Source organism: Pedobacter nototheniae (assembly GCF_004335085.1).
In the GTDB taxonomy this organism is placed as follows: Bacteria; Bacteroidota; Bacteroidia; order Sphingobacteriales; family Sphingobacteriaceae; genus Pedobacter; species Pedobacter nototheniae.
Map to the genome: position 1 here is coordinate 1 of NZ_RQRS01000011.1, position 115,343 is coordinate 115,343.

A 115,343-nucleotide genomic window follows, 5' to 3' on the forward strand; every position below is an offset into this window, starting at 1 on the left:
GAGGTCTGTTACAGGTTTTAGATCTTAAATCTGGATATGAACATAGTTCACCTCTGCTTTTAAGGTTTTCTTTATCAAATTTAAATCTTTGATAATCTTTCTCAAACCTAAGGGATGTGAGTGGATGCCACGATATTTCATCGGGCAGAAACGAGAGCGGGACTGAAGCTTACTAATTGCTACAAGTCGTTCATTTCCTAATATTTCTCCGTACTCTATTTTTTGAAAGCAATGCTTGTAACTCTTTTAAAAGATTGTTCCTGCTAACATTGCAAGTCCTCGCTGCGCTGTGGGCTTTCCATTTATATCAGGTTTAATGAAAAAAAACTGCAACAATCGCAATTAATTAGCTTCTGTATATTTCTTAAAATTATTTAGTATGGCCTGCCAACCGCCCTGTTGCATTTCTATACTATTAGTGGTTTCAGCCTCAAAAGATTCTATCACTCTTGTACTTTCACCATTTTGCTCGAAAATTATTTTCACGGTTCTACCATCGCCCATGGTATAGGCAATTAATTTATTAGTTTCAATCTCATCATAAGTGCCCCCAAACTCAAAACCGAAACTACCATCTTTAGCTTCCATACGCGTTTCAAATTTTCCGCCAACCCTTAGGTCGTTTTCTGCTTTAGGAGCATGCCAATCTTCTGATGCGCTGCACCATTTTGTAATATGCTCAGGAGCATTCCAATAGTTCCAAACCTTTTCTACAGGAGCATTAACGGTACTTTCTACAGTAATCATTGTTTTTTCTGAGGTACTCATAGTTATAAGTTTTTAAATTTATTAACGTAAACATACGAAGCCTATTTAAAATTAAGCAGTTTATAAAAGAGAATTTAGGTTGTTTTTGTGTCGATTTTTTAAAATATCCAATAAAATGAAAAATAATGAAAACGGAAAGTATTGATATAGGCGTATTTGCAAAATAAATGATAAAATGTGTTAAAAATATTTTCTCATATTCAACAGAACTTCTATATTTGCATCTCTTTAAAAAAGAGCCTTGGTAGCTCAGTTGGATAGAGCAACGGTTTTCTAAACCGTGGGTCAGGGGTTCGAATCCCTTCCAGGGTACTTCAGGAGTATCTCCGAATCTGAAAAGGGTTCCTCAAATCGAGGAACCCTTTTTTTATTGGCTTTCTGTACACTGATCTTTAAACGTCGGCGGTATCGAAAGTGTTCTAAACCTACCTTCAAATTCGCAATGCGGACAATCGATTACTAATAATGTCTATTTGAGCTTGAGTGAATCAGAGTTTGTTCAATAAGACTTCAAATTATTAGTAGGGCTTAACACCAAAAAGTTTTAGTAAGCTCAAATAATTAAAGTGGTGCAACGTTGTTTATTTTCTTACGTCGTTTTCTGGAAAATTAGAATGGAAATCTAATCCACTCTTTGAATTAACCATCAACTCCATAAATCCTTAAAATGAAAAAAACTCTATTAACGCTTATTCTACTCACTCTTTCTTTTCAGCTTTTTGCGCAGTTAAAAACGATCAACGGAACCGTTACCAACGTATCGCAGTTAGCCATTGTTAACGCCAGTATTCAGGCTTATCGTAATGCTGAAACAAAACCATATGCTAGTACAACTACCGACGGTAACGGAAAATTTAGCATTGCAGTGATGCCAAAAGATCGGATAGTGGTGAGCCACCTAGGATATTTAAATTTTGGTACTAATGCCGAGGCTGGATCATTATTGACTATTGTGCTAAAACAGGATGAAAATAACCTGAATGAAATTATGATAAAAGGAGCGAAGCCGCTTGTAGAACTCCAGTTTGATCGTACGGTTGTAAATGTAGATGGCGATGCAAAGGCGGGGATAAATGCAATGGATGTGATTCGTAGAATTCCAGGGTTAACAATTTTAAATGGGAATGATATTCGTTTTGAAGGAAAGGGAGTTACCATTACAATAGATGATAAGCCAACACGGTTGAGTGGCAATGATTTGGTAAATCTGCTGAATTCCACAAGCACCCGCAATATTTCTAGGGTTGAAGCACTTTATAATCCATCAGCAAAACACGATGCACAGGGGGAGGGTGGAATACTAAATATTAAAACCCTTAAACGTATTAAGCCTGGTTATGATGGTAGTATAAGCCTTACTGGAGGGCACGGTTGGAAATATTTAACGGGTAATAACGCTGCGTTATCACTAAATTACCGTAAGCTGAATGATTATTTTTACCTTTCATATAGCATAAGTGGTGGAAAGCAATATCAGGAAATTGAAACCAATACCCGTATTAGGGATATTGGCCAGCGTTTGCTCGATTCGGCCATTTATAATAGCCCATACACGAGTCAGAATTTAAGACTTGGATACGATCATTACTTCAATAAAAAAAGCATTTTTGGAGTGCTTTTAACAAGCTACTATAACGCCAGCGACCCAACGCGGGAAACCAGTACGCAATTGTTTTCAGCTTTAGCGCAAAGCGATTCTACCCGAAAATCGGCCAACCTGAGCAACCGCCTGAGCAAAGGCATCAATATTAATCTAAACTATAAGCTAACACTTGATTCGGCAAGACAACAGGAAATTACTATGGATGCCGATTTAGGACGTTTTGATTATCAGGATAATAATTTTCTAGCCATGAAACTTTTAAGCGCAGGCGGAGCAATTATTGGGCAGCCTTATAGTTTACTGCAGGATGGAAACACGCTGACCAATATTATTAGCTTTAAAACTGATTATACCCAAAAGTTGAGCAAAACGACTTTAGAAACGGGTATTAAAATTAGTCATGTAGGTATAGAAAACGGGTTTAATTCTATCCGTAAGAATGATATTGGTAATAGTTTCGACAATGGAAGTAACGATTTTAATTATAAGGAAACCGTAGCTGCAGGATACGCTAATATGAAGATTGAGCTTGGAAAATTAATTTTGCAACCCGGGATTAGAGCAGAATATACCTTTACACATAGTTATTCGCCAACCATTGATAGTACCATTAAAAGAGATTATCTGAATCTTTTTCCAAATGTGGCACTAGGTTATAAGATAAAAAGCCATTCGATTTCAGGTTCCTATTCCCGCCGAATTGGGCGACCAAATTACAGCTATCTTAATCCATTTAGTATTGTAAGGAGTGCTTATTCTATCACCCAGGGAAATCCTTACCTTTTGCCATCCTTTACAGATAATTTTCGTTTAGGCTATAGTTTTAAGGGGAAATATACTTTTTCGCTTACCTACCGTAACGCACAGGATGTAATTACCGATTTAAGTAGCGTAAACGACCAAAGCAAGGTAACGGTAAATACCAAGGCAAATCTTTCTGAAAATCAGAATTATGGTGCAAATATGGCTTACTATAATAAGTTGTTTAAACTATGGGATATTGGTCTATCGATAGGGGTTTCCAAAAGCCGTTACCGTTTTAATTATCAAAATGAGTTGGTTTCCATCGCACAAACGTCTTTTACCTACTCACTTGATAACCGTTTTAGTTTAAAAAATAGCTGGTGGATTACTGCTTTTCTTTATGGACAGACGCGGGTAACTTATGGCAACCAGATTAATTTGCCTTTTTCGTATCTCAACCTCGGTGCAGGGAAAAACATAATGAAAGGCAAAGCCAGCGTAAGTTTAAGCCTTAATGATATTTATTATGGTAGTGTTACCCGAAGCGAAACAAGGTACGGGAATGTGGATTACAATGTTTATAGTAAGTATGATAGCCGGAATTTGAGGGTAAATTTTACTTATAACTTTGGTAACAGCCTGGTGAAAATCCGCAGAAGAACTTCAGGATCAATAGACGAACAAAATAGGAGCAATTAAAAACTAATATCTCAAACGATTCATAATCAATTTCATCATGGCTGATTAGTCTAATTTAATCTTGGTTGCTCTAAAACGAGCTTTGTAAGCCAGTGCACATATTAGAAAATAGATTATAACAATGGCAATAAATATACGATATTCGATTATGCTGAGTAAAAAATAACTTCAAACTATAACAGAATTTTATGAAGATAAACTTTAAAAAAACGCTGGTCTTATTTGTATTCACATTAACCGTTTTATCAGTAAAATCTCAGGAACATAAAGATATCCAAATAGAATCTGGTATAGTTTATACAAACTTTCGTGGGGGTGGTTCCACTTCAGCGATAAAGTATAATAGTATTGCAATTGATTCAATGAAATCTGTAGGGAAAATAAAACTTAAACAAGAAGATATCGACACCTTACAAATGATTTTAAGTAATGTAAAAGCAAGAAAACATTCGCAGCAAAAGGTTGGACCTTGTTATTATATTAAAATAATAATTAATCAGGTTTCACACAGGATCGCATTGATACCCGGAATTGTAATGATCGATTTAACGGATAACAAGCAATTCCTACTTAAATCTCAGGACTATATAGATTTTACCAAAAGATTTATACAGAGAAACAAACTTTGATGATAGTGCTTTAAAATTATTTATTGGTTATTAAATGAGCCACAACATGCGTTGTGGCTCATTTAATTTTAAAACCTTTGAATTTGAGATGATTTAACTTTCATCAACTTTATCATAAGGCAGTCCTTATCTTATTCACTTTAAGGTATTCTATTAGTGCTTCCGGGTGATCGGTCTGTAATCCTTGTACCCCATGTTTTATTGCTTTATTCCAATCTTCAGCAGTTTCGTTGGCTTTTTGAACATCCAGAAAAATACTGATTCCCAGTGTTTTTAAAATTGGTGTTAAGTTTTCGTTCGGAATATTGTCGATAGCCTCTAAAGGTGTTTTTGCAAGCGCCACTAATAAATCTTCCTTTGTAGTAATTGATTTATCCAAACGAGACATTAATGGAATTTTGGGAGCTACATTGCGCCAGGAAGTATAGTCGTTACTTCCTCCAACATAAACCAATACCTGATTTTCCATTCCCAATTTTTTAAGCGCTTTATAGGTTTCTTCAACGTTAGCAGCTTTAAAATCCAAATAGATATTAATTTTTCCTTTGCAAACTTTTAGTGCGTCTTCAAAACTGGCAATTTGATGCAAACTACCATCTTTTCCTGCAAGTATTAGCTTCTTAACCTCTTCAAAGTTCATTTCTTTTATTAGCCCTTTGCCATTGCTCACCTGATCTACCCGGTCATTATGTAAAAGCACTAACTTTCCATCTTTTGTGGTACGTAAATCCAGTTCCACGTAATCAGCACCAATAGCAATAGCCTCCTCGATGGAGGCTATTGTGTTTTCGGGTTTTATTAAGTGGCTACCTCGATGTGAAATAACAATAAACGTATTTTTTGATTTTGGTAATGGTCTGATCGTCTGTTGAGAAAAGACCGTTATACATAGCGCATTTAATAGGATGGTCAGTAAAATAAGTTTTATTTTTAATTTCATGATTAGGGCTTTTGAGCAGGATTCATATCTGTAAATTCTGCAGCACGGTCACGGCTTTTCTTATTTAATGAAAAAGCATCAAACAGTTCTCCCGAAGTTTTATAGGCTTCAAATTTAAGATTTGAACCATCTACGTGGATTACCTGAAAAAGTTGGGTATTCTCTAAAGATACATCCATCCATTTAGATCCATCTACTTTGTACATTTTAGGGCCGGCAACCGAAACCAGATAAACCGGTCCACTTACTTCCCTTCCTGATATTCCTCTCGCCAGGTTTTGCCCACGGCTATAAGTGTGGTCATGTCCTTGCAAAACTAAATCGATATGATATTTGTCGAATAAAGGTTTAAAACGCTCTCTAAATTCCTTATTATCTCTACTTTTTGCTGTAGAAAAAATCGGGTGGTGAAAGGTAATCACCGTCCATAGCTTCGTATTTTCCTTTAGCACTTTTTCGAGCCATTCATATTCAGCCTTGGCTGATGCTTCATCTAAAATAATCATTTGAGAATCTAAAGAAATAATGCGTACATCTTGATAATCAACATAGTAAACGGATTCTTCCAATCCCTTTGGACCATTGCCTGCAAAAGTATATTGTACCCCCCAATGCGGATCTAGTACAAGCTTTCTTTTATCATCCCGAACATATTCATGATTTCCTGGTGTTGGTATGCTTGGTATCATGCCATTGATAAAACCACCTCCATAATGCCATTCACCCCATTCCTGATCATTATTTGAACGGTTTATTAAGTCGCCAGTATGGATAATAAACCTTGCATCTGGTTGGTGTGAAAATGCTTTTCTAATAACACGAGACCACTTTGAACGAATATCATTTTGAGCATCGCCAAGGTAAATGAAAGAAAATGGCGTGTTTTTAACTGATGCCGTTGTAAATTGAAACCATTCACTCCAATGCTCTCCAGCTCCCACACGATAAGAATAAACTGTTGCCGGTTTAAGGTTAGTAAAGGTAACGTGGTGGTATTTTGCAATTTCATAATTGTTTCCACTTCCTAGCAGGGTAGAAGTTGCATCGTAGTTTGTAATTGATTGCTCGAGTGCCGGATTGGAATCTTCAGCTTTGATCTGTGCTTTAGAAGCCTTAATCGTAGTATCTGTACGCCAGTTAACGGTTTGACTTGTGGCAGGATCTCCAGCCCAGGTTAAAATTACGCGGTCGGGTAAATGCCCAGGTTTAAAATCTTGGGCGTAGGTTTTATTCCTAATAGCTAAAATAGAGAGTGTAAAAAGAAGAAGAGCTTTGATATATAATTTCATTTTATAATAATTAAGGGATTTAATTTATTTCAGATACCACATTAAGGTATTCTGATTATCTGCACCAAAAACAGAAACTGCTTTTTGATAGTTAACTCGGTTCTTTGCACTTTCTGAATCTGGATAGGTATATCGTTTAGGGATTCCTCTTCCGGCGGCAAGTGGTCCGGTAACAAAAGCAGGATAACCAGTTCGGCGCTGATCAAACCATCCTTCTGAGCCTTTAAATAACATAGCCAGCCATTTTTGAGTGATTAATTGTTCAAGGGTACCATCATATTTAACCAATTGCTGGTCATAATAATTTTGTGGAGCAGTTACAGCATAGCTGTTCATCGATTCTTTGATAGCCTTATAGTACAACGATTCTGCAGTTTCACCACTTACGGTAAGTTTGCCTCTTTGTGCTGCCTCCGCTAAAATAAAGCACTGTTCTGTATAGGTTACCAAACTAGCCTTTAACAATGGATTTGAGGTGCCGCCGTTTTTTCTGAAGAAAGTAGAAGAGAAAACCGAAACATGATCCTCGCCACCGTTATATGCCGAAGGTGCATCAATGGCATTGGGAACACCAACATATCGATTTAGATCAACGGTAGAGCCAACAGTACTTTTTACAGGTTCTACCCAAATCGCAAGCCTTGGGTCGTTCCTTTGAATAAGTCTATCAACAAGCTCTTTACTTACTTTTGTTTTTTGATAATCAAAATCGATCATAGCCAAGGGGCCATCAGGCCAGCTATATGCAGCAATATTCCCTAAATAAGCCATTTCTGCATTATCTGCGCTACTCTCAAAAATTGGAAAAGCAGTTTTATCGTTCACAATTTCCTGCATTTCGGTAAAGGCTGATGCATAATTTTTAGAGATACGCAACAACATCCTCAAGCGTAGCGAATTGGCAAACTTTCGCCAAGCTAATGCTTTACCTTTAAACATCACATCGCCTTTGGCATTTATTTCCTGTGTATTGCCTTTTAACATGTCATTGGCTTCCCTAAGTTCTTTCAAAAGATCTGGATAAATGGCCTGTTGTTGGTCGTATTCAGGGTAAATTAGGTTGGCTTCTTTAGATTTAAGCGCTTGAGAATATGGAATATCGCCGTACAAATCGGTTAGATAAGCAAAGTTGAAAGCTTTCATAATTTTGCTGATGGCAACGTATTGGTTCTCCGAACGTTTTTGTGCCGTTTCCATAAAAGTTTTGTTCACAGCTAATCTGGCATATATATCGTCCCAATCAACTGGTCCCCAATCGAGTAGATCGTAACCTGTATTACGAACTAACGTAAGGTAACGTGCCGCAGAGGCTGGCCTTCTGCCAACTGCATTTTCTTGATAGGCGTATGCTGTAGAAATCAATATATCCGACATTAAAAACTCAGTATTTGTAGTTTCTGGTGCATTTGGGTTCGTATTTATTTCTTCAAAATCTTTGGTACAGCTTACCATCATTGCAATAAGCACGAATAGGAGTGTTGTATATTTAAATTTCATTTTTGTACAGGTTAAAAGTTACAACTTAGTTTAAAACCGAATGAGCGTGTACCCGGTAGTGTCCAATGACCTACGCCAAGCTTAAAGCCTTCAGTTACGCTCATGGTTGTTTCTGGATCATAGCCAAGCCCGTTGGCGGTCCATGTATATAAATTTCTTCCGATAAGTGATAAGGAAAGGTTACTGATTGGTAGTTTACTCGTTAGCTTTTTGTCAAACACATAAGTTAAAGATGCCTCTCTTATTTTCAGGAATGAAGCTGAATAGGTTAATCTCTCGTAATACTTGTTATATGTGTTATTGTAAAAATCAGATGCCGCAATAATCACAGTATTCTGAGTTAAATTACCGTTTCCATCAGCAATATAACCTGGAATAATCATTCCGTCGTTCCTTTTTCTGCCTTGCGAATCTGTCCATGGCAAACCGCCCGTTTCTGCATCTCTGCCCACAAGTGTGTTATCCGTTAAACCCGCATTAATTAAACTTTTAACTACATATGAATAAAAATTACCGCCTTTACGCCAGTCTAAAAGTACATTTAAGGTAAAGTTTTTATAACTGAAGGTATTATTAAACCCCACTGTAAAATCAGGATTATAGTTTCCTACTTTAATGTATTCTGTATTGTTGCGAATGTAATGCCCTGTTTTATCCAATAAAGCTGCCCCGGCATTTGGTCCGCTGGTTACTTTGGTATAGCTTGGTGTATAAAAATCGCCAATTTTTGTTCCTTCCTTAATTAAATAACGGATATTATCACCATCTGCACTGCCCATTGAGTATTCTTTCAAACCTTCTGATAACTCAATTACCTTATTTTCATTTTTGGTAAAGTTTACATTAGTTTCCCATTTAAAGGCTCCATCAAAAGGAACTGCATTTAAACCAATTTCCCATCCACTGTTCTGAATATTCCCAGCATTTATTAATCTGTTGGATGAACCTGAAGCAATTGTGGTTGGAATATTGATGATCTGATTTCTTTTATTTGTTTTGTACCAGGTTACATCAATTCCTATACGACTTTTGAAAAAACGGAGGTCTCCACCAAATTCGTATGAAGTGGCAATTTCGGGTTTCAGGAAATTGTTTTTAAGGTTAAATTCAATAGTCGCCCTTTTTACATCTCCCCAATCTTGGTTAAATGGGATGGTATTATATAACTGATAAGGATCAGTATCACTACCTACCTGAGCCCAATTGGCTCTAAGTTTAGCAAAAGAAAGCACATCTGATTTAATTTTAAAAATATCAGTCACAATAGTACTTAACGATGCAGAGGGGTAGAAATATGAATTGTTTTGTGCCGGCAGTGTGCTCGACCAATCATTTCTGCCTGTTACATCAAGGAAAATCATATCCCTGAATGATACCTGGCCCAAGCCATACAAACTATTTATATGCTTGCGAGAGTTGTATTGAGAATTTACAATAGTTCCGGCCTGTGCGTTTGCAATGTTATATACACCCGGAATACTCAGACTTTCCGTTTTCTGCGCAGTACTTCTATTGGTTTGGCTCATTTGATTACCTCCGGCAGAAAGACTCAGCAACCAATCCTGATTTAATAGTTTTTTATAACTCAGTAAAAAATCTGTGTTCTGCTCTTTAAAAAAGGAATTATCTACACTATAGCCACCAAATTTGAAACGTTTTGAACTAAAAGGACGCTTGGTTTCATGTTCTTCATTATACATATCAAGACCAGTACGTACCATTAAACTTAAATTTTTGGTAATATCATAAACAGCCTGTATGTTTCCTGTTAAGCGGTTCCTATCATAACCATTTGTATGTTGGTAAGCTACAAAATAAGGATTGTCAGAATCGTCTGCAGAAAACTGTTCGATGTTTTCCCTTCCCGGTTTCCAGTAGTTTTTTAGGTCATTGATATTCATATTCGGTGGTAACGAATACAACATTTGTGTAACACTTTCTCGGTAAGCCGATGGCCTGTTATCACTTTTATTATTTACATAGCCAATATTGGTGCTAATCTTTAGTTTAGGATGCAATATGTACGTTGCAGAAAGATTAAGCGTATTCCTTTTAAGATCTGTGTTTGGCACAATTCCTTTATTGGATAGATTGGTGTATGATAAACGGTAATTACCATCAGCATTTTTTCCACTTATAGAAAGGTTGTTGGTATAGGTAGAACCAGTTTCATAAAAATCCTGTGGATTATTAGGATATGAAACCCAATCGGTGGCAATTGGTTTACCATTGGCATCCAAAGGACTATTCCATTGCAGGTGTTTTGTACCCACATCAAGTCTAGGCCCCCATGCGGAGCTAGTAGATGATGCAGGATCGTCAGTATATTCTCCACCTCCAAAAGTATGCTGAAAATGTGGAAACATCCATGCCTGATCGTACATGGCATTTGAATTAAAGTTTATACCTAGTCCTTTTTTATTTGCCAAGCCACTTTTGGTTGTAATCAAAACCACACCGCTTCCAGCTCTGCTACCGTATAATGCAGCTGCACTAGCACCTTTTAATATGGTAATACTTTCTACATCATCAGGACTGATATCTGCTATCGGGCTTCCATAATCCACTGATGAACGGCCAACTTCAGATGTTGCACGAAGAGAATGTGCTACCGGAACACCATCAACTACAAATAAAGGTTGGTTATCTGTAGCTATAGATGATTGCCCTCTTATAGTGATAAAAGATGTTGAACCAGGATCAGAACCTGCACTCACAACATTTACTCCTGCTACTTTTCCGGCAAGAGAGTTTACTACATTTACTTCTTTTACCGTATTCACATCACTTCCTTTTACCGTAGCAATAGAATAACCCAATGCTTTTTCTGCACGTTTAATTCCAAGTGCGGTAACAACTACATCAGAAAGCGCAGTTTCATCAGGTTTGAGAATAACATTTAGCTCCGTTTGGTTTTGAAGTACAATTTCCTTTGTTTGATAGCCAATCATTCTGAAAACCAATGTAGCCGATTTATCGAGAACACTGAGACTAAAATCTCCATTAAGCTTGGTGGTGGTAGAATTGCTGCTGCCTTTTTCCACTACGTTTACTCCAGGAAGTGGTAATCCTTTCTCGTCGGTTACCCTTCCGGTAATACGAACCGACTTTTTAATGATGATCTGATTTTTTTCTATCAGATAGGTTAGTTGCATTGGTGTTAAAACCCTATTTAAAAGGCTGCTCACCGTTTCATTATCTGCTTTTAAATCGATAATATGTTGTTGTTCAATGGTGTTTTTGTTGGAGTAAACGAAATTCAGACCAGTTTTCTTTTCTATGGTTTTAAAAAAATCCGTTAAGCTTCCTCGCTTTAAATTGATACTTACTTTGGTATTTAGCTGTTGTGCTTTTACAGGTGATGCCTGCCCAACAAAGAGCGTTACCGAGAGCATGATGTAAATAAGGGTGAAAAAACGCATTGCGCTAAAAATTAATTGACTAGTCACTGCTGACTTTTTCATAACTTTGTATGTTTTAATCTTGATGGGTTAAAATAAAATTTAAAATTTCTTAGCTGCGGCATGCGCCAACATGCTGCAGCTATCTTTTACTCGTTGTTTAGTTACATTTACCTCCTTCTATATAAATAATTTGTTTGTTTATGGTGTAATGGATATCAAATGTGAGCCCGATGGTCTTCATTACCTCGTTTATCTCCACATTGTCGAATTTTGCTGTAAGCTCACAGTTTTTGAAAGAATGATCTGTAACGATTTTAACAGCATATCTGCGTGATATTATTTGAAATACCTCTTCCATTGGTGTTTTATCAAAATTCATCTTTCCTTTTGTCCAGTTAGTTACCGCCTTGGCATCCTCAATGTTTTCAGAAATCAACCGATTAGATTTTATATCGTAAACGGCTTTTTGATTAGGTAGAAGATGAATCGCAGCAGATTGTATCCCTGCAGAATCTCTTGATACTGCTACTTTTCCAGTAAGAACAGTTACTTCGGGCTTGTAACCTTTCCAGGCTTTGATATTGAAACTGGTTCCAAGAACTCTGGTCTGTATATTCTGACTTTTTACTATAAATGGATGAGCCGGATCTCTTTTTACTTTAAAGAAAGCTTCGCCATTTAGTTTAACGGTTCTGATGTCAGCGTGTTTAAGGTTTTGCGGAAAGCTGATGCTACTTCCAGAATTTAGCCATATCTCAGAACTATCAGGAAGAATTACATTAATAATCTTACCAAAATTTGCTGTTTTAGTTATCCAAACTATGGGGTTTTGAGTAATTTTTAAGGGCTTTTTATCTCCAGTAACAAAAAATATGAGTGCACCAATAATTGCTGCTGCTACTGCAGGCCACCATTTTAATACTTTAAGTTTTTTGCTCGGAGCAAGTTCAATCTGTTTTTTAATATCTTGAAAACTCTCTTTCCAGGATTCATCAACTGGCATTTGCGCAGTATCCTGCCATAGCGATATTGCCTCTTCCAACTGTTCTTTACGGTCGGGATTGTTGCCTGCCCAATCACTAAGCCTTTGTTCAAGCAATTCTATTTCGGCTTTACTGCTTTGAGCATTTTCCTTTACCGCTAAATATTCAATTACCAATTTCCAGATTTCCTGATCCATTCACTTGCTTTTATACTTACAAGACAAGAATAGAGGAAGTACTACGGGTCGAAAGCCGTTAACTTTACGTTAATAAATCATTAAGAGATGGTTTACCTAAATTCGGATTTGTTTTTTAATACTTTTTGTTGAAGAAACTGAAAACCTTTTACCAGATGGTCCTCAACCGTACGTACTGAAATATCCAATAAAACTGCAATTTCTTTATAGCTAAAGCCATCGATTCTGTACATATAGAAAATAAGCCGTCGCCGTTCGGGCATTTGGTCAATAAGCGCATAAAGTATGCGGTTTCTATCTTTATTTTGGAAAGCTTGTGATGGTGTTTCTTTAAGATCGATAATTTCCGGAGCTTCTTCTTCGCTATCAATATGCCAAAAATTTGCTTTTGGCGCTTTATGATAATTCGTCGCAGCATTTTTTATGGCACGGAATAGGTAGGCTTTTTCATTTGTGAGGATAGTGCCGTTTTTCCAGATGGATATAAATACATCATTTAAAATAAGTTGAGCATCTTCATTATCCCTAACAAGGTATAGAGCGTACTTTTTTAACGTAGGATACATACGGCGATAAAGATCTTCGAATGCTTTTTCATCAAACTTATTCTCTTTAATGTCGTTAAATCCAGCAATATTATTTTCGCCCATAAATTATCGCATCAAAATTAAAATTCAGAAACGATACACATATTAACTGAATATTAAATACTCATAGGAATTTGAGCCCCTCTTTGAGCTCAAAAAAGGGATGGAAACGAAATCAATACGATTAAAAAGATGCTAAAAAGCCATGAAAGTACAGGAAGATTTATAAAATAGAATTTAATTCGAAAGAGAAAGTAGAGCCTTCTTCCTCAACACTATCAACTAATATCTGCGATCCGTGGAGATTTAGAATGGTATTTACCAAATAAAGCCCAATACCAAAGCCACTTATTTGTTGCGTTTTATCGTTACTAACTCTATAAAATTTTTCAAAAAGTCGCTGCTGTTCATCCTTGGCAATACCAATGCCTTTATCCTGGATACTTATTTTGCAAAGATTAGCTTCCTCTTTACAAAATATGGTAATGTCGCCACCCTTTGGCGAATATTTTTGAGCATTACTTAATAGGTTATTCAAAACCAAACCTATTTTCTCTTTATCAGCACTTATATAAACTTGTTCATTTCCAGAGTAGTATATGGCATGTTTTACCGAAATTACTTGTGCATCCACAATAATTTCCTTAATCAGTGCAACTACATCAAAAGTTGCAATATTCAATTTAATATTTCCGTTTTCTAACCTTGGTACATTAAGGAAATCCGTAATCATCTTAGCCATTTTTCGAGTCTGAATCTCTGCTCTAGATAATGCTTTGATTGTAAAATCATCGCCTATTTTTTCTGCTTTTTGCAGCGCAACCTGTATATAAGAGGTTAATGAGGTAAGTGGAGTTTTAAGCTCGTGACTAACAAAACCAATAAATTCGTTTTTCCGCTGTTCTTCACGCTTTTTATCGCTAATATCCCGGGCAATTTTAGATAAACCAATCACATTATTATGATGATCCTTAATAGGAGAGATCGTTAATGATACATCAACCAAGGTACCATCTTTGCGTAAACGTCTGGTTTCAAAATGATCAACGCGAATACCTTGTCTAAGTTGAGCTAAAATTTTAGGCTCTTCTTCATAACGATCCGGAGGAATGATGGTAAGGATAGATTTTCCGATAATTTCATGAGCTGAATAACCAAAAATTCGTTCAGCAGAATGATTCCAGCTTGTAATAATACCATCAAGATTTTTACTCACAATTGCATCATCAGAAGAATCAATAATAGCAACGAGCACATTACTAATCCGCTCCTCATTACGTTCTACCGTTAAATCTTTGGCGATTTTTGAAAGACCTGTAATATTTCCAAATTGATCCAGAATAGGGGAAATGGTTAAGGATACATCAATCAACTGGCCATTTTTTGTTAATCGTTGTGTTTCAAATAGATCTATGCGAATGCCCTGCTTCAATTTATTCAGAATATTTACTTCTTCCTTTAATCTATCCTGAGGAATTAGAATGGAAATGGACTGACCTATGATTTCTGAAGCCGAATAACCAAAAATTCTTTCTGCAGAAGGATTCCAACTGGTAACAATCCCATCCAAATTTTTACTAATAATTGCATCGCCTGATGAACTGATAATTGCATTAAGAATAGCACTTTTTTCTTCCGCCATTTGAAGAGCCAAATTCAAGTCGCGGAGTTGATTGTTATTTAATTTAAGTTCAGCTTCACGTAATTGGTACTCAGAAATAACTTTTAAAATGTTTTGTCCTTCTTTCATTCAGGGGAAATTGATCGCTAATTATCTTTCGGAATAAATCTAAGCAATATTTAATGAATCTCGGTATGTACTTAATTTGAACAGAAAATCAGCGCAGATTGATAAAATTATATAACCCATGTTGATTTTAAGTACATGTAGGGATATAAATAGGTTGTAAAAGGTATTTGTAGGGATTATAATTTTATTCAATAGCACTTGTTATTTTGTTGTTTTGCAGCAGATTAAATATGTGCCCAACTTGTAAGTGCTTATTCTTTCTAAAAGTCCTTTGATCGCCTTTGTTAATAATTTATATAGCTTTTATAAATCTTATTAAGATTTAAAATTTTTAATCATGCATGACAGATTCCAAGTCTGAATAGGGATGTTAAGACAACTGTCTGCATGGTTTTTTAATTTATTACTGTTTAATAGATATATAATTTAAACAAAACATGTACACAAATCGTAAATGCTTAAGCATTGTAAGTATCGTAACCATATTGTTTTTGTGTATCTCGGTAGAAGGTAAAGATCATAAGTTTTATAAAAAACGGTTGGAAATTGTAGGACCGAGGATAGAAGTTAAAAGCATTTTCTTAAAATCTTTAATATCTAATAAAAAGGTAGCTATTGGAACGGGTATCAACAATGTACTAGATGTTATTAGAAGCCCAGATCATATCGCTAATGAGTATTGGATGAAAAGTAATCCAAATGCAAATAAATACGTTTATCACAATAACACTTTCTTTTTTGCTAATAAACAATTACTTGCATGGGAAGTAAATGACAAATCGGTTCGATTGGAGAACGAATTTGGAAACGAAACTCAGATAGGTGCCAAGCTTGATAATATTCCAGAAAACAATATTGCAGATAAACCAAATGGATTTCAGTATTTTTTTGGTTTGAAAGTAATAAAGAAAGGAATACCGAAAAACTTTTTTAAAGTAGAAGATGGGTATGTTTTGGTTTTTCTATTAAAAAATGGCTCACAATTACTTGATGGAAAAGGAATTTTTAAGTTCGATATGAAGGGTGAATTAACCTCGATTAAATTTAATCTTTAAATAAAAAAAAACTTTTTTTTATTCCAATTAGTAAAACGATTAACGCAATTTCTTAAATAAATGATCTGATCGAGTGAGAAAAGAAGATTAAAGCTGCATTTGGGGACTTTTAGGTATGTAAAAAGGGTAATGTAGGGATGGCTTCCCTGTTCTATTTAGTACCTGTAAACTGATATTTGTAATAGAATCAACAAAAATAAAAAACAACTAAAAACCGATCTATGATAACCTTCTTAACAAATGCCGTTTTAGGACAATTTACAAGTGTACACCATTCAGATTTGCAGTTGCATTATAAATGCAATTGGTATAATTCTTAGTTAGTTAATGGTAATTGCGATTTTAAAATAACAGTAAGTGATTAAAATACTTTATTTATAAAGTACAATATTAGGTATAAATAATCAAAATAAATGTAACTATTACCACGCTTTACGAGGAACATGCCATTTTTGGTTTTAGGTAAGGGTGTGTTTCCTTGTGAGCGGGGATAATCAGTAAAATAATTGTAGATGTTAAATAACAAGGTTGGGCTCAAATTATAATTTGCCTTCCCCTATACTATGAAAACTCAAACCTTTTAATTATGGAATTTTTAGAGAAGGACTCGCCATTACTCGAGAAAAATAAAAAACCTACAGCATTTAGTATTATTAATGCCCTTGAAGATTACATGATGGGACAAAAGATTGATAAAATTTGTCAGAAATTTAGCATCAGCATTTCAACATTTTACCGGTGGCAATTGCATTATTCTGAAGTGGCAATAAATCAATTAAAAGTTAAAAAAGAAAACGCTGAACTTAAGCATAAGTACAATACTCTAATAAATGAGCATGAAAATTTGCATGAAGTGATTAATAGATTTTTAACAAAAGAATAAAACCGAACTCGTTCTCTGATTAAAATGTACTTCAGTTTCGCTGAAATTGAGGTACTTAATCAATTTCCCCTATTGATAAAAAAAAATAAGCTGTTTAATATAACTGCTTTTGACTTTAAAAATATCCCATCCCTTGATAGCCTTTTACACAGTTTAAAATGTATCGTAAGTGTTTAAACATATCATAAATAACATTAGATGATGGAAGAAAAGTTGAAAATATTGCTTCTGGAAGATGTAACACTATTTCGTTTAGGCTTAAAAACTTTGATAAGTGCTTATTGGACAAATGTTCGTTTTTTGCCAGAGGGGACTTCTAAATGTAGTCTTGATGATACCCCACATGTTGTTATCATGGGCATAATTTCAAGCCATAAATCGGCAGGCATTAGCCAATTGAAAAAAATGTTGCAGAAATTTCCCTTAAGTAAAATCTTAATTTTTAGCTTGCTTGATGAACAACTTTATGCACTTCCTTATCTTAAAAATGGAGCCGCTGGTTATTTATCCAAAAATGCTGATGAATCAAAAATTATTGATGCTATAGAAACTGTTTTAAAAGGCGAACTCTTTTACTGTAGTCAAGAATTAAAAGCAATTATATTTAATGATTTGATTAGCAATAATTTATCAGAAAGAGATAAGAGGATGCTTTTTCGTAGAAAAATGTATTCCAAAGAATTAGCCTAGGTTATATTAAAGAGATTGAAATTAATAAAGAAAGATTAAATAGACCATTTACAGTTTTTGATACTCGTCTATATAAAGCGTATGATTCTATGTAGTACTTCAACCAGCTGTTTGAGATGTTAGCTTTTTCAGCGCATCTCGTACCATTGATGAAGCAGGATTTTCAAATCCTGCATGTCATTTATAGCTTTTACCTATTTACGGGTTCAGAGAACCCTCTTTATTGTTAATTCGAGATGCCTGCGGGAACATCTCGAATAGCTGGACAGCTGGCTTTTTTTAAATAATAAAATGTTATACTATCTAAAATGTCGCTAACATTAATCTATAAGTAGTGGGTGTATATCTAGCCATTCTCTAAAGTAATTAAGTATGGTTTCATCTATGTTACTGCGATCTACGCCATCAATATACCATTGAACTTCATCTTCTATAAGATCAACTTTGGCATAGTATAGAAAATAAAAGTGCTGAATGGAACTTTCATGACTTAGCTCCAAATAAAGATCCATTATCTCTCTTAAAGCCGCGATTGGTTTTATCTTATTCTCAAAACACAAGTTAATTAAATAGCTGATGTAGTCATATCCGGATTTTAGCTTGTTTGAATAATCAAGGCCCAATTCATTTAAAACTTTTGTTGTTAATGCTTGCATTTCGAAATAATCGAATGGCTCACTCATTCCTGCAAGAATAACTAAATGTTCGGTATCGAACCCATTAATTAACATCTCTATAGCCCAATTAATCCAGTTTTTATCAAAGTCTCGATTTAATGCTTTATAAGCTAAAACTTCTGCTGTTAACTTTGGTAGAGATGGTTTCATAATTAGCCGTATATAAGGTTAGAAGATGATCTATTAATTTATGGTTTAATAATACCCAAAACTTAAAAAATAAAAGCCCTGCATTAATACAAAGCTTTTATAATAATATCTTAAATCTTTTTGTCTTTTAAGCTCTTTAATTGGTAGCTGCTAAAAGGATGTACTAATTGTAACTGTGCAAGGTTTGGTTGGATAGCTTTTAATAATTGAAATAACCAATAATAATTGTAGCCTTTATCTTCTGCCATGGTTGCAATTTGTAAAACATCAATAAGTTCTACATTCAACATTTCCACGTCTTCTGAGCTGCAGCTCATGCCCGGCATTTCAATTAAAATGCCTTTTTCTGTGATGGTAATCATAATTCGTATTTAAGGAAAGTATTAAAGCCCTTGCCTTAGGTGTCCTACGTTACGAATAACGTTGGGTGCGTTTCCGCACACCACACCATAGCAAGGGCTTAAATTGAGTTTCTTTAACATTGTTCGTATTTAGGAAACCAAATATAGCACCGTTATAATGGCCCCGCAAGCTATTTATCTTTTTTCTTTTTAGTCGGCTACTTGCTTTAATATACTTTTTAACTCGGTTAGGTTAAATAACCAGCTGTTTGAGATGTTAGCTTTTTCAGCGCATCACGTACCATTGATGAAGCAGGATTTTCAAATCCTGAATGTCATTTATAGCTTTTACCTATTTACGGGTTCAGAGAACCCTCTTTATTGTTAATTCGAGATGCCTGCGGAACATCTCGAACAGCTGCCTCTAACCCTAAACTATCTACTACAAGTTCGAAACTGTCAATTGCTAACCCTAAACTATCTTCTACAAGTTCAAAACTTTCGATTGCTAACCCTAAACTATCTATTACAAGTTCAATACTTTCAACTGCAAACCTTAAACTATCTTCTATAAGTTCTAAACTGTCAACTGCAAACTCTAAACTATTAACTACTAGTTCGAAACTGTCAATTGCTAACCTTAAACTATCAACTACAAGTTCAATACTATCAACTACAAAAAATTAACTTTTTCCTGTAAGTGTCTTGGCATGGTCTCTGATTTTCATATTGTAGTATTATTTAAGTTGTCTTCCTATATCTATTGAAATGAAATCATTAAGCTTATCATTCCTGCTATTTTTTTGTATTGGTTCAACAGCAGTTATTTTTGCTCAAAGTCCACCCAAGGCTGGTAGTGCATGTTATTATCCAGCTTTCGGACAGATTTATCAGACTGTTTACAGCGGAAATGATTTTGTTTATGACAATGGAAATGGTCCGTATTCTTATCTTCAATGTTCTAATAAAACAGCATTACAGGCATCTGGAAGCTGTAGGGTACGTATTCCAGATGGACAACCACAGGGTGGAAACTATTATCCGGGGCAACTTTTTACTATTACACGTGTTATTCCATGCCCAATAGATGATTATATTTTTTTAATGATTATACCTGCGGCGCTTATAGGTGTTATTTCTTTACATAAAAGAATAGCATAGTAAATTTAGCTGTAGAGATTTTCTACAATATGTAGCGAAAAGGGGCAAGGCGTGAGAAGAAAAAAAGGATATAAACTAAGGCATCTAAAATTATTATGCGTTTATGGTGATGTAAATTATCGTGCTTTTGTTTTTAACCTAGATCAACGTTTAATCATGTGCTGTTTTCCAAATTTGCGAGGTGAAATATAGAATCAAAGGGTTTAGGCAATACTAAATTTGCTATCGTAGGCATTTCGATATTAAATGCTTAAATAATTTTAATTTAGAGGATAAAAGTAGAATGTAAAAATAAAAAAGCCCTGAATGATCAGGGCTTTTAAAATTATTAAGGGTTTTGAACCAATTTAGGATTGGTAACAAACTCTTCTAAAGGGATATAGTAAATAACACGAGGATCGGTGTATTTGATCTCTTGTGTAGTTTGGCCCGATGGTAAGTGCGTACCTGGATAATTGCGAACCATTGTCATTTTGTTTCTAAAAACGTCAAATTTACGTTGTGCTTCAAAAGCAAATTCTAATCTTCTTTCATCCAAAACTACATTTAAAACACTGGTATAACCCATCATGTTTGAGGACGAGAATAGTTGGTTTCCGCTAAGGCCTGCACGTTTACGAATTATATTTACTTCATCCAAAGCTTCATCAGGACGCCCCAATTGCGAAGCACATTCTGCTTTTGTTAAGTGCATTTCTGCAAGACGCAATATTACTGGCGAGCTTAGTGTTTCTATTCCATTTTGAAACGAAAATTTATTGATGTAGTATTTTGGATAACCGTTTCTTTTTAACAGAATTGGGTTTCCATTTGCATCTTTTTTAATTGATCCATCAGCATTTTTGTCGTATTGAGGTTCAACAAAAGAATTACGAACATCATTAGGAAATTTGTTCACCAAATCTCTGTAACTCTGCGATGCATACATTTCTCCATAACCAACACCTGCCGAGTAGTACATAGAACCAATGGCATCATCAGAACGGTCATCTTTCAACTCATGTTTAATGGCGAAAATAGTTTCAGTATTGTCTTCAGGAGATTTAGTAAAGTATTTAGGATATTCTGCAGTAGTTAACATGGTGTAACGGTTACTTTTAATAACCATATCAGCATAGTCATATGCATCTTTATAGTTACCCATGTATAAATAAACACGGCTTAATAAAGCTTCTGCCACTTCTTTTGAAGCGAAATTATCGTTTTTACTGCTCCCCATTAATTTAATGGATTTTAGCAAATCGGCAGTAATTAATGCATATACATCTTTAACTTTAGAACGTGGTGGCAAATCGTTTTTATCTGTATTGATTTTAATCATTACCCCTAAAGATTCTCCATTATCATCCGTATAAGGGCGACCAAAGAATTTCACTAAATCCCAATGTACCATTGCTCTAATAAAGTAGTTTTCGCCCAGTAATTGGTCTTTTGTAGCATCCTGTCCTTCGTTAACAAGTCCTATAACTACATTGGCACCATAAATAATTTGGTAAGCCTTACGCCAAAAGTTATACGTATTGTTTTGATTGGCTAGGTGCTGATAATTGTATGCATAAAATAGAGGATCGGTAGTAGTTCCACTTAACGAAACATTATCACTCGCATATTCTGATAACATGTGCAGGTTACGGGTATAATAGGCATCCTTAATATAGTTGTAATTACCTATGGTTGCTGCGGTTAAACCCTCAATGGTATTCACTACCTTATCTGTTGTTAATGAATCATAAGGCTCTTGTGATAATTGTTTCTTACAAGATACTGCGGTTATGGCAAGTAATGCAACGGCAGCTATTTTATATTTTTTAATCATAATGTTCTGTTTTTAAAATAAATGTGCTTAGAAGCTTACGTTAACACCGAATAATATTTTCTTACTTACCGGATATTTCATTCCACTTACACCATTGCTTTCAGTTGATGTTGGAGCAGAAACATTAGAAACTTCAGGGTCCATACCAGAGAATTTGGTTAACGTAACCAGGTTATCGCCACTTACAAATACACGGATGTTTGATACATTAAGCTTTTTTATTACACTTTCTGGTAGGTTGTAACCCAATGTAACGTTACGCAACCTGATGTATGATCCATCTTCCAAAAATCTTGATGATGGTTTATATGAGTTTTTGTTACCATTAACAACCGCTTTTGGGTGCGTAGCTACATCCCCAGGGTTTTGCCATCTATTCCAGTCATCTCTTAAAACCATGCTGTTGTATTGCGGGTAAGCACCATCAGCATCAAATAACTCGCGACTAGAATTATATACCTTATTACCATAAACAAAGTTTATAAAGGCATTTAAAGTAAAGTTTTTGTAAGAGAAATCGTTACCAAAACCACCAGTAAATTTAGGTGTAGCCGTACCAACAAAAGTTTGAGTTGCTTTGCTTTGTGAGTTTACAGGAGTTTTAACATCGTTTCCATTTGCATCTTTTGTAATATTGTACCACAATGGATCTCCGTTATCAGGATTTACACCTGCCCACTCATACATAAACCAAGAGTTTAAATCGCGACCTACAGCTATTCTTTGGTTACCTCTTGGAATTACCTGCCCACTATACAATTCCATTACTCTGTTTTTATTAAAACCAATATTGAATGTAGAGTTCCATTTAAATGCACCAGTTAAGTTTTTAGTGTTAATCTCAATGTCAATTCCTCTATTTCTTACACTGCCTACATTTTGCGAAAATCTATAAAAACCTGTTGCTGCGTTAAGTGGAACATCTATGATTAAGCGCTTATTGGTTCTTTGATACACATCAACACTTAAATCTATCCTGTTCCAAAAGCTAATATTTACACCCGCATTAATGGTAGTAGGTGTTTCCCAAGTTAAATCAGGATTGTCTAATTGGTTTGGGTTAGCGCCAGGGATAAGTGAATATTGATTATTTGCGCCAGTATATAAACCTAATGAACTATAGTTACCACCTGGAGTATTTCCAGTAACACCATAACTTCCTCTTAATTTAAGGTTGGTAATTACTTTAGACTGGAAAAACTTCTCATTTGAGATATTCCATCCACCACCAATAGAGTAAAAGAATCCATTTCTTTTGCTTTTTCCAAATTTAGATGAAGCGTCATTTCTTAAAGAAACTGTAGCAAAGTAACGGTTATCATAATTGTAATCGCCCATAAACAATTCAGATACAAAAACATTTTTTGATTTCCCGCCCTTAATTAATTTGGCAATTGCTGTAGCATCCATTACCGTTAAATCGGCTAAGAAACCATCGGCTGTAGCATTTAATCCATCCTGATAGTTTTGCTGATATTCAAAGCCTCCAATACCCGATAGGTTGTGTTTGCCAAAGCTATGTGCTGCATTAAATAAATTTGAAGTAATAAAACTGTTGCTATAACCATATTCATTATACAATTCGCCAGAAATAGATTTTCCAACCGGTGTTCTAGGATCTGTTAATTTTTCAGATCTCCAGTTGTTTACTGTATAACGGTTTGAGGTTGCAAAGTTTAACCAGTCGGTAACTTTATAATCCAATTTAACATCAGCTGCTAAACTTTGGTCTCTTCTGTTATCTTTATCGTATTGGCTGCTATATAAAAAGTTAGATGCATCACGGCCGTACCAGCCTTTTGTATCAAAATCAACATATTTTATGCTACCATCAGCATTATATGGACTATCCCAAGGCATATTGGTGTAAGCCTGATATAAAGCACCGCTTGGGTCGTTATTGGTTTTGCTAAAGCTGGTATTAAGCCTAGCTGTTACTTTAAAGCGTTTATTAATTTGATGTTCTAAGTTTACACGGAAGGCAAAGTTTTTGTAATCTGTATTAATTAAGGTTCCCTGCTCATCATAGTAGTTGGCACCAACATAGAATTTGGTTTTTTCATCACCACCAGACATGCTTACGTTTTGGTTATTTGTATAAGCTTCTCTAAAAGCTAAATCTACCCAATTGGTATTTCCAGGGTTAGTAGGAATAAAGTTTTCTAAGTAACCAGCAGTAGTAAGTGGAAAATCTTTGCTGGTTAAAAAAGCATCAATTTGTGCCTGCGTTGGGTTAGGGTTAGTTGCCTGTAGTTGTTTAATAAAACTAGCACGTTTACCATTATAATCATTAGTGTATAAATATGATCTATAATCTGCCAGTTGCTGACCGTTCATTAATTTAAAATTACCCTGGCTGGCATTGTTTATACCAAATGCGCCACTATAATCTACCTTTGTTTTACCAGCCTTACCTTGTTTTGTAGTAATAACCAAAACACCATTTGCTGCCCTTGAACCATACAAACCTGTTGCTGCGGCATCTTTTAAAACCGTTATTGATTCTATATCTCTTGGGTTTGCAGTACCACCAATAATACCATCAACAACAGTAAGGGGCTCAGCGCCTGCGGTAATTGTTCCTGTACCACGAATACGAATAGTTGGTGAAGCACCTGGTTGACCAGAGGCTGATGACACATTTACACCAGCTGCCTTACCTTGTAAAAGATTGGCTGTGCTGTTGCTGGTTACATCTAAAAGCTGTTTTGAGGTAACTGTAGATACCGAACTTACAATTTGAGATTTATTTTTGGAAACATAACCTACCACAATAACCTCATCCATCATTTTAGTATCTGGCTTAAGGCTTACATTAATTGTAGGTTGACCCGAAACTGCAATTTCTTGCTTAACATAGCCTATATAGCTAAACTCTAGCGTTGCATTGGTTGCTGCCGTAAGTACAAATTTACCGTTACTATCAGTCATTGTGCCGCCAGTAGCATTTTTAATTTTAACTGAAACCCCTGGTAATGGTTGCCCTGTTTCATCGGTTACTTTACCATTTATTGGGCTTTGCGCTTGGGCAACGCTGGTAAATATGGTAAGTAATAATACGGTGATGATTTTTGAGAGCCTAATCAGCAATAATCTGTTAGATTTTGCCGAATAAAGAAAGGTTCGTTTCAGAACCTGATCGGTTAGTTTGTAAACTTTTGTCATGAAATAAAATTTAGTGTTGGTTAGCATAGTTCTACAGAAAAGCATACTGTTTTTCTAAAAGAACGATCGAAAGATATAAATTAAAAAAGCGCCCAATATGATTCTCAGAGCACTAAATCAACGCAAACGTTTGATGATTTTTTGATTAAATAATGGCGTTTGGAAGGTAATAATGGATGAAAGACAGCAACTGCTCACATCTTTTTATTAAGATTGATGTTTTTGTATGATTTAAAATGCTAAATCAAACCTATTATGTGTTAAAATGGATTCTGAAGGAGAAAACTATCTTTAAGGAGAATAGTTTGATATAAATTAAACCGTTTGTTTTTAAGTAATCAAACGTTTGTGTTGAGCTTTTTTAGGTCGTAGAAAGCACAATTAACAGAAATAAGACAGGTAGATTATTAAATTTTTGCTTTTACAAACATTCAATATTATTCATTTTACTTTATAGATTATAATTATTTTACGTTGTTCACGCTAGTCATTTCTTGCCAGTGATAAATTTTAACCTTTTCCGTTTCATCTTTATTACTATTTATCATAGCTTTTGCAACTTCGCTACCGTTTATGCCTTTATACTTTTTAAGCGGCCCCAAAAGAATTGGATTTATTATAGACCATATTCCCATAAAAACTTTTTCCATAGGCCGGTGTTCTTTTCGGTTTCCCATTAACATAGATGGGCGAAAAATGTGGGTATAATCAAAATTAAGTGCCACAATATCACGCTCAATTTCGCCTTTGGTTTTGATATAGAACATGTTTGATTTAGCATTTGCTCCAACCGCTGTAACTACAGAAACAGATTTAGCTCCATTTTCTTTGGCAAACTTAGCTGCCAAAACTGGGTAATCGTGGTCTATTTGATAGTACTGATCCTCATTGGGCACACTTTTCTTTGTAGTGCCAATGGCTATATAAATTTCATCGGCAATTAGGTTTTCCCTTAAAGTATGCAAAGTGTTAAAATCACCAATAAGCATTTTCAGTTTAGGGTTGCTAATATTTAAAGCTTTCCGTACCACAATGATTACCTGCTCATAATCTGGATTTTTTAATAAATATTCCAATAGGTAAGAACCTATAAAACCACTAGCACCGAAAATAATTGCCTTTTTCATTTAATAACCTTTATGTTCTATTTCCAATCTTAACAAAAAATAGGTGATAACCGTTTTGCTATTTTTAAAGATTACATAAAAGCAGTAATTTATTTCCTAAGTTTTTACTTATTTAAAAAGCTCAAGAAATCCTTTTTATACAATGGTCCAATAGGTACAAAAAACTGATTAGATAAAATGATTTTATCCTCGAAAATACGCTCTACATAGGTTTTATTAATGATGTAAGACCGATGGGCCTGCATGAAAAATTCGGGATTTAAATCTTCCAAAATGCCTTTTAAAGTTCTGTAGATTAGAAAATATTTTTCTGCGGTAAATATTTTGACATAATCTTTACTGCCTTCAATGTAAACAATATCCTGTTGCTTTAAGTTTAATAAACCATCTTTATCCTTAATCAGCAAATTATCGAAGCCTATTGTAGCAGCTTCATTAATTGTAGGTTTTGCTTTTTGTACGGCTTTAGCAAATCTATCGTAAGAGAAGGGTTTAAGAAGATAATCTACCGCATCAAGCTCATAACTTTCATAAGCGTATTGTTTGTAGGCTGTAGTAAAGATAGTTTTGGGTGAAATTTTGAGTGCCTTTAAAAAGTTAATTCCATTAACAAGAGGCATCTCAATATCCAGAAAAAGGAGGTCGATAGGGTTGCTCGCCAAATATTCAAAAGCTTCAACAGCGTTTCTAAAGGAAGCCATATGCTTAAGCCCTGGCGTTTGGCTAATGTAATGTTCCAACACTTGGTGCGCCAAAGGCTCATCATCAACTATTATGCAATTCATTTAAAATCTATAATCAGTGTTGCAATATATTCATTATTGGTTTCATTTAGGTTTAGCTTGTAGGCACCAGAATAGTAAAGTTCCATTCTTTTTTTGAGGTTGCTTAAACCAATTCCCCCAACTTTTTTAACCATTAAATCGTGTTTGAGCTTTAATAAATCATTTTTAACCGTAAAAATAATTTGGTTATCGTTTATGGCTAAGGTTGCATCAACAGCGGCATTATCTTCTAATTTATGCTTTCCATGTTTAAAGCAATTTTCTACTAAGGGTAAAAACAATAATGGTGGTATTTTAATATTAGGGTATACATTTGGAGCACTAAAAGTTATGCTTGCCTTAGGGAATTTTTTCTGCTCCAGTTCGAAATAACCATTTAAAAAATCTATTTCTCCCTGTAAACTCACTTCTTCCTGGTCACAATCATATAAAATGTATTGCATCATTTGCGATAATAGTAAAATAAAACGAGGGGTATCTGGTGATCCTACTAAGCTTAAGCCGTATAAACTATTTAGGGTATTAAATAAAAAATGTGGCTGCAATTGTGCTTTAAGCATATTAAGTTGCAGGTTTAAGTGGTCGGTTTCGGTTTTGTGTCGTTGTATTTCATTCTGATAAGAAAAACGAGCCATACCAATGCAGAAAAAGGCAATAAAATCTGTCAATAACAGGTTAAAATCCCAATAATAGTAAGCTACACGAAGAAAAGAATTTACCACTAAACCTTTTGTGAAGTAGCCAAAAATCCATGAAAATAGGTAGTTATTTAAAGGGCATACCAGTAAAAAACATGTAACTGTGCTGATTACCAGCCAAACATATCTTTTGCGTTGTAAAAAATATGGAATTAGCCAGCGATAATAAGGTATTATAAAAAGGGTAGAGCAAATGCTGTACAAGCAAATTTCCAGATAGGGGAAACTTGAATGTATGTTTTTAGGTAAAGTATCTCTATCCAAATAATACGAATATTTATAAATGGCCACATAAAAGAACCAAATAAGAATTTCGAAAACAATAGGAAACGTAATGTTTGTCTTTTTTATCACAGGGCTAAAATCGTAATATTTATTGATTGCTTACTACACTTTTACGACTAAAGCCCACTTTTGCACGACAAAAAATTACGGTTGTTTTTTGGTAGCCTGAATGCATTTGCTTGTCGAAAATTTTAAAATAGCCATGTCTTTCTGCCTTGATTTGTACATCAATTTAAAACCAATTGTAGATATGAAAATTAAAACTACCATCGCTGTTGCACTTTTATCGGGCTTTTTAAACTTAGCTTCCGCACAAAATAAAGATGCACTAAAACCTGTATCAATGGAAAACTTTGCTTCATTTAAGCAATCTGTTAAACCGCTTATTGACAAAATGGGTGTAAAAAAAATAGTTGGGCTTGGTGAAGGGACTCATGGCACCGCCGAATTTTATAAACTTCGTTACTGGATTACCAAAGTATTGGTAGAGGAAAAAGGTTTTAATTACATCGCTTTTGAAAACGATTATAGCGATTGCTGGATGCTGAATAAAGAACTTAACGCCGGAGGTGATTTAAACATTTTGATGAAAAAATACCTTTTAAGCATTTGGCAAAATGAAGAGACAAAAGAACTGCTAAATTGGGTAAAAACATACAATAGCAAACATAAAAATAAAGTAACAATTGCTGGCGTTGATTATGTTTACCTTTTGCCGGATATTAAAATGTTGCAGACTTTACTGAGCAGTCATCCTGATTTATTAAAAACCATTACCTTATTAAAAACTCCTGCAGCCTACCAGGATGAAGCTTGGGAAGGGATGAACAGTAAAACATATAAATTTAATGGCGACTCTTTAAATAAAAGCGGTTATGCAGGCTATTTGTTGGCAGAAAAATTAGATCAGGAAATTGAAAAATCGCACCTTACCGAAAGCTTAAAAAACGAGTGCCACATTAGTGTAACGAATATTAAACAGGCTTTTGCACCATTTTATCATTATGTAGCCAAAACGGATGAGGTAAGTAGAGATGTAAATATGGCGAACACAGCAAGCATGTTACTGCAAAATAAAAATGATAAATTAATTATTTGGGCACATGAAGCACATTTGGCTAAAAAGCCCGTTTATGATGGTGAAGTAGGGGGTATGGGGGGCGAATTGCTTAAAAAATTTCCTGATAATTATTTTGTTTTAGCAACAGGTACCGCAATAGGCACTTTTGCCGCTACTGAGCAAAGCCGAGATACTTACACTAATCCGATGAAGGCTTATCCTTTAGAAAAACCCATTGCAAACTCCTGGGAAGAGCAGTTTAGCAACACGGGGATGCCTACTTTTTACTTTTATCCACCAGCTTACAATATAAAAAATGATACCAAACCATTCCGCATTATTGGATATACACCTAAAAGTGGGCCAGATACTTATGATAAAACAAACATGATAGATCATTTTGATGCCTACCTATTTTTAAAAGATACGCAGGCAGCTACTCCTTTAAAATAAATTAAGCCAGTTGCTTAAAACAAATATTTGTTTGAAGTGAATTAAATAAAAAACGGATTGGATTATTGAAGATCCAATCCGTTAAAAAAAGTTTAAAGCTTAATAGTTAATTAAGAAATTTACAATTAACGTTAATTAGCATGTTGCTTACAATCTTTACAAATACCAGAAACAATTAAATTCATGCCATACACTTTAAAGCCTGTCGGGATTTTTACTGCAGGAATTTTTACATCATCCATACAGTACACCTTTGAGCAATTGTTGCAATTAAAATGCACATGCTCATCATGGTGGTTATGTGCCGTACAGGAATTAGAGCAAATGGCGTAATTTGCTGTGCCCTGGTTATCCAAAATCCTGTGAATAATGCCTTTTTCTTCAAATGTTTTTAAAATACGGTAAAGGGTAACCCGATCTATTTCTTTGCCGATAACATTTTCGAGATACGGTTGTGAGGTGGCAGAATCTCGGTTGGATAAAACATCCAGTACCTGTAACCGTGCTCCAGTTCTTTTTAAGCCGTTTTTTAATAAAAGATCTTCGTATTTCTGTATTTTAATATTTTCCATAAAGCGCTTTACTAAATTGTTAAATAATTAACGATGCTTTGGTAATTGAAACTGGCGGCGCATAAGTTGCATTGGTATTGGCCAATTTCAAAATTCCCTTAACCCTAATGGGTTTGTCTGTAAAATCTATTGGTTGGTTCATTTCAACCATAATCATAATGGGCACACCATTTTGCCCGCAAAAATAACACTGATTAATTGGTAAAGTAGCAAGCAAAAATTTAGCATGCTTTGCCGTGTTTTTAATCGGAATTAAATAGCCTTTTAAATCAAATTCACTATTATTAAATCTCTTTATCGTTTCGCCATAAACGGGAAGTAATTCATTTTTATCTGTTAACTCAAATTTAACAGTGCCAATTACATCCCAGTTTAAAGATTTAATTTGATCTGCCGCATTATGTTTTTTTTGTTGCGCAACAGCACTCAAACTTACAAAAAGCAATAAAATTGACGCTAACTTTTTCATCTAAATTTGTTTAGCATCCAGTAAAAAAAAGTCCGAACGATTATCTCCAGTAGTATTAATAATAAACTTTCCTTTAATTTTAATTGGCTTATCTGTAAACGGAATTGGGTTTGCCATTTTAACCTCAACCATTGATGGGATATCGCCAGTACCACAAAAAGGGCATGATTCAATTGGTACAATAGAGAGCATGAATTCGCTAAATTTCATACCAGCCTTTGTGGGATAAATATAGCCGGGGAGCTCAATAACTTTATTGTTTAAAGCCATTAACTCATTAGGAAAAACACTAATCCATTTAAGTTTTTCTACCTGTTTATCATACCTCAATCCAATTAAATTCCAATTGGTGGTACGTAAATCCTTATGCACCTTAACCTGCGCCTTGGCACAAAGCTGAAAAAAGAATATGGCTATAAAAATAAAGGTGAGTTTCTTCATCATTCTATTTGGATAAAGTTTTAGCAATATCTACACGGTAGGTTTGCAATGCAGGAATTATGGCTGCAATAATACCAATACATAAACCAGCTACCAATAAATAAATTTCTTCGCCAACAAAGTAAATTCCAGTTAGGCGGGCCTGAGATGATTCTTGATAGATACCTATAATTTGCAATGCAGTATGCCCAATTAATAATCCAATTATAGCGCCTATTAAAGTAATGAGCAGCCCCTCAAGCATAACTAAAAAGAAAATTTTGCCTTTTGAAGCACCAAGACAACGCATAACGGCTAAGTCGTATTTCTTTTCTTTCATGGAATTATACAAACTGATAAAAACACTCAATGCAGAAATTGCCATAATTAAAATAGCAAACCATTTAAGCGTATCAATTCCAACACCAATTAAAGAAAACAATCTGGCACTTTCCATCGCAGGAGACGCTGCCTGCATATTTGTGCTTTGATTTACCATTCTTGGAAACAATACTACCGACATTGGCGAACGGTATTGAATCAGGATAGAAGTAATTTCTTTATTGCTAATTTCTTTCGTTCCAGGCGCTTCGTGATGTTCTTCCCCGCCAGCTGGTTCGTGCATTTTATAAACGCTGCCAATATTAGTTAAAACCAAGTTATCGGTTACATTACCTTGTGGGGCAAGTATGCCTTTTACTGTGTAAGCATGCTGTTTATGTTCATCGCTTGAATCATTTAAGCCATGTGCACCAAAAAAGGTGTCGCCAACTTTTAGTTTAGATTCGCGGGCAACCGAACTACCGATTGTTACCTCAAGATCTTTATTCCAAAAAGTTCCCGAAGCTAATTTTAATCCATACAAACCAACAAAAGAAGAATCCGTTCCAACAATTCGAAACCCATTATAATTATCGCCCAAAGCTAAAGGAACAGCCCTTTTAACCATAGGATTTTGCATAAGTTCATACGCATCTTTAGCAGGAATATTTCCAGTAGGAAAATCAATATGATAAATACTGCTTAAAATGAGTTGTAAAGGACTTCCTTTTGCACCAACAACCAAATCAATATCCTTAGAGTTACTTTCTAACTTGTTTCCAATTTGCGTTGAAGCTAAAAAAAGAATGGATAGTATGCCTACGCCAAAAGCTACTAATACAATATTTAAAAATGTAGTCAGTTTGTTTCTGAGCAGGTTCTTTGTACTTATTTTAAATATGTTCATTATAATAAATATTCCTTTTCTATGCGATTTCTTATTCTTGTATCATGCGTTGCAATAACCAGTGAAGCACCATTTTCCTTTGCCTGCGTAATTAGCATTTCCATTACCGTTTCTGCATTCTGATCGTCTAAACTAGAAGTAGGCTCATCAGCAATTAATAAAGTTGGTTTGTTAATTAACGCTCTTGCAACAGATACGCGTTGTAGCTGCCCCTGACTAAGCTCATTTGGATGCTTTTTAGCCTTTCCGCCAAGTCCTAAGGATTCCAAAAGTGCAAAGATTTTACTTTTTACTACTGGTAAGCCAGCAAAGGAACAAGCAATTTCTATATTTTCTGATACAGTTAAACTCTGAATTAAGTGTGGTTTTTGAAAAACAATACCTATGTGTTGCCCTCGAAACTTATCCATTGCTTTGCTGGAAAGACTATATAAATCTGTTCCATTTAAAATAACATTTCCATGTACAGGTTTTAATAAACCAGATATACAATTTAATAATGTGCTTTTCCCGCTGCCCGACGAACCCAATAATAGCCATTGCTCATGATCTTCAATAGTCCAATCGGGAAAATTTAAGATTGGACCGTTGTTGTAACGATGACTAAGAGATTGTACTTTAATCATAACTTTTTTGATGGTTTAACTTTTGATGCAGGTTGTAAAACAATATTCTTAATCGCATAACGTCTGTAAATCTCTATTCCATCATTTGTACCATGTTTACAAGCAGGGTTCATCATAGAAATAAAGGCCAGTGCCGGAATAAATAGAAGTTTGATTTTTTTCTGCATAATACAAATATATAATCCTTTATTTAACTGCAACAATGTTGTGTTATGAATGATACAATTGTTGCTTTAATTTAATTTCAAATATTATTATTTAGTGCTTGTGTTGGCAAGTTTTAGTATATCTTAAATTTATAAAATGTGCCGCTGCAATAGTAAAACCTCCAATCGGAATTAAAATAGGCTCTAAAAATTCAATTCCAGAAAAATGCCCAAAGGCAATAAATAAAAAACCAGATGTTAAAATAATTATAGGCAAAATTTTATGGTGCCCATTGCGATAAGATTTACTTAACGACCATATACCCAAACATAACGAAATAACAATCATACTAATTTCTACCGCCGAATTGCCTAAAAATTCTAAACCCCAAAGTGGTAATAACGTTAATAAAAAGGGTAGAAGCGCACAATGTATAGCACACGCAGTTGAAGCTGTAATGCCTAGTTTATCCAAATTAAAAGTAATTCTTGTCGATTTCATAAAGCTAAATTTTAATAATACAAATATAAACGCAATTATGTTGCATTTAAAAAATTGAATAATATATTTGCAACTTAATTGCATTTATATGATAAAGAAACTACCGGTAACGGTTTTAAGCGGATTTTTAGGGAGTGGCAAAACCACTTTGCTTAATGCGATCCTTAAAAACAAAGAAGGATTAAGAGTGGCAGTTATTGTAAACGATATGAGCGAAGTAAATATCGACGCCAACTTGGTTAAAAATGAAAACGTGCTTTCTAAAACAGAAGAAAAGTTGGTTGAAATGAGTAATGGATGCATCTGTTGCACTTTAAGGGAGGATTTAATGATTGAAGTGGAAAAGCTGGCTAAAGAAAACCGTTTTGATTATTTACTAATTGAAAGCACTGGTATTTCTGAACCTATTCCTGTTGCGCAAACTTTTTCTTTTGTTGATGAGGCATCAGGCATTGATTTAAGTAGGTTTAGCCAGCTAGATACTATGGTAACTGTGGTAGATGGTTTTAACTTTATGAAAGATTTTGGAACTGCAGAACGATTAATAGATCGTGATTTGGTTGATGATGTAGCCGATAAACGCACTATTGTGAATCTGTTAACAGATCAAATTGAATTTGCCAATGTAATTTTGCTGAATAAAATGGATTTGGTTTCTATAAATGATGCCAATTTAATTGAAGCATTAATTAAGAAGTTAAATCCTACAGCAAAAATTCATAGAACAACTTTTGGAAATGTTAAGCCAGAATTTTTGCTAAATACTGGTTTGTTCAACTTTGATTCAGCATCAGAAGGTGCTGGTTGGAAAAAGGAACTCGAAACCGTTCATCAGCCCGAAACTGAAGAATATGGTATTGTTTCTACTGTGTTTAGATCCAAAAAGCCTTTTCATCCAGAAAGATTCTGGAATTACTTAAACCATGATTTTCATTCCAATATTATTCGTTCTAAAGGTATTTTTTGGTTAGCCGCGATGCCCAATACTGCCATAAATTTCTCTCAGGCGGGCGGTTCTTTACGTGTAGAGCATGCTGGCGTTTGGTGGGCAAGTATACCTTCGCAAGAGCGAAATAACTATTCTGATTACCTTGAAAATACAGAGCAAATATTAGAAAACTGGGATGAATATTTTGGAGATAGACTTAATGAATTAGTATTTATTGGACAGGATTTAGATATTGATGAGTTGAAAAGTAATTTAAATAATTGTTTGTTAACCGATTTAGAATTGATTGATTATAAGTTGAATAAGATTTTTGATAACCCGTTTGAACGGTTCTTTTAAACCAAAAATTATATGCTTTAAAAACTATTATTTGGTAAGTTTAAAATTAAATTTAGATTTGTCTAAAAATATATTTAGATAAATATTTAAACTCATGAAATCTATACTCATCAATTTAACCTTCCTCTTTACTGTTTTTAGCGCAACTGCACAAACTGGTTTAATTAAAGGCTTAGTAAAATCAAACAATACAGTTGTAGATAATATTACCATTAAAATTTCCGGTAGTAATAAATCGGTAAAAACCGACGCTTTTGGTAATTATCAAATGGGTAATATTCCTTACGGGTGTTATGAGATGATATTTTCTGGAGTTGGATATAAATCTCAGCACAAAAAAATAGAAGTAAAAGAAGCCGTTCAAGTTGTTGATGTGCTGTTGGAAGAAGTAGAATCAAGCCTTAATGAAGTTGTTGTAACTGGTGTTAATAGGGCAACAGAATTACGCAAGAGTCCGGTGCCAATAGCGGTACTTTCTAAAAAATCAATGGATCAAAATGTAAATACCAATCTTATAGAAGCTATAGTTAAGGGCGTTCCTGGTGTTACAGCGGTTACCACAGGGCCAAATGTTTCAAAGCCATTTATTCGCGGACTTGGTTACAATCGTGTTTTAACATTATATGATGGTTTAAGGCAAGAAGGGCAACAGTGGGGAGATGAGCACGGTATTGAAGTTGATGAGTATGGAATTAGTAGAGCAGAAGTGGTTAAAGGTCCGGCTAGTTTAACGTATGGATCTGATGCTTTAGCTGGCGTAATTAATATGATTCCGTTTAATCCAAACTTTGCAAACGGGCAGCTAAAGGGCGATGCAACCATGAATTACCAAAGCAACAACGGCATGGTTGGTTCATCTATTGGTTTGGGCTATGTAAAAAATGATTGGAAATATAGCTTTCGTGCAAGTGGTAAAATGGCGCATAGTTACCGCAATAAAATTGATGGATTAGTTTATGGAACTGCTTTTAAGGAGTATAATTTGTTAGCAAGCGCAAGGGTAGATAAGAAATGGGGCTTTTCTAAAACGGCACTAACTTATTATGATAACCTTATGGAAATTCCGGATGGAAGCCGTGATTCGCTTAGCAGAAAATTTACTAGGCAGGTTTTAGATGATGGTGATGACATTAAAAATAGACCAATTGTGCCCAATGATGAGCTAAATAGCTATAAAATCAATCCGTTGCATCAACATATTCAGCACACCAGAGTTTATAATACCAGCCAGTTTAAGTTTGGCAATAGCGATTTAAATTTACTTATTGGCGGTCAGCAAAGTGTTAGGAGAGAATTTAATCATCCTACTTTGCCCAATCAAGCAGGTTTATATGTGGTATTAAATACTTTAAATTACGATTTAAAATATAACCTTCCTGATTTTGGTGGAATAGAAAGTACCGTTGGCATAAATGGAATGTATCAAACCAATAGAAGTAAAAACGCCACTGATTTTCCGATTCCAGATTACAATCTGTTTGATGTTGGGGCATTTTACTTCGCTAAAAAAACATTTGGAAAAATTGATGTTTCTGGCGGAATTAGAATGGATAGAAGAAGCATAAACTGGCAAGATTTTTATGTAGGCAATAACCCAGAAACCAATTTTGATAGAAAAGTAAACGTTGGTAGCCCAGGTGCTCACTTACAATTTCCGGCATTTAATAAAAGATATTATGGCGTTTCGGGTAGTTTAGGATTGACCTACAATATTTCCGAAAAGCTATTGCTTAAAGCCAATATAGCACGAGGCTACAGAGCACCAAATATTACCGAAATTGGCTCAAATGGTTTAGATCCTGGTGCTCATATTGTGTATTTAGGAAACCGAACTTTTAAGCCCGAATTTAACCTGCAAGAAGATATTGGAATTATCGCTTATTTAAAAGATGCCGATATTAGCTTAGAACTTTTTAATAATAACATTCAGAATTATATCTATCAATCTCGTTTAACCGATGCCGATGGAAATCCTGTTGTTATTGTTCCAGGAAATCTTACCTATCAATATCAGCAATCTAAAGCCAGACTTTATGGCGCAGAAATTAGTGTAAATGTACACCCATCTGGCTTAAAATGGTTAACTTTTAACAATAGTTTAGCTTATGTTGTAGGTTTAAATAAAAATGAAGAACTGCTGGCAAAGCATGGTACGGCAGCTAAATACCTGCCCTTTATCCCACCATTACAAATAAGAACAGAACTTAAGGCAACGGCTCAATCAAACATTGGAATGTTTAATAAACCGTATATAAAGGTAGATGCAGCTATTTTTGCAGATCAAAATCATTTCTATGCACTAGATAATACCGAAACTTTTACCAAAGGTTATACTTTGCTAAATGCAGGCATCGGTTCAACTATTCAGCATAAATCTGGCAAAGCACTATTTGATGTTTTTATTCAATGTGATAATGTTTTTAATACTGCCTATCAATCTAATTTAAATAGACTTAAATATTTCGAGTACTATCAATCATCACCAAGCGGTCGATCAGGGATTTATAATATGGGAAGAAATTTTAGTCTTAAGGTAATTGTTCCGTTTTAGCAAAATACATAATGGAAGATGTATGGAGTTATGAAAATAAAGTAAACGATCCGTAAATTGATCTTAGTTTCAAACATCTTCCATTTTATTATATTTACCATATGGAAGAATCATTAAGCGAAAAACGATTAAATATATTAAGGCAATCAATAGGGCAGGTTATTACCGCATCGCCATCAAACTTTATGAATTGGTTGGCACCGGTAATGGTTAAGGCAGAAAATGGAATTTTGGTTTGTCGTTATACCATTAGAAAAGAAATGACTAACCCATACGGCATTTTGCACGGAGGCGTAACAGCAGGTATTATTGATGATTTAATTGGTGCCACAGTTTACACTATGGGTTTAAATGATCGTTTTACAACAGTAAATAATTATATAGATTATTTTGCACCAGCAAGTGAGGGCGATGAAATTGTTGCAGAAACTGCGATAGTAAAAAGAGGCAGAACGATATTAAATTTGCAATGCGAGATATTTTTACCCTCAAAAAAACGTTTAATAGCAAAGGGCTATTCCAATATGTTAAACATAGGTTAAGCCAATATTTAAAATAGTATAATTATTTATTAATTCCTTTAAATTAACAAAACATTCTCATAAACATATTGTTGTAGCTTTAGTTAAAACCCTATGAGCCATGTTAGCCAATTATTCAACCCTTCAATTTATCGTTAGAGGCAAAACTTTTAAAGGTTTTTGCATGAGAATTCAAGATGATTTTCACGAAACATATGCAGTAGTGCTTGATGGCTATCACTCATTCTGCATTTGGCTTGATGATAAGTCTTCCCAGTGGTGTGCATCAAAACATGTAGCCATAGAACGTGATGCAATTGATGAAATTATCAATAGAATTTCCCTCCCTCAACAAACTTCTTAATTAAGCTGTAGCAATATTGTTGCACATTAGCAATCTGCTTGTGTTTGCAGGTTTGTGCAGTTTCATGCCGTTTTTTATCTTGTTTTTAGCGTAATTCCCTTTATAGTAACTGTTTTAATGAATATTGATTTAGTTAAATTTTGTATTTTAACAAATACTTAACAAACCGAAAACTAAATCTAATCACTATGAACAGAAAATCTTTACTAATTTTATTAGGGGTTTTAACTTGCTATGTGGTTTCCTATGCTCAAACTACCATAAAAGGCAAGGTTACCGATGATAACAAGGTTGGAATTCCCGGGGTAAGCGTACTACTTAAAGGTAGTACCACTGGAACTTCTACAAATGGAGATGGTACTTACAGCATCACAATTCCATCAAATGCAGATATTCTGGTTTTTAAATCCATAGGATTTGCCAGTCAGGAAGCCATTATCGGCGATCGTACCCAAATTAATATTCAACTATTGCCTGATGCAGAAAACTTATCAGAAGTTGTAGTTACCGCCTTAGGCATTAAACGTTCGCAAAAATCTATTGGTTATGCCACCCAGCAAGTAAGCGGCGATAACCTGACCTTAACTAAAGAACAAAATGTAATTGGTTCATTAGCGGGTAAAGTTGCTGGTGTGCAAGTAACAGGTTCATCTGGTGCAAGTATGGGTGGAACACAGAAAATTAAAATTAGGGGCGTAAATGCTATTGATGGTAGCGGACAGCCCTTAATGGTAATTGATGGAACACCAACCAGTCAGGATAATTTTAGTGGTACAGCAAATGGCGTAGATTATGGAAATGTTTCTCAAGATATAAATCCTGAAGATATTGAAACCATTAATGTATTAAAAGGACCAGCTGCTTCGGCTTTGTATGGTATAAGAGGGCAGTATGGCGTAATTTTAATCACCACAAAAAAAGGAGTTAAGGGACCTAAAAATGTTAGCGTTAGTTTAAATTCTGCCTTCTCTATTGAAAAAGTTGGCAACTTTCTTCCCCTACAAAACATTTATGGTGTAGGTAATAATCAAACCTTTTTAACATTAGCCAATGGGCAAAAATATGTTAATGGTAATGATGAAAGTTGGGGCCCGGCAATGGATGGTACGCCCGTTAGAATGTATTATAGTTTTTATCCGCAAGATCCTCAATTTGGTCAGTTAACACCATTTGTTCCTCAACCAAATAACATTAAAGATTTTTATGAAACCGGTTATAACCTTAATAACGGCGTTTCATTAACAGGTGGTAGCGAAAATATGAACTACAGAATGGGGTATACCAATGCTTATATTAATGGTACTTATCCAAATACGTGGCTAAAACGAAATAATTTAAGTTTAAGTGCCTCGCTAGATGTTACCAAAAAGTTTACAGTAGGTGCCAATGTAAACTACTCAAATAATAAAGGTCAGCGCCCAACACAAGGTTATCAAGGTTCCTTTACAGGCGCTTCTCAATGGTTTCAAAGAAATATTGATATCAACCGTTTAAGAGATTATAAATATGCTGATGGAACGATTTTAAACTGGAATGTAAACCCCAATACGGCTACAGGAATTATTACTAATAATAGACCAAGCGATTGGAATAACCCTTTTTTCGATGCTTATGAAGTTTTAAATAATGATAGTAGAGATCGTTTATTTGGTGATGTAAACGCATCATACCAGGTTTTGCCCGAATTAAAATTAAGCGGTTTTGTACGTTCTGATATGTATACGCAAAGCATTACCCATAAAGAAGGATTGGGCGGTAGATTGGTAGATGGTTATCAAATTGGAAAATATCAAAACACAGAAAATAACTATGAGTTTTTAGGGCAATACAATAAAACCTTTAACAATCTTTCGGTAAATGTTAATGTGGGTGCCAACTTATATACGTTGGATTATTCAGGCCAATATCAGGCAACTGTTGGTGGTTTATCAAGCCCAGGTTGGTACTCTGCAGCCGCTTCTGTAGATAGACCAATCAGTAATTCTGAAATTAAAAAGAAACAAATTAGAAGTATTTACGCAATGGGCTCATTTGGGTATAAAGACATTTACTTTTTAGATGCCTCCATTCGTAATGATGTTTCTTCGGCTTTGCCTGATAATAATAACTCTTATTGGTATCCTTCCGTTTCTGGTAGTTTCTTATTTAGTGAATTAACCAAATGGAGTGCTTTATCTTTTGGTAAGTTAAGAGCAAGTTTTGCCGTTGCAGGTTCTGATTTAAAGGTTTACCAAACCATTAATACTTTCGGCCCAGGTACAAGTTACAATGCACCTAATGGCGCTATTAATACCATTTTAGTACCCGATAAACTTAAAAACCCCTTTATAAAACCATCATTTGCAAACTCATTTGAGCTTGGTTTGGACTTGAAATTTTTAAAAAATAGAATAGGTGCTGAAATAACTTATTATGCCCAAAGAAATAAAGATCAGATTTTAGATTTATCGGTTTCTGGCGCAAGTGGTTATGATAAATATGTAATTAATGCAGGCTTAATTGAGAATAAAGGAGTAGAACTATCTTTAACAGGTCGCCCAATTCAATCTAAGCTATTTACATGGGACGCAACCTTAAACTTTGCTCGCAATAAAAACAAAATTATAGAACTTTACCCTGGTATACCAGTATTACAGAACGATGTAGCCAATTATTCAAGTCAAAATATTTACCTAAATTCTACTGAAGGACAATCTTTTGGTAATTTAATAGGACCAGGCTATAGAATTGATGCAGCAACAGGTAAAGTTTTGTTAGGTACAGATAATATGCCTTTGTTTGATGCCGCTAAAGATTTCGGAAGTGTATTGCCACAATTTACAGGCGGACTGCAAAACACGTTCAAAATAGGTAATTTTACCCTTGGCGCTATGATTGATTTCCAAAAAGGTGGTCAGTTTTTCAGCTGGTCAAAAATGCTTTCAGCTAAATCTGGTCAGGCAGCAGAAACAGCTGCTATAAACGATAAAGGTTTCAACGTACGCGATCCTTTAGCTAGTGGTGGTGGTGTTAAAATCAATGGCATTTCTCAGGCAACTGGTCAAGAAGTAACCGCTTATGTAGATGCCAGAACCTATTACAGAACTAATTTAGGAACCAGAATTTACGATGAATGGATTTATTCAGCTTCTTATATTAAATTACGTGAGGTTAGTTTGGGTTACAATCTAAGTGCAAAGTTATTAACCAAAACCCCTTTTAAAGCAGCAAAATTTGCTGTAATTGCTCGTAATCCTGTTATGATTTGGCAAAAAGCACCAAAAGGAATTGATCCTTCAGAACTTTCTTCAGGCAGCGCAGATATCAGCTGGATAGAAAAAGGAGAGTTGCAAACCGTAAGATCCTTTGGTGTTAACTTAAGCCTAACCTTTTAATTTTAAGCATATGAAAATCACATATAAAAATATATACATCGCTTTTTTAACACTTGCAGTACTAAGTAGCTGTAAAAAGTTTGATGATTCTGTAACAATAGATCCAAATAACCCAACCAAAGCGGGTACACAGCTTATTGCCAATGCAGAATTATCTTTGCCAGGCCTAAGTTCTTCACCTTATGGCGTGCATTACCCTCAATATTTATCCAATACTTCCTTTACAGATAATAGTAGGTACGTATCGGTTAACTTTAACTTTTATTCGCTCTATAATGGTCCATTAATGAATTTGGAAACCGTAATTAACAGTAAAACGTTAGATGCGAATGAAGGACCTGTAGTAAACCAAATTGCCGTTGCTAAAATTTTAAAAGCCTATTTCTATTGGCACATGACGGATAGATGGGGGGATCTTCCATACAGTGATGCGCTAAGTGGAAGCAGCAATTTTACACCCAAGTATGATAAACAACAAAGTATTTACAACAATTTGTTTACGTTATTGGATCAAGCAAATGCGGCAATTGTATCAGGCAACATTAAAAATGATATTATTTATAGTGGCGATGTAAACAAATGGAAAAGGTTAGGCAATACTATTCATGCACTAATGGCTTTAAGACTATCAAAAATTGATGCCACAAAAGGCAGCTTAGAATTTAATAAAGCTGTAGCTAACGGTATGATGATAGATAATGCCGATAATCTTACTTTTCAGCATTTAGCAAACGCCACCAATGAAAATTATTGGTACAACTCATTTACCGTGTTAGGCAGAAACTGGTTTGCAGTAAGTAAACCAGTTGTAGATTATATGCAACCTTTAAACGATCCACGGTTGCCTGTTTATGCAAATAAAAATACCGCAGGCAATTATGTAGGCTTGGATTATGGCTTGCCAGGATCTGTTACGGTGGTAATAAATAATTACTCTTTATTAGGTTCTGGTTTAAGACAACAAAATTCTCCGGTTGCTTTGGTTACCTATGCTCAATCATTATTTGCAATGGCAGAGGCAGCAAAAATTACCTGGATAAATGGTGGCGATGCAGTGGCAAAAACCAATTATGATAAAGCGATAGAATATTCTATCCGCCAATGGAAAAATAACGATGTAACTGGTTTAGCCGCTTATATGGCAAATGCCGATGTAGCTTATGATGCAACAGATGCACTTAGAAAAATTGGTAATCAACGCTGGATTCATTTGTTTTTACACGGATATGAAGGCTGGGCGGAATGGCGCAGAACGGGTTTCCCTAACTTTATTAGTCCCGCTCCAAATAATAACGGAGCCCCAATACCGAGGAGGGAAGGATATCCAACGCAAGAAAGATCTTTAAATGGAGCAAACTATACTGCCGCAGTTGCAGGTTTCCCTTACGGAGGAGCTGATGACTTAAACGCCAGAATTTGGTGGGATAAGCCCTAACGTAGTCAGTTTATTTTAAATAGAAAAACCCTGCTCATGCATTATGAACAGGGTTTTTTTATAAACTATAAACCTTTTAAAAAGGAAATTTTTAATCAGTGACACAGTTTATTGAACAGAGTCTTAAATGATGCTCCTCGTTGGTTAAATGATGCTCCTCGTTGGTTAAATGATGCTCCTCGTCGGGTAAATGATGCTCCTCGTTGGTTAAATGATGCTCCTCGTTGGTTAAATGATGCTCCTCGTTGGTTAAATGATGCTCCTCGTCGGTTAAATGATGCTCCTCGTTGGTTAAATGATGCTCCTCGTTGGTTAAATGATGCTCCTCGTCGGGTAAATGATGCTCCTCGTTAGTTAAATGATGCTCCTCGTTAAATAAAATAGACCAACAGCGGTATCCCGATTTTTTCTATCGGGATTTAGCAAAGGGCGGGGCTATATTAGCCAAACGCTACTGACAATGATTTCCTAAATCATTCCCTCGCTGCCGCAAGCGTCTCGCTTGTGTCCGTATGCAAAAGCCTGGGTATAATTATGGCTCATTAATTAAATATATTATAGCATGTTTACTACTTGACTACCACAAGCGAGACGCTTGCGGTAGCGGCAAAGGGCAGGGCTGCATTAGCCAAACCGAATTAACAATAAAAAGGGTTCTGTGAACCCTTAAATAAATAAAGCGATAAATGACCTTCAGAATTTGAAAATCCTGTTTTATCAATAGTACGAGATGCGCTGAAAAAGCTAACATCTCGAACAGCTTGTTATTTTAAGGCGGGTCGTCCTTGCGAGGCCGGGCTAGAGCGAGCCGAAGCAATCTTTCCTGTAAATGGTTGAAGAGAATAATTAAAAAGATTGCTTCGTTTTGATGAAAAATCAAAAACTCGCAATGACGACTTTTTCTCTTAACTTAATAGCATTGGCCGCAAGCGTCTCGCTTGTGTCTGTATGCTAAAGCCTGGGTATAATTATGGCTCATTAATTAAATATATTATAGCATGTTTACTACCTGAGTACCATAAGCGAGACGCTTGCGGTAGCGGCGGATTACACCAACCATAAGTATAAATTACTTAGCGTTTCTTTGCGAAAAACTTAGCGTACTTAGCGGTTAAACCTAAATCAAAACTCACAAAGCCTCAACCAACACTAACCAAAAAATAAATAGCAAAGCCCAATTGCAGTACAAACACCAACTAAATCGGCAAGTAACATTGATCCAATTGCATACCTTGTGTTTTTAACACTTACTGAACCAAAGTATACGGCAATCACATAAAAGGTAGTATCAGATGCACCTTGAAATATTCCAGAAAGGCGACTGGCGAAAGAATCAGCACCATAAGTTTCCATAGTGCTTACCATCATGCCGCGGGCGGCACCACCACTTAATGGTCTGATTAATGCAGTTGGTAAACCTTCAACAAACCTTGTATCAGCACCCAAATAAGCGAAAAACGTTTTTATCCCACTTATAACTACATCAAAAGTTCCACTGGTACGCAACATGCTAATGGCAACCAACATCCCCACCAGGTAAGGGATAATTTTTATTGCGGTATCAAAGCCATTTTTTGCACCCTCGATAAAGGCATCAAAAACATCAATTTTTTTGTAAAGAGCTCCAATAATAATTAAAAGAAAAACCAATAAAATTAATCCATTACTCAATACACCCGAAAATGATTTTATGCCATCAGCATTAAGTGAAGTGATGTACAAAACCAAAGCAGCAATAATTATAGATAAGCCCAAAATCCAACCGATTACAACAGGCTGTAATAAGTTTATTTTCTGTTTAAAGGAAACAATAAGCATGGCGGCAATAGTGCCAACGAAGGTTACAATTAAGCAAGGAATAAAAATATCAGTTGGGTTGCTTGCATTTTGCGATGCCCGAATGGCTATTACACTTACAGGTATAAGATTTAAGCCAGCAGCATGTAAACAAAGAAACATAATTTGCGAATTGGAAGCCGTGTCCTTATTCGGATTTAGCTCCTGCAAACTCTCCATAGCTTTTAAACCAAAAGGAGTTGCGGCATTATCCAAACCCAGTAAATTGGCAGAGAAATTCATAATCATGTGCCCCATAGAAGGGTGACCTTTAGGAATTTCGGGAAAAAGCTTAGAGAAAAATGGACCAACAATACGTGATAATAAACGAATACCGCCAGCTTTTTCTGCAATGCTCATCAGGCCCATAAATAAAGCCAAAATACCAACCAACTTAAAACATAACTCTACAGATACCCAGCAGGTTTGTATAATGCCATCTAATTTTAAAGGATTAGCTGCATCATCCGCCTTACCAATTACCATCCAGTTAAAAAGATCAGTTTGCCCAAAGAAAAAACACTTAATACTGGCTACTACAATAGCAACAATAATAAATGCAGACCAAATTCTACTTAATGCCATTAGGATTGTTTAGTTATGTTGAGTTTGAACCCGCAAAATACCATTTTAAAATAAAAAATGAATGTTCGGTATTAAAATAAAAAGAGCATTTATACTTTGCCTTACTTTTTACAAAACAAAGCAATTATTTATTATCATAAATTGATAATTGTGGGCACACCTTTCTTGTAATTCTTTAATCGTTATACCACTTATTTAAAACTGTTTTATTATTTTTTTTATAGAAAATTAGCAGTTTTTACTTTCTTTCTTTAGTTTATGTAATGTTTTTATTTCGTTAAACTACAGGTAGTTATTTTTTTGATATTATTTATTTAAAAATGTAAGTCAAAATTTTCTATATGTTTGTAATCAACTTTAGGGGTGCCATATAGGCTGAGATTATACCCTACGAACCTGATGCAGTTAGTACTGCCGAAGGGAAAAGTAGAACATACTTCTGTGTGCGTTTTTGCGCCCATTCCTAAAGTTATATTTTAATTTTTATACGGAATGGAAATTACATTTAACAAGCAAAAACAGTCGGTTGAGGTTCAAACCTCAGTTCAAAGTTTACTTCAGGAAAAACTTGGCGATAAGCAAAATGGTATTGCTGTAGCCATTAACCAAAACATTGTACCCAAAAAGCAATGGGTTACACATGTGCTCCAACCAAACGATCAGGTTTTAGTGATTAAAGCCACTCAAGGCGGTTAAATTTTTCAATTAGCAAAATCTCAATACAGTTTGCATTGTGAATAAACCAATTATTCAATAACTATTGAACCCATTAACCAAAAATCAGCATGAAAAAGAATGAAAATACGCCAGCGCAAGATGTAATTTCTTGCACACCATTTACTGGCTCAAAGAAAGTTTATGTAAACGGTACTTTATTTCCTCAAATTAAGGTTGCCATGAGGGAGGTATCACTATCGGATACCAAACTTAGCAATGGTGGCAATGAGCAAAATGTTGCGGTAACCATTTACGATACCAGCGGCCCATATACCGACGAAAATATCACCACAGATATTAAAAAAGGTTTGCCACGATTGCGTGAACAATGGATTTTAGATCGAAATGATGTAGATCAGTTAAATGCCGTTTCATCTGCTTATGGGCAGGAGCGAAAGGAGGATAGCGATTTAGATCATCTTCGTTTTGAGCATGTTAAAAATCCCTTACGTGCTAAAACAGATAAAACAGTAACCCAACTGCATTATGCTAAAATGGGCATAATTACGCCAGAGATGGAATATATTGCCATTAGAGAAAATCAGCGAAATGCAGAAATAAATTTAGATTCAGTAATAAACCATCAACACCCAGGGCACAGCTTTGGGGCAAACACACCAAAAAACTACATCACAGCAGAATTTGTACGTAATGAAGTAGCTATGGGAAGGGCAATTATTCCAGCTAATATTAATCACCCAGAGTTGGAGCCTATGATTATTGGACGAAACTTTCTAGTTAAAATAAATGCCAATATTGGTAACTCTGCCATAAGTTCTTCTATTGAGGAAGAAGTAGAAAAGGCCGTTTGGGCTTGCAGATGGGGTGCAGATAACATTATGGATTTATCTACAGGCAAAAATATCCACGAAACCAGAGAATGGGTCATTCGTAATTCTCCAGTTCCTATTGGTACAGTTCCAATTTATCAGGCATTAGAAAAAGTAAATGGCAAAGCAGAAGATTTAACCTGGGAAATTTTTAAGGATACCATTATAGAGCAGGCAGAGCAAGGGGTAGATTATTTTACCATCCATGCAGGCGTATTGCTACGATACATTCCATTAACGGCAAAACGTTTAACAGGTATTGTATCTCGCGGAGGATCTATTATGGCTAAATGGTGCCTTGCGCATCATAAGGAAAATTTTCTTTATACACATTTTGATGAGCTTTGCCAGATTATGAAGCAGTATGATGTTTCATTTTCGCTGGGCGATGGCTTGCGTCCTGGCTGTATTGCTGATGCCAATGATGAAGCACAGTTTGCCGAATTAAAAACCCAGGGAGAACTAAACCGCATTGCCTGGAAACATGATGTGCAGGTAATGAACGAGGGACCAGGGCATATTCCAATGCATTTAATTAAAGAAAATATGGAGAAACAGCTTGAGTATTGTGCCGAAGCTCCGTTTTATACTTTAGGGCCACTTACTACGGATATTGCACCCGGTTACGACCACATTACATCTGCCATTGGCGCCGCGATGATTGGTTGGTATGGCACTGCCATGCTGTGCTACGTTACACCAAAAGAGCATTTGGGTTTGCCAAATAAAAAGGATGTTAAGGATGGCGTTATCACCTATAAAATTGCAGCGCATGCTGCTGATTTAGCAAAAGGACATCCAGGAGCACAATATAGAGATAATGCTTTAAGCAAAGCCCGCTTCGAATTTAGATGGGAAGATCAGTTTAATCTTTCCTTAGATCCTGATACCGCAAGAGAGTTTCATGATGAAACTTTACCTGCCGACGGTGCTAAAATTGCCCATTTCTGCTCTATGTGTGGTCCAAAATTTTGCTCAATGAAAATTACGCAGGAAATAAGAGATATGGCAGAACAAGGAATGCTGGAGCAGGCAACGCTTTTTACTGAAAAGGGAAGTGAAATTTATTTGTAAAAATGGTTGATTAAAGTGTAATTGAGTTTTGAATGATTGGTTGAGAAAATAATAAGCTGATGCAATTAAAACTCAATCATTCTCTAATTCAAAACTCAATCATTTTGTCATTCAATCATTCTCCAATTCATTCATTCAAAAGTATGTTAATTGTGTTATCCAGTCCTGTTTCAATTGCCAATGAAGCCCAGTATATAAACAGCTTGTTTAATACCGGTTTAGAGGTTTTTCATCTGCGGAAACCCGAAAGTAAGGCGGTAGAGGTGGAGTATTTGCTTAAAAATATTGAAGAGAAATATCACCCACAAATTGCCATCCATCAACATCATCATTTGGCTACGCACTTTGCTATTTCACGTTTGCATTATACAGAACTTTTAAGGAATGATACCAATGATAAAACACTAAACCAGTACGTAGAAAACGGTTTTATTCTGTCAACCTCAATTCATGATTTAAAAACGTACAAGGCTATAGGAAATCAGTTTAGTTACAGTTTTATAGGACCGCTGTTTAATTCAATTTCTAAAAAGGGCTACCATGCGAATGCTGATTTAGCATTTCAAAAGAATAAAGAAATTATAGGTAAAGCAAAATTGATAGCAATCGGTGGGATTGATGAAACTAATATAGCCACAATTAAGGGCTTAAATTATACCGGGGCGGCAATTCTTGGTGCCATTTGGAATAAACCTCCTCATGGTGTTTCTACATTTAAAAAAATACAAGCATTATGGATTTAGGTCATTATCATAAACTACAATACATTTCACAAGGTGAAACTATAGATGCGCAAATCAGCAACATTACCGCTGCGCTTGATGCCGGATGTAAGTGGATTCAGGTAAGATTTAAAAACGCATCGGAAGCACAAATTTTAGATCTGGCACTTACAATAAAGCCACTTTGTACAAACAGTGAAGCCATTTTAATTATTAACGATTATCCCGATGTGGCTAAAAAAATTGATGCAGATGGTGTGCATTTAGGTTTAGAAGATCTTGATGTTAAACAGGCAAGAGAAATTCTTGGACCAAATAAAATAATTGGAGGTACCGCAAATACATTTAGTCATGTACAACAACGCATAGCCCAAGGTTGTAATTACATTGGTTTAGGCCCACTCCGCTTTACGCCAACCAAGGTTAAACTTAGTCCTATTTTAGGATTTGAAGGTTATAAAACCATTGTTAATGAACTCGAAAAAATCAATGCCAACATTCCTTTATATGCCATTGGCGGCTTAACGTTGGATGATATTTCCATACTAACCGAGATTGGGATTTATGGCGTTGCGGTTTCAGGAATCATCACTCAGCATACAAACAAGCAACAATTAATTAAAGAATTTAATAAAGCTTTATATGAAAACGTTAACTATAGCAGATAAAACTTTCTCATCGAGATTATTTTTAGGAACAGGAAAGTTTGGCTCAGCTAAACAAATGGAAGAAGCTGTTTTAGCCTCAGGATCGCAATTGGTAACTGTTGCCCTTAAACGTATAGATTTGGAAACGGAAACTGATGATTTACTTCAACATCTGCAAAGTCCTATAATAAATTTATTGCCAAACACATCAGGCGTTCGCAATGCGAAGGAAGCTGTTTTTGCTGCTCAACTGGCTCGGGAGGCTTTAGAAACCAATTGGGTTAAGTTAGAAATTCATCCCGACCCACGGTATTTAATGCCCGATCCGATTGAAACCCTTAAAGCCACCGAAGAATTGGCTAAGCTGGGTTTTGTGGTACTACCATATATCCATGCCGATCCTGTTTTGTGTAAACGATTGGAAGATGCGGGTACAGCCGCAGTAATGCCTTTAGGATCGCCTATTGGGAGCAATAAAGGATTAAAAACCATCGATTTTCTTGAAATTATTATTGAGCAAAGCCGCGTTCCGGTTATTATTGATGCCGGTATAGGAGCACCTTCTGATGCTGCTTTAGCTATGGAACTAGGTGCAGATGCCGTTTTGGTAAATACCGCCATCGCCATTGCCGGAAATCCCATCCATATGGCAACAGCTTTTAAACTTGCAGTTGAAGCAGGCAGACTTGCTTACGAAAGCAAATTAGGAAAGAAAACGCAGTTTGGAATGGCTACAAGTCCTTTAACTCAATTTTTGGAAGATGAATTTTAAACAGTTATTTGATCAATTTAGTTGGGATGACGTAAAGGCATCTATACTAAATATAACCAGTAATGATGTTGAAACTGCTTTAGGCAAATCGAAAAGGAATCTGGAAGATTTTAAAGCTCTAATTTCGCCTGCGGCAAAGCCTTATTTGGAGCAAATGGCACAGCTAAGTCATCAAATTACCCAAAAGCGTTTCGGTAAAACCATACAAATGTTTGCGCCCATGTATTTAAGTAACGAGTGCAATAATATTTGTACTTATTGCGGTTTTAGTATGGAGCACGGTATTAAGCGGAAAACTTTATCAGGAGCCGAAATTCTGCAGGAAATTAATGTGATTAAAAAGCTAGGCTTCGATCATGTTCTACTAGTAACTGGTGAAGCAAACCATACGGTACATGTAGATTATTTTTTGGAAGCCTTAAAGGTTATCAAACCACATTTCTCCAATGTATCAATAGAAGTGCAACCTTTAGATCAGCCAGAGTATGAAGTTTTACAGCAGGCAGGAGTAAATGCTGTAATGGTTTATCAGGAAACTTATCATAAAGAAAAGTATAAGGATTATCATCCCAAGGGGAAAAAATCTAACTTTTATTATCGGTTGGATACGCCAGATCGTATTGGTAAAGCAAATATGCATAAAATTGGTTTGGGCGTATTATTGGGGCTTGAAGATTGGCGTACTGATTCTTTCTTCTGCGCACTACATTTAGATTATTTACAAAAAACCTATTGGAAAACTAAATATTCTGTCGCCTTTCCACGTATCAGGCCCGCCGAAGGTGTTGATATTTCCAACTACTCAATTTACGATAAAGAACTGGTACAGCTTATTTGTGCTTACAGACTGCTGAATGAGGAGGTTGAAATTTCAATTTCTACCCGTGAGACTGAAACTTTCAGAAATAACTTAATTAAACTGGGTACCACAACCATGAGTGCGGGCTCTAAAACAAACCCCGGTGGCTATTGCGCTGATGAACAATCGCTTGCTCAATTTGAAATTAGCGATGAAAGAAATCCTTATGAATTTGGAAAAGTAATTGCCGAAAAAGGTTATACCGCAGTTTGGAAGGATTGGGACAGGGTGTTTAATGAATGATTGAATTTTTGAAGGATAGATTTAGAGAATGATTGAATTTTTGAAGGATTGAAGGAGAGAATGATTGAATTTTTGAAGGATTGAGGGAGAGAATGATTGAATTTTTGAAGGATTGAGGGAGAGAATGATTGAATTTTTGAAGGATTGAGGGAGAGAATGATTGAATTTTTGAAGGATTGAGGGAGAGAATGATTGAATTTTTGAAGGATTAATTGAGAGAATGATTGAATTTTTGAAGGATTGATTGAGAGAATGATTGAATTTTTGAAGGATTGAAGGAGAGAATGATTGAATTTTTGAAGGATTAAAGGAGAGAATGATTGAATTTTTGAAGGATTAAAGGAGAGAATGATTGAGTTTTTGAAGGATTGATTGAGAGAATGATTGAATTTTTGAAGGATTGAAGGAGAGAATGATTGAATTTTTGAAGGATTGAAGGGAGAGAATGATTGAATTTTTGAAGGATTGAAGGGAGAGAATGATTGAATTTTTGAAGGATTAAAGGAGAGAATGATTGAATTTTTGAAGGATTGAAGGAGAAATGATTACAATGATTGATTGAGTTTTGAATTATTAAATGATTGACAATTTACATTCTATTATTCACTCATTCAGTCAATCTATCATTCAGTCATTCTATTATTCACTCATTCAGTCATTCAGTCATTCTATTACTCACTCATTCTATTATTCAATCCTTCTTTCATTCAAAATTATATGTTATGGAAAAGTTTAATAAAGAAGAACTACAAAGGTATAGCCGTCATTTTATGCTGGAAGATTTATGTGTAAATGGTCAGTTTAAGTTTAAAGAAGCAAAAGTGCTGGTGGTAGGAGCAGGAGGATTAGGCTGCCCGATTATTCAATATTTGGCATCTACTGGTATCGGCACTTTGGGTATAATTGACTTTGATACCATTGAAATTCATAATTTACACCGGCAAATATTATATGGAACGGCAGATGTTGGAAGGGCAAAAGTACAGGTTGCCGCAGAAAAAATTAAAGCATTTAATTTGCATGTAAACTGTGTACCGTACCAAACAAAACTAGATGAAAGCAACGCTGAACAAATTATTGAGCAGTTTGATTTGGTGATAGATGGATCTGATAATTTTGCTACACGATATTTGGTAAATGATGTTTGTATGGCCTTAAATAAGCCCCTGGTATATGGCAGCATTCTAAATTATGAAGCACAATTGGCTGTATTTAATTATAAAAATGGAAAAAATTTAAGAGATATTTATCCTGAATCACCGCATATTGATGATTCTCCTTCTTGCAGTTTAAATGGTGTATTAGGTGTTGTACCAGGTTTATTAGGTTTATATATGGTTAATGCAGCTCTTCAGGTTATACTAGGAACGTATAAACAAAACGGGCTATTAGTAATCGATTTTAAAGAATTTGATATTCTAAAATTGAATTTTTGAAGTGATCTTATCCTTTGTATTTAAACCCGATCTTAGTGAATGCCAGCGATTTTTTATCGTGGCAGCAACGGGAGCGGGGCTGGTGGTTGCGAAGTATTCCGTCCGGTCATTTCCAAATAACCTTTAAAACAATAATAAATTTTTGGAAAGCATGGTCTGTGGTTCTTATGGAAATTTGTCCCTGCTTTTCGCTGTATCCCGATAGAAAAAATCGCGGATGCCGCTGCAATCCGGTTTACTTTTGCGGTTGGTGCTATCATCAATCGCATATAATCACATCACAATACATTACGTACATCACATTTAGATGGTACGGTGATAACACCTAATTTTCCTTATCTGTGTGAATCAACATTTATCTGTGGTTAGTTTTTAAAGCATTATAGCGGTACAAAGGGAGAATCCAGTCGTCGGGAGCTCATCCGAGGCTCTGCTGGAGAGAATCTAGTCGTCGGGAGCTCATCCGAGGCTCTGCTGGAGAGAATCCAGTCGTCGGGAGCTCATCCGAGGCTCTGCTGGAGAGAATCCAGTCGTCGGGAGCTTATCTGAGGCTCGGATGGAGAGAATCCGGTCGTCGGGAAGGTTTTGTAGGGGTACAAAGGGCGAATCCGGTCGTCGGGAAGGTGTTGTATGGATACAATTTTGGGAACTATTAATCGCCGACATGTTGAACCTGTCAAAACGCACCATTACACCATATAAGAAATATAAGAACATTGAAGACACTCGTCCTCCGTTAACTGGCACTAAGAGTGGCGAAATATATGGTTAGCAACATTATATTAATGTTCATCTGTGGTTAATTTAGCCAGTAATCCAAAAACATAAAAGCCAGTATTATACTGGCTTCTATGTTGAAATCATTTCTCATCCTTTCCAAATTGAAGGATAAATAAACAAGTTTTATATTAAATTCTATTAAGGTTTTTCATCAGTTAATTCGAAGCCCCATGTCTTTCCTTTTTCAGTTGCAGGCACACCAGTGGTCATCCACGCAGGTGCTTTGGCTCCTTTAAGGTAATAATCAAAAAACTGTTGTTCACGAATTTGAATATCCTTACGGTTTTGACGTTGAACTAAATTATGAGCTTCACCATTGTAATTTAACATCCAAACTGGTTTACCTAAACGGCGTAATCCTGTAAACATTTCAATTCCTTGGTACCAAGGCACAGCTCCATCAGCATCATTAGCCATAATAACTACAGGAGTATTTACTTTAGGAAGCATAAATAAAGGTGAATTTTCGATATACAGTTCTGGTTTTTCCCATAGTGTAGCACCAATTCTGCTTTGTGTTTTTTCATATTGAAACTGACGGTTCATACCGCTTTCCCAACGAATACCACCGTAAGCAGAAGTCATATTTGCTACAGGTGCACCAGCCCAGGCAGCAGCATACATATTATTTTGTGTAATTAAGTAAGCCACTTGGTAGCCGCCCCAGCTTTGACCTTGAATACCGATTTTACTGCCATCAACCCAACTATTTTTCTTTAAGCTTTCTACACCAGAGTTAATGTATTCAATCGCAGATTGTCCTGGATGACCAGTTTGATAGCTAATATCTGGTGCAAAAACCAAATAACCATTACTTACAAAGAAAGAAATATTTAAGCGTGAAGGCGTAGGCGCAGGCGCTTGATAACCATATAAACCATCAGATAATTTCTCGTAGAAATACGCAATCATCGGGTATTTTTTATTAGGATCAAAGTTTTCAGGTTTATATAGAATGCCCTCTGCAGCATAGCCTTTTGGAGTAGTCCATTTAACCAATTCTGCCGTTCCCCAGTTGTAATTTTGCTGTTGAGGATTGGTATTTGTTAATTTTGTTTCAGTTTTAAAATCAGTGGTAACATAAACATTCGGAGATTCTACATAACTACCTTTATCATAAATGTAAATATCAGCATCTTTAGCTTTAACCAAATTAGAATACTTTGCTTTCGCCATAATCACTAAGTCAGGGTTTTTAACAGTACCTGCACTTTTGCGGTAGAAACCATTTTCTTTTGTTACGTTGTTAAAACCATCCAGCCAAAGCAATTCATTAGCTTTTACAAATTTATCAGCACTGCTTCTGTCCAATCTATTTGGCTGTTCTGTTCTTTCGTATCTGAAAGTGATTTTATTCTGTCTGCCAAACCCATTTGTAATATTCTTCGGCTGAGATTTTCCATCTGGTGCAAAAGACCAAATATCATATCTATCATTAATTAAAACGGCTTTATCATCCTCAGTCCAGGTAGCAAGCCCATAAGCACTTGGTAAATCGGGAACGTCATTTTCTTCATCAACAAATTTTACGTTTAAACCGCTCGTTAAAACAACACTCTTGCTAGTAGCAACGCTATATGAAGACCAGTTGCCCGTTTTTCTATCAAAAGATAAAATATAATTGCCCCCCGGAGATGCCATTGCATATCCATTTAAGTTTTCAATAATCTTTTTGCGTTGTCCGTTTTTAGTATCAACAAGATAATAATCTCTTGAAGTAGAGCCACTCCACTGAGATTCAATTCTGCGGCCATAATCAGTTGATGCTAAAACAAAATTTGAATTGCCATCATTTATAATACTCGCCTCAGGTAGCATTAAATCAGTTAATGGAATAACTTTAGGGTCGCTGCTATAAACATCTATAACCGATAAATAACTTCTTTTACTTTCTTTATCAGCATTTTTTAACTGCATAGGCTGCAAATAATCATCCTTATAGTTCCAAATATCAACTTTGGCAACCTCAAAATCAACAATAGTGGTGTCTTTTGCTTTTTTAATTGGCGCAATTCCGAAAAATAATTTCTTGCCATCTTTACTGAAATTTACTTTCCCCTCGCCACTAACCGACCATTTTGCAGGTAAGCCAGGCATATCGTAATCTACAATGGTTTGGGCTGTATCTAAAGTTAACGAGCTATAATAAATATTGTAATCCTTTATCTCTTGCTTTTCAGGGCTTTGCTCACCTACAAAAGCAACATGCTCATTTTCATCGTCAAACGTAAAGTTTTTAAAGCTTCCTTTACCTTTAACCAATGTTTTAAGTGTTCCTTTTTCAGTGTTTAAAAGGAATACGCCTTGAGGCGCAGTTTTGTCTTTTTTAGATCCGCTGCAAGCAAAAACAAGCTGCTTGCCGTCTTTACTAAAAGTATAATCTGTAACGTATTTATAGGTTTTATCAACGCCCGTTAAAAGATTTTTAAGAATTAAATCCGTTCCTTCCTCATTCTTTTTGCCTGCAGAACCAGGTTCGTCATCTGCAAAATCAATATCTAAATCTTTTTTACTAGCAGGAGTTGCTTTTTTAGCAGTATCAAGTTTATCAAGCTGATAGGCTAAAAAGCCCGAACCATCTTCAGGAAACTTGTACGATTTTACCCGCGCAACTTTACTTATTGCGTTAGTAGTAAGGTTTAAAATACCTAATGAATCTTTAGGCATATCATCGGCTTTTTTCTTTTTAATTTTTGCCTGTCGGATGTCTTTATTAAAAGGACGGATACTAAAAGCAGCAAATTTAGAATCGTTGCTAAACTGCGCATTTGTACCACGAGGTACGCTTAACTTTGTATTTGTTTTTAAGTTTGATACAAAAAGGTTAGCATCACCTTCTTGTTGTAAAACACTGTACATGGCCCAAAGTCCATTATTTGATAACTGTTTTGCGCCTACAGATTCCCATGAATCATAAACAGAATGATCTAAAGGTTTTTTTTGTGCGTAAGCAAAGTTTACAACTATAAGAAGTAAAAGGGTAAATCTTTTATGCATTTGTGAGGTTTAAAATAATTTGTGGTTGATTCAAGCTTTAAAAATTGGAAAATTTTACCTTATTTCGAAAGATGTATGTCAAATTTTACAAAAGAAGAGCACTTATTTTTATTCTTTAATAATTTGAGTGATGTAACATTTTTGTAACTTAGGCGTCAACATTGCACACACAATTGTAACTAATCATTTAAATTTAAGACTGATGATTTGGATTTTTCTAAATTATTGGCCTTTTGTCCCTAATTAAAATGTACCGAGCAAAGTATTTTTTATCTAAATTAATTTACAACAAATTTTTTTGGCAGTTTTTTCTGGCAATTTTTATGTTAGGAATGGCTGTTTTCTTTATCAGAGAGCAGCATGTAGAAGTTGTACAAATTAAAGACCAACTGGCTACCTCCATCACAGAGTATATCGTGTTGGGTATTTTATTAACCATTGCCTATGTTTTTGCACAGGGACAAATGTATGTGCATAGCTTTAAGGCACTTAATGTGAAAATCACCTTAAAAAGTGCAGTAATTTTATTTTTAAAACGCAATTTGATTAGTGTCTTTCTCCCGGCAGGAGGCTTTTCTTCGCTGGCATTTTTTACAGGAGATATTGAAGATAAAGGGGTATCCAAATCTAAAATACATTTAGCATCAACACTTTTCGGTTTCTGCGGAATCTTTTCTGTCGTTATTGTCGCCATTCCAGTGTTAGGGATTGCATTACTGACCACCAAATTCGGAAGCGTAGAAATTCTAAGCTTCCTGTTTTTACTGCTCTTAACCGTATTTTTAATCCTGACTATTTATTCTATTTCCAAAAAAGGAAAAGCTTATAAATGGTTGTCTAAAATAAGACCAACCTTAACCACCTTAATGGATGATATGGTGGACGAGAAAGTGAGTAAAAAACAGTTTTGGTTAACATTATTAGTTTCTGTAGGAATAGAGGTGATCGGCATCGTTCACCTGTATATCTGTATGCTTGCCTTAGGTTTTGAAGCCAGTATTCCAGCTGCAATTATTGGTTATATCGTAATGGTAATTTTATTAATTGCCTCCCCATTCTTACGTGGTTTGGGTACAATAGAAGTTTCGCTGACTTTTATATTACAGCAATTTGGTTTCCCTATTATTGCAGCGGCAACAATTACCTTATTATTTAGATTCTTCGAATTTTGGTTGCCGTTAATTGGAGGTATTATAAGTTTTGTAACCAAAAAGGATAGTATTTTGCTTAGAATTTTGCCAGCATTTATTATCCTAATTTTAGGAGTTGTAAATATTATATCCTCAATAAGTCCTTCTATACCAGCCAGATTAAGGCTCGTTAAAAACATTGTACCCGATGATGTTATCGTTACCAGTAATGCATTAGTGCTTATTTTTGGACTAATTTTGGTGATGATTAGCATCTTTTTATTACAAGGATCAAAAAGAGCCTGGTACATTGCCTTAGCACTTACTGTTTTTTCGGTGGTTGGTCATTTATTAAAAGCTGCAGATTATGAAGAGGCACTTTTGGCTTTGGTAGCAGGTTCATCCCTTTATTATACACGCCAAAATTATAAATTAAGACCACATCCAAGGTTTGTTCATTTAGGTATTAAGGTTTATTTTTATGCTATTGCCGCTGTTTTCGCCTACGGAGTTATTGGTTTTTACTTTATAGATAAAAGACATTTCGGAACTGATTTTACCTTTTTAAATTCTATTAAAGCAGTTTTAAAAGTAATTTTCTTTATTGATGATAAAGCCCTTGATCCTCGAACCAAGTTTGGTTTACACTTCGAGCAATCCATCTATTTTGCCAGTGGGGCAGTAATTCTGTTCATCATCTTTAGTTTATTAAAGCCTTATTTTTCTAAATCCTACAACACAGAAACTGATTTTACAGATGCAGAAAATCTAGTCAAGAAATTTGGACATTCGGCACTTGATTATTTTAAAACCTATCCTGATAAGTTCATCTTTTTTAATGAAAGTCGTACCGCTTTTATTAGTTTTAAAATTACACGTCATTTTGTTTTAGTGCTCGAAGATCCTGTTGCAGAGCATGAAAGTGAAAAGGTTGAAATGGTAAAAAAGTTTGAAGAACGTTGTAAGGATAATGGTTTCATTACCGCTTATTACCGCGTACCCGAAGAATCATTGGGCTTTTATAAATCATTAGGGAAAAAGTTTATTCCGATAGGAGAGGAAGCCGTACTTGATTTAACAACTTTTACCATTGATGGCGGTAAAATGAAAACTACCAGAAGTGCAATTAACCGTTTAACATCAGAAGGTTATGTGTTTAAAGTTTATGAAGGACAACAAAAAGAGGGTTTACTTCAAAAATTGAAACAGGTATCAGATAATTGGTTAAGAGATCTGGATCAAAAAGAAGTGGCTTTCACGCAAGGTATTTTCGATAAGAATATTCTAAAAAATCAAACCATTTTAACTATTGAAGATCAGGAGGAAAAAGTATATGCTTTTTTAAACTTGGTTGAGGATTATGCCCCCGGAGAAGCTACTTACGATCTTATTAGAAAAGAAACTGATGCGCCAAATGGTGTTTTGGATATGTTGCTTGCTAAAACTTTCCTACATTTAAAAGAGCAGGGTTTTACAGCCGTAAATATGGGCTTGGCGCCACTATCAGGAATAGATGGAGTAAACATCACTCAGAAAACAATTAAATACGCGTATGATAATTTAAAAGCATTTGCACAATTTAAAGGTTTAAGGAAATATAAAGACAAATTTTTCCCTCAATGGAAGAAAAAGTATTTAATATATAACCACAATTATCACCTGTTACAAGTGCCAAATGCGCTAAAAAGAATTTCGGAAGGAAGTTAATTTACAAGCCTTTTTCTATAGTAGAAATTAGCTTCTTAATATCATTATCGTATTTATGCGAACCAGGGATTTGGACTTTTTCCAAATCCCTTTTTTCTTTTAAGTTTTTATAGAAGTCGCTGTCCTCATCAGTTCCAAAAATACAAAGCACTGGTGCTTGCACCTTATTCAATTCCGGCATAGTTTTATACTTTCCTTCTTTACTTCCAAAGCCTAACAAATCTGCTACTTTAACAGTGAAATCTGTAGAAGTGGAAGGAGAAAGTAATACCGCAGATTTAAACTTTTGTTGTAAATTTTTAGGTAAGCGGGTAGAAAAGAAAATAGCAGCATCAGCTCCGAAGGAATAACCCAGTAAAGAAAACTCAGCTTTGTTATACTGCTTTAAATAATGCTCTACAACTTCTGTAGCATCCTGGCTTAACTTATCAGGTGTTTTTGTATCCCAAAAGTATTTTCTGGTATCCAAACTTACTACAGTATAATTTTTTTGAGCAAGCTCTTCGCAAACCTTTTGCGAAAAACTATTTAAACCACCATCGCCAGTAAAATAAAAAACAAGATGTTTATTTCCACTTTTATTAAACGTAGTTAATGGCAGTTTGGAAATATCTGTTTTAGGTTGCGCCATAGTAAAAATGGATAGGCATAGTGTTCCAAAAAACACTGAAAAAATCTTTATCATAAAATCTCTTACTTTTTTGCGTTGCTTAAAGCTGCAACAATTTTATCAAGTTCGGATGGATCGTAATGATGATCCCCCTTTAAAATAGTAACGTGAAAATTACTAATTTTTAAATCTTTTAATGATTGCTCGTCTTCATCAACACCATAAAAACAATAGGTTGTAGCTGTTACCTTTTCTAACTCTTTATCCACCTTATAATGTTTGTGATCTCCAGCTAGGTTTGTCAGATCAGAAAGTTTTACCTTAAAATCAGTTGTAGAATAAGGCGAAAGCATTTCTAAAGCAACTAAATGTTTTTTAGCTCGGGGAGGTAAACGATTATAGATAAATGGAACTACATCAGCCCCAAAAGAATAACCACAAATGTAAAGATGGTATGAGCCATATATTTTTACATATTTTCTAATCAGTTGAACAATATCTGCCTTGGTTTGCTCAGGTGTTTTTTTCTCCCAAAAATAACTTCTGGAGTTAATTCCAATCGTATTAAAGCCTTGTTCAGCAAATTTTAATGATAAATTATCTTCAAACTCAATCCAACCTCCATCGCCAGAAAGAAAGATTAATAATTTTTTGCTCGATGGGATTTTAGATGGATAAAGAAAAATGGGTAAGTTGAATTCGTTTTTTTCAATTCCATTGTGCTCATGTACACGATTTCTTTTGAAAAGTGCACAACTGCTTAAACTGATACATAATAGAATTAATATGGCGATTTTACCCATAGTTCAGCTATTTTAGAAAAATGTGAAGCCTAACATAAACGACAAGCCATGCGGATTAATGTCTAAATCATTTGTACTCATTTTATAACCTTTTAAACCTACACCGCCAAATATGTTTATCTTATTTGATAGTGCATATTTAACACCACCACCACCATATACGAAAAAACCCTTTTCAGTAGTTCTCGAAGTGTTATTTGGTGTTTGCTCATCAGCAATATCATATTTGTTAAAAGAAATGCCTAATGACGTTTCTACATAAGGTTTTACTTTGTGACTGGTTTTGAAATTATACTTTAAATTTCCATAAACAGGAAGGAAATGCACTTTGTACAAAACAAAGCCATTATCGTGGTGTAAAGGGGTAGCAGCATATTCAATACCGATTCCTGGCTCAAAACCATTGGCAAAAAGATAGTTTACTTTTAAAGATGGACCATAAAAAGCATTTCCGTGTGTTGATCTTAATAATTCGAATGATGGTGATATTGAAAATGTTTTTGACTGATCTAATTTGGTTTGCGCAAATAATAAAGTAGGAAAAAATAATAGCGAAAGGATGGCTTTTAAATGATTCATTAGGGCGTTTTGTTCTATAATAACCAAAAGTAACGAATTGATTGTGAATAATAAATGAAGTAAACAAAAAAGCACCGTTTCCGGTGCTTTTAAAATTATTTTTTTGTTTGTTGCTGTTGACGCATGTAATCGTCTAAACGTTGCTGAAATTTAGATTTTTTCTTTTTCTCATCAGCTGGTCTTGCTTTATTTTGTTGAATTAAAGCATGAATTTTATCATCATCAACCATTTTACGAATTAGGAACTGCTGACCAAATGTCATTAAGTTGGCTAAGAAGTAATAGTAGTTTAAGCCTGAAGGATAGCTATTTAACACACCTAAGAAAATAATTGGCATAATGTAACCGATGTATTTCATTTGACCTGTAGCACCTGATACTTGGTTGTTAAAATAAGTCATAATCAGTGTAGAGATTGTCATCAAAACACACATTAAACTTAAGTGATCGCCGATGAAAGGCAATTTCACACCAAAACGAATAAACTCATCATAAGTTGATAAATCTTTCATCCAAAGGAAACTCTCTCCACGTAGCTCAAATAAGTTAGGGAAAAAGAAGAAGAAAGCCATAACCAGTGGTAATTGTAAAACCATGGGTAAACAACCTCCAAGCGGATTAACGCCCGCCTTCTTATATAGTTTTAAATATTCTTGCTGAACTAATGTTGGATTATCTTCACCTACTTTAGCTTTAATCTCGTCCATTTCTGGCTTTAAAACTCTCATTTTCGCCATCGATAGGTATGACTTGTAGGTAAGTGGCGATAAAGCAAGTTTTAAAAGGATTGTTAATGCAAAAATAATTAAGCCATAACCCCAGTTAAAACGCTCTAAAAGGTTAAATACCGGTAATACAATGAAACGGTTTACATATTTTAAAGGCCAGTAACCTAAATCCACCTGCTTTTCAAGCTCATAACCTTGATCTTGTAACGTAGAGAACTTATTGGTTCCAAAATAGAATTCCATATCATAACTCTGCGCAGCCAAATGACTATAAGGCAATTGCATATTTGCAGCATAAGATTTAACCTGACCAGGAACAGTAGGGATTTTAACTTCTAAACTTCCTTTGTCAAAGCCGTTTTTGTCGATTAACGCAGCAGAGAAAAAGTGTTGTTTGAATGAAAACCACTGAATTTTGCCTTTTGCAAGATCTTCTTTCTCTTCCTTAGATACGCTTAAGTGATCCACATCACCATTTACATATTTGTAATAAGGAGCAGAGTAACGGTGCTCACTTTCAATTGATTTTTCTTGCTGTAATAAAGTAGCTTCCCAGTTTAATCCAACATTATTACCAGAAATAATCTGTTGTAAGCCTACTAAATTAATTTTAAAGCCAACCTTATTGCTTAAAGCTTTTAAATCGTAAAGGTACTCTACATATTGGTTTGAACCATAGTTAGCACGCATAGTTAAGGTATTGCCAGTTTTAGTTGGCGTAAAAAACAAATCGTTTGTATTAACTACTTTACCAGCAGCATTTAAGTTTAAGCCAAATTTATTTTCGTCTCCGCTAAATAAAATTAAAGGTTTACCACTAAATGTTTTTTGTCCTTTAACCTCAACAGAAGAAATTTTACCACCTTTATTGCTGAAAGTGATTAATAAATTTTCATTTTCCAATACAGAGTTTGATACTGTACCCGTTAAAGCGGTACCAAAGGGCCCTTTTAATGCTAATGAATCAATAGTTGGAACAACTGCAGCTGTTTTAACTGTATCTTTTTGAGCCGGAGCCACTCCAGCTTTTTTCAAAGAATCTAAATGTTCTTTTTCTTTTGCTTTTTTTATTTCAACCTCGCTCGGTTTTAAAAAATAGAATGATCCTGCCAAAATGATCATAATCAGGAACAGTCCTGTGAAGGTATTTCTATCCATTATTGTTGTTTAAACTGCTTTTAATTGGTTTTCTTCTTCGCATACTCCATTGCAGCGGCGACAAATTTAACAAAAAGTGGGTGAGGATTAGCAACTGTTGATTTTAATTCTGGGTGAAACTGTCCGCCAATAAAAAATGGATGGTTTTTCAACTCTACAATTTCTACCAAATTCGATTCAGGGTTCATTCCTGATGCAATCATGCCAGCCTCTTCATATTGTTTTAAATACTCATTATTAAACTCATAACGATGACGGTGGCGCTCGTTAATATGTTGTTTGCCATAAATAGCAAAAGCCTTAGTGCCTTTTTTAATATCACATGGATAAGAACCTAAGCGCATTGTACCACCTTTATTTGTAATTTTTTTCTGCTCTTCCATCATGTTAATTACTGGATTTGCAGCATTTTCTTCAATTTCTGTTGTGTGCGCATCTTTTAAGCCTAATACATTACGGCCAAATTCAATTACTGCACATTGCATACCTAAACATATACCAAAGAAAGGAATGTTGTTCTCTCTAACGTATTTAATGGTGTCAATTTTACCCTCAATACCACGGCTACCAAACCCTGGTGCAACTAAAACGCCATGCAAATGTCCTAATTTCTCTTTAACGTTATCAGGGAAAATACCTTCTGAGTGAATATATTCTACTTTTACTTTGCACTCATTTTTAGAACCAGCATGTATAAAAGATTCTATAATTGATTTATAAGCATCAGGTAATTCTACATATTTACCAACCAATCCAATTCTAACTTCTGCTGTAGGATTTTTTAATCTTCCCAAAAAGTCTTTCCAGTTTTCAAGGTTAGGCTCATTTTTAGTCGGTAATTTTAATTTCGCTAAGACAGTTTTATCCAATTGCTCTTTTAACATCAACAATGGCACATCATAAATTGTAGATGCATCCATCGATTCGACTACGGCATTGATGTTAACGTTACAAAATAATGCAATTTTTTTTCTAATCTCAGGACTAATGTGATGCTCGGTTCTGCAAACAAGAATATCTGGTTGAATACCATATTCCAATAATGCCTTAACAGAGTGTTGTGTTGGCTTTGTTTTTAACTCACCAGCTGCTGCTAAATAAGGTACTAATGTTAAATGAATTACAATGGCATTAGTACTGCCTTCTTCCCACTTAAACTGGCGTACAGCTTCAATAAAAGGAAGAGATTCAATATCGCCTACGGTACCACCTAACTCAGTAATAACGATATCGTAATCGCCACTTTCGCCTAAAATGCGCATGTTGCGTTTAATCTCGTCGGTAATATGAGGCACTACTTGAACAGTTTTTCCTAAATATTCGCCTTTACGTTCTTTATTAATAACGTTTTGATAAATACGTCCTGTTGTAATGTTATTGGCTTGTGACGTTGGAACGTTTAAAAAACGCTCATAGTGACCAAGATCTAAATCGGTTTCAGCACCATCTTCAGTAACAAAACATTCGCCGTGCTCGTAAGGGTTTAGCGTTCCCGGATCAATATTGATATAAGGATCGAATTTTTGAATGGTTACACGGTAGCCACGTGCCTGTAAAAGTTTAGCTAAAGAAGCGGAAATAATGCCCTTACCTAAAGAGGAAGTAACACCACCCGTAACAAAAATATACTTAGTCATGATTGTGATTTTTTACAGCAGATGTAAAAATTGCTGCTTTTTGTACGGGATACAAAGGTAAGAAAATTACCCATTTCTATTCCCTATAAAAATAATTATTTTAAATATGATAAAGTTGTGTTATTCAGTACTGTAAGTAAAGTTTTAAAAAAATAATCGTATTTTTTATTTTAGGTGCTCATCCTTTTAGGATTGAAACTTTATTTTTTTAAGCTTTTACCTTAATATTTAACCAGTATTAAACTTGTATGGTGCCATAATAACGCTTATTTCGAAACAGCCAGATATAGCCAAAAGGATAGGTTTTTCATCATCAAAGGGGCACGTGCTTGTCTTTAAAAAATAACCTCTAATAGCGTCTTGTCCATTAATACTACAACTCTCGTGCAAAACGGATGGAACAAATCTGTAACAGGCATACGCATTATTTGAACCATAATTTACGGCACGAGCTCCACTTGGGTTGTAAACATATTTTCTTGTTGCTCCACCAAAAGGCCATGTTCCAGTTCCAACATCAGTGAATGGTCCTGAAGCATCATAATAAACTGAACCACCATAAATGCAAACCATAACCACCTCATGAGGTGGTTCATTTTGTGCAAATAAATTAAAAGAAGTAAAAAGTAGTAGAAATATTGAAACGTATAGCTCCCTTTTCATAAATGTTTTTATTTATAAATGGAGCACGACTATAACAATGGGGAGGATACCAAACAATTATGCCTTGTAAACGAGCAAAATATTTGATAATCGGTGAAAGGTATGGAATATAGTTGATTAAATTTTTATGAGTTAGGGATTTGACTTATTAAAATTTTTCACAGCTTAATAGGTATAAAAGTTTCAATTATAATTAATTACATAATTACTATTAGCAGCACTTGTAATAAACTTTTACTTTTTGCTCTTTTTCGCTCCAAGCGATGTAAATATTATTTTCTTTACCCAAGCGATATTTAAAGCCATTAAGTTTAGATTTTTTTAATTCCTCATAAAGAGCCTTGTCTGGGGTGTTTTTATCAGCTTTATCATCAGGCATAACAGCAGGCTCTAAAAAATTATCTTCGCTGAAAAAATCGTTAGCTATTGTTTTCAAGAAAATTACCTGATCCTTTTCTTTTGATAAATCAATATTAGGATCGGTGTTACTAACTAAATCAGTGCCTTTTATTTTTACATTATAAATCTGCTTGCCTTCTGCAGTGGTGATAGAGAAATTTAAAATCATATCCTCAGGCTTTCTTCCTGTAAGTTCAATTTTAAAAGAATCTAAGGTTTTTAAGCTTGAAAAGGATTGAGCTATGCTCGAATTAACATTTTTAAACTCAATAGAATCTCCTTTACCATCTTTTTTATTGCTTGTGCATGCAGAAATTATAAATACAGTAAAGAGCAGGAGTAAGGCCGTGTTTTTCATATGAAAGTTTAATGAGCCCCAAAATAGTAATTTTTTATTGTAGCTATAATCCTTAAAGAAAAATTTGCAGAGTTAATAAATGTAAATATATTTGCGTAACTGATTACGTAATTAATTGTTGTTATGAATTTTTTTGAACAAATTGGTAAGGTTGCTTTAGGAAGTAGGTTAAGAATGTTAACGGATAAGGTAACGGAAGATGGAAAGCAGATTTATAAAATGTACGATATTGATATGCAACCCAAGTGGTTTCCAGTATTTTATTCGCTATCAAAGGGGGAGGCTAAAACCATTACTGAAATAGCAAAGTCAATTGGTCATTCGCACCCCTCGGTTAGTAAAATGATTGGCGAAATGCTAAAGAAAGGTTATGTGCAGGAAAAGAAAGACCAAACTGATGGCCGCAAAAACAATGTGGTACTATCTGATCTTGGAAATAAAATATTGGAAAAACTGGAAGATCAGTTAATTGATGTAAATGCTGCTGTAGATGAAATAACCAAACAAACTCAAAATGATTTATGGGAAGCGATTGGCGAATGGGAATTTTTATTAGAGCAGAAAAATTTGTTAAGAAGAGTAATGGAAAAAAAGAAAGAAAGAGAGGGTAATAAGGTAGAAATTGTTAGTTATGAACCAAAATATCAAGATGCTTTTAAAGGTTTAAACGAAGAGTGGATTTCTACATATTTTACAATGGAAGAAACCGATTATAAAGCTTTGGATAACCCACAAGGCTATATTTTAGATAAAGGCGGTTATATTTTAGTGGCGTTATACGATGGAGAACCTTTAGGAGTTTGTGCTTTAATTAAAATGAATGATGAGGAGCATGATTATGAATTAGCTAAAATGGCGGTATCTCCAAAGGCCCAAGGGAAAAATATTGGCTTTTTATTAGCATCGGCTATTGTAGAGAAGGCAAAAGCACTTGGCGCTTCGAAATTATATTTAGAAAGTAATACCATTTTAAAGCCGGCTATTAATTTATACCATAAACTTGGGTTTAAAAAAATAGCTGGTAAACCTACACCTTATACACGTTGCAACATACAAATGGAGTTGATAATAACTTAGTTTAATCAGACGGAAAGTTATTTATAAACGTGATTGAAGCGGCATCTCCCGATTTTTCATCGGGAATATAGCGTAAAGCAGGGCAAGGGAATCAAAAAAGTGCCGAACCTTGCTTTACAAATAATGAAGAATATCTTTAAAAAAGAGGTTACACAATTTTCAACAGATCCTCTGGTGTATCAATTGCCAGGGTTTCTATATGTGTAATTTTAGTTTGGATTTTATAGCCATTTTCTATCCAACGCAGTTGTTCCAAGCTTTCGGCAATTTCTAGTGCTGATTGCGGAAGCTTAGTAATTTCTTTTAAAATAGAATTACGATAACCGTAAATACCAATATGCTTAAAAAATGAATAGTTATTAATCCATTCACTTTCGTTTACAGTTCGAATAAATGGAATAGGGTGCCTGCTAAAGTAAATAGCCTCACCATTAAGGTTAATTACAACTTTAGGGCTATTGGCGTTAAATAATTCTTCTGATTGCGTAATGGGCTTAATTAATGTAGCCAGTTGTGTATCATTGGAATCAAAGCATGATGCTAAAAGATCAATTTGTGCGGGATCAATAAAGGGTTCATCGCCCTGAATATTTATTATGGCATCAAAATTTGGATATTGTTCTGCAACTTCTGCGCAACGATCTGTACCGCTTTGATGTGTAGATTTTGTTAAAGCATATTCGCCACCAAATTTCACTACCTCTGCTATAATACGTTCATCATCAGTAGCTACAACCACTTTACTTAAGCTGGTTGCCTTTTGTGCTTGCTCATAAACCCGTTGTATCATGCTTTTGCCATTAATAACTACTAATGGTTTACCAGGAAAGCGGGTAGAGGCAAAGCGTGCTGGAATAATACCTATAATTTTCATGCTATTTCACTAAAATACTCCAGGCAATAGGTATAATTATAATTAGGGCTAATACCACAAAAGAAATTGGATGAGCAAAGTTAAATGTCCAACCTAATGATTCTGCTTGTTTGCGTACAATAAATCTGGAATCTTTTTTATTGAAATAAAAAATACCCCATTTCCAATTGCTAGGGTCATCATGTTGGAAATCTTTGCTCATCTTATATAAATTATTTTGTTAGAAAAGTCCGTTTATTTCAGCTTCAATAGCTTGTATAACAGTACCTAAATCTTCAGGATTGTTTGTGAAATCCAACTTATCCTTATCTAAAATTAATAATTTTCCTAGATCATAACCTTTAATCCAGGCCTCATATTTTTCGTTAAGTTTAGATAGATAGTCTATTCTAATGCCTGCTTCATATTCGCGACCTCTACGTTGTATATTATTTACCAGAGTTGGTACTGATGCACGTAAATAAACCAACAAATCTGGTGGTTTAATAAATGAGGTTACGTTTTGAAAAATCGCACGATAATTATCATGGTCACGGGTGGTCATTAAAGCCATATCATGCAAGTTCTCAGCAAAAATATGGGCATCTTCATAAATCGTTCTGTCTTGAATTACATTACGATTGTTTTTTTCAATTTCAGTAATCTGCTGAAAACGGCTATTCAGGAAGTAAATCTGCAAGTTGAAACTCCAGCGTTTCATATCGCTATAAAAATCTTCCAGATAAGGATTGTTGTCAACAGCTTCATATAGAGCTTCCCAACCATAATTTTTTGCCAGTAAACCTGTCAATGTTGTTTTACCGGCGCCTATATTGCCAACTATCGCTATGTGCATATTGTTTTGATGTGATTAAGGGAAAAAATAGGAATTGAAACTCAAAAATAATATTCCTTAATCTATTTAACTAATTAAAAACTTTTAAAACCGATTAAACTACGTACCTCTCTGATTGTTTTTTGTGCGCTTTCTCTTGCCTTTAATGCACCATGCTTAGCAACCTGTCTTAAATAGGTGTCATCTTTAGAAAGTTCTTCAATGCGCTCTCTAATTGGCGTATTAAATACAATCATATCCTCGGCAAGTTGTTTTTTCATGTCGCCATAACGGATTTGCATTTTGTTGTATAAAGCATCAAAGTGTTCGATTGTATCAGGAGTTGAAACAATTTTCATTAAATCGAATAGATTTTGAATAGCTTCTGGCTTGGCTTGATTTTCTTCTGTAGGACCGCTATCACTTACTGCTCTTGCAACTTTTTTACGGATTACTTCAGGGCTATCTGCCAAATAAATACAGTTTCCATCACCATCTGATTTACTCATTTTACCTTTACCTTCTAAACCAGGTACCTTAACAAGGTTCTCAGCATAGTTAAAAGCAAAAGATTCAGGGAAATAATCAGTATTATATAATCTGTTAAAACGGTTACTAAAGGTTCTGGTCATTTCCAGGTGTTGTTCCTGATCTTTACCCACAGGAACTTTATTTGCTCTGTGAATTAAAATATCGGCAGCCATTAATGTTGGGTAAGTTAATAAGCCAGCATTAACATTATCAGGGTGCGAGCGGATTTTATCCTTAAAGGAAGCACTACGTTCCAATTCTCCTAAATAAGCATTCATATTAAGGTACAAATACAGCTCTGAAACCTCAGGTACATCCGATTGGATATAAATTGTAGTTTCTTCAGGGTTTATGCCGCAAGCCAAATACTCAACCAATACGTGCTTAACGTAGCCATGCAAATCGGCTGGGGTAGGGTGCGTAGTTAATGAGTGAAGATCTGCAATAAAAAAATAGCAGTTATAGTCGTACTGCATCTTTACAAAATTGGTTACAGCACCAAAATAATTTCCTAAATGTAGCTTTCCTGTGGGCCTGATGCCGCTTACCACTGTTTCTTTCATAATGGCCGAAATTAAAAATAAATTATGAGCAAAATGTATTTTACATTCAACTTTATCTCATCAATTTTTATAATCGTAAATTCTCACTTAAATAGTGATCCATTTAAGTGAGTTGTTGCATTCCGCTTATCATAATAAAAGCTACAAGTAAGGTTAGTTAACTTCCAAATAGCATTATTTAACTTTTGAAGTTTCTTTTAGTTAAACATAAGTTTGGCCATTAGATAAACTGTATAAAAGCGAAAAATTAATAACTTTAATTGCATGGATTAGGTGAGACCAACAAGAATAGCAAGTACTTAATTTTTTAGTTGAAGGATGCCCAATCTTCGACTATTTTAAAATGTCAAGCTATTTTATACTTTTGAAAAACAATGATAAAGTTTTTAAGACATTTACACCGGGTTTGGTTTTTATTCTGGATATTATTTTTCTTCTTATTGTTTTACCCAATTTATTTTCTGACTTCCAGAAGCCCGAAGTATTATAGCATTTTAAATTTTTTCAGAAAGGCGAACAGTTTTCTATGCAGCCTGCTTTCAGGAGTATTTTTTAATTATCATTTTGAAGAGCGGTTAAATTCTAACCAAACATATATTTATTGCGCCAACCATAGTTCGAACCTGGATATTATGATTTTTTGCATTTTAGCAAAAGGTAAATATCATTTTATGGGTAAGGATGAATTATTAAATAACCCTGTTTTGGGTATATTTTTTAAAACGATAGATATTTCCGTAAATCGGGATAGTAAAATTTCAGCATTCAGAGCTTTTAAAAAAGCAGGAGATAACCTTGAAAAAGGTATGAGTTTAATTATTTTTCCTGAGGGTAAGATTGATGACCATTATCCACCTAAACTGGGCGAATTTAAAAATGGCCCGTTTCGATTAGCCATTGATAAAAATATTCCATTAGTGCCGGTAAGTATTGCAAATATTTGGCAAATTAATTGGGATGATGGCGCAAAGTATGGAAGTAAGCCCGGAATTTGCGATATTTACGTCCACAAACCCATTAATACAGCAGGATTAACACCTAATGATTCTGACGTTTTAAAAGAAAAGGTTTATAAATTAATAGATAGCAGATTAATATAATAGGATGAATTTAGATGCAAAAACCATTCATAAAATAGCCGATTTAGCGAGAATTCATATCGACGAAAAGGAAGTAGATACGTTGATTCCGGAAATGAACAAGATTTTATCCTTCATGGAAAAATTAAACGAGCTAGATACTTCCGCCGTTAAGCCATTGGTTTACATGAATGAAACACCAAATGTTTGGAGGGAAGATATTGTGAAGCAGGAAATTTCTACGGCAGATGGTTTAAAAAATGCAGCAAAACATACAGAACAGTTTTTTATGGTGCCAAAAATTATTGAGAAATAGAAAATCATTAACTTGTTTATCAGGCGAGTTAAATCTATTTTTAAAATCATTGTAACATAAGTAACCTTACCTGTGTCTAAAAAATAAAAACAAACATGCAGAAACCACTTATTACGATAAAGGAAATTGGACGTAAATATGTTATTGGCACGGAGGTAATTCATGCCCTTAAATCGGTTTCTTTAGATATAAATAAAGGAGAATTTGTTGCTTTAATGGGGCCTTCAGGTTCGGGTAAATCCACGTTAATGAATATTTTAGGCTGTTTAGATACCCCAACAAGTGGCACTTACATTTTAAATGATAAAGATGTAAGCCATATGACGGATGATGCGCTTGCAGAAGTTCGTAATAAAGAGATTGGTTTTGTTTTTCAAACATTTAACCTATTGCCACGCTCTACCTCATTAGATAATGTTGCATTGCCACTTATTTATGCAGGCAATAGCAAAAAAGATCGTGATGCACGTGCCAAAAAAGCTTTAGAAAATGTTGGTTTAGGCAACCGTATGGATCATAAACCAAATGAGCTATCTGGAGGACAGCGCCAACGTGTTGCCGTTGCGAGGGCTTTAATTAATGATCCATCCATTATCCTTGCCGATGAACCTACGGGTAACCTGGATACCAAAACTTCCATAGAAATTATGGGCCTTTTAGAAGAAATTCATAGTAAAGGCAATACCATTATTTTAGTAACCCACGAAGAAGATATAGCCCAACATGCCCACCGTATTGTACGTATGCGTGATGGTTTGATTGAAAACGACTACATCAATACCGATATAAAAAATGTTTCGCCACGCTTACAAGCATTGAAGGATAGCGGTAGCGATTGGGAAAAAATAAACTAAGGTTGATGGTATAAGGTTTAGGGCATAAGGCTTTGAAAACCCTAAACCCTAAACCTTTCGCCTTAAACCATTATGGCATGAAAATTTATACTAAAACAGGTGATAAGGGGCAAACGTCCTTAATAGGAGGTACCCGTGTACCCAAATATCATCTTCGGATAGAAGCATACGGCACTGTTGATGAATTAAACTCTTACCTGGGTTTAATTATGTGTCAGAATATTGATTCTCATCATCAACAATTATTAAAAGAAATTCAGGATCGTTTATTTACCGTTGGAGCATCGCTTGCTGCAGATCCGGAGAAATCAAAAATGAAAATTCCTGATTTGCATGAAGCCGATATTTTGTTGCTTGAAAGTGAAATGGATGCCATGAATGAAGTTTTACCAGCACTTAAACATTTTGTTTTACCCGGCGGAAATACCGTGGTTTCGTATTGCCATATTGCCAGATGTGTATGCCGAAGGGCAGAAAGATTAACAGTAGAATTGGCGCAAGATAGTTTTGTTGAAGAGAAAGTAACCATTTATTTAAACCGTTTGAGCGATTATTTATTTGTTTTGGCACGAAAACTGACTATGGATTTCAATGCAGAAGAAAACATTTGGATACCGCGAGTTTAATGGTGGAAAAATAAGTTTGTTTTGCTCAAAAATTTTAATATACTTTGCGAAATATTAAAAGTAAGAATTTAATTGAATTGATATATGTATTGGACACTAGAATTAGCATCGCACTTGGAAGACGCTCCTTGGCCTGCAACTAAAGACGAATTAATCGATTACGGTATCCGTTCAGGTGCCCCTGTAGAAGTAATTGAAAACTTACAGGCATTAGAGGATGACGGTGAGCCTTATGAAACTATTGAAGAAATTTGGCCTGATTATCCAACTAAAGAAGATTTCTTCTTTAACGAGGACGAATACTAAAATCAATAATGTAAAAAAGCCCTTTTGAATTATCAAAAGGGCTTTTTTATTTTGTCACTTTTTTGTGCGCAATATTTGTGTTAAAAAAGCATACTAAATTAACGTAAAACGAAGCTTAATGCAGATTAGCTATTGCTTTAGGTCTACTTTTATTATAGATTTAAGATTGAGGTTTCAGAATAAAAACGTAAAGACATAAAGATTTTTTACATTTTTTAAACAAAGTCCATATGTGTGTGTTAATATCTCAACATTTAATTACTAAAAAAATTAACACTATGGGAAATTTATTGTATTTAGTCGCAGTCGTATTGGTTATATTATGGATTATAGGCTTTGTATTTCATGGCTTTGGCGACGTAGGTGGCATTATCCACGTTTTATTGGTTATTGCAGTTATTGCAATTTTACTTAAGATAATAGGAAGAGCATCATAAAAAAAATCCTCCCGGTTTATAATCGGGAGGATTTTTTTTGAAGGATCATTTCTGCAAAATCAAGATCTGCAGGGTAAGTTATTTTAATATTATTTCTTTCGCCCTCTGCAATATTTATCGAGTATCCGGCGGCTTCAACTACACTTGCATCATCAGTAAAATTAAAGTTGAAATCTTGCTGATAAGCTTCCTTTAATATTGTTAAGCTAAAGGTTTGTGGTGTTTGCACCAAGTAAATTTCATTGCGACTTAAAGCAGTGGTTTTTCCATCCTTCAGTATTCTCACACTATCACTTGATGAAACCGCGGCAACAATATTGCCGGTTTCTGCCGCTTTTTCAAAACACCTATCAATAAGTTGCTTAGTGCTTAATGGTCTAACAGCATCGTGTATAGCAACAAAACCATTTTCTGTAATGCTATCAAGGGCATTTTTAACAGAATGGAAGCGTTCGTTTCCGCCTGCAATTACCTGATGTTTAATTGTAAAGTTAAAATCCTTGCAAAGCTGGGCCCAGTAATTATGCTGACTTTTATTTAATACAACTAAGATTTCTGGAGTATAATCGCTTTGCGAAAAAGCAGTTATGGTATGCATTAAAACCGGAAGGTTTTGCAATAAAAGGAATTGTTTTGGGATTTCGGTTTGCATCCGGTTTCCCGAACCACCGGCTACTATAACAGCGTAGTGTTTCATAACAAGTATCAATATTTAAGAATAACAAGTACCAGAAAAACCCCTGATACTTGTTATTTGATACTAAATTATATAATTAGCATGGCATCGCCATAGCTGTAGAATTTATATTTTTCTTTAACAGCCACTTCATAAGCATTCATTACATTTTCGTAACCACCAAAAGCACTAACCATCATCAATAAAGTAGATTCTGGTGTATGGAAATTGGTAATCATTGAGTTTGCAATACTGAAATCGTATGGAGGGAAGATAAATTTACTTGTCCAATCGTTAGCAGCCTTTAAAGTTCTGTTTGCCGATACCGCTGATTCTATAGCACGCATAGAAGTTGTACCAACGGCACAAATTTTTCTTTTCTCCTCTAAAGCTTTATTTACAATATTGGCATCTTTTTGCTCGATAATAAACTGCTCAGAATCCATTTTGTGTTTGGTTAAATCTTCAACCTCTACAGTTCTAAACGTTCCTAAGCCTACGTGTAAAGTAACTTCGGCAAAGTTAATGCCCTTAAGTTCTAAACGTTTCATTAGCTCACGACTAAAGTGTAAACCTGCAGTTGGAGCTGCAACTGCACCTTCATGCTTAGCAAAAATAGTTTGATAACGTTCTTTATCTTCAGCTGTAGCTTTACGTTTAATGTATTTAGGAAGTGGAGTTTCGCCTAAAATTTCAACGTTTCTTCTAAACTCTTCGTCAGTACCTTCAAATAAGAAACGAATAGTACGACCACGAGAGGTGGTATTATCTACAACTTCGGCAACTAATAAGTCATCATCGCCAAAATATAGTTTGTTACCTACACGGATTTTACGAGCAGGATCTACTAAAACATCCCATAAACGTAATTCCTTATTTAACTCGCGTAATAAAAATACTTCGATTGTAGCGCCGGTTTTTTCTTTATTACCGTATAAACGAGCAGGAAAAACTTTAGTGTTATTTAATATCATAACATCCTGATCATCGAAATAACCTAAAACGTCCTTAAATATTTTATGTTCAATTTTACCGCTGTCTTTATGTAAAATCATTAAACGAGCTTCATCGCGTTGTTCTGCCGGATTATTGGCTACAAGAGATTCAGGTAAGTTAAATTTGAATTGTGATAATTTCATTCTTGATGAATTTTTTGAGGTGCAAAAATACGAATTTAATTTTTATTTTTCGTATTTAACAACGCTTTTACACTCATTTAAGTTTTATGTTAAATTATTATCTCTTGTTTATCCTGGTTTATAGTTTACTTATACAAAAATAACTAGTTTTGAAAATGAGCTGTAACCTTTTTAACGTTACTGTGTCTAACCACTAATTATGATAATTTTTAGGCTGATAGGCGAGAGTTTCCGATTTGCATTTGATGCATTGCGCCAAAATAAGTTACGTACAATGTTATCGCTTTTAGCCATAACGATTGGTATTTTTACCATTATTGCAGTATTTTCTGCAGTAGATACCTTCCGTAATAAGTTGCAGGCTAGTGTAGATAAACTTGGATCAAATACTATTTATCTTCAAAAATGGCCTTGGAGTTTTGGTGATAATTATCCCTGGTGGAAATATATGAATCGCCCACAGCCATCTCTTCGCGATTTTGCCGCTTTGAGAGAAAGAATGGAAAATGCAAATGGTATTACATTCGAAATTGCAACTAGTAACAGAACCATTAAATATAGAAGTAATTCAGTAGAAGGTATTACCGTTTCTGCCGCTTCTCAGGATTTTAATAAAACCTGGAACTTCGAACTTCAAGCTGGTCGTTATTTTACCGAAAATGAAAGTAAAAATGGTACTCCAATTTGTTTAATTGGCGCTGATATAGCTGATGGTTTGTTTGGAGGTGAAGAACCTATTGGTAAACAAATTCAAATATTAGGCAGAAGAGTTACGGTTATTGGGGTTTTTAAGAAAGAAGGTGAGGATATGCTCGGTACTTCTTTGGATAAAAGTGTAAATGTTCCAATAAACTTTGCCAAAGGAATTTTAGATATTCAAAACGAACGTTACGGTCCGCAAATTACAGTAAGAGGTTCTGATAAAGTTTCTTTAGAAGAGGTTGAAAGCGAGCTACAAGGGTTAATGCGTTCAATACATAGAATAAAGCCTGGACAGGAAGATGATTTTGCCTTGAATAAAACAACCATTTTATCTAATCAATTAGGCAAAATGTTCGATATGGTTAACGTAGCAGGATGGGTAATTGGTGGTTTCTCTATTCTTGTTGGTGGCTTTAGTATTGCAAATATCATGTTTGTATCCGTAAAAGAGCGGACTAATATTATAGGTATTCAAAAATCTTTAGGTGCAAAAAGGTACTTTATATTATTGCAATTTATTTTCGAATCGATCTCTCTTTGCATTTTAGGTGGTTTATTAGGCTTACTACTGGTTTATCTCTTTTCTTTACTCATTGGCGCTATTTTCGATTTTCATATAATTTTAGGCTTAAATAATATTATGTTAGGAATCAGTATCTCCGTAATTATCGGCACAATATCTGGTTTCTGGCCTGCTTATTCTGCTTCAAGATTAGATCCTGTAGAAGCGATTAGAAGTTAAAAAGTATAAAAAATATGGAAGGCAGGGTTTAATAAAATCCTGCCTTTTTTGTTTTAAATCAAGTTTATTGTTTTTTAAGATTTTAAGAATTAAACTATCGTTGTCGCTTCATACTTTGCAAGGATGTATTAATCTTTGTATCTAAACCCGATTTAGTGAATGCCACCGATATTTTATTGGGGCAGCAACGGGAGCGGGGCTGCTGTTTACTAAGTATGGCTGACAGTTCATTTTCAAATAATTTCCCCCATTTTAAAGCGATAAGTTTTTTTTGTAAAAGCGGTGGCTGTGGTTCTTTTGAAACTTACTTCCTGCTTTCCGCTATATCCCGATAGAAAAAATCGAGGATGCCGCTTTAATCAGGTTTAATAATGAAAGTATTTATCAATAGGAGCCAAGATTTAATAAATTCTTACCTATTCTGGAAGTAAAATGAACTCGTGTGTATTAATTACCTCAATTTTATGCTTTGCCGCAGTCGTTTCACTCCATAACCAATTGTAGTGGTTAATTAAGTTTACAGCATCTACATACGGCCTTGATGCTGTAGTATGAGCATCAGCAATTACGGTAACTTTATAATCTTTTGTCAAAGCAGATTTGATGGTAGAATCCACACAAAAATCTGTAGCACAGCCAGTAATTACTAAATCCGTAATGTTGTTTTCAGCTAGTATTTCCTCTAAATTAGTTTCATAAAATGAATCATTAGCTGTTTTATTTATAAATGTATCAGTACTGAACTGCGCTAATTCTGGTAATAATTGCCATTCATGCGTATTTGGAACGAAACAATTTTCCTTAGAACCATCGTGCTGAATAAAAATTATCTTATTTCCATTTTTTCTAAAATGCGCTGCAATCAAATTTATATTTTCGATTACGCACATGGTATTGTGCCTGGCAGAATAAGGGATAAAGCTTCCAATCTGCATATCGATAATTAACAATGCTTTCATATAGATATTTTTTAAAAAGAAAACCCCCACCAAACTTTTGATGAGGGTTTATTATATGGTTTCAATGTATTAATTAAGTTTGGCTAATGCTTCTTTAATTCTTCTTAAAGCTTCAACAAGACTTTCGTCTGATGCCGCATAAGATAAACGGATGTAGTTGTTGTTGCCAAAAGAATCGCCACCAACAGTTGCCACATGGCCAACGTTTAATAAATAAAGAGCTAAATCTGAAGAATCCTTGATTTCGTTTCCATCAGCATCTTTTTTACCAAAGAAAGAACTAATTTCAGGGAAGAAGTAAAATGCGCCATCAGGCAGGTTTGTTTTTACTCCAGGAATATCATTTAATAAATTGTAAACTAATTCTCTGCGACGTAAAAATGCTTTTTTCATTTCTAAAACACTCGCTAAGCCTTGTTCGTAAGCAACAATACCTGCTCTTTGTGCAATTGAACATGTACCAGAAGTAGTTTGTCCTTGTAATTTATCATTAGCAGCAGCAATCTCTTTACTAGCCGCAATGTAGCCTAATCTCCACCCTGTCATTGCAAATGCTTTAGAGAAACCATTTACAATAATTACGCGATCTTTAATACTATCAAATTGAGCGATAGATTCGTGCTGATCTACAAAATTAATGTGCTCATAAATCTCATCAGATAAGATAAATATGTTAGGATATTTTTCGAATACTTTAACCAACGCAGCTAATTCGTTTTTACTATAAACAGATCCTGTTGGGTTGCAAGGGGAAGAAAACATAAAAAGTTTTGTTTTCGGAGTGATTGCTGCCTCAAGTTGCTCTGGTGTAATTTTGAAATTGCTTTCAATATCTGTATCGATGAAAACAGATTTTCCTTCTGCAAGTAAAACCATTTCTGAATATGAAACCCAGTATGGCGTAGGTATAATTACCTCATCATCAGGATCAATCAGCGTAAGAATAACATTAGAAAGCGATTGTTTAGCACCTGTTGAAACTACAACTTGAGAAATATCATAATCTAAATTGTTTTCCGTTTTAAGCTTATTCACAATTGCCTGGCGCAAATCTGGATAACCAGGAACTGGAGAGTAGCGTGTAAAATTATCATCCAGTGCTTTTTTTGCTGCATTTTTTACATGTTCTGGCGTATTAAAATCTGGCTCGCCAACACTTAAACTGATGATATTGATGCCTTTAGAGGCTAATTCGCGACCAAGTTTGGTCATTTTTAATGTCGCGGATTCGGAAAGACTATTGATTCTTTTGGATAAGGTGCTCATGGTTAATTACTTTGATCGCAAATATATAAACCAAATATTATTCTGCACTAAAAAAACCAGAGTTTTTCTCATTTAATTTAAGCGATAAGCGTATTTTTGGAAAAAAAACCTTGTGACAGTTAAAAAGAAGGCAATTATTTTATCGTTAGCGGTAAGTATTATTTTAATGCTTGCAAAGTTTGTGGCTTATTTTATTACCGGCTCCAATGCAATATTAACTGATGCCGCCGAAAGTATTGTTAACGTAATTGCAGGAAGTTTTGCTTTTTACAGTATTTATCTGAGTACCCAACCACGGGATGAAAACCATCCTTATGGGCACGGAAAGGTAGAATTCTTTTCCGCCTTTGTAGAAGGAATCTTGATTCTTTTAGCAGGTGTAATCATCATCTTTAAATCCTCTTACAATCTTGTTTATCCGCATGGCGTATCCAAATTATTAGAAGGTACATTAATTATAGGTGTAACAGGCTTAATTAATATGTTTGTTGGCTTGTACCTAATTAATATTGGCGAAAAAGAACACTCAGTAACCTTAAAAGCCGATGGAAAGCACTTATTAACTGATACTTATACCAGTGCTGCAATTGTTGTTGGCTTAATTTTGATTCAGATTACAGGCATTATTTGGCTTGATAGTTTGCTATCGGTGCTGGTTGGTTTTTACATTGTTTATTCAGGTTACCAACTCACCCGTGGCTCGGTTGGGGGCTTAATGGACGAAAGTGATTTTAAACTGGTAGAAGAAGTTGTAAATGTTTTGCAGGAAAATCGCCATAAACCATGGATTGATGTACATAATTTGAGAACACAGCAGTATGGTCCCGAATTTCATATCGATTGCCACGTTACGCTACCATATTATTTTGATTTAAATCAGGTTCATCGGGAAATTTCTCAAATAGATGAATTGATTAATAAAAATGGTGTAAGAAGAGCTGAATTATTTATTCATGCAGATCCTTGCTTGCCCGAATGTTGTAACTATTGCCATATGAGCGAGTGCAAAGTTAGGACAGAAGCTTTTAAAAGGGAAATTATTTGGACACCAGAAATTGTAATAAAAAATAAAAAACACTTCGATAATGAGCTACTTTAATGTAAGGGTTTATGGCTTGCTAATTAACCAAAATAATGAGGTTTTAGTTAGTGATGAGCAAGAATATGGTGTCCGTTTTAGTAAATTTCCTGGTGGAGGATTAGAATTAGGAGAAGGTTTGATAGATGGCCTTAAGCGTGAGTTTATTGAAGAATGTGAAGCGGAAATCGACGTTATTTCTCATTTTTATACGACAGATTTTTACGAAAAATCTTCATTTAACGATAGTCAGTTAATTAGTGTTTATTATCTTGTTAAGGAAAAAGCGCCTTTAAAACTTGCGTTTAAAACAAAAATATATGATTTTGACGGCGAAGGAGATCTTTTACAGGCTTTCCGTTGGGTAAAAATTGAAGATTTATCTCTTGATGAAATTACCTTTAAAACAGATAAAACGGTGGTAACTTTATTGAAAAACCAGTGGTTGGCTAATGGAAAATAAGTTCTTTTATTATCTAAAACCAATTTTAAGTGTCCTGCTTTTTGTTTTTTTAATACTGATTTGGGGTATTCCTTTCGGGATGTTAGATCAGATGAATGTTATAAAATTTCCAGAAGGAAGTTTTTTAAGCAATTTATACAATGAAATTTCTCTAATCATTATGGCTATTGGTGCGCTAATGATGATTTTTAAAATATTTCCAACGCGAAACTTCTCCAGCGTATTTATTACCAGACAAAATATTATTTTGAGTTTTTTAAAAGGAACTTTAATCGGTTTAATTTTAATTGCGTGCTGCACAGTACTTATTCTTGCCAAAGGAAATGTAGTTTTTCATCCGGCTAAAATAGAAATGACTTCAATTTTAGCATATTTGCTATTCTATATTCTGGTTGGTATTAGTGAAGAATTTGTTTTCAGGAGTTTTCCATTAGTTGTATTCTCTGAGCGTTATTTCATGGCAATCGCCATAGGTTTAAATGGATTATTATTCGGACTTATTCATATTGCAAATCCAAATTTTTCGGTTGTTCCGATGATTAATATTGTATTAAGCGGAATTTTGTTTTCAATTATTACGCTGCAAAAAAGAAATATATGGTGGGCTGTTGGTATACATTTTGGTTGGAATTTTTGCCAGGGCACATTATTGGGTTTTAAGGTTAGCGGATTGGATGCACCAGGATTAATGATTGCTAAACCGATGGGAAATCCATTGTTTTCTGGTGGCTTATTTGGTGCTGAAGGATCATTGCTCTGCACACTTATATTAACAATTTACATTTGCTGGCTATTAATTAAAGGCAAAATAGAGCCTGTTAACGAAATATTAAGACATAATGAGCTTATCGGAGAGAGATAAAAAAGTAATTTGGCACCCATATACGCAAATGAAAAATGCTTTGCCGCATATTCCAATTGTAAAAGGAGATGGGGTATATGTTTTTGATGAAAACGGTAAAAAATATATCGATGCTGTTTCTTCTTGGTGGGTAAATATTCATGGGCATGCAAATCCTTATATCGCACAAAAAGTAGCCGAACAGCTAAATACATTAGAACATGTTATTTTTGCTGGCTTTACACATGAACCTGCTGTTTTACTGGCAGAAAGGTTATTGCCACTTTTACCTGGAAAACAAGATAAGGTTTTTTATACCGATAATGGATCTACAGCGGTAGAAGTTGCCCTAAAAATGTGCCTTCAATATTGGGATAATCTTGGCAAACCAAAAACAAAGATTCTCGCCTTTAAAAATGCCTATCACGGCGATACTTTTGGGGCCATGTCTGTAAGTGGAAGAAGTATTTTTACCGACGCATTTAACAGTCTCTTGTTTGATGTAGAATTTATTGATTTGCCAGATGAGGAGAACATTTCTGAACTTCAGGAAAAGATAGTTCAATTGAAATCAGAAATAGCTTGCTTTATTTTTGAACCATTAATTTTGGGTGCCGGAGGGATGTTAATGTACGAAGCCAAGTATTTAGATTTACTTCTATCTATCTGCAAAGCGAATGATATTTTATTAATTGCCGATGAGGTAATGACAGGTTTCGGGCGTACAGGAACATATTTCGCTTGCGAAAAACTAGAAAATAAAGCCGATATTTTCTGTTTGAGTAAAGGCTTAACGGGTGGTACAATGCCGCTTGGAGTTACAACTTGTACTAATAAAATTTTCGATGCTTTTTTAAGTGATGATAAACTTAAAACCTTATATCACGGGCATTCATTTACCGCCAACCCAATAGCTTGTGTGGCATCTTTAGCTAGTCTTGATATTTTGCTCAACGGTAAAACACTCGAAAATATTAAACGTATTGAGCAAAAACATTCTGAATTTTTAAAGGAAATAAAAGATCATAAAAAGGTTAAAACGATCCGCCACACTGGAACTATTATTGCCATTGAATGGGAAACTGGAACCGAAACTTCTTATTTAAGTAATCTAAGAAATTTGTTGTATGCGTATTTTTTAGATAAGGGTATTATTTTAAGACCGCTTGGAAATATTATTTATATTCTGCCTCCTTATATAATCAGTAATGAAGATTTAGATTATATTTATGAAGCTATAAAGTTAGCTTTAGAGGAAGTTTAAAAAAAATATTTTCTATCCCAAAGGCATTTTTGTCATATCCATATATAAAACATTCCAGCGGTGACCATCTAAATCCTGAAAAGCGCAACCGTACATCCAACCCTGGCTCTCTTGTGGTTCGCTAAAAACCGTACCACCAGCTGCCGTTACTCTCTTTGCAATTTCATTAACTTCCTCAGGGCTTTCGGCGTCAATAGAGAACATTACTTCACTGCCCAACTTAGCATCAGGAACGTCCGCATTAATTAAACTTTTAAATAAATTTTCTTCAAAAAGCATGACTACAAAATTGCTTTCACCAATCAAAAAGCAGGCAGAATCTTCACGACTTCCATATTGCAGGTTTAATTTAAACCCCAATTGAGTAAAAAAATCTTTCGATTTATTAACGTCTTTAACAGGAAGATTGATCCAAAGTGATTTTATCATATTATTATTTTAATGAAAGATTGGTTGAAATAAAGATACGAACAAAAATGAAAAAGTTTGAGTGCTTGGTGACTAATTGAGCTACAATTTGTACAACTTATCCGGGTATTGTTCTGCATGATGCAAAATCAAATTTAAAATATAACTGTTAGATTGGTAGGTAGAAACATTTGCTTTAACCGGCAATAAGCCTTCATCTAAGTAGTTTTTCTCTGTAAAATAGCCCATGCCATAAAACTTTCCATTTTCTACAATTAAACAGCTTAATTCTTCGTCTTCGCGGCCCTCATCAACTAATGCAAAGCTAGGTTGTAAACTCGAAATATCTTGCAAAGCATTATTTAACCTCTTATTGTAAACGGCAACCGTTTCTATTCCACTGCAAGCACCAAAACACTGCCCGTTTTCATGTGCTACACATTTTGTTTTTGTCTTTTGTAAATAACACAATCTGGCGCACAATTGATATTTTTCTACTAGCTGATTTAAAAAATTATAACCTTCTAATAAATTGTTAAAGCTTTGTAAAGCGTTGTTGTTTTTTTTATGTTTATCAATTGCCAAACGTAAGTAGCCATTCTGATCTTCGAAAACATAAAGATCATATTTATGTTCATAACGCTTCATTGCTCGATTATTTTCTGGCCAAAGTCGCTTAATTTCGTTCGCTTCTAAAATTAAAGCCATCAATTCGGTGCCGCAGATAACGTAATCTATATGATGTATTGTTCTTAAAAAATCTTGTCGCTGGCGATTAGGTTTATTCCCTGTAAAATGACTCGTTACCCGTTTCTTTAAATCCTTCGCTTTTCCAACATAAATAATTTTGCCTTTGTTATCTTTAAAGTAATAAACACCAGGTTTATTAGGTAAATTCAGGATGTGTTTTTTATCCAAATGCGGTGGCAAAACTTGCTCCTTGGATGTCTTTTTTAACATTTCTGAAATAACACCTTCCGTATCGCTTTGCAAAAGCATATTAAATAAAATACTAGTGGCATCGGCATCTCCTGCAGCACGGTGGCGATTTTGAATTGGGATTTCTAACGCAGTGCACAATTTACCTAAACTGTAAGATGTTTTGCCAGGAAATAACTTACGGCTCAGTCTAACGGTGCAAAGTTTTTTACATTGCAATTTGTAACCTGCATAAGAAAGGTGATGCTTTAAAAATGAATAATCAAAGTTTACATTATGCGCAACAAAAACTTTATCGTTTAACAATTGATAAATTTGTAAAGCAACATCATCAAAAGTTGGAGCATTAACCAACATTTCATTATCAATACCCGTCAATGCTGTTATATAATCAGGAATATCCCTTTTAGGATTGATTAATGTGCTGTAAGATTCTACTATTTCTTGTCCATCATGAATGTTTATGGCTACCTCAGTAATTCCATTTGCTGATGCATGCCCTCCGGTGGTCTCTATATCTACAACTGCGTATAACATTTATGCTTGATTATAAGCACAAATTTATGCTAAAATGTTTAGTAATTAAAATGTTTATTTTTTATTTTAATACTTCCGATTACACAATTTTTTAGTTTTTAAACAAAAAAGCGGTTGCATTTTAAATACAACCGCTTTCCTTAAGTTTTTAAAGCTATAATTTGCTGAGTAATTTACTTAGGTTTGGCTTTATACCAATAGAAATTGGAACGGTATTAAAAGCCCTGTTTTGTATTTTACTAAATCCGTACATGTAACTTGCCTCAACAAATAAATTGGCACCGCCGAGATTATATTCAATGCCTGCGCCACCTTCAGCTATTCCTGTACCTATAGATTTATTATCCATTACAACTTGCATCGTATTTTGATTTACAGTTGCTCTAGGCGTCAATAAAAAACCACCTCCTGCACCCGCAAAACCATAAAAGGCCCATTTATCAACTATTTTTCTGTAGCCTAGGGCAATATTTAACAGATATGTTGTAGATCGTCCTTTTTGCAAAGTGTAATTATAACCTGCATCCGGTGTTATTTCATTAAAGGTAAATGCATGTAAACTAGCCTTTGGATACAGAAATAAGCCGCCATTACCAAGGCCCAAATTAATTCCTAATGAGGTAGAAAATTTCGGCTTTAAGTAATCTGCCGTTTCTCCCATCGGAAATGCAAAACCAATGCCGCTCATGGTATATAATTTATCAGGTCTACTTGTTTGTGCAATTCCCTTTATGGAAATTAAGGATAGGAGGGCAATTGATGCAAAGTGTTTATAATTCATCTTTATTCTAATTATTGGTCAAAGCATTTACTTTTTGAAGCATATCTGCCATATTAAATGGTTTTTCAAGATAAAAATCAGGATGATATTTTTGCGATACGATGTAATTTTCGTCATATCGGGCAGAAGCCATAATGATTGGAATATCTAATGTTTCGGGATTTAACTTCAACTCTTTAAAAACCGCTCTTCCATCCATTCCATTTAGCATTATATCGAGAATAATTAAATCCGGATTAAATTCCTTAACGGTTTTAAAAATATATCTCGGCGATAATAGCGGATAAACTTTGTAATGTTCAGCTTCTAAAGCGATTTGGAAGACCTCTAAAATATCAGGATCATCATCTACAACCAGTACTCTTTTCAAGGGATAAATTAATTTTAATAATCAAACGATCACCTTTAATACAAAATACTTTGTAAAATGTTTTAATTCTCTACCCCAATGAGGTGATTAATAAGAAAGATGCTTGCTATTGAGCAAGTTTAGATTTGCCTGGCAATAATAGATTTTGTTTAATAAAATCCGAAAACGATTCTTTGAAAGGAGCTTCAACTTTGTAAGAAAGTTCTTCTTTAAGGAAAACCTGATCGCCAATTATGCTTTTAATATACTGTTTTGAGATAATTGTGCGTGGGTTTACCTGTATAAAAGAAGGGTGCTTATTAAGCATTTTTATAATTTTTAAAAAAATTAATTTGGAGGTGAAGTGAATACTTTTTACAGTTTTAAAATATATTTCTTCCTTCAAGCTCTCTACAGCAACTAATTCATTTAAATCTATTTGTGCCAAATTATCTTCTTGAGATTGCAAGGGGATGTAAAAATGATTTTCAGTGATAGAAAACGGCGTAGGTTTTTTCTTTTCCGGTGGGTAAAGGTTATTTATTGTTTTGGCAAAATGTAGAATAGAATAAGGTTTTAATAAATAAGCATCGGCATCAACTTTAAAGGCATCAATTGCATATTTTGCATGCGCAGTTGTAAAAATAAGATACTTTGTTTTCTGCCTTAATAATTCAGCAAGCTCAATACCAGAAATTGCTGGCATTTCAACATCCATAAATATAATATCAACAGGATTTGAAACAGAAATTTCTTCTAAAGCTTTTAAAGGCTCAGTAAAGCTCTTTACCAAGTTTAAATCTGGTAGTTTACTCATGTAAGCCATTAAATTTTCTAATGAACTCGGGTCATCATCAATCGCGATGCAACTTATCGACATTTTATAGGTTTTTGATCATGCAAATTACAACAAGCAGGCTTAAAATGAAAAAAAAAACTTTTAGAAACGGATTTTATATCATTCGTAACGGATTAATAACTCTTAAACACGAAAAAAATGAATTTGTTAACTGCTCAAAATGAATATTTAGCTTCCTATTTAATTATTTATCCTCTTTATTTTTAATAATACTACAAAATGATTCTTCTCATCAATATAAAAGTTGAAAGATGCCCGGTTTCCATATGCGTAATTTAAACGTTTCTTTATGTTTTCCATTCCGGAGTTTAAACCATTACTATTTTGTATCCTACTTATCAGGTTTGATGTTTCCAAAATCAATGTGTCCGAATCTAATTCCAGGTTGATGGATGCAGGTTGTGAATGATTGCTTAAATCGCCATGCTTAAAAATGTTTTCTACCAGTGTAATTAATACTAAAGGGATAATTTTTTGAGACCTGACTTCATCGCCATAATCAAAATGAATTTGCAAAGAATGGTTTTGTCTAAGCTGATGCAAATTAATCAAGTTCTCTACCTGATCTATTTCATCCCCTAAAGTTATAAACTCCCCATCAGAATCACTATCTACGGCATAGCGCATCATATCTGCTAATGAAAGTATGGTTTCTGCAGCCACAGGCGATGATTCTCTGGTATTGTGGTAAATAAAATCCAAAGTATTAAATAAGAAATGAGGGTTAATTTGTGCCTTCAAAAAAGCATTTTCTGACTTTGCAATTTGGATTAAATTATTTAATCGTTGTTTTTCCAGTTCTTCTGTTTTCTTTCGCTCTTTTATAAATGTGAGAATATAAAAATATCCAACCGAAAATCCGATAAAATAGGAACATCTATATAATGGACCCGCGAAATATTTGATCGTAAACTCAAAGGTATCTACACTCTTAAAATTATTGAAATTAACCATCACATATTCAATGAGATATATTGCGAATAGGTATGTTATTATTTCAAGTATAATTAATAAAGGGATTCTCCATATTGCCTGTTTTGGGTGCTTTAGCGAGTTTATTAAAACAATATGAGTGTTGAAATAAAATAAAGATATGTTTAATGCATAGTGAATTGCATAATCTTTTAGAGAGCCAACTCTACCACTTAACAAGCCAACAATAATGGCTTCGTATAACATAAAAATTGTCCAAGCAATAAAGTGATTTTTCTTTCTAATGATCCAATTTAAAAAAGTGGATTTTAAGGGAAAAGAGTTATCCGTGTAGGATTTCATATTATCAGTGTAAGGTTTTTTTTGAGGGTTTTTTAGGGCGCTAAGTTTCAGAAAAAAAACATGAAACAGCACTCTAAAATCACTAAAAAAACAGTTTTTGTATTTAAATCAAAATTTGTAAAAAGAGAATTTAACACCGATCCAACAGTCACTGTGGTAATAACAGCCACAAATGTTTTGTAAGATTGATATAAAAATCAGCTGTTAAGTACGGCTGGTTTTTATTGTTTTTTCCCTAATGTATTGCAGTATTTCTTCACGGAAACGGATACCAATTGTAACCGTTAAATTATTGGTCATTTTTAGGGTATATCCCTCAATTTGCTCAATATATTTTTTGGCGATAATAAAAGATCTATGTGCCTGAATAAAGTAGGGCAAATCCTTAAGAATTACCTTAATTTCTGATAAAGCAATATAGGTTACAATGGTTTCGTCAACAGTATATATTCTAATATAATTTTGCAAACTCTCAACCGCAATAATATCGCTATATCTAATTTTAATTAAATTATTCCTTTCGTTTTTATTACGAACGAAAAAATAATCTTCATCTTGCTTTAAATTCGTTGCGGCAATACTTGGTGTTTTAGGAAAAAGCCGATTAATGGTTTCAGCAAACCTTGCAAAAGTATATGGTTTTAATAAATAAGCATTTGCATGCATTTCAAAAGCTTCGTAAGCATATTTAGAATGCGAAGTTGTAAAAATTAACTTATTGGTTTTATGGCGAATGGCTTTTGATAGTTCAATGCCTGAAATCATAGGCATATCAATATCCATAAAAATTATATCTACCATGCCGCCACTACTAATTTCTGTTAAGGCCTGCAGTGGATCTGTATAGGCATGCGTAAGTTGTATATTCGATAAGGTACTGATGTAATCTTTAATGCCATTTATTGCATGAATATCATCATCAATCACAATACATTTTAGTTTCATGTTTAGTTAATGGGGGGTATTTTGTACGCAAAATAACGGATGATTAGTCAAATATAAAATAAAATACATTCGTCACGATTTTTAAATCACTCATCAAGGTTATCATACTGTTAACAATAGGCAATATTAAGAAGCACATTTTTTTTGTAAGGTTATTTTATGATGAATGTATGGTAATACTATCTTAATGTTAAAATTTAAGCACTTGTGTAACTATTTTAATAAAATATAAAAATAATGTTATATAATCTATTGAAGTACAATATATTATGTTTTACTTCGTAGTTGTTATAGATTGTATTTTGTATGATCTATAAGAGCTACCATCCCTAAAATCATCATCCTATGAAAAACAGAGTAGTAAAACCCAAACAATTAAATGGATCATTAACCCGTACAGTAATTGAATTACAGGACAGGGGATATGATTGCGATTTTCTTTTGCTAGCTAATGGTAATTTGCTTTGCATGCAAAATAACAGGAATTATCCATTAAGTAGTGTTTCCATTCAAAATATGGATCAAGGGTTTGATTGGTTTAGCCAATCATATAAACATATTCATATAATTGAAACTGGAAATGGCGAAAGAGGTGTGCTGCTTAGTGAACACTCTTTTGCTTGATAGATTTAGCATTTGAAAAGATAAAACTTTAAACCGATTTTTTTGTTTAGATATTATTCAATATTTTTAAACAAAATAATGACTTATACCATTTCTGATTTAGAACGGCTTTCTGGAATCCAATCTCATACTATAAGGATTTGGGAGCAACGGTACAATGCTTTGAAGCCAATGCGCTCTCAGGGTAATACGCGTATGTACGATGACGAGCAGTTAAAGAAATTATTAAACATCGCAAGCTTAAATCAATCTGGACTTAAAATTTCTAAAATTTGTAGCCTTTCAGATGCGGATTTAAATGATTTACTAAATAAGCAGTATAAGGTTTACAATAAGGATGATAATCAGGCCGAATATTTTATTTCGCAACTGATTAAATATGGTATTGCCTTTGATGAGCCTGGTTTTGAGTACCTTATGAATAAATTTATTGATCTGTATGGCTTAATAGATTGTTATCGCAGGGTGATGTATCCACTTTTGGTAAGATTAGGGCTCATGTGGAGAAAGGACGATATTTGTCCTGCTCACGAACATTTTTTATCTAATATTATCCGCCAAAAAATATTTTCAGCAATTAATAGTATTCATTTAGGTTATGAAGATAACCAAACCTGGTTGTTGTTTCTTCCTGAGGATGAAGATCATGATATTGGTCTGCTTTTTGCAAATTATTTTTTAAGATCTATGAATCAAAAAGTAATTTACTTAGGGAGCAAAGTACCATTAAATTCTATAAAAAGAGTTTTGTCAGGTGTTCAAATAGATCATGTTTTACTTTTTATCGTCAACTTAAAATTAGTTAAGAACGCACAACATTATATAGATCAGTTAACAGAAATATGCAGTTCCACTCAAATTCACCTAGCAGGTAATGAGCAGGTTATTAGCCGGCTCAATAATTTAAGTAATATTAATTGGCTTAAAAACCTTAATGAATTTGAAAAATTTATTCAACTCCGTAAAGCCCTATGAAAGAGATTTTTGATCAGTTATCCGCAGATTGCAGTAAGCTAATAACCAAACGATATAGCACGAGTTTTTCATTAGGAATTTACTTTCTTGGCAAGGAAATGCGATCTCCAATTTATTCTATTTATAGCTTTGTACGCCTCGCAGATGAAATAGTAGATAGCTTTCATCGTTTTGATAAGAAATACTTACTTGATAAATTTAAGCAAGATACTTTTGAAGCCATAAAGTTTGGTATCAGTTTAAATCCTGTTTTGAATTCCTTCCAAAGTGTTGTAAATAAATATCAGATAGATCACCAATTAATTACCTTGTTTTTAAATAGCATGGAAATGGATTTAGCTGAGCAAAAATACACGGCAGAACTCTATAATACTTATATTTTAGGCTCTGCTGAGGTTGTGGGCTTAATGTGCTTAAAGGTTTTTACTGAAGGCGATGAACCCAAATATGAAAAACTAAAACCCTTTGCGATGACATTAGGTTCTGTTTTTCAAAAGGTAAATTTTCTTCGCGATGTTAAAGCCGATTATCAATCGCTTAATCGTAACTATTTTCCAAATGTGAACCTTTCTACCTTTTGCGATAATCAAAAACAGGCGATAGAAAAGGAAATAGAAGAGGAGTTTAATATAGCACTTTCTGGAATTAAAATGCTACCAGCCAGTTCCAGAAACGGGGTTTATTTGGCCTATGTTTACTATAAAAAGTTATTTAATAAGATTAAACTTTTGAGCGCTGAAAAAATCATGACGGAAAGAATTAGAATTCCAAATCATCATAAAATTGGTTTAATGTTTGATTCTGTAATCCGTCATAAACTAAATGTAATATAAAATCAATTAATAAATGGAACAGGTAATTCTGGTCAACAAGTTTGATGAGCCGCAGGGTGGTATGGAGAAAATGGAAGCACATCAAAAGGGTTTGTTGCACAGGGCATTTTCCATTTTTATTTTTAATAGTAAAAATGAATTATTGCTTCAGCAAAGAGCGAAGGATAAATATCATTCTGCTGGCTTGTGGACTAATACCTGCTGTAGTCATCCTCGTTTAGGAGAAAGTAATATTGAAGCAGCCAAACGCCGATTAAGGGAAGAAATGGGTATGGAATGTGTACTTACAGAGGCCTTTAATTTTATTTATAAAGCTCCGCTGGAAAATGGTTTAATAGAAAATGAATTCGATTATGTGTTTTTTGGAATATCGGATGATTTGCCGATTGTTAACCCTAATGAAGTTCAATGTTATCGTTATGTGAACTTAAAGGTTTTGCAAAACGATATAAATAAACGCCCTCAATTATATACTTCTTGGTTAAAAATATGCTTAAATGAGGTTGTTGAGCACTATTTAGATATACTTTAAACAAAAAACGGGCATATAACCTAAGTCATATACCCGTATCTAAATTAACGCTCTCGGGTACAAATATAGGCCTAGTTTTTAATTCTGCAAATTCTTTAACACTTCTTTTACTTTAAAATTATAATTATATTTTAACTGTATTTTTAGGTGGTTTTTAAGTTTTTAATTATTAGTGAGTTAAAGTTTTATCTGGTTGTAAATATTTTTCACAAAAAATGAAAGATATTTTTTTCTATCTAATCATTTTAACTTATCCGAGTAATTTTAAACAAACATTTACATATTATCAATGTTTATTATCAAACCTTAATCATTTACAGAAATGGAAAAAGAAGAAATTATATCTCTACTTGAGGTAATAAATCAGCAAGTAAGTTCATCTATATTAGGAGGGATGGAAGAAACGTATGAAGAGCTGGAGCGAATGGGATTTATCAAAATAAACAGAGAAGCAGTTCAATGGTCAGCAGCTATGACTCCTGCAGGAATTGAATATTTGGGACACGATTAAAATCTCTTTTAGGTGTAAGAACGCCTTACACCTTTTTACTTTATTGAATTTGATTTTCAGATAGAATATTTATGATACATTTGATTAAATATCAATTCGTGAATCATGACGCTCAAAACTCTTTTTACCATCATTTTAAAAATGGTCGGAATCTTTTTTATTAAGGATATTGTAACCATTTTAATGCAATCTTTTGCTAGTCTCTGGTTTTTTGTAAGCGCATCCAGCTATTCTGATAATTTTTCGAATAGCTTTGTTTTAATTTTGAATTTTATTTTATTGATTCAATACGGGTTACTCAGCTATTTATTAATTTTTAAAGCAGAAACAATTATTCGTATTTTAAAGTTAGATGAAGGTTTTGATGATAAAACAGTTTCATTCAGCATTCATCGTTCAACAATTCTAAGTATTTCCATTATTGTAATCGGTGGATACATCGTTGCCACTGAACTTCCAAACATTGTAATACAATTAATTAACTTTTTTAATATTAGAAAAACCCTGGTTTCGGGAGATATTAATCCAAACAAACAATATGTTATTTTGGCTATAGCGAAAGTTTTAATCGGTATTATGCTGATTATATATCAACGCAGAATTGTAAATTTAATTGAGTTTAAGCGTAAAAAATAACGTCAATGCTGTAATTGGTAGATTTCTCCTAAATTTGCAATCAGTTTAAAAGGCGAATATTTAATTGTAAATCGCTTTGTGATTTTATTTATGAACGATTTTCAAATTCAGCTTAGAAATGTAAATGTAACCCGTTATGTTACGCCTCTGCGTGAGGGTGGTTCTATGCCTGCCATTGCCGAAGCCGACGATGGCTTTTTATACGTTTTAAAGTTTAGAGGGGCCGGACAAGGACCACGAGCGCTTATTGCAGAACTTATTGGCGGTGAAATTGCCCGTATTTTAGGCTTTAAAGTGCCCGAACTTGTGTTTGCAACTTTGGATGAAGCTTTCGGTAGAACTGAGCCTGATGAAGAAATACAAGATTTGCTTAAAGCAAGCGTTGGCCTTAATTTGGCTTTACATTATTTATCAGGCGCCATTACTTTTGATCCCACCGTTACTAAGGTTGATGCTAAACTTGCCTCGCAAATTGTGTGGCTTGATTGTTTTTTAACCAATATGGATCGTACATGTCGTAATACCAATATGCTTGTTTGGCATAAAGAACTTTGGTTAATAGACCACGGTGCATCGCTATATTTTCACCATTCGTGGCAAAATTGGGAAGAGCAGGCAAAGCGACCTTTTGTGTTGGTAAAAGATCATGTATTATTACCTTGGGCATCAGACCTTGAACAGGTTGATTCGGAATTTAGAGCCTTATTGAAAGTAGATCATATTAAGGAAGTGGTAAATTTAATTCCTGATAGTTGGTTAGAAGGTGAAGTGAATTTTGAAACAAAAGATTCACATAGAGATGCTTACGCGAAATTTTTAGAGATTCGCCTGGACAATTCATCAATATTTTTAAAAGAAGCGCAGCATGCAAGAGAAATTCTTATTTGAGTATGCTGTAATCCGTGTGATGCCGAGGGTAGAACGCGAAGAGTTTCTTAACGTTGGAATTATTTTATTCTGTGCTAAGCAAAAGTTTCTAAACAGTGTTTTTTATCTCGACGAAAATCGCATTGCTGCATTTTCTCCTCAAACGGATATTACTGAGCTTAAAGAAAATCTAGAAGCCTTTAAACGGATAAGTGAAGGAATAAAAGGATCAGGACCAATTGGTCAATATGATTTGCCTTCGCGATTTAGGTGGTTAACTGCAACACGAAGCACCGTTGTACAATGTTCAAAAGTGCATCCTGGTTTTTGTACCAACGCAGGCGAAACGCTACAAAAACTTCATGAACAGTTGGTTTTGTAATTTCTTTTCAAATTTTAATTAATCGTTAAATCTCTTTTCCTTGCCCAAAGAATATTTTAAAAAACTCCAGGATTTACTTCTCACAGAACGTGAAGAAGACTTACAATCATATCTTAAATTAACTGAAAATACTTCGGCTGCCGATAGAAGAAATCTTGGTTTAACATGGTATCCAATTGCCATAAGAAATACAGAAATTGGTAGAGGTGATTATTTAACAGTCGAGTTGGAGCGAACAACACATCAGGATTTATCTCATCAATTTAGGTTTGGATCAGCTGTAGTCTTGTTTTCAAATCACGATGCTAAAGAAGATCGTATCGAGGGGATTTTATCTCATCAAAGTGGCAATAGAATGAAAATTAGTTTGCGACTGGATGAATTGCCGGACTGGACAAGGGATGGTAAATTGGGTGTTGATTTGCTTTTTGATAACAATAGTTATGATGAAATGCAAAATGCTCTTAAGCAAGCTATTAGTCAATCAGAGAACGAAGCTGGAAATGATTTAATAAAAATTTTGACCAAAGGCGATCAAGCTTCATTTCAAAATGAGGAGAAATTTACTCTACCCAGTCATTTAAATGAGTCGCAGCAATTAGCTGTTCATAAAATTGTGACTGCTAACCAACTTGCAATTGTTCATGGCCCACCAGGAACGGGAAAAACAACCACTTTAGTACAAGCTATTAAAGCACTAACGAAACACGATAATAGGAAAATTTTAGTGGTTGCGCCGAGTAATACAGCTGTTGATTTATTGACGGAAAAATTGGTTGAAGAGGGTTTAAACGTAATACGAGTGGGGAATCCGGCTAGGGTTTCTGAAAGGTTATTAAGTGCTACTTTGGATCACAAAATGACAGATCATCCTGAAATAAAAACGATTAAAGCCCTTAAAAAACAAGCTAATGAGTATAAAAATATGGCTCATAAGTACAAAAGAAGCTTTGGTAAAGCGGAACGCGATCAAAGAAAAGCTCTTTTTGATGAAGCACATAAAATAGGTAGAGAAGTAGAAAAAACTGAACAATATATTATGGATAGCCTTTTTAATAAGGCACAAATTATTACAGCAACTTTGGTTGGTGCAAATCATTATACCGTTAAAAATTTAAAATACCATACCGTAGTAATAGATGAGGCCGGACAAGCACTTGAGCCTGCATGTTGGATTCCTATTTTAAAAGGGCAAAAACTAGTACTTGCAGGAGATCATTTTCAGTTATCACCAACAATTAAATCAAACGAAGCCGCAAGAAAAGGATTAAGCAATACTTTATTGGAGAAATCTGTTTTGCTTCATCCAGAATCTGTCGTATTGTTGAAAGAGCAATACCGTATGCATCAGGATATTATGGCTTATTCTTCTAAGGTTTTTTATGAAGATAAACTGCAAGCACATGCTTCTGTTGCTAGTCGCTTATTATTTACTGATGATGAGGCTTTAACTTTTATTGATACTTCTGGCTGTAGCTTTGATGAAAAACTTGATGGTACCAGCACAACCAATCCTGATGAAGCATCTTTTCTAATTAGACATTTAGTTAATCTGACAGAAAAAATTATAGAAAATAATTCCCCAGAGTCGTTTCCATCAGTTGCTATTATTTCACCTTATAAGCAACAGGTACAGATTTTAAAAGAATTGGTAAGCACAGAAACGGTTTTAAAAAACTATCTCGATAAAATCTCTGTAAACACAATTGATAGTTTCCAGGGGCAGGAGCGAGATGTTGTTTATATTAGCCTTACGCGAAGTAATAATGACGGTTCTATTGGATTTTTATCTGATACCCGTAGGATGAATGTTGCTATGACAAGAGCAAAGAAAAAATTGGTTGTTATTGGTGATGGATCTACACTTTCCAAATCGCCCTTTTATGCTGATTTTATGCTTTATGCAGAAAAATTAGGCACTTATCATACTGCTTGGGAATTTATGTCTATTTAAAAACTTAAAATAATTTTAGCACATTGGATTTTTTACTTAAAAGTCAATTAAATTCTTATTTTTGAAACATCATCCCTAATCGCCACTATTATGCATTTTAAAAATCCCGACTTCACAATAAAATTGAAATATTTATTAGGTTAATGGCTGGATAAATTATAATACTTACCATTTGTAAGTTAAATGCCTACAATTATGGTATTTATAATCTGTTTACTAAAACCCAAATAATTTCAGCCCTTAAATGCAAAAATTTTTAAAAATTCTTGTTGTTGATGATAATGAAATGATGCGCTTGATTATAAAGGGGCACCTTAATAACCTATTTCAATCGCCAGAGATTACTGAAGCTTCCAATTTAGCTACTGCCTTTATTTATATCAATCAACAGGAATTCGATTTATTAATTTTAGATATAAATATGCCAGGAGGAGATAGTAGTCCAGATCAGGTGCGTGAAATTTTGAAATTACAACCTGAGCTAAAGATTTGTATGTTTTCTGGTAATGATAAAAAATCTTTTGAAAAAGATTACTTAGATGCTGGCGCTTTGGGTTTTATCCAAAAAGACGATTCCATTATGGAAAATGCAATCGCCTTTATTGAAGAGTATTTTTAAACTAAACTTTTTCCGCTTTCTTGTCCGATAACTTATCGGAAATCGATGCACCAGCAATTAATAATTCGTTGGTAATGGTTTTTGTATATTCTGTTATTTCAGCTTTAAAATCTTTAACAGAAGCACCCCCACGAATCTCTTCCAAACGTTTTTCCCATTGTCCGGTTAATTCTGCTTGCGCAATTTGCTTATCCTTAACCACATCATAAACGGCCAAGCCCTTGTGCGTAGGCACCAAGTTTCTTTTCTCTCTTATAATATATTCTCTAGTAATTAAAGTTTCAATTATTGCAGCTCTGGTAGCAGGAGTGCCTAAGCCACTGTCTTTCATGGCATAACGCAACTCTTCGTCTTCAATTTCTTTACCTGAAGTTTCCAGGGCTTTTAACAAAGAAGCCTCATTGTACATTGATTTTGGTTTCGTTTGCTTTTCTAGCAGCGCCTTTTCAGTAATAGGTAATTGCTCTCCAACGGTTACTTTAGGTAAGGCAGCATTATCTTCATCCTTTTTATCGTCTTCAGTTTCATTAAATACAGAGCGCCAGCCTGCGGAGCGAATTACTGTACCATTTGCTAAAAAAGTAGTGCCAGATTGGATTGTAATTTTAGTTATTTCCTTTAAACACTCCTGATGGAAAGCTTCAATCATCCGTCCAACAACCATATCATAAATAGCTTGTTTATCACTACTTAAACCGTATGCATTTTCTCCGGTTGGCAATATGGCATGGTGATCGGTAACTTTTTTGGCGTTAACACTTCTTTTATTTAAGCTAATGGTTTGCAAAAAAGTAGCCTGTCTGCCAAAATCAGGATGATCCGTAAATTTCTCAATAAGTTGTGGTACACCAGCAAAAACGTCGTCACCAATATATCGGCTTCCAGTACGAGGATAAGAAACTAATTTGCTTTCATAAAGATTTTGTAGCAGGTTTAAAGTTTGATCGGCAGTAAAGCCCTTTTTCTTATTTGCCTCTTGTTGTAAACTACTTAAATCATGCAAAAGTGGGGGTGGTTCCTTTCTCGGCTTAGCTTCTACCGCGGTAATATTTCCGCCAGTAGCAAAACCCGAAGCCACATCTTCTACTTGAGCAAATAAAACATCAGCTTCGGCTTTATCTTTATAATTTGAAGTAGAAATAGCTTTAAAAACCTGTTCATCTTTAACCAGTAGGATACTGATTTGATAATAAGTTTGAGGTACGAAATTTTTAATCTCCAAAAAACGGGCACAAATCATGGCTAGAGTAGGGGTTTGCACCCTTCCTAATGATAAAACACTCCTGTTCCCTGCAGAAATACTCAACGCCTGAGTGGCATTCATTCCAACCAGCCAATCCGATTCTGAACGGCAGTGGGCCGAATTAAAAAGTGTATCGTAATCTGTACCTGGTTTCAAGTTTCTAAAACCATCTTTAATCGCTTCATCCGTTTGCGATGAAATCCATAATCTTTTGAAAGGTTTTTTGCACTTTAAATAATAATAAATGTACCTGAAGATGAGTTCGCCTTCACGCCCGGCATCCGTTGCTACAATTATTTCTGTAGCTTCATCAAAAAGCTTTTTAATGGTATCCAGTTGCTTTCTAACTGCCGGATCTTCTATAAAGCCATCTTTACTTTTTATCTTTCTTACTGATAGTTTAAATTTTTGCGGTAGCATGGGTAAATGTTGCTTCCGCCAGCCAATAAAGCCATAATCTTGTGGTGGTGCCAGCTGTAATAAATGCCCAAATGCCCAGGTAAAAGAATATCCTTTACCCTCAATGTATCCATCTTTTCTGGTGGTTGCTCCAAAAACTTTTGCAAGTTCACGACCAACAGAAGGCTTTTCTGCAATTACAATCTTCATGTATCGGTGGTATTTTTCAAACCCCAAAGATGCTTAAAATAATTCGCCGAAGCCGTAAAATTTTACCCACATTATGCTATAAAGCTATTAAACAATTTAGTCAATTGTGTGTTAAGCGAATACAAATTTAAGCGTAACAGTTATGGATCAAAAAAATCTAATTGGTAATGGATATCGAGGAGTTAACTGAAAATAATCTGATCAAAATAGAGTTTGAACCGTCATTAATCAGGGTTTACAGCAACGCAGTGTTATGGCAATTTTTAAAAGATGATAAGCAAGCCAAATTTAAATTGCTCGCCAACTTTATAAAAGATGAATATTTAAAACAGTTTAATAAATCCTTACAAATTAGCAATGATTCTTTAATCGTTGAAATACTCGTGCATATTTACTGCGATTATTTAGGTTTAATAATTCACAGAGTTATAAAAGTAAAATGGATACAGTATTTACTTATGAAATTAATAAAACGTGCTGAAGTTGTGGATTGTGGCGAGAAAAAAGTAGATAGCAATCGTTGGCTATGGGATTTCTTAGCTCGCTACAAAAACAGTTTTATTAAAATTTTACCAGATGATTTAAACGCTAAAAACTTAAAAAAATATTAATCCATTTGTGCCGCAAGTACCTGCTGCTGATTATTGTTGACAACACTTGCTGCCAAATGTTCGTTTAAAAAGGAAGAGGTATAAGCCTGATCTGAATTATTGATAAATAAAACGGTATGATCTGAAATGACATTGATAATGGTATTTGCCAATTTTGAAGACACAGCGGGGCATCCCTGGCTTCTACCTAAACGCCCTAATTGATCGATCGTTTCCTGACATACATAATTTGCTCCATGCATTACAACAGCTCTTTCCCTAGCATTGTTATTAAAGCCCTGATCCATTCCATCTAACTTTAATGAACGCCCATGCTTTCCAAAATAAATTTCGCCGGTTAAGTAAAAACCCAAACTACTTTGATTGGAATTAATAGCATTAGAAAATTGAGTAGGTTTGTCGCCACCGCTTTTTTCGCCATGCGCCACCCAGGTATTAATTATCAATTCCTTTTTATCAATGTCGATTACATAAAGTCTCTTTTTACGACTTTCCTGATCAAAATCGGCTATGGTTAATATTGATTTTGAATGTAATAAGCCAGAATATTTCATGTTGTAATATCCTGTTAGGGCTTTTTCGAAAACATTTTCATTAAGTCCGGCAGAATCTAGCCGAACTGCATGGTATAAATTTGAAATGTATTGATTGTATAGGCTATCTGCCGCTATACTTTTTAAAATTTGTTGTTGTGATTGTGGAGCCTCCACCGCTTTCCAACTGGTTCCGACAATGCCTACCGCTAACAATGCAAGCGTAGCAATGCCTAAAATTTGTTTCCTCATTTAATACTATCTTCTTTGATACAGAATTACTTATACGTTTTTTTTGAGTGAATATTGTGTGATTGTAACAAAATTATTGAAAAACAAATAGCTATTAGGAATGTTTTAGGATTTTGTAGAAATGGGTGAGCTTAGTTTATTAAATCTAATTGCTTATTTTTGCATAAATAAATCGATATGCCGAATCAAGATCATGATTATTCTTTCTGGACTAAATATAAACGTTTTGCAAGTACAGAAATTTTGATGTATTTAATTATGATTGTTGGTATTGCTTTGGGCATTATTTTTTTAAGCTAAGGGCAAGCTTCAAATAATCTGACGAATTAACATCACTCAAAAATTTGGAAAAAGCTGCATACTCCTTTGCTGGAAAAGTACCATCATTAATAACTAGCTTACGATAATAGATTAATTTTTTGCCTTCTAAAGTCGTTTTTGCTGTATACTCACCAAAAATGCCCTTAATATTTTTTATTGTAGGTAATATTAGCGCTGTATTTACATTATCAGGAAGCGTATATTCTAAAATATCCTCATCGGTAAAGCCACGATTAATGTAAAGAGGAAGGGTACGGTTGCGAACCTCTGGTGCTGTACTTTTAATATTGAAGGCATTTAACTGTAAAAACATTTTTTCGCCATTAACAGGAGCATAATTTCTAATCGTGAACTTTAAATCTTCTATTAGTTCTGGTTCAATATTTTTCTTTTGGGTATAGTTTAAAGCTTCAAAATCTATATTGTCTATATCGTAGGCGGCTTTTAACAATTTATTTTGCTCATTAAGCGGTTTACCAATAAATTCTTCATGGTTATCATATTGCGAACCAGAAAATACAGTCTTTATGTCTCCTTTAATGTTTCCATCGCTCGATAAGGTTAAATTACCTTTGCGCAACTGCATGTTATTTTGTGTAGTTAATTTCGGTGTATTAAGCAATTTTCCACCCTCAGCTGTACAGGCTAAAACGGTTCTATCATCAGTAAAATCGCCTAAAAAACCAAATGGAATTTTCTGATTGGTACACTCCAGCCAAGTAGTATCTCCTTTAAGTGGCAAACATAAAATAATATGATTTCCTTGCACAGCACTGGCAAAATCAGCTTCCAGGCTCTTTTTAAAATTACCGGCCTCAACAATACAATAATAAGATTCTATACCTGCAGCGCTTAATAAACTTTGCATATAGTTAACCAGCGCCTTACAATCGCCATAGCCTAAGCGATCTACATCTGCAGCAGAGATTGGTTGTAGCCCTCCAATCCCAACCTGAACACTTACATAACGTGTTTTCTTCTGCATGTAATCGTATATTTTTCTAGCTTTATCCTTGTCATTTTTTTCATCTTTTACTAAATCACGAATAGTTTGAACCGTGCTTGGAGGCAAAGTATTTCTGCCTTTTAAAAGATCATCATAAACCCATTTGCCTAGTTGTTGCCAGTTTGTGTAATTTCCTTTATGGCCATAATAAATAAAATCCTGAGCTGCAATTTTAATAGATGGGAGATAAGTATCAGGATCGGGAGAATAAGCCTCCGTTTTTACAGCCAGAATATTACTGGCAGTCCATACCAGCGTTTTTTGCTTTTCATCAGAATTTTCTGTGGGATTACCTGAAAAGTTTTGCGCCTTAATTTTAATCTGATCGCTCGGTTTACAAATAAAAGTATAAATGCTTTTTTCTACAGAAACGTCATTTGCAGGCTTCGGAGTCCAATCTGGGATGGATAAATTTTGCTTATTCCTAATTTCATAATTGTAAACAACAGTGTACGGATAAACATTTACGGCGGGTAGGTAATACTTTACTCTACTATCTGTAAATAAAGAAAATCCATCTGCGGCGCTTTCATCGCTAAAATTACTTTGATTAAATTTAGTAACCAGTTTACCTGCCGCATTATAAACTTCGCCTTTAATGCTTTTTACATTTGTACTTTTATCATAATAAATAACCAATCTTGCGGCATCATCACCATTTTTATTCAAAACAGTGATGGCCTTTTTAGTATTGATAATTACATTATCGGGCGTACGCATATCAACAATTTTTTCTTGAATGCGGATGCAGGCATTCGCCCGGTTTTTAAGTTCGGAAGGAATTAAGTCGGCATCATAATTATCTTGTCCAAAGGCTGTTGCGCTTATTAAGTAAAGACATAGAAAGGAAATCAGATATTTCATTATTTAGTCTTTTTTAATAGAAGTTCTGTTTTTTGATTTTGGATAATTTTGCTATAAAATTCCTTTAAATACAAATACTCTTCTGGTTGATAAATGGCTTTATTAAATTGTAAAATCTGATTTAAAGAAATAACATCATCTTCAAAAGTTGTTTGCAACAAATATTTGCCACCCGAATTTGGAAGCCCTATTGCTAAATCTTTAGGTTTTTCCTGTAATTCATAATGGTTTGGAAGCGAAATTTTAATAATAATACGCTCATCCGTTGCCGATCCTAAATCAACAGGATAAGTGCGTTCGCTTAAATTGAATGGATTTTTGGTAATTGTATTAATTAAAAATGGACTGAAATAAAAGTGATCTTTTAACCCATCAAATTTTGTAAATTCTACTTCATAACTTTCTGTCAGTGTATTTTCAACGCTATCCAAATTATCAATTTTATAATTTAGAATTTTCATTTTAACCAACCTTTCGTCCAGTTTCTCTACATATTCATCAGTTGAGGTATATCTTTTAATATCTTTTCTTTTATTAAATGCTGCATAGCCCATGCTATGTGTTGTGATGGTTCCGGTAATATTTCCTTCCTTATTTAACTGGCCGATTAAAATGTAATTAGTTACCGATTTTTGATTTGCCTTCAAATCAATCCAATAAGAAGCTTTTTTCAAGTTAATAACTCTGCCTTGATCGTTAATACATCTTAAAGGCAATAAACCAAAGGGGAGAAGCGGTTCTGATGCATCGAGCATATAACTCTTATCATCAATATTTACCTTCGCCACTAAATAATTGAAATCGCTAATTACAGGGTAAAGCTTATTCACCGTCCCATTATCACGAGTAGAAAGAATAACCGCTTCGGCATCTAAATTTGCTGCAGATAGAGCCGCAATTAAGCTTAAATTAATATCTGCAATATTTCCAGATCTTAAATCAAGGGCTTTCTTAATTCCATCTTCAGAGTATTTTCCATAGTAATTGTTCCATTTAATTTGCTTTTTGATATAGTCGTAAATGGCTTTTGCCTTATCTAAATCTGTACTGGCATTTTTAGTTATGACTGGAATAAGATCCTTGAAAAGATCTTTACGTTTCATTTGGCTACCTATATTTTTTTCTGATACGATTTCGTAATCAACATCCTTCCAGGTTTTTGTGTAAGAAGTTTTGCTTCCATTAAAGAATTGTACGTCAGAAAGTTCGAAATAAATGGCAGATTTAAAATTACTCGCAGCAGTCATGTTATCCTCTTCGATAAAAGCAGGAATGTTTTTCATCAAATACGTAATTTTCGAACAATCTACTGTTGCCCCACCAGAGCGCAAGCATTCTTTAGAAATTTCGGACTTTTGATCTGTTAATTTTTGATAACCACGTAAAGAAACATTGTAATTGTAGTTGCCTGGAATAAAAGCTACATATTCGCTATGCAGTTTTGGAATATCACTTTGAAATTCCCAAGTTTTATAGTTAAAAAGATTTGGAGAATTTAAACGGTAGCTATATTCAATCACAGAACCTTCTTTAAGGTTTGGCAGGGTAAACTTTGTTAATCGGGTATATTTTCCACGTTCCTCTGTAAAAACCGCTTTTTTATCCATCGGTGTTTCCACTATATCTCCGTTAACGTAATTAAAAGTTGATGCCTTTAATTCAGATACAAGTTCTTCGCGGCTTGCATCTTTATAAGTAGGGATGATGATATTGGCATGTTTAAAGCCTTCTTTATTATAAATTTTAATTTTAACATGGTGTTCGAAATACAATTCCAATCGATTAGTGTTATCATTAAATTGCATCATACTTGTTCCATATTCCCTTAAAACAACGGCATTTGCATTGCTATCTATCTTGTTTTTATCGAACTGATAATCTTCGGGACTGATGGTGCCGAAGTTAAAGTTTTGAGCATGAGTAATTAAGGAGATGAAGGATAGGAGTGTAAGCGTAAAAAAAGTCTTCATTTGAGCGTTTATAATTTGTAAGCAAGTTAGATGTAGGAAGTAACATTTGGAAATAATTTGATAAAAATATTTGACCTGCTTTTATAGAACTAACCAAACCTTTTTAGCATTTTTGAAAAAAAAGAAATTGAAGGCAGACGAATAAAAAATTGTTTGTTTTAGAGCTTATACCTTATATAATGAAATTAAATTTAAAACGCCCCTTAGCATTTTTTGATCTTGAAGCAACTGGTGTAAATGTAGGTGCAGACAGGATTGTTGAAATTGCAATTCTAAAAGCGATGACAGATGGAACCGAAGAAGTTAAAACTTGGCGTGTAAATCCAGAAATGCCTATTCCGTTGCAAACCTCATTAATACATGGTATTTATGATGAAGATATTGCAAATGAACCAACCTTTAAAGCGCTTGCTTCCGAAATTGCTGAGTTTTTAGGCGATAGTGATCTGGCAGGTTATAACTCTAATAAATTTGATATTCCGATGCTATTAGAAGAGTTTTTAAGGGCTGAGGTGGATTTTGATATGAACGGGCGTAAGTTTGTTGATGTTCAAAATATTTTCCATCAAATGGAGCAACGCACATTAAAAGCTGCTTATAAATTTTATTGTAACGAAGATTTAATTAACGCTCATGCAGCTGAGGCTGATGTAATTGCAACTTATAAAGTTTTACTTGGTCAGTTAGAAAAATATAAAGAAACTGAGTTTGAAGATAAAAAGGGTAATAAAAGTATTCCTGTTGTAAATGATGTGGATGCCTTACACGTTTTTACAAATATTAATAAACCAGTAGATTTTGCAGGGCGAATGGTTTACAACGATAATAATGAAGTGTGTTTTAACTTTGGCAAACATAAAGGGAAAACTACTGAACAGGTTTTTAGTGTTGAGCCAAGTTATTATGCCTGGATGAAAAATGGCGATTTTCCTTTGTATACGAAGAAAAAACTTGATGAGGAGTGGGCCAAATTCAACGCAAAAAAGAACGAAAATAGAGCTTCAAAACCCGTGGCTCAATCGGCTAAACCTTATACACCAAAACCTCAAGTAAAAAAAGAAGAACCAGCTAAACCTATTAATACGGATATGTTGGAGCAATTAAAAATGAAATTTGGTAAATAAGAATAACCATTAATTAAGGATTAAAATTTGTTTATGAAATCTATTAAAATCTTTGCTTGCTTCATACTTCTTACTCTTTTTGCGAAAGCACAAGTAAAGCTTCCTATGGAGCCTGTTTTTCAAAAAACATATCAAAAGGGAACAAGATCAGTAAGTGGTAAACCGGGCGAAAAGTATTGGCAAAATAATTCGAAATATCAGATTAAGGTAGATTTTAATCCTGCAAATCGACTATTGAAAGGAAATGTAGAAATTACTTATTTAAATAATAGTCCAGAACCGCTCAAAGAAATTTGGTTTAAGCTTTATCCAAACTTATATAAAAAGGGAACACCTAGAAAAACTAAATTTTCTGAATCTGATTTAGGAGAAGGTGTAACTATTGAGAAATTAAACGCAAACGGCAAAGCTGTTGCAAATTACAGTATCGATGGTACTAATATGACTGTTGATGTGCCAGCGGTTTTGCCGGGGAAAAGCATTACTTTTTCTATTAATTACCATTACACACTAAACAAAGGTTCGCACATGCGTACAGGTCAGGTAGATGATGGCTCATTTTTTATCGCTTACTTCTTTCCTAGAATTGCAGTTTACGATGATGTTGATGGATGGAATAAATATCCATACACCGGAGCTGAAGAGTTTTATAACGATTTTGATCATTTTAATGCTGAAATTACGGTGCCAGGTACTTTTGGTGTTTGGGCAACTGGAGATTTAAAAAATGCACCTGAAGTTTTTCAACAAAACATTGTAGCTAAAATTAATACAGCAGAAAAAAATGATGCTGTTGTTGATGTAATCACAGAAGCTGATTTGGTAAACAAAAAAGTAACGCAGCCCAAAGCTTTTAATACATTTAAATTTGAAGCTAAAAATGTAACCGATTTTGTTTTCGCATTAAGCGATCATTATTTATGGAAATCAACCAGTTTAGTAGTAGATCCAATTACTAAAAGAAGAACCAGAGTTGATGCCGTTTTTAACCCTAAACATAAAGATTATTATGAAGTGATTGATTTTGCCCGTAAAACGGTGGAATCCATGAGTTATACTTTTCCTAAATGGCCTTTTCCTTATAACCACGAAACTATTTTTGATGGTTTAGACCAAATGGAATATCCAATGATGGTAAATGATAATCCGGTTGATAATCGTACGGACGCCATTACTTTAACTGATCATGAAATTTTTCATACCATGTTTCCTTTTTATATGGGTATTAATGAAACAAAATATGGCTGGATGGATGAAGGGTGGGCAACCATAGGAGAGTGGTTAATTTCGCCTATGATTGATTCTTCAATTGTTGATGATTACGGTATTCAACCAACAGCTTCCTCCTCTGGAGGTAAGGATGATAGCCCAATTATGACCTTAACGCCTGATTTAAAGGGGGCTGGCTCTTTCACAAATTCTTACCCAAAGCCAGGTTTGGCTTATTTGTATGTTAAAGATTATTTAGGCGATGAGTTATTTACCACGGCACTGCATAATTATATTAAAAATTGGAATGGAAAACACCCCATGCCTTACGATTTTTTTTACAGCATGAACGAAGGTAGTGGCAAAGATTTAAACTGGTTTTGGAATCGTTGGTTTTTTGAAGGCGGCGTTACCGATATGGGTATTAAAGAAGTAGTTAAAACCGATAAAGGTTACGCAGTTACCATAATAAATAAAAGCACTAAACCTTTGCCAATTGATTTAACCCTAAATTTTGCAGATGGTTCTGTCGAAAAGCAACATGCTAGCATTGTTGTTTGGGAAAAGGGAAATGCTGAAACTACACTGCCTGTAATTACCACAAAAAAATTAAATAAAGTTATTTTAGGTAGCGTACATGTACCCGATAAATCAAAAAGTGACAACACCTTTAATGTAAATTAAATACTATAAACTCTTAGTACCATTCGTTTTTAAATGAATATTTTGAAAGCGAATGGTACTGATTTTTTGGAAAATTAATTCCGCCCTTTCCTAAATCCCAATAAAATTCAAATATTTTTCCGGCAAGCTTAAAATTTTATATCTTGATCTCGGATGAGAATTTTTGAAACATTTAAGCCGAAAAGTAAATTGCTGAGCAAATACATTAGCTATTACTACCTTGATGTGGCTGATGACCGTAATTATTTTAACGAATATATTTGCTATCCGCATTATAACACAACGGTTTCTTTATACAAAAACCACCTTTCGAAGCTGGATAAATATCATTCCATTATAAATTATAAAAAAGAAGCTTCGCCAATTCAAATCTATACACCTTTACGAGAAAAGCCTTTAAAAGTTACTCAATATGGGCCTGTACATAAAATAGCCATTGTTTTTGAACCTTTTGGCATTAATCAATTTTTAAAAACTGGAATTAAAATCAATGTAAGTTCGTCATCCCCAGATTTTCAGATGTTTGATAATGACTTTATACATCAATTATTCCAAATTGGAGATATAGAAGAAATTACTACGCTTTTGGATCAACAGCTACTTTATTTGCTTAAACCTATAGACAATGTTTATTTAGAAAAAACATTACAACTTTTTCATCAGGAAGAAAATGAGCTTAATATTGATGAAATTGCCGATCAAAAACTTGGTATAAGTAGAAAACATTTAAGTAGATTATTTAATCAGTATCTAGGCGTAAGTCCGCAAAAATATAGAACGATTGTTCGTTTTAGGCAGCTGATGGCACATAAATTAAGTTTGGTGGGTAAAAATAATTACACCACTTTATCCCATCAGGCTCACTACACCGATCAGTCTCATTTTATAAAAGCCTGCAAACAGCTCACAGGTTTAACACCCATGCAATTTTTTAATAATGGAGAAATTGTAGGTTCTGAAGATACCTTTTGGAATTTCAAGGTATAATTAAGCATGTCCCAATTTTACAATTTTTGGTTTTAAAAGCTATCTATATTCGTATAAATTAAGATTTGTATGAAAAAATCCCTGTTTTTTTTATTGTTGCTTTTTCCGTTTATTAAATCGAACGCTCAAAGTTTTGCCAAGCTAACAGATAGTGCCTTGCATATTATGTGGGATGCTAAAGACACCGTTGGGTATAGAAACTCTTTGAATTTATATGAAAAGGCTTTTAAGCTTTATCCTGCAGAAATAAATATTTTAAGTCTTTATAAAGTATCGGTAATAAGTGCAGAACTTGCTGATTATGACAGGGCTTTTAATTATTTAGATGAACTTTTGGCTAAAAATAGTGAATTAAAAACCACTTGGAATTATTTAACATTCACTTATCCTCAAAATGAATATAAAACCTTATTTAATGATAAGCGTTGGGAAATCACTTTGGGAAAAGCCGAAAAATTAAAGCGTGATTTTTATGATAATTTAAAGTCAAGGCAAGAAGAATTTGAGGTTGGTGGTATTAACAAATTAAATTCTAAACAGGCGGTTAGTGGTAGAGAGTTGTATCGACAAATTATTTCATACAATGATTTTAAGACCAAAAAGTACAAAAACTACTCTATAATGTTCAACGTAGCGGAGGGTATTAATACTTCATTTTTTATAGATTTACCAAAAAACTATAATCCTAAAAAGAAATATCCTGTTTTGTTTTTTCTCCACGGTGCGGTAAAAAATAATCGTTTAACGGAATATCAATTAGCTTCATCGGTTTTAGAAGATTGGAATAGGTATTATACCAAGTATGCTGCAATAAGTGAGGTGATTATGGTTTATCCAAAAGGTTCAAAAGAATACAATTGGATGGGGCCAGATGATGGTTTCTTCATGATTCCGGCTATGCTTAAAGAAATTAAGAAATCTATAAATGTAGATGATGATAAGGTTTTTATTACGGGTCATTCTAACGGTGCAACGGGCTCGTTCTCTTATCTAATGAAACAGCAAAGTCCTTTTGCAGGTTTTTATGGATTTAATACACAGCCAAAAGTTAGAACTGGTGGCACTTTTATTAGAAATATACTTAATAGATCGTATTTTAATGTTTCTACAGATCAGGATTATTATTATCCACCTGATGCTAATGATACGTTGAATGTAATTATGAAAAAAATAGGTGCCGACTATCAAGATAACCGCTATAATGGCTGGCCCCATTGGTTCCCTCAATTTGATGAGTCCGAGCCAGTTTATCCAATCCTATTTAAGGATTTAACTGCTAGGAAACGTAACCATTTTCAAAAAAGTTTGTATTGGGAATGTGATGATGTAAAGTATGGAAAAGCCGATTGGATAGAAATTTCGCAATTAGATACTTTAAAGAAACCTGCGGAATGGCATAAAAACATAAACTTTGATATTTTAAAATTGGTTAATTATGACCAGAAAAGGGATACGGTAATTACAACTGATACTTTGTTGAAGGCGTTCAATTTTCCTAGGAAATCTGCTGCCGTAAAAGGTAATTTCAAAAATAATGAGTTCCATTTACAAGTTTCTTCCGTTAAAGAATTAAAGATTTTTATTTCGCCAGAAATGGTTGATATGACTAAGCCCGTGAATGTTTATGTAAATGGAGTTAAAAAAATTACGAAGAAAGTGACCTATAATAAAGAATTTATTGTCGAAAACTTTAATCAAACTTTTGATAGAAAGGCAGTTTGGGTCGATTATATTAAAGTTGAACTTTAATTAATTTGTACTTTAAAAATGCTATTTATAAAATGTATTTAGAGGTGTAGTAAAAGAATTATTTGCGTTGAAAATGAAATTTTAAGGGAATAGTTTTCTATCTGGTTTGTTGAGCTAGTAAGAATTAAAAATGGGATAATACGCTCGCTTAATTACGCCTTCACTGCTAAATAATTGGCTTAATTGAACATTTGCTAAAGCTTTCTTTACGGTAGTTTTTTTACCGCCTATAAATATTTTATTTTGAATTAACCTTACTCCGTGACTATAATCTGCCCATAAATTAGTGTGTTTGTTATAAACCGGTTGAATAGGATTTCTTTCCGCTCTATGCCAACCATAAATAACAACCCTTGGCGTACTTTCTCCATATATTTTATTAGAAATTATAATATCTTTCTTGTTTCCTGCTGTTAATTCTCCATTATTGTGTTGATTTACAAGAGGTTTTAGTTGTTTTAAAATAGAATCTGTATGCTCAATAAAAACGGGAACCGTAGTCATAGCTTTAGTAGGAGCAATATTCTGTGGTTTTAATTTAATCTTGGCATTTGCATAAATTTCATCCACCATATTTTTTGTAGGTAATGTACAATGCGTTAAGTTGGCTACTTTTTGCGCCAGAATTGGTGTCATAGGTACATAAAAATAATCATCATTACTGCCAATTGCAAAGTAATCCGAAAGCACATAATAGGAGATATGATAAATAGTTGAATCGCCTTCTATGAGAATATTATTTTTTATTTCTATAAGTTTTCTAAGAAAATCCGGAACATTTCCTTTTTTAATTTCCTTATAAATAATTTTTTCACGCTCATACAATGTTAAAGAACTGTCGCTGATGCTTAGCGCAAAGGCTTTGCCACCAGATGCATTAATTTCTCTTTTTTTTAGATGTAGCAATTGTGCATTCGTTGTAAATACGCAAATGGTTGTAAGAAAGAAAAATATAGATGATTTAAACATTGTCAATTTTTAAAAAATCAATATTTCTTTTTAAGCCATTAAACTTTGTTCGTTTTACGGCAGAACCTTTAAATACCTTTTTAAAAACTTCGTCCGTTATTTCTGTTAAATCTTTAGCACTAAGGTCTAAAAGGCCATTTTCTGGTTTAAATGCTTCTTCATTATGCGCTTTAGAGAAACGATTCCAAGGGCAAACATCCTGGCAAATGTCGCACCCAAACATCCAGTTGCTCATTTTATCTTTAAATTCGGTTGGAATTTCGTTTTTAAGTTCGATGGTTAAATAAGAAATACATTTGCTTCCATCTACAATTTGAGGAGCAATGATTGCATCCGTAGGGCATGCATCTAAGCAGCGGGTACATGTTCCACAATGATCTGTTTGAAAAGGATGATCGTAGTCTAATTCTAAATCTACAATTAACTCAGCAAGGAAGAAAAAAGATCCATTGGTTTTACTAATTAGGTTTGCATTTTTGCCAATCCATCCAATTCCAGATCTGTGTGCCCATGCACGATCTAAAACTGGAGCAGAATCTACAAAGGCACGCCCAGAAACCTGACCGATATTTTCTTCAATAAAGTTTAAGAGGAGTTTAAGCTTATCCTTAATTACGGTGTGATAATCCTGCCCATAAGCATATTTAGATATTTTTGGAGCATTTGGATCTGTTTGTTCCTGATCTGTATAATAATTTAGGGATAGGGAAATAACAGATTTCGCATCATCAACCAATAATCTTGGATCTAGTCGCTTATCGAAATAATTCTCCATGTACTTCATTTCCCCATGGTGATTGTTATTTAACCATTTTTCTAATCGCGGGGCCTCTGTTTCTAAAAATTCAGCTTTGGAAATACCACAATCCATGAAGCCCAAACGAATGGCTTCATCTTTAATTAACTGGCTGTATTTTGCAGAATTGTTGTACATGGATTTTGCAAAGATAAGGCTTAAGATTAAAACCTTTTACTTAATAGGGTGTTGTAATTATGAAAACTAAATTAATTGATTATTGAACCAGAATATAATTTGAACCACAACGGTATTGATATTCGGTTTTTTGCCAAAAACTAAACTAACATGGAAAATACAGATCCAAAACATATGGAAAGCGGAGAAGCTCCGAAACCAATTGAGCACGATTACGAAAGTCATAAACACGATCCAGGACCTGCAAAACCCGCAGTAACAGAGAAAGATGAAAACGGAGCAGGGCAGGCATTGAAATGGATTATACCTGTACTAATAGTTATAGGTTTAATAGTTTGGTTTGCTATGCGCAAGTAGCAAATAGTTTTAGGTTAAATGCCGGTTGTGATGGACCGGCATTTTTATTATAACAACATTTTTAATACGCTATTTTAATAGGTTTACTCGATACAGATCTGTTCTCCTATCTTTTAAAATTTTAACTGTTCCATAATGATGTAATTCATCCAAAAGGTGTAAATCTACATCAACTACTAAAACCATTTCTGTATTTGGCGTTGCTTCTGCCTTAACTGCATTTGTAGGGAAAGCAAAATCTGATGGGGTAAACACTGCCGATTGCGCAAACTGGATATCCATATTATTTACTTTTGGTAAGTTACCCACACAACCTGCAATGGCAACATAACATTCATTTTCAATAGCCCTAGCCTGTGCACAGTGCCTAACACGGGTATAACCGTTTTGTGTATCCGTTAAAAATGGAACGAACAATATTTGCATTCCTTGATCTGCGTAAATTCTGCTCAACTCAGGAAATTCTACATCATAACAAATTAAAATACCAATTTTACCACAATCGGTGTCAAAAACCTGCACTTTATCTCCACCAACCATTCCATAATATTTCTGCTCATTTGGTGTGATGTGAATTTTACGATATTCGTCTATTTTTCCTGTTCTATGGCATAAATACGTAACATTATACAATTTGCCATTGTCAAGTAAAGGCATGCTACCAGTAATAATATTTACGTTATAGCTAAGCGCATATTCGTGCATGCGCTGTACAATTTCTTCTGTTTTTTCAGCCAACTTTCTCATGGCTTCAATCTCAGGTAGATGATTGTAAGGTTGTAACAATGGCGTATTAAACAGTTCTGGAAATAGAATAAAGTCAGATTTATAACCACTCACTGCATCAACAAAAAATTCTACTTGTTCATAAAAGCTATCCATATCAGGAAAAAGGCGCATTTGCCATTGAATTAGGCCTAAACGAATAGTCATTGCTGATCTTGCCGATGCATCAACACCCTGATAATAAATGTTGTTCCACTCAATTAACGTGGCATATTCTTTTGATTCATGATCGCCTGGCAGGTAGTTTTTAAGAACTTTCCTTACGTGAAAATCATTAGATATTTGAAAGGTTAAGGTAGGATCATAAATTTCCTTAGCCTTAACTTTATCAATATATTGCCTTGGGCTTAATTTATCTGCATGTTCATGATAACCTGGAATACGGCCACCAGCGATAATACTTTTGAGGTTTAAACTTTCGCAAAGCTCTTTACGTGCCTCATAAAGCCTCCTTCCTAAACGTAATCCTCTAAATTCAGGACTAACAAAAATCTCTATTCCATATAAGGTATCACCGTTAGGATTATGTGTAGAAAAGGAATAATCACCGGTAATAAGCTTGTAAGTGTGTTTATCACCATATTCATCGTAATCAACAATTATAGATAATGAACAGGCTACAACTTTATCATCTACAGCAATACAAAGCTGACCTTCAGGAAAAATTTTTAGTAGTTTAGCAATGCTCGCCTTTGACCATATCTGTCCGCCCATCGTGTCATAAGCTTGCGCCATCGACTCCGCAAGATCGGAGTAATCTTCGAGCGTTAATTTTCGTAATTCAATATTCATTATAATTTGTTTATACTTTATTGAACGAAAAAGATACTAAAATGTTTGCACTTTCTAATCTTGCATTGCTGAATAAGAAAAGAGAAATAGAGCAATATTACAACGTTTGCTCTTAGTCAAACGCTTAAATTGCTCCATTAAACTAAAATAATTTTCCGGTTTGCCCAGGATAATTTTTCTTTAAATGCTTATAGGCTGCCTCTGTCACTTCTCTTCCGCGAGAGGTACGCATAATGTAACCTTCTTGAATTAAGAATGGTTCATAAACTTCTTCAATTGTGCCTTCATCTTCACCAACAGCAGTTGCAATTGTTTTTAAGCCAACCGGACCGCCTTTAAACTTATCAATAATGGTAACTAAAATTCTATTATCCATTTCATCCAAGCCATGCTCATCCACGTTTAGTGCGTTTAGGGCATAACGGGCAATTTCTGTATCAATGTTTCCATCTCCCTTTATTTGGGCAAAATCCCTCGTTCTTCTTAAAAGGGCATTTGCAATACGTGGCGTACCACGACTACGGCGGGCAATTTCATAAGCACCTTCATCACTTATAGGCGTTTTTAAAATATCTGATGATCTTAAAACAATTGTTGTAAGAAGTTTTGCATCATAATATGCTAATCGGGCATTAATTCCAAAACGAGCACGAAGTGGAGCGGTCAATAAGCCCGACCGGGTGGTGGCGCCAACTAAGGTAAAAGGATTTAAAGAAATTTGTACTGAACGGGCATTGGGACCAGTTTCGAGCATAATATCTATTTTAAAATCTTCCATAGCAGAATATAAATATTCTTCCACTAGGGGAGATAAGCGATGAATTTCATCAATAAAAAGAATATCGCCTTCATCTAAGCCCGTTAAAAGGCCCGCTAAATCACCAGGTTTATCTAAAACAGGACCTGAAGTTACCTTTATTCCTGTTGCCATTTCGTTGGCAATAATATGCGATAACGTTGTTTTACCCAAGCCTGGAGGGCCGTGGAGTAAAACATGGTCTAGTGATTCACCACGAAGCTTTGCCGCCTGAACAAAAATTTTCAGGTTCTCCATTACTTTTTCCTGTCCCGTAAAATCTTCAAAAGCCTGTGGTCTTAGCACCCGTTCAATATCGCGATCGGTATGGCTTAGGTTACTTGCTTCTGGATCAAGATTCTCATTCATGAAACAAAGATAAAATTAAATGCTAAAAAAATTAGGATTATTTAAATTTGTTAGAAACCACTAATTCTTTAGATCCTGCTGTGTACACGTAAAAACCTTCGCCAGTTTTGGCACCTTTTTTACCTGCGGCAACCATATTAACCAATAATGGGCACGGTGCATATTTAGGATTTCCAAATCCATCGTGAAGCACTTTTAATATGGCTAAACAAACATCCAAGCCAATAAAATCTGCCAGTTGCAGTGGTCCCATTGGGTGTGCCATTCCTAATTTCATAACGGTATCAATTTCATAAACGCCTGCAACGCCTTCATATAAAGTGTAAATGGCTTCGTTAATCAT

At 34.5% G+C, this 115,343-nt stretch carries 106 protein-coding genes, 1 tRNA gene and 1 riboswitch (1 of these 108 running past the window's edge); of the genes, 52 read left to right on the forward strand and 55 right to left on the reverse strand.

The window, feature by feature from the left end; translation table 11 throughout:
* Positions 1 to 342 precede the first annotated feature (342 nt).
* Positions 343 to 768 (reverse strand): SRPBCC family protein, encoded by a 426-nt coding sequence (locus EHC72_RS10975; RefSeq protein WP_131537742.1) that lies wholly within the window; start codon positions 766 to 768, stop codon positions 343 to 345.
* A gap of 238 nt (positions 769 to 1,006) precedes the next feature.
* Between EHC72_RS10975 and EHC72_RS10980 the strand changes: the two genes are divergently transcribed.
* The 3 genes from EHC72_RS10980 to EHC72_RS10990 all read left to right on the forward strand — a co-directional run bounded on the left by EHC72_RS10980 (position 1,007) and on the right by EHC72_RS10990 (position 4,443).
* Positions 1,007 to 1,080 (forward strand) — tRNA-Arg (locus tag EHC72_RS10980).
* A gap of 355 nt (positions 1,081 to 1,435) precedes the next feature.
* Complete coding sequence (locus tag EHC72_RS10985) at positions 1,436 to 3,814, forward strand: TonB-dependent receptor (protein WP_131537743.1); 2,379 nt, start codon at positions 1,436 to 1,438, stop codon at positions 3,812 to 3,814.
* 188 nt (positions 3,815 to 4,002) lie between these two features.
* Complete coding sequence (locus EHC72_RS10990) at positions 4,003 to 4,443, forward strand: hypothetical protein (RefSeq protein ID WP_131537744.1); 441 nt, start codon at positions 4,003 to 4,005, stop codon at positions 4,441 to 4,443.
* A gap of 112 nt (positions 4,444 to 4,555) precedes the next feature.
* Here the strand turns inward: EHC72_RS10990 and EHC72_RS10995 are convergent, their stop codons facing one another.
* The 7 genes from EHC72_RS10995 to EHC72_RS11025 form a co-directional block, all read right to left on the reverse strand.
* Positions 4,556 to 5,383, reverse strand: a complete 828-nt coding sequence (locus EHC72_RS10995) for a glycerophosphodiester phosphodiesterase family protein (protein WP_131537745.1) — start codon at positions 5,381 to 5,383, stop codon at positions 4,556 to 4,558.
* Between the two features lie 2 nt (positions 5,384 to 5,385).
* Positions 5,386 to 6,672 (reverse strand): purple acid phosphatase family protein, encoded by a 1,287-nt coding sequence (locus tag EHC72_RS11000; protein ID WP_131537746.1) that lies wholly within the window; start codon positions 6,670 to 6,672, stop codon positions 5,386 to 5,388.
* 24 nt (positions 6,673 to 6,696) lie between these two features.
* Positions 6,697 to 8,169, reverse strand: coding sequence for a SusD/RagB family nutrient-binding outer membrane lipoprotein (locus EHC72_RS11005; protein ID WP_131537747.1), 1,473 nt, complete (start codon positions 8,167 to 8,169; stop codon positions 6,697 to 6,699).
* Between the two features lie 11 nt (positions 8,170 to 8,180).
* Complete coding sequence (locus tag EHC72_RS11010) at positions 8,181 to 11,633, reverse strand: SusC/RagA family TonB-linked outer membrane protein (protein ID WP_131537748.1); 3,453 nt, start codon at positions 11,631 to 11,633, stop codon at positions 8,181 to 8,183.
* 97 nt (positions 11,634 to 11,730) lie between these two features.
* The gene (locus tag EHC72_RS11015; protein WP_131537749.1) at positions 11,731 to 12,753 is read right to left on the reverse strand and encodes a FecR family protein; all 1,023 of its coding nucleotides are present in this window, start codon (positions 12,751 to 12,753) and stop codon (positions 11,731 to 11,733) included.
* 92 nt (positions 12,754 to 12,845) lie between these two features.
* Entirely contained in the window at positions 12,846 to 13,403 is a 558-nt protein-coding gene (locus EHC72_RS11020; RefSeq protein ID WP_131537750.1) for an RNA polymerase sigma-70 factor, read from the reverse strand.
* 160 nt (positions 13,404 to 13,563) lie between these two features.
* Positions 13,564 to 15,090, reverse strand: coding sequence for a PAS domain S-box protein (locus EHC72_RS11025; protein WP_131537751.1), 1,527 nt, complete (start codon positions 15,088 to 15,090; stop codon positions 13,564 to 13,566).
* Positions 15,091 to 15,527: 437 nt separating this feature from the next.
* Here EHC72_RS11025 and EHC72_RS11030 point away from each other — a divergent pair, with 437 nt between their 5' ends.
* The 3 genes from EHC72_RS11030 to EHC72_RS11040 all read left to right on the forward strand — a co-directional run bounded on the left by EHC72_RS11030 (position 15,528) and on the right by EHC72_RS11040 (position 17,718).
* The gene (locus EHC72_RS11030; RefSeq protein ID WP_131537752.1) at positions 15,528 to 16,145 is read left to right on the forward strand and encodes a hypothetical protein; all 618 of its coding nucleotides are present in this window, start codon (positions 15,528 to 15,530) and stop codon (positions 16,143 to 16,145) included.
* Between the two features lie 586 nt (positions 16,146 to 16,731).
* Positions 16,732 to 17,028 (forward strand): helix-turn-helix domain-containing protein, encoded by a 297-nt coding sequence (locus tag EHC72_RS11035; RefSeq protein WP_131537753.1) that lies wholly within the window; start codon positions 16,732 to 16,734, stop codon positions 17,026 to 17,028.
* A gap of 198 nt (positions 17,029 to 17,226) precedes the next feature.
* Positions 17,227 to 17,718, forward strand: coding sequence for a response regulator (locus EHC72_RS11040; protein WP_131537754.1), 492 nt, complete (start codon positions 17,227 to 17,229; stop codon positions 17,716 to 17,718).
* A gap of 320 nt (positions 17,719 to 18,038) precedes the next feature.
* On the opposite strand, the gene EHC72_RS11045 is transcribed toward EHC72_RS11040, so the two are convergent.
* Together EHC72_RS11045 and EHC72_RS11050 are read right to left on the reverse strand one after the other, a co-directional pair.
* Positions 18,039 to 18,545 carry a hypothetical protein gene (locus EHC72_RS11045; protein ID WP_131537755.1) on the reverse strand — a complete coding sequence of 169 codons (507 nt, stop codon included), beginning with the start codon at positions 18,543 to 18,545 and terminating at the stop codon, positions 18,039 to 18,041.
* Positions 18,546 to 18,655: 110 nt separating this feature from the next.
* Positions 18,656 to 18,907 carry a hypothetical protein gene (locus EHC72_RS11050; RefSeq protein ID WP_131537756.1) on the reverse strand — a complete coding sequence of 84 codons (252 nt, stop codon included), beginning with the start codon at positions 18,905 to 18,907 and terminating at the stop codon, positions 18,656 to 18,658.
* Between the two features lie 747 nt (positions 18,908 to 19,654).
* Here EHC72_RS11050 and EHC72_RS11055 point away from each other — a divergent pair.
* A complete protein-coding gene (locus EHC72_RS11055; RefSeq protein ID WP_131537757.1) occupies positions 19,655 to 20,047 on the forward strand; it encodes a hypothetical protein in 393 nt (130 codons plus the stop codon).
* Positions 20,048 to 20,375: 328 nt separating this feature from the next.
* Here EHC72_RS11055 and EHC72_RS11060 read toward each other — a convergent pair whose 3' ends face one another.
* The 5 genes from EHC72_RS11060 to EHC72_RS11080 form a co-directional block, all read right to left on the reverse strand.
* The gene (locus EHC72_RS11060) at positions 20,376 to 21,863 is read right to left on the reverse strand and encodes a RagB/SusD family nutrient uptake outer membrane protein (RefSeq protein ID WP_131537758.1); all 1,488 of its coding nucleotides are present in this window, start codon (positions 21,861 to 21,863) and stop codon (positions 20,376 to 20,378) included.
* Between the two features lie 27 nt (positions 21,864 to 21,890).
* The gene (locus EHC72_RS11065; protein ID WP_165585806.1) at positions 21,891 to 25,028 is read right to left on the reverse strand and encodes a SusC/RagA family TonB-linked outer membrane protein; all 3,138 of its coding nucleotides are present in this window, start codon (positions 25,026 to 25,028) and stop codon (positions 21,891 to 21,893) included.
* 464 nt (positions 25,029 to 25,492) lie between these two features.
* On the reverse strand, positions 25,493 to 26,155 hold the full coding sequence (locus EHC72_RS11070) for an NAD(P)H-binding protein (protein WP_131537760.1): 663 nt from the start codon (positions 26,153 to 26,155) through the stop codon (positions 25,493 to 25,495).
* A 104-nt stretch (positions 26,156 to 26,259) separates the two neighbouring features.
* Entirely contained in the window at positions 26,260 to 26,940 is a 681-nt protein-coding gene (locus EHC72_RS11075) for a LytR/AlgR family response regulator transcription factor (RefSeq protein WP_131537761.1), read from the reverse strand.
* A complete protein-coding gene (locus EHC72_RS11080) occupies positions 26,937 to 27,992 on the reverse strand; it encodes a sensor histidine kinase (protein WP_131537762.1) in 1,056 nt (351 codons plus the stop codon). Before EHC72_RS11080 ends, EHC72_RS11075 begins: the two co-directional genes overlap by 4 nt.
* Before the next feature lie 133 nt (positions 27,993 to 28,125).
* Here EHC72_RS11080 and EHC72_RS11085 point away from each other — a divergent pair, with 133 nt between their 5' ends.
* Positions 28,126 to 29,436, forward strand: a complete 1,311-nt coding sequence (locus EHC72_RS11085) for an erythromycin esterase family protein (RefSeq protein ID WP_165585808.1) — start codon at positions 28,126 to 28,128, stop codon at positions 29,434 to 29,436.
* Between the two features lie 131 nt (positions 29,437 to 29,567).
* Here the strand turns inward: EHC72_RS11085 and EHC72_RS11090 are convergent, their stop codons facing one another.
* The 7 genes from EHC72_RS11090 to EHC72_RS11115 all read right to left on the reverse strand — a co-directional run bounded on the left by EHC72_RS11090 (position 29,568) and on the right by EHC72_RS11115 (position 33,399).
* A complete protein-coding gene (locus EHC72_RS11090; RefSeq protein ID WP_131537764.1) occupies positions 29,568 to 30,008 on the reverse strand; it encodes a Fur family transcriptional regulator in 441 nt (146 codons plus the stop codon).
* Positions 30,009 to 30,027: 19 nt separating this feature from the next.
* The gene (locus EHC72_RS11095) at positions 30,028 to 30,477 is read right to left on the reverse strand and encodes a hypothetical protein (protein WP_233167016.1); all 450 of its coding nucleotides are present in this window, start codon (positions 30,475 to 30,477) and stop codon (positions 30,028 to 30,030) included.
* On the reverse strand, positions 30,478 to 30,921 hold the full coding sequence (locus EHC72_RS11100) for a hypothetical protein (protein WP_131537765.1): 444 nt from the start codon (positions 30,919 to 30,921) through the stop codon (positions 30,478 to 30,480).
* A gap of 1 nt (position 30,922) precedes the next feature.
* Positions 30,923 to 32,125 carry an ABC transporter permease gene (locus EHC72_RS11105; RefSeq protein ID WP_131537766.1) on the reverse strand — a complete coding sequence of 401 codons (1,203 nt, stop codon included), beginning with the start codon at positions 32,123 to 32,125 and terminating at the stop codon, positions 30,923 to 30,925.
* On the reverse strand, positions 32,125 to 32,751 hold the full coding sequence (locus EHC72_RS11110; protein ID WP_131537767.1) for an ABC transporter ATP-binding protein: 627 nt from the start codon (positions 32,749 to 32,751) through the stop codon (positions 32,125 to 32,127). Before EHC72_RS11110 ends, EHC72_RS11105 begins: the two co-directional genes overlap by 1 nt.
* Positions 32,748 to 32,918, reverse strand: coding sequence for a hypothetical protein (locus EHC72_RS22670; protein WP_165585809.1), 171 nt, complete (start codon positions 32,916 to 32,918; stop codon positions 32,748 to 32,750). Before EHC72_RS22670 ends, EHC72_RS11110 begins: the two co-directional genes overlap by 4 nt.
* A gap of 91 nt (positions 32,919 to 33,009) precedes the next feature.
* Positions 33,010 to 33,399: a MerC domain-containing protein gene (locus tag EHC72_RS11115; RefSeq protein ID WP_131537768.1), complete on the reverse strand. Its 390-nt coding sequence runs from the start codon at positions 33,397 to 33,399 to the stop codon at positions 33,010 to 33,012.
* An 88-nt stretch (positions 33,400 to 33,487) separates the two neighbouring features.
* On the opposite strand from EHC72_RS11115, the gene EHC72_RS11120 reads away from it, so the two are divergent.
* From EHC72_RS11120 to EHC72_RS11150, 7 genes are all read left to right on the forward strand, one after another.
* Positions 33,488 to 34,687: a GTP-binding protein gene (locus tag EHC72_RS11120; RefSeq protein ID WP_131537769.1), complete on the forward strand. Its 1,200-nt coding sequence runs from the start codon at positions 33,488 to 33,490 to the stop codon at positions 34,685 to 34,687.
* Positions 34,688 to 34,781: 94 nt separating this feature from the next.
* A complete protein-coding gene (locus EHC72_RS11125; protein ID WP_131537770.1) occupies positions 34,782 to 37,238 on the forward strand; it encodes a TonB-dependent receptor in 2,457 nt (818 codons plus the stop codon).
* 101 nt (positions 37,239 to 37,339) lie between these two features.
* Positions 37,340 to 37,780: a PaaI family thioesterase gene (locus EHC72_RS11130; protein WP_131537771.1), complete on the forward strand. Its 441-nt coding sequence runs from the start codon at positions 37,340 to 37,342 to the stop codon at positions 37,778 to 37,780.
* A 163-nt stretch (positions 37,781 to 37,943) separates the two neighbouring features.
* Complete coding sequence (locus EHC72_RS11135) at positions 37,944 to 38,123, forward strand: hypothetical protein (RefSeq protein WP_131537772.1); 180 nt, start codon at positions 37,944 to 37,946, stop codon at positions 38,121 to 38,123.
* 188 nt (positions 38,124 to 38,311) lie between these two features.
* On the forward strand, positions 38,312 to 41,497 hold the full coding sequence (locus EHC72_RS11140) for a SusC/RagA family TonB-linked outer membrane protein (RefSeq protein WP_131537773.1): 3,186 nt from the start codon (positions 38,312 to 38,314) through the stop codon (positions 41,495 to 41,497).
* Positions 41,498 to 41,507: 10 nt separating this feature from the next.
* The gene (locus EHC72_RS11145) at positions 41,508 to 42,932 is read left to right on the forward strand and encodes a SusD/RagB family nutrient-binding outer membrane lipoprotein (protein WP_131537774.1); all 1,425 of its coding nucleotides are present in this window, start codon (positions 41,508 to 41,510) and stop codon (positions 42,930 to 42,932) included.
* 111 nt (positions 42,933 to 43,043) lie between these two features.
* Positions 43,044 to 43,286 carry a hypothetical protein gene (locus EHC72_RS11150; protein ID WP_131537775.1) on the forward strand — a complete coding sequence of 81 codons (243 nt, stop codon included), beginning with the start codon at positions 43,044 to 43,046 and terminating at the stop codon, positions 43,284 to 43,286.
* Positions 43,287 to 44,081: 795 nt separating this feature from the next.
* Here the strand turns inward: EHC72_RS11150 and EHC72_RS11155 are convergent.
* Positions 44,082 to 45,353: a nucleoside recognition domain-containing protein gene (locus EHC72_RS11155; protein ID WP_131537776.1), complete on the reverse strand. Its 1,272-nt coding sequence runs from the start codon at positions 45,351 to 45,353 to the stop codon at positions 44,082 to 44,084.
* Positions 45,354 to 45,702: 349 nt separating this feature from the next.
* Positions 45,703 to 45,793: riboswitch (TPP riboswitch) on the forward strand.
* Positions 45,794 to 45,845: 52 nt separating this feature from the next.
* Here EHC72_RS11155 and thiS point away from each other — a divergent pair.
* The 7 genes from thiS (at position 45,846) to EHC72_RS11195 (ending at position 52,653) form a co-directional block, all read left to right on the forward strand.
* The gene (thiS, locus tag EHC72_RS11160) at positions 45,846 to 46,049 is read left to right on the forward strand and encodes a sulfur carrier protein ThiS (protein ID WP_131537777.1); all 204 of its coding nucleotides are present in this window, start codon (positions 45,846 to 45,848) and stop codon (positions 46,047 to 46,049) included.
* Between the two features lie 89 nt (positions 46,050 to 46,138).
* Entirely contained in the window at positions 46,139 to 47,974 is a 1,836-nt protein-coding gene (gene thiC, locus EHC72_RS11165) for a phosphomethylpyrimidine synthase ThiC (RefSeq protein ID WP_131537778.1), read from the forward strand.
* Positions 47,975 to 48,078: 104 nt separating this feature from the next.
* Complete coding sequence (locus tag EHC72_RS11170; protein WP_165585810.1) at positions 48,079 to 48,717, forward strand: thiamine phosphate synthase; 639 nt, start codon at positions 48,079 to 48,081, stop codon at positions 48,715 to 48,717.
* Positions 48,708 to 49,364, forward strand: a complete 657-nt coding sequence (locus tag EHC72_RS11175; RefSeq protein WP_131537780.1) for a thiamine phosphate synthase — start codon at positions 48,708 to 48,710, stop codon at positions 49,362 to 49,364. The genes EHC72_RS11170 and EHC72_RS11175 overlap by 10 nt, the downstream gene beginning before the upstream one ends.
* Positions 49,339 to 50,115, forward strand: a complete 777-nt coding sequence (locus EHC72_RS11180; protein ID WP_131537781.1) for a thiazole synthase — start codon at positions 49,339 to 49,341, stop codon at positions 50,113 to 50,115. Before EHC72_RS11175 ends, EHC72_RS11180 begins: the two co-directional genes overlap by 26 nt.
* Positions 50,105 to 51,217, forward strand: coding sequence for a 2-iminoacetate synthase ThiH (thiH, locus tag EHC72_RS11185; protein ID WP_131537782.1), 1,113 nt, complete (start codon positions 50,105 to 50,107; stop codon positions 51,215 to 51,217). Before EHC72_RS11180 ends, thiH begins: the two co-directional genes overlap by 11 nt.
* A 722-nt stretch (positions 51,218 to 51,939) precedes the next feature.
* Positions 51,940 to 52,653 (forward strand): HesA/MoeB/ThiF family protein, encoded by a 714-nt coding sequence (locus EHC72_RS11195; RefSeq protein ID WP_131537783.1) that lies wholly within the window; start codon positions 51,940 to 51,942, stop codon positions 52,651 to 52,653.
* 918 nt (positions 52,654 to 53,571) lie between these two features.
* Here EHC72_RS11195 and EHC72_RS11200 read toward each other — a convergent pair.
* Complete coding sequence (locus tag EHC72_RS11200) at positions 53,572 to 56,430, reverse strand: S9 family peptidase (RefSeq protein ID WP_131537784.1); 2,859 nt, start codon at positions 56,428 to 56,430, stop codon at positions 53,572 to 53,574.
* A gap of 323 nt (positions 56,431 to 56,753) precedes the next feature.
* On the opposite strand from EHC72_RS11200, the gene EHC72_RS11205 reads away from it, so the two are divergent.
* Entirely contained in the window at positions 56,754 to 59,267 is a 2,514-nt protein-coding gene (locus tag EHC72_RS11205; protein ID WP_262711067.1) for a phosphatidylglycerol lysyltransferase domain-containing protein, read from the forward strand.
* 1 nt (position 59,268) lies between these two features.
* On the opposite strand, the gene EHC72_RS11210 is transcribed toward EHC72_RS11205, so the two are convergent.
* From EHC72_RS11210 to EHC72_RS11240, 7 genes are all read right to left on the reverse strand, one after another.
* Positions 59,269 to 59,952 (reverse strand): AcvB/VirJ family lysyl-phosphatidylglycerol hydrolase, encoded by a 684-nt coding sequence (locus EHC72_RS11210; protein WP_131537786.1) that lies wholly within the window; start codon positions 59,950 to 59,952, stop codon positions 59,269 to 59,271.
* Positions 59,953 to 59,960: 8 nt separating this feature from the next.
* A complete protein-coding gene (locus tag EHC72_RS11215) occupies positions 59,961 to 60,680 on the reverse strand; it encodes an AcvB/VirJ family lysyl-phosphatidylglycerol hydrolase (protein WP_131537787.1) in 720 nt (239 codons plus the stop codon).
* A 12-nt stretch (positions 60,681 to 60,692) separates the two neighbouring features.
* The gene (locus tag EHC72_RS11220) at positions 60,693 to 61,259 is read right to left on the reverse strand and encodes an outer membrane beta-barrel protein (protein ID WP_131537788.1); all 567 of its coding nucleotides are present in this window, start codon (positions 61,257 to 61,259) and stop codon (positions 60,693 to 60,695) included.
* A 95-nt stretch (positions 61,260 to 61,354) separates the two neighbouring features.
* Positions 61,355 to 63,145, reverse strand: a complete 1,791-nt coding sequence (yidC, locus tag EHC72_RS11225; protein ID WP_131537789.1) for a membrane protein insertase YidC — start codon at positions 63,143 to 63,145, stop codon at positions 61,355 to 61,357.
* Positions 63,146 to 63,165: 20 nt separating this feature from the next.
* The gene (locus EHC72_RS11230) at positions 63,166 to 64,782 is read right to left on the reverse strand and encodes a CTP synthase (RefSeq protein WP_131537790.1); all 1,617 of its coding nucleotides are present in this window, start codon (positions 64,780 to 64,782) and stop codon (positions 63,166 to 63,168) included.
* A 228-nt stretch (positions 64,783 to 65,010) separates the two neighbouring features.
* A complete protein-coding gene (locus EHC72_RS11235; protein WP_131537791.1) occupies positions 65,011 to 65,445 on the reverse strand; it encodes a hypothetical protein in 435 nt (144 codons plus the stop codon).
* A gap of 211 nt (positions 65,446 to 65,656) precedes the next feature.
* Positions 65,657 to 66,202: a hypothetical protein gene (locus EHC72_RS11240; RefSeq protein ID WP_131537792.1), complete on the reverse strand. Its 546-nt coding sequence runs from the start codon at positions 66,200 to 66,202 to the stop codon at positions 65,657 to 65,659.
* A 123-nt stretch (positions 66,203 to 66,325) separates the two neighbouring features.
* Here EHC72_RS11240 and EHC72_RS11245 point away from each other — a divergent pair, with 123 nt between their 5' ends.
* Positions 66,326 to 67,279, forward strand: a complete 954-nt coding sequence (locus tag EHC72_RS11245; protein WP_131537793.1) for a bifunctional helix-turn-helix transcriptional regulator/GNAT family N-acetyltransferase — start codon at positions 66,326 to 66,328, stop codon at positions 67,277 to 67,279.
* 148 nt (positions 67,280 to 67,427) lie between these two features.
* On the opposite strand, the gene kdsB is transcribed toward EHC72_RS11245, so the two are convergent.
* The 4 genes from kdsB to trpS form a co-directional block, all read right to left on the reverse strand.
* Positions 67,428 to 68,153, reverse strand: a complete 726-nt coding sequence (gene kdsB, locus EHC72_RS11250) for a 3-deoxy-manno-octulosonate cytidylyltransferase (RefSeq protein WP_131537794.1) — start codon at positions 68,151 to 68,153, stop codon at positions 67,428 to 67,430.
* A gap of 1 nt (position 68,154) precedes the next feature.
* Complete coding sequence (locus tag EHC72_RS11255) at positions 68,155 to 68,355, reverse strand: DUF5808 domain-containing protein (RefSeq protein ID WP_131537795.1); 201 nt, start codon at positions 68,353 to 68,355, stop codon at positions 68,155 to 68,157.
* A gap of 18 nt (positions 68,356 to 68,373) precedes the next feature.
* Positions 68,374 to 68,988 (reverse strand): deoxynucleoside kinase, encoded by a 615-nt coding sequence (locus EHC72_RS11260; RefSeq protein ID WP_131537796.1) that lies wholly within the window; start codon positions 68,986 to 68,988, stop codon positions 68,374 to 68,376.
* A gap of 74 nt (positions 68,989 to 69,062) precedes the next feature.
* Entirely contained in the window at positions 69,063 to 70,061 is a 999-nt protein-coding gene (gene trpS / locus EHC72_RS11265; protein ID WP_131537797.1) for a tryptophan--tRNA ligase, read from the reverse strand.
* Between the two features lie 374 nt (positions 70,062 to 70,435).
* Here trpS and EHC72_RS11270 point away from each other — a divergent pair, with 374 nt between their 5' ends.
* From EHC72_RS11270 to EHC72_RS11295, 6 genes are all read left to right on the forward strand, one after another.
* Complete coding sequence (locus tag EHC72_RS11270) at positions 70,436 to 71,161, forward strand: lysophospholipid acyltransferase family protein (RefSeq protein ID WP_131537798.1); 726 nt, start codon at positions 70,436 to 70,438, stop codon at positions 71,159 to 71,161.
* 4 nt (positions 71,162 to 71,165) lie between these two features.
* The gene (gene gatC / locus EHC72_RS11275) at positions 71,166 to 71,456 is read left to right on the forward strand and encodes an Asp-tRNA(Asn)/Glu-tRNA(Gln) amidotransferase subunit GatC (RefSeq protein WP_131537799.1); all 291 of its coding nucleotides are present in this window, start codon (positions 71,166 to 71,168) and stop codon (positions 71,454 to 71,456) included.
* Between the two features lie 95 nt (positions 71,457 to 71,551).
* Entirely contained in the window at positions 71,552 to 72,310 is a 759-nt protein-coding gene (locus EHC72_RS11280; RefSeq protein WP_131537800.1) for an ABC transporter ATP-binding protein, read from the forward strand.
* A 77-nt stretch (positions 72,311 to 72,387) separates the two neighbouring features.
* Positions 72,388 to 72,936 (forward strand): cob(I)yrinic acid a,c-diamide adenosyltransferase, encoded by a 549-nt coding sequence (locus tag EHC72_RS11285; protein ID WP_131537801.1) that lies wholly within the window; start codon positions 72,388 to 72,390, stop codon positions 72,934 to 72,936.
* A gap of 84 nt (positions 72,937 to 73,020) precedes the next feature.
* Positions 73,021 to 73,242, forward strand: a complete 222-nt coding sequence (locus EHC72_RS11290; RefSeq protein ID WP_010603503.1) for a DUF2795 domain-containing protein — start codon at positions 73,021 to 73,023, stop codon at positions 73,240 to 73,242.
* Positions 73,243 to 73,520: 278 nt separating this feature from the next.
* Positions 73,521 to 73,679, forward strand: a complete 159-nt coding sequence (locus EHC72_RS11295; RefSeq protein WP_131537802.1) for a lmo0937 family membrane protein — start codon at positions 73,521 to 73,523, stop codon at positions 73,677 to 73,679.
* Positions 73,680 to 73,695: 16 nt separating this feature from the next.
* Here the strand turns inward: EHC72_RS11295 and EHC72_RS11300 are convergent, their stop codons facing one another.
* Positions 73,696 to 74,376, reverse strand: a complete 681-nt coding sequence (locus EHC72_RS11300; protein ID WP_131537803.1) for a 2-C-methyl-D-erythritol 4-phosphate cytidylyltransferase — start codon at positions 74,374 to 74,376, stop codon at positions 73,696 to 73,698.
* Between the two features lie 68 nt (positions 74,377 to 74,444).
* Positions 74,445 to 75,494 carry a tRNA preQ1(34) S-adenosylmethionine ribosyltransferase-isomerase QueA gene (gene queA, locus EHC72_RS11305; RefSeq protein WP_131537804.1) on the reverse strand — a complete coding sequence of 350 codons (1,050 nt, stop codon included), beginning with the start codon at positions 75,492 to 75,494 and terminating at the stop codon, positions 74,445 to 74,447.
* 199 nt (positions 75,495 to 75,693) lie between these two features.
* Between queA and EHC72_RS11310 the strand changes: the two genes are divergently transcribed.
* Positions 75,694 to 76,938, forward strand: coding sequence for an ABC transporter permease (locus tag EHC72_RS11310; protein WP_131537805.1), 1,245 nt, complete (start codon positions 75,694 to 75,696; stop codon positions 76,936 to 76,938).
* 416 nt (positions 76,939 to 77,354) lie between these two features.
* Here the strand turns inward: EHC72_RS11310 and EHC72_RS11315 are convergent, their stop codons facing one another.
* Positions 77,355 to 77,897 carry a cysteine hydrolase family protein gene (locus EHC72_RS11315; RefSeq protein WP_131537806.1) on the reverse strand — a complete coding sequence of 181 codons (543 nt, stop codon included), beginning with the start codon at positions 77,895 to 77,897 and terminating at the stop codon, positions 77,355 to 77,357.
* 69 nt (positions 77,898 to 77,966) lie between these two features.
* Positions 77,967 to 79,163, reverse strand: a complete 1,197-nt coding sequence (locus EHC72_RS11320; protein WP_170311726.1) for a pyridoxal phosphate-dependent aminotransferase — start codon at positions 79,161 to 79,163, stop codon at positions 77,967 to 77,969.
* 112 nt (positions 79,164 to 79,275) lie between these two features.
* Between EHC72_RS11320 and EHC72_RS11325 the strand changes: the two genes are divergently transcribed.
* The 4 genes from EHC72_RS11325 to bioA are packed head-to-tail and all read left to right on the forward strand — an operon-like array spanning position 79,276 to position 82,809.
* On the forward strand, positions 79,276 to 80,262 hold the full coding sequence (locus EHC72_RS11325) for a cation diffusion facilitator family transporter (protein ID WP_131537807.1): 987 nt from the start codon (positions 79,276 to 79,278) through the stop codon (positions 80,260 to 80,262).
* A complete protein-coding gene (locus EHC72_RS11330; protein ID WP_131537808.1) occupies positions 80,249 to 80,704 on the forward strand; it encodes an NUDIX domain-containing protein in 456 nt (151 codons plus the stop codon). The genes EHC72_RS11325 and EHC72_RS11330 overlap by 14 nt, the downstream gene beginning before the upstream one ends.
* A complete protein-coding gene (locus EHC72_RS11335) occupies positions 80,694 to 81,566 on the forward strand; it encodes a CPBP family intramembrane glutamic endopeptidase (protein ID WP_131537809.1) in 873 nt (290 codons plus the stop codon). Before EHC72_RS11330 ends, EHC72_RS11335 begins: the two co-directional genes overlap by 11 nt.
* Positions 81,544 to 82,809, forward strand: coding sequence for an adenosylmethionine--8-amino-7-oxononanoate transaminase (gene bioA, locus EHC72_RS11340; RefSeq protein ID WP_131537810.1), 1,266 nt, complete (start codon positions 81,544 to 81,546; stop codon positions 82,807 to 82,809). Before EHC72_RS11335 ends, bioA begins: the two co-directional genes overlap by 23 nt.
* 12 nt (positions 82,810 to 82,821) lie before the next feature.
* Here bioA and EHC72_RS11345 read toward each other — a convergent pair whose 3' ends face one another.
* The 7 genes from EHC72_RS11345 to EHC72_RS11375 all read right to left on the reverse strand — a co-directional run bounded on the left by EHC72_RS11345 (position 82,822) and on the right by EHC72_RS11375 (position 88,902).
* Positions 82,822 to 83,238, reverse strand: coding sequence for a VOC family protein (locus EHC72_RS11345; protein ID WP_131537811.1), 417 nt, complete (start codon positions 83,236 to 83,238; stop codon positions 82,822 to 82,824).
* 81 nt (positions 83,239 to 83,319) lie between these two features.
* Positions 83,320 to 84,693: an exonuclease domain-containing protein gene (locus EHC72_RS11350; RefSeq protein ID WP_131537812.1), complete on the reverse strand. Its 1,374-nt coding sequence runs from the start codon at positions 84,691 to 84,693 to the stop codon at positions 83,320 to 83,322.
* A 154-nt stretch (positions 84,694 to 84,847) separates the two neighbouring features.
* The gene (locus EHC72_RS11355) at positions 84,848 to 85,474 is read right to left on the reverse strand and encodes an outer membrane beta-barrel protein (protein ID WP_131537813.1); all 627 of its coding nucleotides are present in this window, start codon (positions 85,472 to 85,474) and stop codon (positions 84,848 to 84,850) included.
* A 7-nt stretch (positions 85,475 to 85,481) separates the two neighbouring features.
* On the reverse strand, positions 85,482 to 85,844 hold the full coding sequence (locus tag EHC72_RS11360) for a response regulator transcription factor (protein WP_165585812.1): 363 nt from the start codon (positions 85,842 to 85,844) through the stop codon (positions 85,482 to 85,484).
* A gap of 106 nt (positions 85,845 to 85,950) precedes the next feature.
* The gene (locus EHC72_RS11365) at positions 85,951 to 86,703 is read right to left on the reverse strand and encodes a LytR/AlgR family response regulator transcription factor (RefSeq protein WP_131537815.1); all 753 of its coding nucleotides are present in this window, start codon (positions 86,701 to 86,703) and stop codon (positions 85,951 to 85,953) included.
* A 159-nt stretch (positions 86,704 to 86,862) separates the two neighbouring features.
* On the reverse strand, positions 86,863 to 87,957 hold the full coding sequence (locus EHC72_RS11370; protein ID WP_131537816.1) for a sensor histidine kinase: 1,095 nt from the start codon (positions 87,955 to 87,957) through the stop codon (positions 86,863 to 86,865).
* Between the two features lie 204 nt (positions 87,958 to 88,161).
* Positions 88,162 to 88,902: a LytR/AlgR family response regulator transcription factor gene (locus tag EHC72_RS11375; RefSeq protein WP_131537817.1), complete on the reverse strand. Its 741-nt coding sequence runs from the start codon at positions 88,900 to 88,902 to the stop codon at positions 88,162 to 88,164.
* 345 nt (positions 88,903 to 89,247) lie between these two features.
* Between EHC72_RS11375 and EHC72_RS11380 the strand changes: the two genes are divergently transcribed.
* The 10 genes from EHC72_RS11380 to EHC72_RS11425 all read left to right on the forward strand — a co-directional run bounded on the left by EHC72_RS11380 (position 89,248) and on the right by EHC72_RS11425 (position 96,835).
* Positions 89,248 to 89,526 (forward strand): hypothetical protein, encoded by a 279-nt coding sequence (locus EHC72_RS11380; RefSeq protein WP_131537818.1) that lies wholly within the window; start codon positions 89,248 to 89,250, stop codon positions 89,524 to 89,526.
* A gap of 78 nt (positions 89,527 to 89,604) precedes the next feature.
* A complete protein-coding gene (locus tag EHC72_RS11385; RefSeq protein WP_131537819.1) occupies positions 89,605 to 90,501 on the forward strand; it encodes a MerR family transcriptional regulator in 897 nt (298 codons plus the stop codon).
* Positions 90,498 to 91,334, forward strand: a complete 837-nt coding sequence (locus tag EHC72_RS11390) for a phytoene/squalene synthase family protein (protein ID WP_131537820.1) — start codon at positions 90,498 to 90,500, stop codon at positions 91,332 to 91,334. The genes EHC72_RS11385 and EHC72_RS11390 overlap by 4 nt, the downstream gene beginning before the upstream one ends.
* Positions 91,335 to 91,347: 13 nt before the next feature.
* Positions 91,348 to 91,866 carry an isopentenyl-diphosphate Delta-isomerase gene (gene idi, locus EHC72_RS11395; RefSeq protein ID WP_131537821.1) on the forward strand — a complete coding sequence of 173 codons (519 nt, stop codon included), beginning with the start codon at positions 91,348 to 91,350 and terminating at the stop codon, positions 91,864 to 91,866.
* A 322-nt stretch (positions 91,867 to 92,188) separates the two neighbouring features.
* Positions 92,189 to 92,377: a hypothetical protein gene (locus tag EHC72_RS11400; RefSeq protein WP_131537822.1), complete on the forward strand. Its 189-nt coding sequence runs from the start codon at positions 92,189 to 92,191 to the stop codon at positions 92,375 to 92,377.
* Between the two features lie 105 nt (positions 92,378 to 92,482).
* Complete coding sequence (locus tag EHC72_RS11405; protein ID WP_131537823.1) at positions 92,483 to 93,013, forward strand: hypothetical protein; 531 nt, start codon at positions 92,483 to 92,485, stop codon at positions 93,011 to 93,013.
* 90 nt (positions 93,014 to 93,103) lie between these two features.
* Entirely contained in the window at positions 93,104 to 93,901 is a 798-nt protein-coding gene (locus tag EHC72_RS11410; RefSeq protein ID WP_131537824.1) for a HipA family kinase, read from the forward strand.
* Positions 93,879 to 94,262 (forward strand): DUF3037 domain-containing protein, encoded by a 384-nt coding sequence (locus EHC72_RS11415; protein ID WP_131537825.1) that lies wholly within the window; start codon positions 93,879 to 93,881, stop codon positions 94,260 to 94,262. The genes EHC72_RS11410 and EHC72_RS11415 overlap by 23 nt, the downstream gene beginning before the upstream one ends.
* Positions 94,263 to 94,302: 40 nt before the next feature.
* Positions 94,303 to 96,216, forward strand: coding sequence for an AAA domain-containing protein (locus tag EHC72_RS11420; protein WP_131537826.1), 1,914 nt, complete (start codon positions 94,303 to 94,305; stop codon positions 96,214 to 96,216).
* A gap of 244 nt (positions 96,217 to 96,460) precedes the next feature.
* A complete protein-coding gene (locus tag EHC72_RS11425) occupies positions 96,461 to 96,835 on the forward strand; it encodes a response regulator (RefSeq protein WP_131537827.1) in 375 nt (124 codons plus the stop codon).
* A 1-nt stretch (position 96,836) separates the two neighbouring features.
* Here EHC72_RS11425 and EHC72_RS11430 read toward each other — a convergent pair whose 3' ends face one another.
* The gene (locus EHC72_RS11430) at positions 96,837 to 98,687 is read right to left on the reverse strand and encodes a DNA topoisomerase 3 (protein ID WP_131537828.1); all 1,851 of its coding nucleotides are present in this window, start codon (positions 98,685 to 98,687) and stop codon (positions 96,837 to 96,839) included.
* A 167-nt stretch (positions 98,688 to 98,854) separates the two neighbouring features.
* Here EHC72_RS11430 and EHC72_RS11435 point away from each other — a divergent pair, with 167 nt between their 5' ends.
* The gene (locus EHC72_RS11435) at positions 98,855 to 99,298 is read left to right on the forward strand and encodes a hypothetical protein (protein WP_131537829.1); all 444 of its coding nucleotides are present in this window, start codon (positions 98,855 to 98,857) and stop codon (positions 99,296 to 99,298) included.
* Here the strand turns inward: EHC72_RS11435 and EHC72_RS11440 are convergent.
* Positions 99,295 to 100,083, reverse strand: a complete 789-nt coding sequence (locus EHC72_RS11440; protein ID WP_131537830.1) for a murein L,D-transpeptidase catalytic domain family protein — start codon at positions 100,081 to 100,083, stop codon at positions 99,295 to 99,297. The genes EHC72_RS11435 and EHC72_RS11440 overlap by 4 nt on opposite strands.
* A 177-nt stretch (positions 100,084 to 100,260) precedes the next feature.
* On the opposite strand from EHC72_RS11440, the gene EHC72_RS23205 reads away from it, so the two are divergent.
* Entirely contained in the window at positions 100,261 to 100,383 is a 123-nt protein-coding gene (locus EHC72_RS23205; RefSeq protein ID WP_255535818.1) for a hypothetical protein, read from the forward strand.
* Here EHC72_RS23205 and EHC72_RS11445 read toward each other — a convergent pair.
* Together EHC72_RS11445 and EHC72_RS11450 are read right to left on the reverse strand one after the other, a co-directional pair.
* Entirely contained in the window at positions 100,367 to 102,274 is a 1,908-nt protein-coding gene (locus EHC72_RS11445; RefSeq protein WP_131537831.1) for a DUF3857 domain-containing transglutaminase family protein, read from the reverse strand. The two genes, EHC72_RS23205 and EHC72_RS11445, sit on opposite strands and share 17 nt — an antisense overlap.
* Positions 102,274 to 104,244 (reverse strand): DUF3857 domain-containing protein, encoded by a 1,971-nt coding sequence (locus EHC72_RS11450; protein WP_131537832.1) that lies wholly within the window; start codon positions 104,242 to 104,244, stop codon positions 102,274 to 102,276. Before EHC72_RS11450 ends, EHC72_RS11445 begins: the two co-directional genes overlap by 1 nt.
* A gap of 179 nt (positions 104,245 to 104,423) precedes the next feature.
* On the opposite strand from EHC72_RS11450, the gene EHC72_RS11455 reads away from it, so the two are divergent.
* The 4 genes from EHC72_RS11455 (at position 104,424) to EHC72_RS11470 (ending at position 109,997) form a co-directional block, all read left to right on the forward strand.
* Positions 104,424 to 105,368, forward strand: a complete 945-nt coding sequence (locus tag EHC72_RS11455) for a 3'-5' exonuclease (protein ID WP_131537833.1) — start codon at positions 104,424 to 104,426, stop codon at positions 105,366 to 105,368.
* A gap of 33 nt (positions 105,369 to 105,401) precedes the next feature.
* A complete protein-coding gene (locus tag EHC72_RS11460) occupies positions 105,402 to 107,261 on the forward strand; it encodes a M1 family metallopeptidase (RefSeq protein WP_131537834.1) in 1,860 nt (619 codons plus the stop codon).
* Between the two features lie 153 nt (positions 107,262 to 107,414).
* Positions 107,415 to 108,248: a helix-turn-helix domain-containing protein gene (locus tag EHC72_RS11465; protein WP_131537835.1), complete on the forward strand. Its 834-nt coding sequence runs from the start codon at positions 107,415 to 107,417 to the stop codon at positions 108,246 to 108,248.
* A gap of 69 nt (positions 108,249 to 108,317) precedes the next feature.
* Entirely contained in the window at positions 108,318 to 109,997 is a 1,680-nt protein-coding gene (locus tag EHC72_RS11470; RefSeq protein WP_131537836.1) for an alpha/beta hydrolase-fold protein, read from the forward strand.
* A gap of 114 nt (positions 109,998 to 110,111) precedes the next feature.
* Here EHC72_RS11470 and EHC72_RS11475 read toward each other — a convergent pair whose 3' ends face one another.
* Entirely contained in the window at positions 110,112 to 110,966 is an 855-nt protein-coding gene (locus EHC72_RS11475) for a hypothetical protein (protein WP_131537837.1), read from the reverse strand.
* On the reverse strand, positions 110,959 to 111,900 hold the full coding sequence (queG, locus tag EHC72_RS11480; protein ID WP_131537838.1) for a tRNA epoxyqueuosine(34) reductase QueG: 942 nt from the start codon (positions 111,898 to 111,900) through the stop codon (positions 110,959 to 110,961). The genes EHC72_RS11475 and queG overlap by 8 nt, the downstream gene beginning before the upstream one ends.
* Before the next feature lie 150 nt (positions 111,901 to 112,050).
* Between queG and EHC72_RS11485 the strand changes: the two genes are divergently transcribed.
* Positions 112,051 to 112,257 carry a hypothetical protein gene (locus tag EHC72_RS11485; RefSeq protein ID WP_131537839.1) on the forward strand — a complete coding sequence of 69 codons (207 nt, stop codon included), beginning with the start codon at positions 112,051 to 112,053 and terminating at the stop codon, positions 112,255 to 112,257.
* Between the two features lie 69 nt (positions 112,258 to 112,326).
* Here the strand turns inward: EHC72_RS11485 and EHC72_RS11490 are convergent, their stop codons facing one another.
* From EHC72_RS11490 to EHC72_RS11500, 3 genes are all read right to left on the reverse strand, one after another.
* Entirely contained in the window at positions 112,327 to 113,835 is a 1,509-nt protein-coding gene (locus EHC72_RS11490) for a carbon-nitrogen hydrolase family protein (protein ID WP_131537840.1), read from the reverse strand.
* A gap of 142 nt (positions 113,836 to 113,977) precedes the next feature.
* Positions 113,978 to 115,000: a Holliday junction branch migration DNA helicase RuvB gene (ruvB, locus tag EHC72_RS11495; protein WP_131537841.1), complete on the reverse strand. Its 1,023-nt coding sequence runs from the start codon at positions 114,998 to 115,000 to the stop codon at positions 113,978 to 113,980.
* A gap of 37 nt (positions 115,001 to 115,037) precedes the next feature.
* Positions 115,038 to 115,343, reverse strand: the final stretch of a protein-coding gene (locus EHC72_RS11500) for a 3-hydroxybutyryl-CoA dehydrogenase (protein WP_131537842.1). The gene runs 582 nt beyond the window's last position; 306 of the gene's 888 nt are visible here — the last part of the coding sequence; the start codon falls outside the window, past its right edge; its stop codon occupies positions 115,038 to 115,040.

Coding starts and splice junctions, on each gene's coding strand:
- bioA (WP_131537810.1), top strand. CDS start 81,544: ATGAGCTTATCGGAGAGAGATAAAAAAGTAATTTGGCACCCATATACG.
- EHC72_RS11380 (WP_131537818.1), top strand. CDS start 89,248: ATGAAAAACAGAGTAGTAAAACCCAAACAATTAAATGGATCATTAACC.
- EHC72_RS11435 (WP_131537829.1), top strand. CDS start 98,855: ATGGATATCGAGGAGTTAACTGAAAATAATCTGATCAAAATAGAGTTT.
- EHC72_RS23205 (WP_255535818.1), top strand. CDS start 100,261: ATGCCGAATCAAGATCATGATTATTCTTTCTGGACTAAATATAAACGT.
- EHC72_RS11440 (WP_131537830.1), bottom strand. CDS start 100,083: ATGAGGAAACAAATTTTAGGCATTGCTACGCTTGCATTGTTAGCGGTA.
- EHC72_RS11485 (WP_131537839.1), top strand. CDS start 112,051: ATGGAAAATACAGATCCAAAACATATGGAAAGCGGAGAAGCTCCGAAA.
- EHC72_RS11110 (WP_131537767.1), bottom strand. CDS start 32,751: ATGATTAAAGTACAATCTCTTAGTCATCGTTACAACAACGGTCCAATC.
- EHC72_RS11175 (WP_131537780.1), top strand. CDS start 48,708: ATGGATTTAGGTCATTATCATAAACTACAATACATTTCACAAGGTGAA.
- EHC72_RS11445 (WP_131537831.1), bottom strand. CDS start 102,274: ATGAAATATCTGATTTCCTTTCTATGTCTTTACTTAATAAGCGCAACA.
- EHC72_RS11025 (WP_131537751.1), bottom strand. CDS start 15,090: ATGAAAGAAGGACAAAACATTTTAAAAGTTATTTCTGAGTACCAATTA.
- EHC72_RS11070 (WP_131537760.1), bottom strand. CDS start 26,155: ATGAAAAAGGCAATTATTTTCGGTGCTAGTGGTTTTATAGGTTCTTAC.
- EHC72_RS11310 (WP_131537805.1), top strand. CDS start 75,694: ATGATAATTTTTAGGCTGATAGGCGAGAGTTTCCGATTTGCATTTGAT.
- EHC72_RS11065 (WP_165585806.1), bottom strand. CDS start 25,028: ATGACAAAAGTTTACAAACTAACCGATCAGGTTCTGAAACGAACCTTT.
- EHC72_RS11345 (WP_131537811.1), bottom strand. CDS start 83,238: ATGATAAAATCACTTTGGATCAATCTTCCTGTTAAAGACGTTAATAAA.
- thiC (WP_131537778.1), top strand. CDS start 46,139: ATGAAAAAGAATGAAAATACGCCAGCGCAAGATGTAATTTCTTGCACA.
- EHC72_RS11135 (WP_131537772.1), top strand. CDS start 37,944: ATGAGAATTCAAGATGATTTTCACGAAACATATGCAGTAGTGCTTGAT.
- EHC72_RS11245 (WP_131537793.1), top strand. CDS start 66,326: ATGAATTTTTTTGAACAAATTGGTAAGGTTGCTTTAGGAAGTAGGTTA.
- EHC72_RS11335 (WP_131537809.1), top strand. CDS start 80,694: ATGGAAAATAAGTTCTTTTATTATCTAAAACCAATTTTAAGTGTCCTG.
- EHC72_RS11470 (WP_131537836.1), top strand. CDS start 108,318: ATGAAAAAATCCCTGTTTTTTTTATTGTTGCTTTTTCCGTTTATTAAA.
- EHC72_RS11405 (WP_131537823.1), top strand. CDS start 92,483: ATGACGCTCAAAACTCTTTTTACCATCATTTTAAAAATGGTCGGAATC.
- EHC72_RS11050 (WP_131537756.1), bottom strand. CDS start 18,907: ATGATTACCATCACAGAAAAAGGCATTTTAATTGAAATGCCGGGCATG.
- EHC72_RS11140 (WP_131537773.1), top strand. CDS start 38,312: ATGAACAGAAAATCTTTACTAATTTTATTAGGGGTTTTAACTTGCTAT.
- EHC72_RS10995 (WP_131537745.1), bottom strand. CDS start 5,383: ATGAAATTAAAAATAAAACTTATTTTACTGACCATCCTATTAAATGCG.
- EHC72_RS11125 (WP_131537770.1), top strand. CDS start 34,782: ATGAAATCTATACTCATCAATTTAACCTTCCTCTTTACTGTTTTTAGC.
- EHC72_RS11280 (WP_131537800.1), top strand. CDS start 71,552: ATGCAGAAACCACTTATTACGATAAAGGAAATTGGACGTAAATATGTT.
- gatC (WP_131537799.1), top strand. CDS start 71,166: ATGAATTTAGATGCAAAAACCATTCATAAAATAGCCGATTTAGCGAGA.
- ruvB (WP_131537841.1), bottom strand. CDS start 115,000: ATGAATGAGAATCTTGATCCAGAAGCAAGTAACCTAAGCCATACCGAT.
- EHC72_RS11005 (WP_131537747.1), bottom strand. CDS start 8,169: ATGAAATTTAAATATACAACACTCCTATTCGTGCTTATTGCAATGATG.
- EHC72_RS11425 (WP_131537827.1), top strand. CDS start 96,461: ATGCAAAAATTTTTAAAAATTCTTGTTGTTGATGATAATGAAATGATG.
- EHC72_RS11460 (WP_131537834.1), top strand. CDS start 105,402: ATGAAATCTATTAAAATCTTTGCTTGCTTCATACTTCTTACTCTTTTT.
- EHC72_RS11320 (WP_170311726.1), bottom strand. CDS start 79,163: ATGAGCACCTTATCCAAAAGAATCAATAGTCTTTCCGAATCCGCGACA.
- EHC72_RS11270 (WP_131537798.1), top strand. CDS start 70,436: ATGATAAAGTTTTTAAGACATTTACACCGGGTTTGGTTTTTATTCTGG.
- EHC72_RS11090 (WP_131537764.1), bottom strand. CDS start 30,008: ATGGAAAATATTAAAATACAGAAATACGAAGATCTTTTATTAAAAAAC.
- EHC72_RS11235 (WP_131537791.1), bottom strand. CDS start 65,445: ATGAAAAGGGAGCTATACGTTTCAATATTTCTACTACTTTTTACTTCT.
- EHC72_RS11330 (WP_131537808.1), top strand. CDS start 80,249: ATGAGCTACTTTAATGTAAGGGTTTATGGCTTGCTAATTAACCAAAAT.
- EHC72_RS11490 (WP_131537840.1), bottom strand. CDS start 113,835: ATGAATATTGAATTACGAAAATTAACGCTCGAAGATTACTCCGATCTT.
- EHC72_RS11040 (WP_131537754.1), top strand. CDS start 17,227: ATGATGGAAGAAAAGTTGAAAATATTGCTTCTGGAAGATGTAACACTA.
- EHC72_RS11350 (WP_131537812.1), bottom strand. CDS start 84,693: ATGTTATACGCAGTTGTAGATATAGAGACCACCGGAGGGCATGCATCA.
- EHC72_RS11145 (WP_131537774.1), top strand. CDS start 41,508: ATGAAAATCACATATAAAAATATATACATCGCTTTTTTAACACTTGCA.
- EHC72_RS11255 (WP_131537795.1), bottom strand. CDS start 68,355: ATGAGCAAAGATTTCCAACATGATGACCCTAGCAATTGGAAATGGGGT.
- thiS (WP_131537777.1), top strand. CDS start 45,846: ATGGAAATTACATTTAACAAGCAAAAACAGTCGGTTGAGGTTCAAACC.
- queG (WP_131537838.1), bottom strand. CDS start 111,900: ATGTACAACAATTCTGCAAAATACAGCCAGTTAATTAAAGATGAAGCC.
- EHC72_RS11010 (WP_131537748.1), bottom strand. CDS start 11,633: ATGAAAAAGTCAGCAGTGACTAGTCAATTAATTTTTAGCGCAATGCGT.
- EHC72_RS11295 (WP_131537802.1), top strand. CDS start 73,521: ATGGGAAATTTATTGTATTTAGTCGCAGTCGTATTGGTTATATTATGG.
- EHC72_RS11230 (WP_131537790.1), bottom strand. CDS start 64,782: ATGACTAAGTATATTTTTGTTACGGGTGGTGTTACTTCCTCTTTAGGT.
- EHC72_RS10990 (WP_131537744.1), top strand. CDS start 4,003: ATGAAGATAAACTTTAAAAAAACGCTGGTCTTATTTGTATTCACATTA.
- EHC72_RS10985 (WP_131537743.1), top strand. CDS start 1,436: ATGAAAAAAACTCTATTAACGCTTATTCTACTCACTCTTTCTTTTCAG.
- EHC72_RS11095 (WP_233167016.1), bottom strand. CDS start 30,477: ATGAAAAAGTTAGCGTCAATTTTATTGCTTTTTGTAAGTTTGAGTGCT.
- EHC72_RS22670 (WP_165585809.1), bottom strand. CDS start 32,918: ATGCAGAAAAAAATCAAACTTCTATTTATTCCGGCACTGGCCTTTATT.
- EHC72_RS11085 (WP_165585808.1), top strand. CDS start 28,126: ATGTCTTTCTGCCTTGATTTGTACATCAATTTAAAACCAATTGTAGAT.
- thiH (WP_131537782.1), top strand. CDS start 50,105: ATGAATTTTAAACAGTTATTTGATCAATTTAGTTGGGATGACGTAAAG.
- EHC72_RS11290 (WP_010603503.1), top strand. CDS start 73,021: ATGTATTGGACACTAGAATTAGCATCGCACTTGGAAGACGCTCCTTGG.
- EHC72_RS11075 (WP_131537761.1), bottom strand. CDS start 26,940: ATGAATTGCATAATAGTTGATGATGAGCCTTTGGCGCACCAAGTGTTG.
- EHC72_RS11115 (WP_131537768.1), bottom strand. CDS start 33,399: ATGAAATCGACAAGAATTACTTTTAATTTGGATAAACTAGGCATTACA.
- EHC72_RS11100 (WP_131537765.1), bottom strand. CDS start 30,921: ATGATGAAGAAACTCACCTTTATTTTTATAGCCATATTCTTTTTTCAG.
- queA (WP_131537804.1), bottom strand. CDS start 75,494: ATGAAATTATCACAATTCAAATTTAACTTACCTGAATCTCTTGTAGCC.
- EHC72_RS11220 (WP_131537788.1), bottom strand. CDS start 61,259: ATGAATCATTTAAAAGCCATCCTTTCGCTATTATTTTTTCCTACTTTA.
- idi (WP_131537821.1), top strand. CDS start 91,348: ATGGAACAGGTAATTCTGGTCAACAAGTTTGATGAGCCGCAGGGTGGT.
- EHC72_RS11035 (WP_131537753.1), top strand. CDS start 16,732: ATGGAATTTTTAGAGAAGGACTCGCCATTACTCGAGAAAAATAAAAAA.
- EHC72_RS11385 (WP_131537819.1), top strand. CDS start 89,605: ATGACTTATACCATTTCTGATTTAGAACGGCTTTCTGGAATCCAATCT.
- EHC72_RS11055 (WP_131537757.1), top strand. CDS start 19,655: ATGAAATCATTAAGCTTATCATTCCTGCTATTTTTTTGTATTGGTTCA.
- EHC72_RS11240 (WP_131537792.1), bottom strand. CDS start 66,202: ATGAAAAACACGGCCTTACTCCTGCTCTTTACTGTATTTATAATTTCT.
- EHC72_RS11285 (WP_131537801.1), top strand. CDS start 72,388: ATGAAAATTTATACTAAAACAGGTGATAAGGGGCAAACGTCCTTAATA.
- EHC72_RS11120 (WP_131537769.1), top strand. CDS start 33,488: ATGATAAAGAAACTACCGGTAACGGTTTTAAGCGGATTTTTAGGGAGT.
- EHC72_RS11260 (WP_131537796.1), bottom strand. CDS start 68,988: ATGCACATAGCGATAGTTGGCAATATAGGCGCCGGTAAAACAACATTG.
- EHC72_RS11015 (WP_131537749.1), bottom strand. CDS start 12,753: ATGGATCAGGAAATCTGGAAATTGGTAATTGAATATTTAGCGGTAAAG.
- EHC72_RS11105 (WP_131537766.1), bottom strand. CDS start 32,125: ATGAACATATTTAAAATAAGTACAAAGAACCTGCTCAGAAACAAACTG.
- EHC72_RS11415 (WP_131537825.1), top strand. CDS start 93,879: ATGCAAGAGAAATTCTTATTTGAGTATGCTGTAATCCGTGTGATGCCG.
- EHC72_RS10975 (WP_131537742.1), bottom strand. CDS start 768: ATGAGTACCTCAGAAAAAACAATGATTACTGTAGAAAGTACCGTTAAT.
- EHC72_RS11315 (WP_131537806.1), bottom strand. CDS start 77,897: ATGAAAGCATTGTTAATTATCGATATGCAGATTGGAAGCTTTATCCCT.
- EHC72_RS11215 (WP_131537787.1), bottom strand. CDS start 60,680: ATGGGTAAAATCGCCATATTAATTCTATTATGTATCAGTTTAAGCAGT.
- EHC72_RS11465 (WP_131537835.1), top strand. CDS start 107,415: ATGAGAATTTTTGAAACATTTAAGCCGAAAAGTAAATTGCTGAGCAAA.
- EHC72_RS11000 (WP_131537746.1), bottom strand. CDS start 6,672: ATGAAATTATATATCAAAGCTCTTCTTCTTTTTACACTCTCTATTTTA.
- EHC72_RS11195 (WP_131537783.1), top strand. CDS start 51,940: ATGGAAAAGTTTAATAAAGAAGAACTACAAAGGTATAGCCGTCATTTT.
- EHC72_RS11370 (WP_131537816.1), bottom strand. CDS start 87,957: ATGAAATCCTACACGGATAACTCTTTTCCCTTAAAATCCACTTTTTTA.
- EHC72_RS11355 (WP_131537813.1), bottom strand. CDS start 85,474: ATGAATTATAAACACTTTGCATCAATTGCCCTCCTATCCTTAATTTCC.
- EHC72_RS11205 (WP_262711067.1), top strand. CDS start 56,754: ATGTTAGGAATGGCTGTTTTCTTTATCAGAGAGCAGCATGTAGAAGTT.
- EHC72_RS11060 (WP_131537758.1), bottom strand. CDS start 21,863: ATGATTAAAAAATATAAAATAGCTGCCGTTGCATTACTTGCCATAACC.
- EHC72_RS11455 (WP_131537833.1), top strand. CDS start 104,424: ATGAAATTAAATTTAAAACGCCCCTTAGCATTTTTTGATCTTGAAGCA.
- EHC72_RS11210 (WP_131537786.1), bottom strand. CDS start 59,952: ATGATAAAGATTTTTTCAGTGTTTTTTGGAACACTATGCCTATCCATT.
- EHC72_RS11180 (WP_131537781.1), top strand. CDS start 49,339: ATGAAAACGTTAACTATAGCAGATAAAACTTTCTCATCGAGATTATTT.
- EHC72_RS11365 (WP_131537815.1), bottom strand. CDS start 86,703: ATGTCGATAAGTTGCATCGCGATTGATGATGACCCGAGTTCATTAGAA.
- EHC72_RS11430 (WP_131537828.1), bottom strand. CDS start 98,687: ATGAAGATTGTAATTGCAGAAAAGCCTTCTGTTGGTCGTGAACTTGCA.
- kdsB (WP_131537794.1), bottom strand. CDS start 68,153: ATGAAAATTATAGGTATTATTCCAGCACGCTTTGCCTCTACCCGCTTT.
- trpS (WP_131537797.1), bottom strand. CDS start 70,061: ATGAAAGAAACAGTGGTAAGCGGCATCAGGCCCACAGGAAAGCTACAT.
- EHC72_RS11130 (WP_131537771.1), top strand. CDS start 37,340: ATGGAAGAATCATTAAGCGAAAAACGATTAAATATATTAAGGCAATCA.
- EHC72_RS11400 (WP_131537822.1), top strand. CDS start 92,189: ATGGAAAAAGAAGAAATTATATCTCTACTTGAGGTAATAAATCAGCAA.
- EHC72_RS11030 (WP_131537752.1), top strand. CDS start 15,528: ATGTACACAAATCGTAAATGCTTAAGCATTGTAAGTATCGTAACCATA.
- EHC72_RS11020 (WP_131537750.1), bottom strand. CDS start 13,403: ATGGGCGAAAATAATATTGCTGGATTTAACGACATTAAAGAGAATAAG.
- EHC72_RS11300 (WP_131537803.1), bottom strand. CDS start 74,376: ATGAAACACTACGCTGTTATAGTAGCCGGTGGTTCGGGAAACCGGATG.
- EHC72_RS11390 (WP_131537820.1), top strand. CDS start 90,498: ATGAAAGAGATTTTTGATCAGTTATCCGCAGATTGCAGTAAGCTAATA.
- EHC72_RS11450 (WP_131537832.1), bottom strand. CDS start 104,244: ATGAAGACTTTTTTTACGCTTACACTCCTATCCTTCATCTCCTTAATT.
- EHC72_RS11410 (WP_131537824.1), top strand. CDS start 93,104: ATGAACGATTTTCAAATTCAGCTTAGAAATGTAAATGTAACCCGTTAT.
- EHC72_RS11375 (WP_131537817.1), bottom strand. CDS start 88,902: ATGAAACTAAAATGTATTGTGATTGATGATGATATTCATGCAATAAAT.
- yidC (WP_131537789.1), bottom strand. CDS start 63,145: ATGGATAGAAATACCTTCACAGGACTGTTCCTGATTATGATCATTTTG.
- EHC72_RS11155 (WP_131537776.1), bottom strand. CDS start 45,353: ATGGCATTAAGTAGAATTTGGTCTGCATTTATTATTGTTGCTATTGTA.
- EHC72_RS11045 (WP_131537755.1), bottom strand. CDS start 18,545: ATGAAACCATCTCTACCAAAGTTAACAGCAGAAGTTTTAGCTTATAAA.
- EHC72_RS11200 (WP_131537784.1), bottom strand. CDS start 56,430: ATGCATAAAAGATTTACCCTTTTACTTCTTATAGTTGTAAACTTTGCT.
- EHC72_RS11475 (WP_131537837.1), bottom strand. CDS start 110,966: ATGTTTAAATCATCTATATTTTTCTTTCTTACAACCATTTGCGTATTT.